Source organism: Vibrio sp. 10N.261.46.E11 (assembly GCF_041472735.1).
In the GTDB taxonomy this organism is placed as follows: domain Bacteria; phylum Pseudomonadota; class Gammaproteobacteria; order Enterobacterales; family Vibrionaceae; genus Vibrio.
Genome location: NZ_JBFRQW010000051.1, coordinates 1 through 87,193 on the forward strand (window position 1 = coordinate 1; position 87,193 = coordinate 87,193).

Below are 87,193 nucleotides of genomic sequence, written 5' to 3' on the forward strand. Positions count from 1 at the left end.
TAACTGATCGGCATTACAGCAATGCTGGCCTATTTTTTATTAAATCTTGCTGAATGAGCCCCGATAAACCAATAGCCTCGGTAAACCAATAGCCTCGGTAAAACAATAGCCTCGATAAAACAACAAAAAGCCCATGCTGTCGGGGGAAAGCATGGGCATTATTTTATGTGTTATATCAGCTAAGCGAATAGTGTTCTTTCTCTATACTATTTGAGAATCGCTCCATCATTTAGCTTTTTTGCAGGGTTTTTGGCCGCATTAACCAGTAGGATACCAACGGTTAGTACCATCGAACCACATAGTAGGAACAACAAGCGTCCTGTCGGTTCGTTTGGAATCAGAGCCATCGCAAGGATACCGAAACCTGCTGTGCTGATAAGCTTACCAAGCATTGAACGCTGTTTAGTATCTAGGTTTTGTTGCTCTTCACCTTCCGCTACTAGCGGCGTGTTCCAGTTAGTGAACAGTTGGTCAACTTCTTTCTCACGCTCTGGTGTTAGACCTTTGTAGAAGCGAGAGGTTAGGATGAAGTAACCACCAGTGAACACGACGTGAGCAGCTAGGCTAAGACCCACTTTCAAGTCGCTCCATTCACGGCCTGTAAGCGCTGTTTCCATACCGAATAGGTGCTCAATGTCTTCTGCTTGAAGAGAGATACCGAAGATGTAAGAAACGAAACCACCAACCACGAGAGTAGACCAACCAGCCCAGTCAGGGGTCTTACGAATCCACATACCTAGTAGTACAGGGATAAGCATTGGGAAGCCAATCAATGCGCCTACGTTCATTACTATATCGAACAAGCTCAAGTGACGTAGAGAGTTAATGAATAGACCAATCGCGATGATGATAACACCCATCATGATAGTCGTTAGCTTGCTTACAATAACCAGCTCTTTCTGAGTCGCGTTTTGACGAAGAATTGGGCTGTAGAAGTTCATTACAAAGATACCAGCATTACGGTTCAAACCTGAATCCATAGAAGACATCGTTGCAGCGAACATTGCTGACATAAGAAGACCAACCATACCAGCTGGCATTACGTTCTGTACGAATGCTAGGTAAGCAGCATCACCCGCTTTATCACCCATTGAAGCGTACTCTAATGCGAACTCAGGCATGAATGCACTTACGTACCATGGTGGTAGGAACCAAATTAGTGGACCAACAACCATAAGGATACATGCTAGGCCTGCCGCTTTACGTGCGTTTTCACTGTCTTTTGCACATAGGTAACGGTAAGCGTTGATGCTGTTGTTCATTACACCGAATTGCTTCACGAAGATGAACACAACCCAAAGGATGAAGATGCTCATGTAGTTTAGGTTGTTACCTAACATGAAGTCGCCGTCGAAGTTAGCAACGATGTTAGTTAAGCCACCACCGTGGAAGTAAGCTGCAACCGCACAAGTGATTGTCACGGCCATGATTACAAGCATTTGCATGAAGTCAGAAGCAACAACCGCCCAAGATCCGCCCGTTACCGCCATCAATACTAGAACCATACCCGTTACCACAATGGTTGCTTCCATTGGGATGTTAAATACAGCTGCTACGAAGATAGCGAGGCCGTTTAGCCAGATACCTGCAGAGATAAGGCTGTCAGGCATACCTGCCCATGTGAAGAACTGTTCAGACGTTTTACCAAAGCGTTGACGAATGGCTTCGATAGCCGTTACCACACGAAGTTGGCGGAACTTTGGAGCGAAGTACATATAGTTCATGAAGTAGCCAAAAGCATTGGCTAAGAATAGGATTACAATAACGAAACCGTCATTGAACGCGCGTCCTGCGGCACCTGTAAACGTCCATGCTGAAAACTGTGTCATGAAGGCAGTTGCACCAACCATCCACCACAACATTTTGCCGCCCCCTCTGAAGTAATCACTTGTAGAGGTGGTGAACTTACGGAACATCCAACCAATCGCGATTAAAAAGAAGAAGTAGGCGAGAACAACAAAAGTATCAATAGTCATCTTTTCAGCCTTTTAAGTTTCATAATTAACTGACACCTAGATTACTCCTTTCGTATGTTCATTTGTACTACAATATGTCTTTATCGTGATCTGAGACGCATGTTTATTTCATCAGAGATAGCACTTAAAGCCGTTTAATCGCTTAATTTTCTTGCAATGATCTAAAATTTCATCATTGTCGTCGGATAAATACTTGAAAATAAGCATTTAAAATAATAATACAAATATTCATGTGGATATAGGGGTAGTTGAGCGAGCGCGTTGATTGAGAAGCGACAAAACTCTAATAAGTATGGTTAAAAATAAAATAGGCGTGTCCACTTTATATCACGTAATAAAAAAGCGAGCACAGAGCTCGCTTTCGTCGTTGAACAAGTGTCAGCCGGTTAACGCGAACCTATCTATTGACTAGCTCGACAGCGTCACGCACCAGTTTGCCTAATTCGTCCCACTTACCTTCGTCGATAAGGTTAGTTGGAACCATCCAAGTACCGCCACACGCAAGTACAGAAGGGATAGATAGGTATTCGTCTACATTCTTTAAGCTCACACCACCAGTAGGCATGAATTTAACAGGGTAAACAGCTGTTAGTGCTTTAAGCATACCAGTACCGCCAGAAGGCTCAGCAGGGAAGAACTTCAGCGTGCGAAGGCCCATTTCCATAGCTTGCTCAACTAGGCTTGGGTTGTTTACACCCGGTACAATTGCAACACCTTTGTCGATACAGTATTGAACAGTGCGAGGGTTAAAACCTGGGCTTACGATGAAATCAACACCCGCTTCGATAGATGCGTCAACTTGCTCGTTAGTCAGTACAGTACCTGAACCGATTAGCATGTCTGGGAATTCTTTACGCATGATGCGAATCGCTTCGATTGCACATTCTGTACGCAGTGTGATTTCTGCACATGGCATGCCGTTTTCAACCAGTGCTTTACCTAGGGGGATGGCATCTTCAGCGCGGTTGATAGCGATTACAGGGATTACTTTTAGGTTTGCTAGTTGTTCATTTAATGTCGTCATGAATTCTTTCTCACGTTAAATGTGGGCTTGCTTTCAACTAAGCAAACCCTTGATTAATAGTTAAAGTACGTAATTATAGAGACAGATCAGGCGTCGCTTCTAGAGGAATGATAGCACCTGGATGCTGAATCACAGCCCCTGCCACAATGTGACCTGCTAATGCTGCATCACGCGCATTGCCACCGCTCAAGCGTTTAGCCAAGAAGCCTGCACTGAACGAATCGCCAGCGGCTGTTGTATCCACAATGTTGTCTACTGGGTTTGGTGCAACGTACTGAGCGGTTTGGCTTTCAACCACTAGGCAGTCTTTCGCGCCACGCTTAATGATGATCTCTTTCACACCAGACTCAGACGTACGTGCAATACACTGTTCAATGCTTTCGTCACCGTACAGCTCTTGCTCGTCATCGAACGTAAGTAGCGCTGTGTCGGTGTACTTGAGCATCTTCAAGTACCAAGAAATCGCTTCTTGTTGGCTTTCCCAAAGTTTTGGACGAAAGTTATTGTCGAAGAATACTTGGCCGCCTTGAGCTTTGAATTTGTCTAAGAAGTTAAATATCTGCGTGCGTCCGTTCTCTGTCAAGATAGCAAGCGTAATACCACTTAGGTAAACTGCGTCAAAAGAGAATAGCTTATCAAGTAGAGCAGGCGTGTCTTGTTGATCAAACATGAATTTTGCAGCAGCGTCATTACGCCAGTAGTGGAAGCTACGCTCACCAGTTTCATCGGTTTCGATGTAGTAAAGCCCTGGTTGTTTGTGATCAAGCTGAGCAATTAAGCTCGTGTCGATACCTTCTGCTTGCCACTTTTCCAACATGTCGACACTGAATGGGTCTGTACCTAACGCTGTTACATAGCTTGTTTGGATATCTTGCTCTTTTGTTAAGCGTGACAGGTAAAGTGCTGTATTCAGTGTATCGCCACCAAAACTCTGCTTAAGCCCGTCTTGTTTCTTTTGTAGCTCAACCATGCACTCGCCAATGACCGCGATGTTTAATGATTTCATATGCTTACCTTAGCAACTGAGGTTGCGCTATTCATTATTTTAGGAAATCTTCACGTGCAGGATTGAAGATATCAAGAAGGATGCTGTCTTGCTCTAGCGCAACGGCGCCGTGCATCATGTGTTTGCGAGCAAAGTAAGCATCGCCTTCTTTAAGCACTTTCTTCTCACCTTCGATTTCAGCTTCGAAGCTACCACGAACAACGTAACCGATTTGGTCGTGTATCTCATGAGTATGAGGGTGGCCAATCGCGCCTTTATCAAAACATAGGTGAACAGCCATAAGATCGTCAGTGTAAGCAACGATTTTACGCTTAATGCCGCCGCCCAATTCTTCCCATGGGTTTTCATCTAGAATAAAGAAAGAGTTCATTGTGTATCTCCTAATCTGTTTAAATCTTTTAAGTGTTACTTAACTGTGTTCATCATAAGTGAATACGGTTAATTGTAATACAATATATCCAGTGTTATGTGATATCGATCAAGCGATACTTTATATAGCTTAAATAAATCAACAACTTAACAAATGCCTGATATTTGGTGTTGTCTATTTATATCAATGGCTTATGCAGGTTTATGTGATTCTGCTCATCATTTTGCCATGAATGGGTACAATTAAAGCTCATATTGTATTACTTTATATGGAGTTTGAAAATTTAATCAAAGTTTAAACCGATAAACTCTTTATTGAGGGTGACAAAGAATATGACGACTAAACCAGTATTGTTGACTGAAGCTGAAATAGAGCAACTTCATCTTGAAGTAGGCCGTTCTAGCTTAATGGGCAAAACCATTGCAGCGAACGCGAAAGACCTAGAAGCGTTCATGCGTTTACCTATTGATGTTCCTGGTCACGGAGAAGCGGGTGGTTACGAACATAACCGCCATAAGCAAAACTACACGTACATGAACTTAGCTGGTCGCATGTTTTTGATCACTAAAGAGCAAAAGTACGCTGACTTTGTTACAGAACTACTAGAAGAATACGCAGACAAATACCTAACGTTTGATTTCCACGTACAGAAAAACACTAACCCTACAGGTCGTTTGTTCCACCAAATCTTGAACGAACACTGTTGGTTAATGTTCTCAAGCTTGGCTTACTCTTGTGTTGCTTCAACACTGACACAAGAGCAGCGTGACAACATTGAGTCTCGCATTTTCGAACCAATGCTAGAAATGTTCACCGTTAAATACGCACACGACTTCGACCGCATTCACAACCACGGTATTTGGGCAGTAGCCGCTGTGGGTATCTGTGGTCTTGCTCTTGGCAAGCGTGAGTACCTTGAAATGTCAGTGTACGGCATTGACCGTAACGACACTGGCGGCTTCTTAGCGCAAATATCTCAACTGTTTGCACCTTCTGGCTACTATATGGAAGGTCCTTATTACCACCGTTACGCGATTCGCCCAACGTGTGTATTCGCGGAAGTGATCCACCGTCATATGCCTGAAGTGGATATCTACAACTACAAAGGCGGTGTAATTGGTAACACGGTACAAGCCATGCTAGCGACGGCTTACCCGAACGGTGAGTTCCCAGCTCTTAATGATGCCTCTCGCACTATGGGTATCACAGACATGGGTGTTCAAGTCGCGGTAAGTGTTTACAGTAAGCATTACTCATCCGATAACGGCGTTGACCAAAACATCCTTGGTATGGCGAAGATTCAAGACGCAGTGTGGATGCACCCATGTGGCCTTGAGCTCTCTAAAGCTTATGAAGCAGCTTCTGCTGAAAAAGAAATCGGCATGCCTTTCTGGCCAAGTGTTGAATTGAACGAAGGCCCTGAAGGTCACAACGGCGCGCAAGGTTTTATCCGCATGCAGGATAAGAAAGGCGACGTTTCTCAGTTAGTGATGAACTACGGCCAACACGGCATGGGTCACGGCAACTTCGATACGCTGGGTATTTCTTTCTTCAACCGCGGTCAAGAAGTACTACGTGAATACGGCTTCTGCCGTTGGGTGAACGTTGAGCCAAAATTCGGCGGTCGTTACCTAGATGAAAACAAATCTTACGCTCGTCAAACGATTGCTCACAACACAGTAACGATTGACGAACAATGTCAGAACAACTTTGACGTTGAGCGTGCAGACTCAGTACACGGCTTGCCTCACTTCTTTAAAGTAGAAGACGAGAAAATCAACGGCATGAGTGCATTTGCTAACGATCACTACCAAGGTTTTGACATGCAACGCAGTGTGTTCATGCTAAACCTTGATGAGCTTGAATCTCCGCTACTATTAGACCTTTACCGCTTAGATTCTACAAAAGGCGGCGAAGGCGAGCACCAATACGACTACTCTCATCAATATGAAGGTCAGATTGTTCGTACTAACTTCGAATACCAAGCAAATAAAGAGCTGAATACGCTAGGCAATGATTTTGGTTATCAGCACCTTTGGAACGTAGCAAGCGGTGAAGTGAAGGGCACGGTACTTGTGAGCTGGCTACAAAACAACACGTACTACACATGGTTAGGCGCAACATCTAACGACAATGCTGAAGTGATCTTTACTCGCACTGGCGCTAACGATCCAAGCTTCAACCTGCGTTCAGAGCCGGCCTTCATTTTACGTAGCAAAGGCGAAACAACACTGTTCGCTTCTGTTCTAGAAACGCACGGTTACTTTAACGAAGAGTTCGAACAATCAATAAATGCTCGCGGCGTTGTGAAAGACATCAAGGTTGTAGCGCATACAAACGTCGGTTCAGTCGTCGAAATCAACACAGAGAAGTCAAATGTGACAGTGATGATCAGCAACCAACTTGGCGCGACTGAGAGCACTGAACACAAAGTAGAACTGAACGGTAAAGTATACAGCTGGGCAGGCTTCTACTCAGTAGAAACAATTTTAAACCCAGAATTAGCAAGCACAGCAGAGCAGGGGAAATAATAATGAGCTATCAACCACTTTTACTTAACTTTGAGGAAGCAGCAGAGCTTCGTAAAGAACTTGGCAAGGATAGCCTTTTAGGTAACGCACTGACTCGCGATATTAAACAAACTGACGCTTACATGGCGGAAGTTGGCATTGAAGTACCAGGTCACGGTGAAGGCGGCGGTTACGAGCACAACCGTCACAAGCAAAACTACATCCATATGGATCTAGCGGGCCGTTTATTCCTTATCACTGAGGAAACAAAGTACCGTGATTACATCGTTGATATGCTAACAGCGTACGCGACGGTGTACCCAACACTTGAAAGCAACGTAAGCCGTGACTCTAACCCTCCGGGTAAGCTGTTCCACCAAACGTTGAACGAGAACATGTGGATGCTTTACGCTTCTTGTGCGTACAGCTGTATTTACCACACCATTTCTGAAGAGCAAAAGCGTCTGATCGAAGACGATCTTCTTAAGCAAATGATCGAAATGTTCGTTGTGACTTACGCACACGACTTCGATATCGTACACAACCACGGCTTATGGGCTGTGGCAGCGGTAGGTATCTGTGGTTACGCAATCAACGATCAAGAGTCAGTAGACAAAGCGCTTTACGGCCTGAAACTCGACAAAGTAAGCGGTGGTTTCTTAGCGCAACTTGACCAACTGTTCTCGCCAGACGGCTACTACATGGAAGGTCCTTACTACCACCGTTTCTCACTACGTCCAATCTACTTGTTCGCAGAAGCGATTGAACGTCGTCAGCCTGAGCTTGGTATTTACGAATTCAACGACTCAGTGATCAAGACAACGTCTTACGCGGTATTCAAAACGGCATTCCCAGACGGTACATTGCCAGCTCTGAACGATTCATCGAAGACGATTTCTATTAACGATGAAGGCGTTATTATGGCAACGTCTGTGTGTTACCACCGCTATGAGCAGACTGAAACGTTACTTGGTATGGCTAATCACCAACAAGATGTTTGGGTCCATGCTTCAGGTAAAACATTGTCTGATGCGGTTGATGCAGCAGACGACATTAAAGCATTTAACTGGGGTAGCCTGTTTGTAACGGATGGCCCTGAAGGCGAAAAAGGCGGCGTAAGCATTCTTCGTCACCGTGACGAACAAGACGACGACACGATGGCGTTGATTTGGTTTGGTCAACACGGCAGCGATCACCAGTACCACTCTGCGCTAGACCACGGTCACTACGATGGGCTACACCTAAGCGTATTCAACCGTGGCCACGAAGTGCTGCACGATTACGGCTTCGGTCGCTGGGTAAACGTTGAGCCTAAGTTTGGCGGTCGTTACATCCCAGAGAACAAGTCTTACTGTAAGCAGACAGTTGCTCACAACACAGTAACGGTTGATCAGAAAACACAGAACAACTTCGATACGGCATTGGCTGAATCTAAGTTTGGTCAGAAGCACTTCTTCGTAGCAGACGACCAGTCTCTGCAAGGTATGAGTGGCACGATTTCTGAGTACTACACTGGCGTAGACATGCAACGTAGTGTGATTCTTGCTGAACTTCCTGAGTTTGAAAAGCCACTAGTGATTGATGTATATCGCATTGAAGCTGACGCTGAGCACCAGTACGATCTACCGGTTCACCACTCTGGTCAGATCATCCGTACTGATTTCGATTACAACATCGAAAAAACACTTAAGCCGGTAGGTGAAGACAACGGTTACCAGCACTTATGGAACGTTGCTTCAGGTAAAGTAAACGAAGAAGGTTCTCTAGTGAGCTGGCTACATGACAGCAGCTACTACAGCCTAGTAACTAGCGCGAATGCGGGCAGTGAAGTGATTTTTGCTCGCACTGGTGCTAACGATCCAGACTTCAACCTTAAGAGTGAGCCTGCGCTTATCTTACGTCAGTCTGGTCAAAACCACGTGTTTGCTTCTGTACTAGAAACACATGGTTACTTTAACGAGTCTATCGAAGCGTCTGTAGGCGCTCGTGGTCTGGTTAAATCAGTATCTGTTGTGGGCCATAACAGTGTCGGGACTGTTGTTCGCATTCAGACTACTTCTGGCAACACTTACCACTACGGTATCTCAAACCAAGCTGAAGACACGCAGCAAGCAACTCACACTGTTGAGTTTGTGGGTGAGAAATACTCGTGGGAAGGATCATTTGCTCAACTGTAAGTGATCAACACACATGCCATTTAACGATGGTGTGTGCTGATATGGTACTTTGCGGGAACGAAGTGTCATGTCATGTTCGGCTGTAAGGGTGTTCGCATCTAAGTAACTGAACGAAACTAATGTCGATGACAAAGAATATCGGAAATAAGTCAAACCGAGTAACTCACTGAGAGTTGCTCGGTTTTTTTATTCGTGTGGTTTGAGTGTGAGATCGTTTGAATTAATTGGATTCAATTTACATCTGATGTTTAGGGTTGATGACTAGGGGCTGTTGACCTTTCGTGGTTAAGTTTTGTTCGAGATAAAATCGTTTTAGGCGCGGCGAAGAGTATGTAGCCTAGTCATTCTAAGCAAATATTCTTCAACAAAGCATAAAACGATTTTAGCCGAACCCTTCGAGCAGCTCTTGTGGTTCATTTCTACAGCGTTATCGGCTTTTCATGTAGGCCAGCTACACGTCAAAGCCTCTTCCTTGTATAAATTTTCCACAAGATGCTGCAAAACCCAGCTCGAAAGATCAACAGCCCCTAAATTTAGAGAAACGTTTAATGCTGCAGCGGCGCATTGACAACGAAACGATTTAACAAAATGAACGTTGTTATCTGGTTCTGCGAGTATTGTTACGATAACTTCCAATAACTTTTAGTGCTTATAAGTAATACAATTGGTGGTTTTATATTGTTCGAAATTCATTACTTACTGGATAAGGTTGTTGAAAAATGATCGTGCTTTTTCCGCATTATTCATCACTCAGCGAGTTCTTGTTGTGAGCTAATCTAGTACCTTTTCGGCCGAAATAGATGTCAGACGCTTTCATTTCTTGGGTGGAACTTTAAGAACGTACCTGACTCATATCTCATTAGTAAGAATGATAGGAATGCACACTCATTAACCTATCAACCTTTATTTATAAGTGATTTAGCAATTCATTGCCAGTTAGATATTGTCGGGTATGAAAGACGAAAGAGTGAGTTGCTATCTGATTTTTAACTTATTAATCACAAGATCTATTCTTTAGGTTTATATGAGGCCAATTCGATAAGTGATGCCAGTATCCGCATTCGAAATTCATGCGCTGGATCACGCACGAAAGACCTAAAACGGTTGCCTTAGGGGATTCAGGTAGTTATTATAATGAGCATATAATCATACAATAAGATATTTGGAGTTGAACATGACTAAACCTGTAATCGGTTTCATTGGCCTAGGCCTTATGGGCGGCAACATGGTTGAAAACCTGCAAACACGCGGTTACCACGTAAACGTAATGGATCTAAGCGCTGAAGCTGTTGCTCGCGTTACAGATCGCGGCAATGCGACTGCATTCACTTCTGCTAAAGAACTAGCTGCTGCAAGTGACATCATTGAGTTTTGTCTAACAACTTCTGCTGTTGTTGAAAAAATTGTTTACGGCGAAGACGGCGTTCTAGCGGGCATCAAAGAAGGCGCAGTACTCGTAGACTTCGGTACGTCGATTCCTGCTTCTACTAAGAAGATCGGCGCAGCTCTTGCTGAGAAAGGCGCAGGCATGATCGACGCTCCTCTAGGCCGTACACCTGCACACGCAAAAGATGGTCTTCTGAACATCATGGCTGCTGGCGACATGGAAACTTTCAACAAAGTTAAACCTGTTCTTGAAGAACAAGGCGAAAACGTATTCCACCTAGGTGCTCTAGGTTCAGGTCACGTGACTAAGCTTGTGAACAACTTCATGGGTATGACAACGGTTGCGACTATGTCTCAAGCTTTCGCTGTTGCTCAACGCGCTGGCGTTGATGGCCAACAACTGTTTGATATCATGTCTGCAGGTCCATCTAACTCTCCGTTCATGCAATTCTGTAAGTTCTACGCTGTAGACGGTGAAGAGAAGTTAGGTTTCTCTGTTGCTAACGCTAACAAAGACCTTGGTTACTTCCTTGCACTTTGTGAAGAGCTAGGTACTGAGTCTCTAATCGCTCAAGGTACTGCAACAAGTCTACAAGCTGCTGTTGATGCTGGCATGGGTAACAACGATGTACCAGTAATCTTCGACTACTTTGCTAAACTAGAGAAGTAATCACGTCGTTTAGACACGGTTGGATAAAGAACCTGCTCATTTGAGTGGGTTTTTTTATGCTTGTTTTTAGACATTCTTGGAACGATATTTTTTAAGGAAGTGTACTTAATGAAGTGTGGGAAGAATGAAAACGGGTTGGTAGAGTTGGGTATCTGATTCGCTAATGTGTTGAACATAAACATAAGGATCAACTGGTGACATGAGGTTATGAAATTACAAGACTATGTCTGCCCAATAATTAGTATATAGACACACGTATTGCTCAAAGAGGGCAACAATCCAAACGATAACCCACTCAACGCCATTTAATAATGAGGAATATACGGTGACTAGCAAGGTTACCGTTATTGTTTACTAGGACTTAATGCAGCCTTATTCTTTTTGGCGTAGCGAAATGTCTAGGCTCTTCGTTTGAGCTATATCGATCTAAATGAGATAAGCCTGAGACTGCACAAGCAGTTCAGACATTTTCACGGGACAGTAACTTTGTTACTTTTTGGTGGCGATCAGTCATACATCAATTCGTTGGCTTTGTTTGAGTCGAACTCTCTCAATGACTTGCGAGCAAGATGTCTGAAGGGCAGCGCTTTTACTAGCTCTTCAAAAGGCTGAATTGCAAATGCCCAAAAGATAGAGCCGTCTAATCCATAGATGATCAATGCACACAATGGAATTGAAATTATCCATTGACCAGTAAAGTTGATTTTGAAGACTGCGGTTGTTTTGCCTAGTGCTCTTAATACGTGTCCGTGAACGGTGTTGTAGCCACGAACGATCGGCAAGAAGATGTAAAGTGGGGCGATAACAGCCAGTGCTTGATAGGTAGAAGGATCTAAGTCTGGATACACATCGCCAATCACCAAACTTAAGCCGGCAAACATCACCGCACAAACCACAGAAATACCAACCGCCACATCAATACTGGTATCAACGTTTTTGGTTAAGTCATCCATTTTCTTCGAACCGATCGCTTGGCTGATCGTAATCGCGGAAGAATGCGCCCAAGCGGTAATAAATTGAGTGCCGGCACGTATCCACGGCATCACCAAGGTGATCGCTACGTAGGCGTTAATGTTGAGCTGTGAGTACAACAACTGATAGATCGTCGCGCCAATCGACAGCATAGTCACGTTCGCTGCGACAGGGAATATTTCAATGAAGTGACGACGGATGTTAGCAATGAACTCTGACTTTTCAGTATCCAGTTTCAGTGACACGGACGAATCGTAATGCACACACAGAATCAAATACACAAGACGAATCGTAATGGCAATAACGCTACCTAGTGCTGCACCTTGTACGCCAATCCCTTCAAAGTTTGAGAAGCCGTGAATAAGCACATAGGAGAGCACGGCATTGACCGGTAGTTCGATTAAGTAACCTTTAAACGGAACTTTGGTTCTTCCTAACCCGTTAAATAACGCGATGATAACTTGCGTTAATGCAGTGAAGATCACCAGATATTTTGAGATGTCTAGATAATGACTGATCTCAAGGTGAAGTGTCTTATCGTCGGTTAATGCTTGGATTAGAGGTTGTTCAAAAAAGGTAAGCAGAAGCCAAAACATCGATGCGACACCAACATTGATGAACAGACCCGCCCAAAATGCTTTCGATAGTGAAGAGCTAACGCCAGATCCCACAGCTCGGCTGAGAACCAGCTGCGTACCATTAGCCAACGCCATTTGAATACCCAACACAAACGCGATGATGGTTGTTGCAATGCCCATTGCAGCAAGAGGTATTTCACCAAGCGGAGAAACCAATAACGTGTCGATCATTAACATCGACTGCATCAGTAATGCGTTTAAGGCGAGGGGCCAAGCGAGAGAGAAGTTTTTCCTTACGTACGATTGCGAAGACACAAACAACACCTTATGTGTATAACCGTAAGTGTTCTCTGAGACGACCCGACTTCAAGGTTTAAAGATGAAACACTACGGTATGGGTGGTAAAAAATTGGACGCTAAAATGTGACTGACTCGTGTATTGAGATACACGAGTCAGTTTGGTCAATCTTGGTTATGCGATGGCTTGTTCAACCCGAGACAGCTTTTGGTTTTCATCGTCTAGTAACACTTGTGAAGCTATTCGAGCTTGCTGAGCGTTACCCGACATAATCGCATCGTAAATCGCTTTATGCTCTTCTAAACAGAAGCGACCGCCTTCGGCTGAATGGTCGATAAACTGCTTGAAGATTGTCGAGAGAATGTTTGCGAACGGAATGTAGAACTGATTACCTGTTGATAAGAAAATCGTTTGGTGAAACAGGTGATCGTTGGTTGTCCACTCTTCATAATCAAAGCAGTTTGCCGCAATAGACATCTTTTGGAACAGAATCGAAAGCTCTTTGCGTTGTTCTACCGTAGCGTTGGTTGCTGCTAGCGCACACGCTTCTGGGTCAATCGCTTTTCTCAAGCCTAAGAACTGAGACAAGAAGGGTTTGGTGTCTTCTAAGTCTTGAATCCAGTACAGCAATTGCGGATCTAAGAAGTGCCATTGCGTTCTTGGTTTGATACGAGTGCCGACTTTCGGTTTTGACTCAATCAGCCCTTTTGCAGAAAGTAGCTTGGTTGATTCTCGAAGGGCTGTTCTGCTTACTCCAAAGATATCGCACAGCGCCATTTCGCTGGGTAATTTCTCGTTTTCTTTGAGCTCTCCCGACAATATTTTACGCGCAATCTGTCGAGCGACTTGAACATGAATTCGGCGGCTTGAATCTTCCACCAATGAAAATATAGCCATATAAACCACCTCAGGCCGACGTATTAAGTATAAAACCGTGGATAGATCTAAGTTAGCGCGACTTTAAGCTAGCGTGAGAATGCTTGTCGCGGCTACCGAGTTAAACATCTACAGTCACCTTTTATTTTCAATAAATCATACAATAACACTTTGTTCGATCAAGCGTATTCCAATAGAAATGCGTCGCAGTGGAGGGCAACTCACAAGTTAAGGTGATTTTTGTGATATTACGCATGCCAAAATTGCGTAAATAGGAACTATTTGTATGTATAAATAAGAAGGTACGACAGGTAGTGATAAGCTTCGAAAAGTTTGTGGGATTTTGATAGAACCATAGAGTATAAGGGAGCTCACGTTATTATTCCCCTTATTTGGTGCATTATACTTTCAGTGCTATAGTACGAGTTAAATAATACATATCTAATAAGTAAGTAGACTCATGGCAGACACTTTCAAATCTATTTCAGGCTCTAAGCGAAGTCTTCATGTGCAGGTAGCACGTGAAATCGCTCGTGGTATTTTGTCGGGTAATTTACCTCAGGGTTCGATTATCCCTGGTGAAATGGCTCTGTGTGAGCAGTTTGGTATTAGCCGCACGGCGTTGCGAGAGGCGGTGAAACTTCTAACGTCAAAGGGCCTGTTAGAGTCACGCCCTAAAATCGGCACTCGCGTTGTTGATCGTGCATACTGGAACTTCTTAGATCCTCAGCTTATCGAATGGATGGATGGCTTAGCGGATACAGACCAATTCTGTCATCAGTTTTTAGGTTTGCGTCGTGCCATTGAGCCTGAAGCGTGTGCATTGGCAGCTAAGTTTGCAACTGCAGAGCAACGTATTGAATTATCAGAAATTTTCCAAAAAATGGTAGAAATTTCTAGCGAAGAAACGCTTGATCAAGCACGCTGGTTAGATATTGATACGAAGTTCCATAGCCTTATCTTCAATGCAACGGGTAATGACTTCTACTTACCGTTTGGCAACATACTGACCACGATGTTTGTTAACTTTATTGTGCACTCTTCTGAAGAAGGCAGCACATGCATTAACGAACATCGCGCAATATACGAAGCAATTATGGCTGGTAATTGTGATAAAGCACGCCAAGCTTCGGCAAGCCACCTGCAAGAGTCAAACCACCGATTGCCAGTAGCAAGTTAACTTAAAGCACTTGATGTGCCCTTACAAATTTTAAAGCACGCATTTAGCGTGCTTTTTTGTATCTGTATTTTATGTTTCTGGTATTGCACTGCTTATTCTGATCTCTAAAACTTGATCAATTCTGTTATTCAACTTGAAAATCTACTCGCAACTCGAAATATTAGTTATATAATAATACTAATTAAGTATGTGCGAGTATGGTTATGCCTCAATCTCTTTTACCAAATATTCTTCAATTTATCGGTCAGATAGATCCTTTCGATAAGATCCCTAAACAAGCTCTTCGTGAACTTGCCTCTAATGTTCAGATCACTTACCTCGGCAAAGGGGATGTGGTTGATCTATGTGAGTCGGGTAAAGAAAAGTCGCTCTATATCATCCGAACGGGTTCTATGGAGCAAAGAAAGTCAGACGGTGTACTTCGTGCACGTTTAGGCAGTGAAGACTTGTTCGGCTTTACGTTCTTAGATTCTGAAGTTAACGACGAGAAAGGCTACAGAGCGATCGCAATCGAAAATAGCTTACTTTATGTGATTCCACATTCGGCGCTTCAAGCGTTGTTTAAGGCATTCCCAAGCTGCGCAGAACACTTTGCATCACAGGCGCAGGTTCGGTTGAAGTCGGCACTTGATGTTGTGTGGTCAAACAAAGAAAAAGGCTTGTTCATTCGTAAGGTTGAAGAAGTGGCAAGCGGGCAGGTGGCTATCGTTAAGTCTGAACAAACTATTCAATCGGTCGCGGTTGAAATGCTTCATCAACGCTCGCCATGTGCCGTGATTTATGAGAACGACACAATCGTTGGCTTGATCACGGATAGGGATATGACCAAGAGAGTCATCGCTCATGGTGTCAGTACCGATAGCCTTATTTCGGAGGTAATGACGCACTCTCCATTGACGGTTAAACCGGATGATCTTGTACTGCATGCTGCGTCTATCATGATGCAGTTCAATATCCGTAACTTGCCCGTTGTGAAAGAGAATAAAGTCGTAGGCCTTCTCACCACGTCCCACCTAGTTCAGAATCACCGTGTTCAAGCGATCTTTTTAATCGAGAAAATCAAATATGCGGGCAGTGTGAAAACCATGTCTTCGTTTACCCCTGAGCGACAAGCTATTTTTGAAGCGCTGGTGGAAGGCAAGGTTGCACCGGAAACTGTCGGTAAGGTAATGACCATGATCATGGATGCCTACACACGCCGATTGATTCAGATAGCGATTGATAAGTTAGGCCCACCGCCTTGCGATTTTTCTTGGATTGTTGCGGGATCACATGCTCGTAATGAAGTTCATATGCTGTCGGATCAAGATAGTGCGATTGTACTTGCTGACGATGCGACAGACAGTGACCGTATTTACTTCAAACACTTAGCGATGATGGTGACTAACGGATTAGCGAGTTGCGATTACCCATTGTGTCCGGGTAAATTCATGGCGGCGACACCAAAATGGTGCCAGCCACTTGGTGTTTGGAAGCACTACTATAAAAAGTGGGTCGCAAACCCTGAGTACGAACGCTTACTCAACATCAGTGTATTCCTAGAGATTCGAACCATTTATGGCAACAGTGAGTTCGAAGGTATTCTTCGTGATGAGTTGCATTCTAATATTCGCAGCAACCGTGAGTTTTTAAGCACACTAGTGAAAGATGCCGTGAACACCAATCCGCCACTGGGTATCTTCAACAGTTTGGTTCTAGAGAAATCGGGTGAGAATAAGAAAACACTCAATGTGAAGAAGTACGCCATCAACTTGATTATCGATCTTGCGCGTATTTACGGATTAGCGGTGGAATGTGATTTGTCGGCAACCGATGAACGCTTTGCTGCAGCCAATGAAAAAGGTATGTTGAGTGATGACGCGTTCAAGAACATCCTTGGTGCGTATCAGTTCATTCTCTCTTTCCGTTTTGGTCATCAACTTGAAGCCCTGAAACATGGGGAAGTGCCAGACAACAACATCAACCCAGACAGTTTTGGTAGCTTTGAACGTAAGCACTTGAAAGATGCCTTTAGGATCATTGCAGACCTACAGGAAGCAGCGAAAATCCGTTTCGGAGCACGCTAATGAAGCCACGCTCAATAAAGAAGTGTTTAAAGCACGTTCTGAACTACTTTCATCCGCTTGAGAAAATTAAGCGCACACGAAAGCAATATTTGAATACGGTTAAGCTGCCAGAGGCGTTGCATGCTCTTGTGGAGCAACCTTGTCCAGAGATGACGGACTTGGCTAAAGATAGCGAATATATCGTTTTAGATCTTGAAACTACGGGCTTAGACAGCGAACAAGATCTGATTTTGTCTATGGGTTGGGTCGATGTGGTCAAGGGGCGAATAGACTTAGCTTCCGCCAAGCATATTTATCTGGATAACGATTCGCAGATCAATGCTGAAACTGCAGTTATCAACCACATCACACCACAAATGCTGGAAGAGGGCGCTTCAATTCATGATGCTATGCTGACGTTTTTCGAAGCCACAAAAGGTAAAATCATCGTCGCGCACGCTTGTGTGGTCGAAGAGAAGTTCATTAGCCAGTATCTATTAAGATGCTATGGCTTAAGGCAGTTGCCTTTACTTTGGCTAGATACACTATGTATTGAGAAGAGCATGGAGAAAGCGATCAGTAACCATGAAGAGGTGGATTTAACTCTAGCGGGTACGCGAGAAAGGTATGGGCTTCCTGAGTACAACAGCCACAATGCATTAGCCGATGCCGTCTCAACAGCGGAATTGTTTTTGGCTCAGCAGAAGCGAGTTGTGCCTAACGATGACGTGACCGTTGCATTTCTCTATCGGATCAGTCATTAGGGTGAGGAGCGTTAAGTACTCGGCTCTTATTTGAATGAATTGATTTGAAAGAAGAAAAGCCAGCGATTAAGCTGGCTTTTGTTTAGGTCTTAGAAAATTAGGACAGTAATTATCTTAGATTATTCATATAGCTATCGATTAGAAGCTGTAAGTTAGACCAACACGGCTACGTAGTTCACGAGTCGCTTTCGTCGATGAAGTACTCACATCACCAAACTCTACATATGGTGCCCATTGACCCATAATGTGGCGAATACTTGCATTTAACTCGTAGTTTGTATCATCGTTGTCGTAGATGTTGTAATCATCTGCTTTGTAGTAGTTACCTTCAAAACCGAAACGCCAGTTCTCCATTGAGTAGTTGATGTTTGCTGTTAAGCGATGGCGACGTTGGTTTTCATCGTTTTGATAAGTTAAGTAGCCGTTATCTAAGATAGGCTTGCCGTCCGAGTCAGTTGCAATTGATTTTGTGTTCTGTCTCATATCGTAACGGTAACGTGCACTTAGGCTTAAACCGTCAATGCTGTCGACACTGTATGTCGCGCGAACTTGAGGTTTGTATGTGACACCAGACTCGCGACCTTCAATTGGCATACCGTAAGTCATCGTCCAGTTATCGTTAAGTACATGGCGATAATTAAGACCAAGTTCCCAACCATTATTCTTCAAATCTTCCATAAACTCACCGTCTTCTCCCTTGAATTTAGCTTCAATATCGACAAGGAAGTTTCCGATGCTATCTCCTAGTTTTACACGAGTAGCATGTTGATCCGTATGGCTTTTGTATTCGTGTCTCATATCGAAAGACGCGGCAGATACTGATCCTGCTGCTAGTACAGATGCCACAGCAATCACGATTTTAGTTTTATTCATGGTATTAGTTCCATATTTATAGGTTGAGTATTGGCCATAATTACAAGCCAAATAGAGTAGTTCTTGTCTTCAATGCATTTTGTGTTTGAAATTATTTCTTGGTTATTTCAAATTTGTTTTGCATTTAAATAATACAAATATACTAACGATTTGAAGGCGTATGATCTGTGAATTTGATCGTGTTGTTAGGACAAAACCACTATTTACAAAGGGTTACAAAGTTGGTTTATTTTAGTAGGTTTATGATTTTTAGTTAATTTATTGTTTATTGATAATGATTTTTCAGGATTTTGTTCATCAATAAATGTGCGCTACAGCAAAAAATTGAATCTTTAGATGTTATCCTTATTTGTAATACATTACTATTTACTTGCTTTGTGTAGCGACACATAACTTTGTTGTGTTGATTGCACAAACTGACGGTATGAAGCCGAATAAGTAACAATGGTCTTGAAGCTAAATGGAATAAAACCAACTGCTTTAAGATCATGAGTTATTTGCTTGAGGTGACTTAAAGCTCACTCGGAGATGGTTTGAAATGTAGTAGGCAAGGCAGCGTCATAGCCTGCTATATCAGTATGAACTTGATAGGAATGAACTGGGTTCGAATAGTTACCCGTTGTTCTCATCGGAGACAAAGAAGAAATCGTTGAAGTGCTTGCGAAAGCATTTTGATTATTGCTCCCAACTATTCTAATTATAACTTCTGTTTTCGTTTAGAAAGGTAGGAGATGGTAGTCGAAGATCTGCCCTTGCGCTCATGTTGATACAGGCAACATGAGCGTTTTTTTTATCTGAAATTTGAGTAGAGAGTCGTTTGAGGTTCAATAAGCGTGTAACCAGGGCTTAAGAGCTAGGCTTTTAGGTTGATGACAGCACGTTCAATTGAGTCTGTTTGCTCTACTACTGAAGTTGCACATTTTTAATGGGCGAGAGAAACTGTAACGGGTGTGTTAAAAGCATTTTACTTCCGTGTATCCCTGTCAGTATCTAATAGTGGTTTCCAAGTTTTCGTTATTAGCTACCTAATATAGGGAACTTTCAAAAAACAGATCTTTAATATTATTTGCAGTACAAATATGTTGATTTTATTCATTTTTATAAATTATATTTAACGAATTTTTTGTTGTTCGCATTTGAACTTTTATCGTGACGAATAATAGTTTTTAACGATGATTCTTCGTATTTTAGAGACTTTGTTCATGTTTTTCGGGGTTTTGAACGAAATTTAGTGCGGGTGGCTGCACTCACTTGAGAAATTATGCTCGTAGGAGGTGCAAATTTGAACTCGATCACTTGTATGATTATTTGAGTGTTGGACTGTAAGATCACTGTCACGTATTTAAGTTATTGTAGTACAAATGCAGTTACCATCTATCTATAGTGACCTCAACAAAAAACATAAATAAAAAGGTCTAAAGATGGAACTCAATACCCTGATAGTTGGCATCTATTTCCTATTCTTAATTGCGATAGGGTGGATGTTTAGAACGTTTACAAGTACGACAAGTGATTACTTCCGTGGGGGAGGTAACATGCTGTGGTGGATGGTAGGTGCAACAGCATTTATGACCCAGTTCAGTGCGTGGACATTTACTGGTGCCGCGGGTAAAGCTTTTACCGATGGTTTTGCGGTAGCGATTATCTTCATTGCTAACGCGTTCGGTTACCTAATGAACTACCTTTACTTCGCTCCGAAGTTCCGCCAACTGCGTGTTGTGACGGTAATTGAAGCGATTCGTATGCGTTTTGGTAAAGTGAATGAGCAAGTATTCACTTGGTCTGGTATGCCAAACAGCGTTATCTCTGCTGGTATCTGGTTGAATGGTCTAGCGATCATCGCATCGGGTATCTTCGGCTTTGATATGACAACAACGATTATCCTAACGGGTCTGGTTGTACTGATCATGTCAGTGACGGGCGGCTCTTGGGCGGTAATCGCATCTGACTTTATGCAGATGGTTATCATCATGGCGGTAACGGTGACATGTGCAGTCGTTGCTATTTACCACGGTGGCGGTGTTACGCAGATCGTTAGCGACTTCCCAACGGATTCGTTCATCACGGGTGACAACCTTAACTACATGAGCATCTTCAGCATCTGGGCTGTGTTCATCTTCTTAAAGCAGTTCAGCATTACCAACAACATGCTTAACTCTTATCGTTACCTTGCTGCGAAAGACTCAAACAACGCACGTAAAGCCGCTCTACTTGCATGTGTACTAATGACGCTTGGTCCAATCATCTGGTTCATGCCTTCTTGGTTCATGGCTGGTCAAGGTGTTGATTTAGCAGCAGCTTACCCTGAAGCAGGTAGCAAAGCCGCTGACTTCGCTTACCTTTACTTCGTTCAAGAATACATGCCTGCAGGTATGGTTGGTCTTCTGATTGCCGCTATGTTTGCAGCAACCATGTCTTCAATGGACTCAGGTCTAAACCGTAACTCAGGTATCTTCGTTAAGAACTTCTACGAGCCGATTCTTCGCCCTAAAGCGACAGAGAAAGAGCTAATGGTCGTTTCTAAACTAACGTCTACTTTCTTCGGCATCGCGATCATCTTGGTTGCTCTGTTCATCAACTCTCTTAAAGGTCTGAGCCTTTTCGACACCATGATGTACGTGGGCGCATTGATCGGCTTCCCAATGACGATTCCAGCATTCTGTGGCTTCTTCATCCGTAAAACACCTGACTGGGCAGGTTGGGGCACGCTAGTTGTAGGTGGTGTGGTTTCTTACTTCGTTGGTTTCGTTATCACAGCTGACATGATCCAAAACTGGTTCGGTCTAAACGAGCTAACAGGCCGTGAGTGGGCTGACCTGAAAGTGGCTATCGGCCTTATCGGTCACATCGTATTTACTGCTGGCTTCTTCGTACTATCAACACTGTTCTACAAGCCTCTTGCTGAGCACCGCGAGAAAGACGTAGACAAGTTCTTCAACAACCTAGCGACACCATTGGTTGCTGAAAGTAACGAGCAGAAGAAACTGGATAACAAGCAACGTCGTATGTTGGGTTCACTTATTGCAGTAGCAGGTGTGGGCGTAATGACCATGTTCGTACTGCCTAACCCAATGTGGGGACGCATGGTGTTCGTTCTTTGTGGCTTGATTGTATTCTCTGTTGGTTTGCTGCTTGTTAAAGCGGTGGATGACAAGGTCGAAAAGCAAGACGAAGTAACACCAGCTGAAAGCTAAGTCTTCTATTTACATAGAGATACGCTTTCGACAAGACGACAAATCTTAAGAAGTTATAAGTTCAAACAAAGAAAACTTTAATAAAACGGTCACCAGTTTGGGTGGCCGTTATTTTGGTAATCCAGTATTTAATGTGAGATGTAAGATGAAGAAAAAATTAATTTCGGTAAGCATTATTAGCGCGTTTACGTTAGCTTTCGCGACAGGCTGCACGACTCAAGAAAAAGCAGCACCCGTGATCAGCGCGGCTGAGCAAGCGGTACCTTCGATCAGCGAAATCGATCGTAGTTACTTACTAACTAGCGACCGCTTAACTGAGGTTGATGGCAATACACTAGACGTTGCTTCAGAAGAACAAGTGGCTGCGCTTAAAGCACAATTTGAAAACCTAAAAGATGGCGACGAAGTGGTTATCCCTAACGGTAAGTACGCGAACTTAGGTCAAGTGACGATTACCGCAAATGACATCACTATCAAAGCTGAGCAGGCTGGTTCTGCGTGGATCACTGGCTTGATCCAGTTTGAATTGAAAGGTGATGACATCACGCTTGATGGCCTAGTGTTTACCGAAGGCGGTCCAAACGAACGTTTTGGCGCAGTACGTATGATGGGTAATGGCAACACGCTGCAAAACTCAACATTCTACTACTTTAACCACGCTTATGAATATCAACCAGATGAGCGTCGTTCTGAATACCCGAGATACCTGTGGGTTTCTCTATGGGGTAAAGACGGTAAGGTGATCAACAATCGCTTTGAAGGCAAACAAAAGCGCGGTACGTTGATTGGTGTACAGAAAGATGATTCTGCAGACAATCACTTGATTGCTAATAACATCTTCATGGATCAGAAACCGAATCAGTTTAATGAATTCGACATCAAAGAGGCGATTCGTTACAACGGCAACAGCTGGGAAGCACTTCGTATTGGTGATTCAAAATCTTCTCAGTGGGATTCCAATTCAAAATTCGTTAATAACTTGATGATCGACATGGATGGCGAGCGCGAGCTTGTCTCTGTTAAGTCGGGTGGCAACACAATTTCTGGTAATACAATTTTTGAAAGTTCTGCTTTGATTTCTTTGCGTCATGGTAAAGGAAGTAGTGTTGAAAATAACATTATTCTAGGTAATAAAAAGAACTTAACTGGTGGCATTCGAATCTATGATGAAGACCATGTTATCCGTAATAACTACATTGCGAATACACGTGGACGTGACGGTGTGATTGAAGGCAATGCTGACCTACGTGGCGGTATCGTGATTAATACGGGTATCATTGATGTGGCAAACGGCGAAGAGCTAGATCAGTCGGTGAAAGGTAAAGAGCTTAACAAACAGTGGACGCCTAAAAACATCACCATCGAGAACAACTCACTGGTTGATACACAGTGGGGCATTATCTATGGCAATCAAACTCACCGTGTGAGCCTGTTCAATAATGCCGAAGTTGAAAAGATTTATGCCGGTGTTGATATCGCGTTTAATAATAACGTTGTCGATAATTCAGGGTCTCCAGAGTTTGTCAGTGTTCGTGCAACGGAAGATTACCCGTTAGTGGGTGCGACTTACACAGACGAAACTTACGTGGGTCAAGTGACGGATTCTGAGCTGATTGAAAGCTATTCGGTTGAACTACCAAAAGTAGCGGTAGAAAACGGGATGAACGCTTACCAAGATAAAGGTGCAGATGTGTCTAAACTGGCAGTGGTAACGGCTGAAACAGCGGGTCCAAATTACGTTCTTGAAAATACAACTAAGTAACTTATTTATTAACGCTAAACGCTAAACGCTAAATGGTTTGAGCTATCAAATAAATTTACGATAGCTGTCTAGGTCATTAAAACTTAAAAAGCCTCAACGGGTAATGCCTGTTGAGGCTTTATCGATCTTGCGTCGTGACTACCGTGATTTATACTTATGCAGCAGATCCCAAGGGATGTGACACAGGTGGTGGTCCTCAGGAAAGTGAGTCAGGTGATGTTGGTGGATAGGAGCACTGGCGACATAATTGGTCAATGCTAATACCTCTACTGCGATTCTGTCCGTATCATCACGAGAGGCGATGAAGCGATTGGCTTCAGTTAAGTGCAAGGGGTCAGTGCTGTAAATACCCGTGCGATACTTCTCGCCTACATCGACACCTTGTTTATTCACGCTGTATGGGTCAATAATTTCGAAAAGGTGCTCCATTAGAACCGTAACTGATGTGATACTCGGGTCAAACTCAATTTGGACACACTCTGCGTAACCATCGTAATCGTTTTGAGCATCATTGTTTGGTGCTGTCCCATTTGCGGTGTCGTTTGCAGTTAATTGGGCATTTCCATTGGCACGTCCAGCTTCTGTGCTGACTACTCCGGGTACATACTTGATGAACTCTTGGACACCCCATAAACACCCACCAGCTAAATAAATTTGTTCCATACTTTTCATATCTCAACGTTGATAGTTGTTGGTTGTTGGTTGTTGGTTGTTGGTGCCCTGATTTCTTATTCGATAGTCAAAGTTATGGAATAAGGAACGCAACTCAATGTTTGGCATTTTTTGAAAATCGATTTAATCAGAGTTTATTCCTATCTTCTAGTTCCAAATTTGACTTAATAAAAGTGCTGATGCGCTCAAAAGGCTTATGGCACCAAAGATTGTGAGTTTGAAACGATAGTCTTGATATTTGAGTTGTTGTTTCATCGCGTTTGAGCTGTGCATCGCAAGATAGCAAGTTTCTCAAGAGGAGCAGGTTAGCTTTGTTATTTTGATGTTACTTAGATGTAGGCTAGGGTGTGTTGACATTTTGAACTGATGTTTGCAAAGAATTACAGGGGCTTTTTACACAGGATTCTAATATAGAGCGCTTCCTAAAGATTTCAAAATATAACAAATAAATGGATTTTTAAATGAAAATAGTAAAAGCAGAACTAGAGCATTTAAATGCAGTTGTACCTCTTTTTGATGCTTATCGAGTGTTCTACGGCCAAGAAAAGGATCTTAAAACAGCGCGTGAATTTATTGAAGCTCGCTTAAAAAACAGTGAGTCAGTGATATTTTTGGCACTAGATGATGAAGGGAACGGTTTAGGTTTTACTCAACTTTACCCAAGTTTTTCTTCTGTGTCCGTGTCGCGAATTTGGGTTCTTAATGATCTATTTGTCGCACACACCGCAAGAAGGCAAGGTGTGGCGAAACAGTTGATGGATGCAGCGAAAAATATGGGCTTAAAGGATGATGCTAAAGGTTTAGCTTTAGAGACGGCTGAGAGCAATATCAATGCTCAGAGGCTTTATGAGTCTTTAGGTTACGTAAGGGAGTCTGGGGCATATCACTACTTCTTGAATCTCTAAAACAATCGCACAAGAGAGCCGTTGAATGTAGTCTACTAACTAACTAACTAACTAACTAACTAACTTGATTTCGTATCATCTAACCAACGGAAAGCTGCGCCATGGAGCGCAGCTTTTATTAGATTGTATCGGCTTAATTTTATCTGAAGACTGAATTATTCTGTCGGTAATATTGTTACAGGAGCAAAAGAAGCCACGGCATTCACGCCAGCACCCGGACGGTCTACATAAGGCGTGTTTTGCATTAAGTTGTAGTACACGTCTACGAAGTCATCGTCATTCACTAATACGCCATCAGGAATCACATCGATAATCTTACCTGTGATTTGTGGAATGATTGCATAGCCCTGAGCTTCTGGGTCTGGAATCATCTTGAGTATCTCTTCTGCTGCTTGCACCAAGAGTTTTGCTAGCGCTTTATAGTCAGTACCATCATCCTGCTCCATCAAAATCATGTCCGCAGCACCCCAACGGTAGCGAGGCCAAAAGACGACGGTTTGATTTGGGTAATATGTTTGCTTGTCGTAATCGAGATAAGGCATATCAACGAGATCAATTTGTGGCTCTAAACGACTTGAATCGACACCTGTCACAATAGCGTAGATTTCCGCTTTACCTGAGATCCAAGGTTCTTGGTCTACTTCCAAACGAATCTGAGTTAATTGGGTTGTGCTTAACGGTTTTGGTTCAGGCTGGTCGACAAAAGCGAAAGCTCTAGCGTGATTGTTTTTGTTATTAAATTGACGACTATCACTGTCAATATCGGCATTGATTTGTGTGGTTGTCCCTAGCCTTTGCATCTCAGCTTGCATCGCCATTAAGCCTGCTTTGAGTTCTTCAGCGCCATTGCTGTCAACAACAAACACAGGAACATCAGGCATTTGGTAAACATCTAGTTGATGAACTTGTCCGTAAACGTCATACGCTTCAATGTATTGCCAATTTGAATCATCGCCCGATGGTTCGAATGCAAATAATGGGTTCTCACCGTTTTTCCACGCTTTGATCATCGCTTCATCAGCCATGCGAATCTCTAATACAGAGTCGCTGAAATCTTCAATGCCTTTCATTTTACGATAGCTTAGATCAGCTTCTTCCATCTCGTAAGAAAATGCAGAATAAGCCTGAGGAGCCCCAAGCGTGTCGAGCGAAGTTGATGGGTGTTTCTCTGTGATCTGATCTTTTAATTGGATCTCAAGATCGGAATAACGCTCACTGATTTGCAAAGCCAAACTTTGTTTTTGCATCGCTGCGTTCTGTGCAATAGATACTGACTCTGAAATAGAGAGCGGGTTTGCGGTAGAGAGAGAGTTTGCAGTGTCGATATCATTTGCATAAGACTGGAAGCCAACCACTGTCGTTGCAAGCACCATACTGATTGAAATAGATGGTCTCATAAATAACCCCTTATTCGATTTTTATAGGTTTAGAGCCTTTGCTCTATAGTTCTAATCTATCAGCAACCTGAATACATTTGAAGAAAATCAGTGGTTTTTATTTTGTTTTTGCTTTTGCTTTTGCTTTTGCTTTAGGTTTCAGGTTTCATGGTTAAGTCCCCCCCGATTCGATAGATAACTCACTAACCACATTTAAGTCTTGGGAAATTAAGCAGTGCGGGAGGTTCTTTGTGAGGAGGGACTTGATGTGAGTGGTGGGGAATATTGTTGAAACGAATGGTTTAATAAAACGAATGGTTTAATAGTGAGCAATTATTTAATCGCGCCCCCTTATTTAACTGCAATCATTTGTTTAATCGCAATCAATTGTTCAAAAGCAACCAATGTCATCGTGTTATATGAAGGTTTTATTGTAAGATACGGTTTATTCAATAAAAATTACATTTAAATTACGACGAGTCGGTTGGTATTTAATGCAAAAATCAAACTTCGAATTCCTCAAGGGCGTTAACGATTTCTTGTACGCTATTGCTCGCGCAGCAGAAAAAAACTATCCAGATGACCCAAATACCACGCTCGTTAAATTGCGTATCTTTGGTGAAGCTACCGCTAAACATTTAGCCAAGCTGTTAGACATCAACGTGCCCGATAACCAGCACGAACTGCTACGTGAACTCGGTAAAATCCCTTTTGTCGACGACAGCATTCTCAGTGTCTTCCATAAGCTACGCAAAATTGGCAACCAAGCCGTCCATGAATATCATGACGACCTACAAGATGCGGAAATGTGTTTGCGTTTCGCTTTCCGCGTTGCGGTTTGGTATTACCGACTTGTCACTAAGAAATACGACTTTCCTGTCCCTCCGTTTGTTTTACCAAACTCAGATAGTGGTCAACAGTTTGAACAAGAAGTGTTGTCGCTAAAGCACGAGTTGGCATTAGCTCGTCAAAGCGAAAGCCAAGCGAAAGAACAGTCGAAAGCAGAGCTGGAAGCGCAACAGGCGAAACTGACAGCGCTGAATGGCTACATCTCCGTTTTAGAGAGTAACCAAGAAGAAACACAAGAGCAGTCTCAAGCTCGAATTAGCGCACTAGAAGCCAAGCTGAAAGAACAAGAAACTGAGCTATCTAAGAAGACAGAAGTAGAACGTAAAGCGTATAAGAAACAGATAATAGATGAAGCGAAGTCGCGCCCTCTAGATCTAAGCGAAGATGAAACTCGCTACTTAATTGATAACCAGCTGCGCAAAGCGGGTTGGGATGCAGACAGTAAAATACTCAACTTTGCCAACGGAACACGGCCAGAAGTGGGGCGCAATATTGCGATTGCTGAGTGGCCAACCGGCAAAGACGAAGTGGGCAACATGGGCTTTGCCGATTACGTGTTGTTTGTTGGTTTGAAACCGATCGGCGTGGTTGAGGCGAAAAAGAGAAACAAAGATGTGTCGGCGAAGCTGACAGAAGCTTACCGTTACAGCAAATACTTCGATAATGACTTTCTACGTTCCGAATTAATGCAAGCCGCGAACGGGCAAGATGCGCTAGACCAAGTAGCCGAAGCTCTGCCCACTTACTTGCCGACATGGAGCGATTCAAACGGCTCCTCGCCGCTTCAACAACAAACGTTTAAAATCCCATTCTGTTTTTCGGCTAACGGGCGCAGCTACAAAGCGGCAATAAAAACCAAAAGTGGTATTTGGTATCGCGATGTTCGTCATGCCACCAATATGCCCAAAGCATTACCAGAATGGCACCGACCTGAAGAGTTAGTGGCCAAACTCGAAAGCGATGACCAGCTAACCAATAATTGGTTTAGCCGAAATGCAGACATGAGCGACCTCGGTTTGCGTTACTACCAAGAAGAAGCGGTGCAAGCGACCGAGCAAGCCATCGTGAATGGTCAGCAAGACATTTTATTAGCCATGGCGACAGGTACGGGTAAAACACGTACTGCGATTGCCTTAATGTATCGCCTTATTCAGTCTCAACGTTTTAAGCGCGTTCTGTTTTTGGTCGATCGCACCTCTCTTGGCAAACAGGCGCTCGATTCGTTTGAAGACACTAATATCAAAGGGGATACGTTTAACTCTATCTTTAATGTAAAAGGGTTAACCGATCGCTTTCCTGAAGACAGCACCAAAATACATGTTGCCACCGTTCAATCTTTGGTTAAGCGCACGCTCCAAAGCGATGAGGTGATGCCTGTTGGGCGTTACGACTGCATTATTATTGATGAAGCGCACCGTGGTTACATTCTTGATAAAGAACAAACCGAAGGCGAAGAGAAGTTCAGAAGCGACCAAGATTTCATCTCTTCGTATCGCCGTATTATCGATCATTTTGACGCGGTAAAAATTGCGTTAACGGCTACACCAGCATCGCACACCATTGATATTTTTGGCGGCGAGAAGAAAACACCCGTTTATCGTTACGGTTACCGAAAAGCGGTCGTCGACGGTTACTTAACCGATCAAGAGCCGCCAATTCGCATTATCACCAAATTAAGTGAAGGCGGTTTGTACTTATCTCAAGGTAGCGAAGTTCAGCGTTTGTCTAATCAAGGTGAGTTAATCAACGATACGTTAGAGGATGAGCAAGGCTTTGAAGTCGCGGATTTCAACCGTGCGCTCATCGCCTCAAACTTCAATAAAGTGGTGTGCGAAGAGCTGGTTAATCATATCGACCCAACCAGCCCACAAAAGACACTCGTATTCTGCGTCAATAATACCCATGCAGACGCGGTAGTCGAAGAGTTGCGCACCGCATTTAAAGCCAAATATCCGCAGCTAGAGCACGATGCGATAATCAAAATTACTGGCGACTCAGACAAAGATTCCACCAAAGTTCAATCCATGATCACTCGCTTTAACAAAGAGCGTTTGCCTAACATCGTGGTAACGGTGGACCTTCTGACAACCGGTATCGATATACCAAGCATCTGTAATTTAGTGTTTATGCGTAAAGTGCGTAGCCGTATATTGTATGAGCAGATGAAAGGCCGTGCGACGCGTTTATGCCCAGCCGTTGGTAAAACGTCATTCAAAATTTTCGATGCGGTTGATCTCTATTCCACGCTGCAAAGCGTTGATACCATGCGCCCAGTCGTGGTGCGCCCTAAAGTAGAGCTGCAAACTTTAGTCAATGAAATTACCGACTCAGAAACCTATAAAGTGATGGAAGCGGATGGTCGAAGCTTTGCAGAGCACAGCCACGAACAGTTGATTGCCAAGCTACAGCGTATCTCAAGCCACGCGGAGTTTAGCCGCCTTAAATCACGCGAGATAGACAGCCAAATCAAACGTTTTGACGAGATTTGTCAAGACTCTGCGGGCTGTAACTTCGCAAGCCTTGCGAAAACACTCAAACAAAAAGGCCCCAAATGGTCGGCGGAAGTGTTCAACAAGGTGACCAATATGGTTGGCCGTTTAGAGCAGCTAAAGCAAGAGATTAATGACTTGCGTGATATGCCAATCTTTACCGATGTGGATGATTCACTGCTGCGAGTAGAAACCGTGTATGGCGAGCATGAAACCGCGCAAGATTTCTTAGAAGCCTTTGATGCGCTGGTGGACAAATCATCCAACCAGCAAGAAGCGTTAGATGTGGTCATCAACCGCCCAAGGGACTTAACCCGTAAAGGTTTGTTAGAACTGCAAGAGTGGTTCGATGCGCAAAACTTCAATGAGCCAACGCTTAAAAAAGCGTGGAAAGAGACCAAAAACCAAGATGTAGCAGCGCGCTTAATTGGTCATATTCGACAAGCGGCGATTGGTGATGCTCTGTTGCCATTCGAAGATCGAGTGGATCAAGCGTTAGATAAAATCAAAGCGCAAAAAGAGTGGAGTGAAGAGCAACTTAATTGGCTCGATCGCCTAGCGTCATCTATTAAAGACAAAGTAGTACTCGACGATGACACCTTTAAAACGGGCAACTACAAGCGTAAAGGTGGCAAACGTAAGCTGATGAACGTCTTTAATGATGAATTAGACAGCATACTCACCCAATTCAACGAGTTTATGTGGGACGAGCCAGCGTAACTCAGTACAATCGCACCAAACGTAAAAACGCACGCTCAATAAGAGTGTGCGAATTACCTATCTGACACGAGTCAGTACAAACAAGAGAACAAGCATGAACAATAATGATCTGGTCGCCAAACTGTGGAAACTGTGTGACAACCTACGTGATGGCGGTGTGTCTTACCAAAACTACGTAAACGAGTTGGCATCACTACTGTTTCTTAAAATGTGTGAAGAAACAGGGCAAGAAGATGACTTGTTACCACAAGGGTTTCGCTGGGCCGATCTAAAAGCCAAGCTAGGTCAAGAGCAGCACCAGTTCTACCGTAATATGTTGGTTCAGCTTGGTGCTGACGACCATGCCATTGTTCGTGCAATCTTCCAAAACGTAAACACCACCATTACTCAACCTGCTCAGCTGACTGAGCTGGTGGATAACATGGACAAGCTAGAGTGGTTTGACGACTCTGTTGATGGTGAAGGGCAAGGTAAATCACGTGATGACTTTGGTGACATGTACGAAGGCTTACTGCAAAAGAACGCGAACGAGACGAAATCGGGCGCGGGTCAGTACTTTACGCCACGTTCACTTATTAGCACCATCATCAAAGTGATGCAGCCTCAGCCACGTGAGGTGATTCAAGATCCAGCCGCAGGTACCGCAGGTTTCTTGATTGAGGCGGATAAATACATCAAATCACAAACCAACGATTTAGATGACCTAGACGGTGACGACCAAGATTTCCAAATGAAACAAGCTTTCGTTGGATTAGAACTGGTACCAGAAACGCGTCGTTTAGCTCTGATGAACTGCTTATTGCACGACATTGAAGGCGATGCAGAAGAGGGCGCTATTCGCCTTGGCAACACGCTAGGCAGTGCAGGTGAAACCCTTCCACAAGCGAATGTGATTTTGACTAACCCTCCGTTTGGCAGCGCATCAAGTACCAACATCACTCGTACCTTTGTTCACCCAACTGGCAACAAACAGCTTTGCTTTATGCAGCATATATACGATGCACTAGAAGCAGGCGGCCGTGCAGCAGTGGTAATTCCAGATAACGTGTTATTTGAGGGTGGTAAGGGTACTGATATTCGCCGTGACCTAATGGACAAATGTAATCTACACACCATCTTACGTTTGCCAACGGGTATCTTCTACGCTCAGGGTGTGAAGACCAACGTACTCTTCTTCCAAAAAGGCACGCCAGAGAACAAGAACCAAGACAAAGACTGCACCAAAGAAACATGGGTATTCGATATGCGTACCAACATGAACACCTTTGGTAAGCGTCGCCCACTGACTGAAAAGCACTTTGAAGCCTTTATCAATGCTTACGGTGCAGACAAAAATGGTCAATCACCTCGTGAAGAGGGTGTTTACGAGACGCTCGGTAACATTTTCGCTGAGGGACAAGATAGCGTAGAAAGCACCATCGACAATTCCCGTTTCCGCAAATTCAGTCGTGACTACATTCGTGACCAAAAAGGCGACAGCCTAGATATTTCTTGGCTAAAAGATCTAGAAGCGACCAGCGCAGAAAACCTACCAGAGCCAGAAGTACTAGCAGGTGAAGCAATGGCAGAGCTAACTGAAGCCATGTCTGAAATTTATCAATTGATGCAAGCGCTTGGCGCGAATGATGAAGCAGAAGGGCAAAAGCAACTACTTGAAGAAGCCTTTGGCTTGGCAGAAAAGCCGGAGGCAGAGTAATGAGTGAGTTGCCGAAAGGTTGGGTTGAAACTGAGCTTGGTAACGTAACGAACTACGGGGCAACGGCCAAACCTGATCTAAAGAACATTGATGATGAGTGTTGGGTCCTAGAGTTAGAGGATATAGAAAAAGATTCCTCTAAATTACTAAAACGCCTTAGTTTTGCTGACCGAGCGCCTAAAAGTTCAAAGAACTCGTTTGTGAAAGGCGACGTTCTTTATGGAAAGCTTCGTCCTTACTTGAACAAGATGTTAATCGCTACTGAAGATGGGATTTGTACGACAGAGATTGTACCTTTAAAGATACCAAATGATTTGTTCGACAATCGTTTCCTGTTCTATTGGCTAAAGGGTAAGCAGTTTAGTGACTATGTGAATGCAGTCAGCTATGGCGTAAATATGCCAAGGTTAGGCACAAAAGATGGCAAGAAAGCGCCAATGATAGTGGCCCCACAAGCCGAACAAAAACGCATCGTTGAAAAACTCGATGAGGTATTGGCGCAGGTCGACACCATTAAAGCCCGTCTAGATGGCATCCCAGATTTGTTAAAGCGCTTCCGCCAATCGGTCCTCGCTTCTGCGGTGTCGGGTAAGTTGACGGAAGAGTGGAGAGTAACCAACTCCCCCAAGAAAGTTGATAATAGTGAATTAGCTCAAATTAATGCAATACAAAGAAAAGAGAGCGTAGACGGTAGAACTCAAAAAGCAAAAACACTAGATGATATTCCAGGACTAAAACTACCAACAACTTGGAGTTGGAACTCTATTGATATTTGCTCCCTAAAAATTACTGATGGTACGCATCATTCCCCTCAGAGTTACCCAGAAGGGGACTTTATGTACGTAACATCAAAAAATGTGCGTGAGGGGTATCTAGATATGAATAACCTTACTTACGTAACTAAAGATACACACGAAGAGATTTACTCTAGATGTGATGTTAAATTTGGGGATGTGTTGTATGTAAAAGACGGTGCAAATACTGGACTAGCGTGTGTCAATAGCATCGACGAGCCAATATCACTGCTCTCTAGTGTTGGTGTGATTAAAGTAGCTGACTATTTGACTCCAAAGTATTTACAACACTACTTAAACTCGCCAATTGGACGCAAGCTTATGCTAGATAAGATGGGTGGAACCGCGATAAAAAGGCTTACATTGAAGAAAATTAAAGAGTCTCCATTATCACTTCCCCCATTAGAAGAACAAAAAGAAATCGTTCGCCTCGTCGACCAATACTTCGCTTTCGCTGACACCATTGAAGCGCAAGTGAAAAAAGCGCAGGCGAGGGTAGATAACCTCACCCAAAGCATCTTAGCAAAAGCCTTCCGTGGTGAGCTGGTGGCGCAAGACCCAACCGATGAACCAGCCGACAAGCTGCTAGAGCGCATTGCCGAGGCTCGCAAAGAAGCCGAAGCCCTAGCCAAGGCAGCCAAAAAAGCCCGTTCTACCAAGAACCCGGCAAAGAAGAAAGCAGAAAAGGCCGCCAAAACGGTATAAATTATTAACACGGTTAGGTGTTTTAACAAAAGGGGCGAGCGCCCCTTTTTTGTGCCTGTTGTTAAAGCATGAGAGCTATGCTTGATCTTGGTAAGTTGGTGATGTTATTGGCAGTGTGAATGGCTTATATTTCCATAATACCTATGTGCTAAAGGAAAATGTTGCGTTGGTACAATGCGTTACATAAATGGGCACTAGGTCGAAAGTATATGAATTAAGGATAATTATGCCGGATATCTCCCTCCAACTTGAACTTGCTAGCACTGACGATATCCAACAGTTGCAGAGCTCGGCACTCAGCGCATTTGCAGACGATGTGGAAAAATACGGTGCGTTCCCGCCAAACATAGAATCAACAGAGTGGTTCCAAGCTGAGGTTAGTAAAGGCAACTTTTATAAAGTGCTGTACAACGGCGACTATGCCGGGGCGATTTGCGTAGAGTGTGGTGAGCAGAGCAGTATTGAGATCCGATATTTCTACATTGATGTTCAGTATCAAGATAAACATGTTGGTTCTCAAGCGATGAGCCTTATTGAACACCAGTATTCGCATATCACAAACTGGACTTTGTTCACCCCTTATCAGTCCTACAGAAACCACCATTTCTACGAAAAGTTAGGCTATATCAAAGTTGGTGAAGTTCAGCCAGACCTCTCAGACGAGTTCAAACTGTTTGAATATTCAAAGAGCCAGCTAATGTGATCTTGCATGCGTATAGGAAGAGAGTATGAATTACGATGAGTTTAACCATTTTTGCGGGACATTTACTGGGACGAGTCATGTCGTTCAATGGGGCAATTCAGATGTCTGGAAGGTGGGTGGTAAAGTCTTTGCCATTGGCGGTTGGAGTGATGGCAAAAAAGCGGCATTCACTTTTAAGACATCCAACTTAAATTACGATTTTCTCAGTGATTGTGAAGGCTATAAACCGGCTCCGTACTTTGCTAATCGTGGGATGAAATGGATACAGCAAGTTGAGACATCCGGTCAATTAGACGATGACCTAAAGTATTACTTGTCTGAGTCTTATCGTATTGTTGCTAGTGGTTTAAGTAAACGTAAACAACGAGAGTTGGGCATAGAACACCTATCTGAACCACGCACGTAAATGCTTCAAGGCAGATTTCGCAGTTCACGTAATACTTTTTAATCTTTATCGACAGGCCAATAGCCCTTTGGAAGATCCTGACGATGAGATTGATCAAGTTGTATTGCAACAGTAAATGACACACAAACGTAGAGGTAGCGCACAGAATCGAAAAAGGGGATATCGCGATTACGTAATCATTGATCTAGCCGATAGTGAGATAGTGATAAGAGGTCGATAATTCGTTGTCGGATCTAAATTAGAACTTTAAATCTAATTTCTAAGTAGTTGTTATCTCAGGAAGAGTTTTTGTGCTATGCGCCCCTATATTAAATACATTATCCCTATTTTAATTCCTTTCATTATCCTCGTCATGCCGCTATCAGCGTTTCCATTTGAAGGCCTTACGATTATTCAACAACGCGTTATCGCGATCTTTTTATTAGCGGCATTGTGCTGGGTGTTCGAGCCTATCCCGATTTACGCGACGTCTGTTGTTATTATCGTTCTGCAATTATTGATGTTGTCGGATAAAGGGCTGATCTTTTTAAGGTTTGAGCATGGGGAGGAACATTTTGGTGAGCTGTTAAAATACAGCGATATTATGGCGACTTTCGCTAGCCCAATCATCATGCTGTTTTTAGGTGGTTTCTTCTTAGCGATGGCGGCCACTAAATATCGATTAGACGTAAACTTAGCTCGCGTGTTGTTGAAGCCATTTGGACAAGACCCAAAGTTTGTGATGCTCGGCTTAATGTTGATCACTGGTATCTTTTCGATGTTTATGTCTAACACGGCAACAACGGCAATGATGTTATCCATTTTAACACCGGTATTGGCTGTGTTTGGTCCGAAAGATCCCGGTCGTATAGCGTTTGCGCTTTGTATTCCTGTTGCCGCTAATATTGGTGGCATTGGTACCCCGATCGGTACCCCGCCGAACGCTATCGCACTTAAATATTTAGTTGGCGATAATCTCATTACGTTCGGCGAATGGATGGCATTTGGTGTGCCGTTTGTCGTTATTATGATGGCGTTAGCGTGGTTTTTAATCGGCTTTATGTACAAAGCTGACCAAAAGAAAATCGAGTTAAGTATTAAAGGTAAATTCCTTAAAACGCCCAAAGCCATTGCGGTATACGTCACTTTTGCGCTGACCATCATTCTTTGGTTAATGGGTTCAAGCCATGGCATGAACTCTTATACCGTCGCTCTGATTCCTGTTGCTGTGTTCTCTCTTACTGGGATCATCAATAAAGAAGACCTGAAAAAGATTTCTTGGGACGTACTGTGGCTTGTATCTGGTGGTATTGCGCTTGGTTTAGCTCTCGATAAAACTGGCTTAGCAAAGCTGGTGGTACACAGCATTCCGTTTGATGCTTACTCACCCTATGTGGTGTTGTTCGGAGCGGCGTTCTTGTGTTTGGTAATGGCAAACTTTATGTCTCATACCGCAACGGCTAACTTGTTAATGCCAATTATGGCTGCATTAGGTTCGTCTATGGCTTCACTCACGCCACTCGGCGGTGAGTTAACGTTAATTCTGGTTGTGACTTTTGCCGCTTCATTAGGTATGTCGCTGCCAATCAGTACGCCACCGAATGCGTTGGCTCATGCCACGGGTCATGTGCAAAGTAATCAAATGGCCAGAATCGGTATTATTTTAGGTGTGGTTGGTGTGCTATTGAGCTTTGTTATGGTGTGGCTGCTACATTCAATTGGTCACATAGGATAACGATACGTGTATCAACAAAAGCTAGAAGCACTTATCGATCGTTATTTTAATCAGACAGAACGTCGGGTGACGTGCCGTGCTGGTAACACCATTATTGAACAATCAGCGTTAAACACTCGTTTGTATTATGTGTTTAGTGGAGAACTGGAAGGCTTTTATTCCGAAGCGAATACACCGCAAGTGCGAGTATTTAGCGCGGGTAGTGGGGCTTTTATAGGCGTTCATAGCTTCTTTTCAGGTAATTGGACAGCATCTTCAACGGTTGTTGCTAAAACCGATGTTGAGTTAGCGTGGATCGATAAAGACACGCCTGCAGAAGATGAACGTCAGTTTGGTCCTCTTACCGCACAGTTCACACCTGTGATCGTCAATGAGTTGTCGCGTCGTCAACGGCGTGCAACACAAGAAGCGATAGCGAAACAAAAAGCGCTAGAGAAGTTACATACTGCTGAGCAAATGACGACCTTGGGTCAATTGGCTGCAGGGATTGCTCATGAACTTAACAACGCTATTGGTGTAGTAAATAGCAAATCTGGCCGACTTGAAACGGTCATCATGGATCTACTTGAAGAAGTGCATCCAGAAGCCAGTCAATTTTTCGATTTTGGGTTAATGCATGGTCAGAAAACGTCGTCGTCAGAAGCACGAACACGTGGGCGACAATTTGAAAGAAAATATGGTTTAGACAAAAACATTGCACGCTCTCTTGCAAAGGCGATTCCAATTGACGCTTTATCTACAACAGAGGCTTCATCTGCAACAGACGTTATTTCAAAACATTGGCTGAAAAACCCAGAAGAAGCGATTCGTTTTTGGCAGATGGGCTGTGATTTACATGATTTACGTTTGGCGTCTAGACACACTGTTGGCATCGTAAAATCGGTTAAACAACTTGGCAGAGTTGATATTGACACCGAAGAAGCGGTTGATATTAATGACTCCATTAACCATGCCTTATCGTTGTTACAAAGTGAGTTACGTAGAGTCTCTGTGCGATTGAGCCCAGCAGATTTGCCGACTTTTAAAGGCTCGAAAACAGAGCTCGTTCAGATTTGGGTCAACATTGTAAAGAATGCTTGTGATGCAATGTCGAATTCAGACGATGCCGCAATAGAAATTCAAACCAGATTAAGTAAGAAAAGAATATTAGTTACGATCACGAATAACGGCCCTGAGATAGACGAGGTGACTCGTAGAAAGGTATTTCAGCCCAACTTCACCACTAAAAAAGGTGGTTTATCGTTTGGATTGGGCTTGGGTTTATCAATCGTTAAGCGGATTGTGGCGGGTTATGGCGGAAGTATCATTGTGAAAAGTGATGCTTCTAAAACTGTATTTAGAATCAAGTTACCAGTAGAGGGTGAACATGGAGAAGCTTAATTTAATCTGTGTCGATGACCAGAGAGAAGTACTGAGCGCAGTGGTACAAGATTTAGAGCCGCTGGCGAGTTGGCTGAATATTGAAGATTGTGAATCAGCACAAGAAGTGCTTGATCTCATTGATGAACTTGACGCAGAAGGCGAACACATTACCGTCATCGTGTCTGATCACGTGATGCCAGGGAAGACGGGTGTGGAGTTACTCACTGAAGTGTTCCATGACAGCCGCTTTCCGAATACAAAGAAAATTCTTCTTACGGGGCAGGCTACTCATACTGATACCATCAATGCGATTAATGCAGCAGGCATCGACCGTTACTTTGAAAAACCTTGGCAAGCAAGCACATTAGTTGAATGCATTCGCACTCTTGTCACTGAGTACATATTTGATCAAGGGCTTGATTACACGGACTATCAGAATGAGCTCGACCAGCAGGTTGTGTTGAGACGCTTGCGTTAGTCACTTATGTTAGCGACTTACATGAGTCACTAATGTCAGTCGCTTGAAATTATATGCACCGAAGGACGCTTTCTGAAGGGTCTTTTCTTTGAAAGATGTAATCTTTCGGTGCATATATTACCTATCTCTTTTAGTCGTTCAGGTTTTAGTACTCAGTTATTAACACACTGGTTGCTGGCTTAAGTCTAAAACTCATGCGCTACGCCAACACCAACAGATGCATTGTATTTTCTTCACGAACTATTCCCTGAACATACAGCAGAACTTCGTACGATGCCGCTTTCTCTATATTCAACATTTGAATGCAATTTGTGGAATATATCAAAATTAATTAAATTGATAGTAAGTTATTACTTTTCATTATGTTAGGGTTCTTTTCTTAAGGTCAGTGGATTAGGAAGAGGCTCATGAAAAAGGGATTTGTGATAGCGATATCAATCGGCTTTGTTGTCTTCTTCTTTGTTGGTCGTGAACTCCAGTGGTTCGGGACCAATAATTCCGAGTCGTTTCCTAAACTTCCTGATGGTCCCCAATTTGTTCTTTCTACCGATTTCGACGGTGAGTGGCTAGGTCGCCGTATTAACACCACTGGCAATAATATGTGTGAACGCACAACCATCACCGGAACCATTCGTGAGGGTAAAGCCACGCTTAGGCTTACCTACAATGGAACGCCGCTACAAGGTTGGGTTTCTGAAAGTGGAGACTTACGTCTATATGCCAAGCATCGCCAGTGGGATTATCGATTTTCAGCACATGGCAGTGGCAATAGATTTGATGGTCGTTGGCATTTAACCAATGGCCCGTGTAAAGGCACTTGGTTTATAGAAAAAGCCAACGACATGTAGGGCCATAAACGCATTATATACTTGGAATAACTTAAACAATATCCACACGCATGTGTACGATTTAGTTTAAACGTATAGATAGGGAAACCCATGAGGATTGTGATTTTTATCGCTACAGTGATTTTAGTTAAATCTATTGGAGCAAAGTTTGGGCACACCTATAACATCTTTTCAGATCCATTTGATATCAAGTTAGCCGCTCTCGATTTAGTCTTGTGGTTTTCAGTCTACTTTGGTTTATCTCTTGTTTATGAGAAGGGCAAAGGCATCCTGACTAAAATGGGTAAAGTTAAGAATCCTTAATGGGAAAACTGAACCCTATTAAGCGTAACGGAATGTTGTTAGTGATTTGAACTAAGAGCAAGAGACGGCTTGGAAAGGAATAGTTATGAATGGAAAAATTGTTCGATGGGTTGATGAGAGGGGGTTTGGATTCATCAACTCAGATGAATTAGAGGGAGATGTTTTTGTTCATATATCGAAGTTTACGGACGGTTATCGTCGTCCTCAAGTTGGGGATGAAGTTGAATTTCAATTATCGAATAGTGGCTCTAAACTCAGCGCTTCGAGTGCTCAACTAGTTGGTATAGAAACATCCAAATCTAACCCTTTTTCAATTATTTTGTCTGCACTTTTCGTCGGGCTTATTGGCGCAGGTTTGTATCTTTTGGTATTGGAGCCTAAGTTAAATCCTGCATATGAGAATATGGGATTTAGTTGCCAAGGTAAAACGCATTGTAGTGAGATGCTATCTTGCGATGAAGCAAAGTTTTATTTGGCAAACTGTCCCAATGTGAAAATAGATGGTGATCGTGATGGTATTCCTTGCGAGAGTCAGTTCTGCAGTCGCTGGTAAGCCGCTGCTTATAAAGATCATGTACTAATATAGAAAAAGCCTAAGCATCAATAGGATACTTAGGCTTCAATAATTCGGTTTCAGTTTGAGTTTAAACCGTTACTCTGAAAGTTCTTTACGAACGATCTCAGCACCTGCGCTTAGCGCATTGAGCTTAGCTGAGGCAATTTCACGAGGAAGGGGAGCCATGCCGCAGTTGGTGCACGGGTAGAGCTTATCGGCATCAACATACTTCAGTGTTTCTCGTAGAGTGTCGGCAACTTCTTCCGGCGTTTCAATTGAATTGGTTGCAACATCGATAGCACCGACCATCACTTTCTTACCTCGAACGAGCTCAAGCAATTCAACCGGCACATGAGAGTTATGACACTCTAATGAGATGATATCGATATTCGACTGCTGAAGCTTAGGAAATACCTCTTCGTATTGGCGCCATTCGGTACCTAGTGTCTTTTTCCAATCCGTATTTGCTTTGATGCCATAGCCATAACAAATATGAACTGCAGTTTCACACTTAAGCCCTTCAATGGCTCTTTCTAAACAAGCAATACCCCAATCGTTCACGTCATCAAAAAATACGTTAAACGCCGGCTCATCGAACTGAATAATATCAACACCAGCTGCTTCTAACTCTTTTGCTTCTTCGTTAAGGATTTTTGCGAACTCCCATGCTAGCTTTTCTCGGCTTTGGTAATGCGCGTCGTAAAGCGTATCTATCATGGTCATTGGCCCCGGTAGAGCCCACTTAATTGGTTGATCCGTTTGCTGGCGTAAGAACTTAGCATCTTCGACAAAAACCGATTTTTGACGAGAAACAGGGCCAACAACTGTTGGTACACTCGCATCGTAACGGTCGCGAATTTTAACGGTTTCACGCTTTTCAAAATCCACGCCATTCAGGTGTTCAATGAAGGTGGTTACAAAGTGCTGACGAGTCTGTTCGCCGTCACTCACAATATCAATACCGGCTTGTTGCTGGTCTTGAAGAGAGACACGTAGCGCGTCTTGTTTGCCGTCGGTTAATTCGTCGCCTTCCAGTTTCCATGGAGACCAAAGTGTCTCTGGCTGTGCTAGCCAAGATGGCTTAGGTAAGCTGCCTGCTGTTGAAGTCGGTAATAATGTTTTCATAATTAATACTGCCTATCCTTGGTGATTTAAGAGCGTAATTGCTCGATTAAAGCGCGTAGTTGGCAGACCAGTTCTCTAGAACTGACTGGTATGGCTTAATGAAAGTCTCTTCTGCGAATTTACCTTGTTCGATAGCTAATTTGCTTCGTTCTTCTCGGTCATACACGATTTGAGTTAGCGAGTGATCCAAGTTTTTCAAGTTTGGTTGGTAGCAGTTACCCGCAACGGCATTCGCGTTGTAAATCTCAGGACGGTAGATTTTTTGGAATGTACCCATGGTGCTGATGGTGCTGATAAGCTCTAGGTTTGAGTAATCGTTCAGTAGATCACCAAAGAAATAGAAAGCTAGAGGTGCAACACTGTTTGGCGGCATGAAGTAACGAACTTGTAAGCCCATCTTCTTGAAATATTGTTCAGTTAAAGAAGACTCATTCGGTTGGTATTCAAAACCTAATACTGGGTGTTGGTTCTCAGTGCGGTAATAGGTTTTATTATCTGACACGCTTAAGCAAATAACAGGTGGTTTATTAAAGTTCTTTTTGTAAGCGTCAGAGTTAACGAAATATTTAAAAAGCTTGCCATGTAAATCCCCAAAATCTTCTGGAATAGTGAATTTATCTTGGCCTTTATTATGATCCAATAGACGTACGCTAAAGTCATAATCTCGAACATAAGAAGAGAAGTTATTTCCGATAATGCCTTCAATACGCTCGTTAGTTTTACGGTCTAGAATATTAGTTTTCAGCACTTCAATGGAAGGGAATGCTTCGCCGTTACTTTCAATGTCCATATCAACAGAAATGATTTCAAGCTCTACAGAGTAGCGGTCGCCCTTTGGGTTGTCCCAGTGTGCTAATGCGTTGAAACTGTTGTCAATCATCTGAAGTGCATTACGCAAGTTTGCTTGACGGCTCTCACCACGAGCTAAGTTAGCGAAGTTGGTTGTGATACGCGTGCTGTCCGCAGGTTGATAGTTCTCGTCGAGGCTAATGCTCTTAATTGTAAAATTAAATTCTGTATTCATGTTGATCTGATATCCCAATCTGTTGTCTGACTTTCTCGGTCTTTAGAATTAAAATTGCTTTTATTTTTGCTTGTGACCGGATTAATAGTTGAAGGCAATACTGTATGAAAAATTAATACGGTATTAAGTTAATCGCTTGGTATTTTTATACTTGGTTCGATAAATGATTAACAATGGTATTCTTTCACATTCAACATGAGGAATATTCATGATCTATTCTGTTTGAAAGTATTAGGTGGTGTCAGTAATATTAATTAGCTTGATGAAAATATAACCACATTAATAGTGCGTTATTTAAGACAATTAATTTAATTAAGAGATGGACGAAATGAGTGAGTTGCTGTTGTTGATTTTATACTGTGCATTATTAGGCAGTGGTGTTGGTTTTCTTGCCGGGCTTTTGGGGATTGGCGGGGGGCTTATCATTGTACCTGTGTTAAGCAATATTTTACTTCACTTAGAAGTTTTACCTGCTGACCAAGTGGTCGTTGCAGCGATTGCGACTTCTTTGGCATCAATCTTGTTTACCTCAACTTCTTCTGCGCTTGCTCACCACAAAAATGGCAACGTGCCTTGGGATTTGGCACCTTGGATCATGTTGGGTGTTGCTCTGGGTGCATTGATTAGTGGCTTTATGGCGGCTCTTTTACCGGAAAAAGTCGTTCGTATTGTGTTTGCCGTGAGTGTGGTTCTCATTGCGATCAAGATGTTCTTAAGTAGCAAAAATGACGCACCTAAGGAACGAAAACTGCCGAACAAGGGCGTATTAACGGTTCTTACAACCATTACGGGCGGCTTGTCAGCCATGATAGGCATTGGTGGTGGGGCATTGCTGGTTCCACTATTGACGTTCTTCTCTGTCGATATGAAAAAGGCCATTGGTTGTGCGTCTGCGTGTGGCATTGTTATCGCGCTATTCGGCTCTATCGGTTACATCACCTCGGGCAGTAGCCACTTTGCTCTAACTGATGGCTTTGCAGGCTTTGTTTATTTACCAGCACTTCTGGGTATCGTTTGCACATCTTGGTTCACCGCACCTTTAGGAGCAAAAGCAACTAACCATTTACCGGTTCCAACGATTAAGAAGATCTTCTCAGTACTGTTGGTGGTTATCGCAGCAAGCATGGTGGCTCGTTAATGATGGTTAGTGACCTTCATCCGTTCGTAAATAAGAACACTTGATGATGCGTACATAACCGAACAAGGAGCAGTCCTCAGGCTGCTCTTTTTTGTTTGCCAGTCTACACTTATACGATTATGTCTATGAGTATGTTGACAAAATCTTGTTGTTTAACTGGATTCACTGCTATAGCTAAATGTACTTGTTCAGTTCAACGGAATGCTATCAATGAGTGATTTATGGATCCTTTAACGCAGGGCGTGTTAGGCGCTTCTTTGGCACAGTCAGCAAGCAAAAAACAACATTTGGTTGTTGCTGGGGTATTAGGGCTACTCTCTGGATTGGCTCCAGATTTAGATGCACTGATTAAGTCTCAAAGTGACCCTTTGTTGGCTTTGGAGTTCCATCGGCAATTTACTCATTCACTCTTCTTTATCCCCATTGGCAGTTTGATCTGTGCCTTTGTTCTACATCATCTGATTGCAAAAAGGCGCGGGCTTACTTTCAAACAAAGCTGGCTGTTTTGCGCTCTGGGTTATGGCACTCATGCACTGTTAGACGCTTGTACCACTTATGGCACGCAGTTACTTTGGCCTTTGACTAATGCGCGTTTTGCTTGGAATACCATATCAATCATCGATCCTGTTTATACGCTGCCCATCTTAGTTTTGCTTGTGTTTGCAACGTTGAAACGAGCACCTTGGCTAGCACGTGTTGCGTTTGCTTGGGCTCTAATTTATCCAACATTAGGGATGATACAAAGAGATAGGGCAGAGGTGATTGGGTGGCAATTAGCGGAACAAAGACAACATACGCCGATTCGATTAGAGGCAAAACCGAGCTTTGCTAATATCTTGGTTTGGAAAGTGGTGTACGAAACAGAGGCTCATTACCATGTAGACGCAGTGCGGGTCGGCACATCGGTAAACGTATACCCAGGAGAGTCGCTCGCCAAGCTGAACGTGAGCAGTGATTTACCTTGGCTTGACCTTGATTCTCAACAAGCCAAAGATATTGAACGTTTCCGCTGGTTCTCGAATGGTTATATTGCTCAGGACCCAACGGACGAGTTGCGTATTATCGATGTCCGATACTCAATTGTACCGAATCAAATGAAAGCACTTTGGAGTATCAAGTTATCAAAATCTGTTGATGCCAATTCGCATATAAAATACGAAACTCATCGAGACAACACCCCAGAGTCGAGACAGATCTTCTTCGATATGCTCACTGGCGATAAATGATCTATGTCTAGAGGGTAAAAAGGCTGAGTTAGGTAATCTGCTCGGCTTTTTATTCGTTTGATTAACAGGTCGATGTTGCATTGCTTTACATCACATATATTAATAAATCTGACAGTGCTTACATTTATAAATGTGATTTATATCTCTATCCATCTTATGAATACTTTCTAAGCTTAGTTGGTTTTTTTATCTAATTAAACAGAAGGTTATATGATAAATAGAATAATAACACTAAGTGGCGTTGCATTACTTTGTTCAGTGAGTGCGCATGCGCAAATGCAAAATGGAAGTTTCGAAAGCTGGGAAGGAAACGTACCATCTGGATGGAGTGTGATTGACTCCGGCATTGCAGTTTCACCCTCTAATGTACCTGTTAATACCGGCAGTTTCTCTGCGCAAGTAACAGTGAATACAGGCACTCAAAGTAATACCGATTTTCTGCAAACGATACGTGTTGAACAAGGGAAAACTTATGATTTCTCTGTCGATGTTTACCACACGGAAGGCAACGTGAAAGCTCGCCTTTTTGTTGATGGCTATTTAGGCTACTCGAATAATGGTTTAACGAATCAGTGGCAAGCATTGACTCACTCGTACAGTGCTACGAGCACTAAAGATATCGTTGTGGGCGTACGATTTTATGATGATGCAGGTTTTGATGGTTCGGAAGTGGTGTATTTAGATAACTTTCAGCCTACGGAGACTCCACCAACACAAAGCTGCAATGACACAAGTGCCGCACTCACGCTAGTGACGGATAACTATGGTTCTGAAACCAGTTGGTCTCTCAAAAACTCAGTTTCTCAAACTCTTTATTCTGGTTCAGACTATCAAAATAACACCACCAATGAAGTGGAAATGTGTTTAGCGGATGGTAGCTACACCCTAGAAGTTTCAGACTCTTATGGAGATGGAATGTGCTGCAGTGTGGGGAATGGTTCATACAGTTTGTCGGTGAACGGAACCGTTGTGGCATCTGGTGGTGATTTCCAAGCAAGTCAGAGTACAGAATTTACAATTGGTGGTTCAACTACACCACCAACTGAACCACCGGTTTTAGGTGAGTATTATAAAGACGCTGAAGGTAAAGTGGGCTTTGCGTTAAAAACGGCCTTATATCAAATTATTGATAATCATAGCAGTCAGGGTTACACCGCTATTTGGACGTTGGTGTCTGAGGCTGACCTAGACGCATACTATGACACTGATGGGTCGATTCTCGATATGTATTCGGAGAAACCTTCAGGCTCTGATTCAATCCAATTTACTAAGGTGGCCGATCAATGTGGTCAATACAGCAAAGAAGGTGATTGCTACAACCGTGAGCACTCATTCCCGAAAAGCTGGTTTGGAGGGAAAGTCGAGCCAATGAACTCTGACGGTCACCATTTATTTGCCACTGACGGCTACGTTAACTCGAAACGTAGTAATTGGCCATTTGGTGAGGTGAGTAGCGCGACATACACATCAAGCAATGGTTCTAAGTTAGGCAGCGCAGCGAACTCTCTTGGTTATGTGGGTACGGTGTTTGAGCCAATTGATGAGTTTAAAGGTGATTTCGCAAGAGCATATTTCTACATGGCAACACGTTATGAAAATGAAATCGCTAATTGGGAAGGGAACTCTACAAGCTCTGATGCGGTTCTGGATGGAACCAATACAACCGTTTTTGAACCTTGGTTACTTACTATGCTAAAGCGTTGGCATTCTGAAGATCCAGTAAGCCAAAAAGAAATCGACCGAAATAAGGCGGTACATGATTTTCAAGGGAATCGTAATCCGTTTATTGACCATCCAGAGTTTGTAAGCCAAATCTGGGGAAAATAATCGGAATATAACCACCATGACAATGGCTTCATGATTATTGAATTGAGCCCAATCCTTTGTTTGGGCTTTTTTATTGAGGGGCATTAGAGAGCATGATTTTAAATATTTGAAAAAGCATATTGTCTGAAGAGCCGTATACTTGTCAGTGGCCGGCACCATCAATACTGGACGCTACGTTAAGCGACTTTCCGTACCTTAGTTATCTCTGAATTGTTAATTTAGGGGAAGCTGTAGATCATTTATGCCCAAAAACTTCTCAGGTTGAATTTTTACCCGTGGCACTTCCTAACTCGAAAGTGCCCCGAAATTCGCTAGACCAAATATTCTACAAGACCTGTGTCGTTCATTTTACCCTACAAAAAGTTATCCGATAGAATGCAACTCAACACGATTGAGCCTTCATTATGTTTGTTTAGCCTGTCAGATTGCCTATTTGGCTGGTTAAATTATCAGGTCATCTTATTGAGGATGATAAACCACTGAAAATATTGTTATTATCCTTTTTATTTATCAGTAAATCCGACTCCCATGAGATATGAATCCGCTCCTGTAGCTCCAGAAGAAAGACAAGAAACCACAAGAGAACGTGCAGCACGTCAACGTCTAGAGCGTAGGGCTGAGTTAACCTATACGACAAAAGATTATGCTCGATGGGCTGAAGATCGAGAGAAGGTTCTTCGAGACAGACAAAAAGCGGGGTTAGGGAAAATCACTCAAGGTTTGAAAGCGCCCCAAATTCTGAGTGATTCTATCGGGCTACAGTGTTCACTTGAAGATGAAATGGCGAAGAATCATCAGCATGTACTTATTACTGATTTAGAAGATGCTCACAAGGTTTTGCATAATGTTTGGTTAGGTTCTGGCAAGGATGTCGCCGATCTTGCTGCGAGTATAAATACTGCGAAATCATGGTTTAACCACACTGAACCAATGTTTGATGCTGCGTCCATTGCTAAGCAGTTCGGGGATATGAATATTAAGGCTGACCTCGTAGAAAGCAAAGGAAAAACCTTTGTCGCCTTTAATGGGACAGATCAAAACGGAAAGTTACTCAAACATGCGTTTGTGAATGGCACTCGAATTAATATGAATGGGAAGAAATATCCGATCAATTCATTTAAGTCGATGCAAGCCGGTTTTAGCCCGAAATCAAGAGCTGAGAATTTTAAAGGGGCAGGAGTCTTAACGTTTGTTGTCTCTGCCAGTATTGCGACCAGTGATTTAGTTTTTAAAGATGACTACCACTTAGTTGATTGGTTTGGAAATGTTGGCTCTGACATGTTCAAATTTATGCTCCAGACCGCTGTTGGTGAAGTTGTTTTGTTTGCGACCGCTGCTTTAGGTTCTCCTGTTTTAGCTGGTGCGTTTTTTGTTGCAGCGACATATGTATTCATTGAATGGGCTTGGGGCGAATACAAAATTTCTAATGAGATAGTAAGGAGGCTTGAAGATGTCACACAAGATTAAACTACGTTTGGCTGGCGCCTTTATTATTTTTTTTGGATTACTTTGTTGGGGGTATCCTTCTTATGGGGTTTATAGAGATTATCTTGACCTATTAAATCGAACAGAGACGGTACAAGTCTCCGTTATTACTCTATGGGTTCCGATTGGTTTTTTAGGGGCATTAGGTTGTTTTTTTATAATGACTCCTAAAGCACTATTATATGGGAAGAAGATTAATGATCTTTACTCTCAGAGAGCGATGCAATTAGCTAATAAAATTAGTCTTTATTTTGCATTGGCTGGAGTGGCGTTTGCTGCTGGGTGGACCTATCACTCTATCGACTTGTTAGAAAAATATGGATATGTGTACAGTCGAGATTTAACAAAAATCACCCCAACAGGAATACATCTGATATACGTGAAAGCTCGATGATTTAACGTAACGTCACTTAATGCGCAGCTAAACTAAACATAAACTAACCTTTTTGCTAGTGCGATTTTACTCATCGTACTAGCTCTTCTAAGCAACTTTGCAATACCTACGATTGTTTAGAGTTTTCTAAATTAGCAAAGACACTGGCAAGGTTTTGTCCAATTCCGTGCTAGTAGGTACCAGAATATTCCGTGATTGTTAAGTTCGATGAAGGCACAAAGCCTTCAAATCAACCTAAGTATGTTTTGAAAATGTGATTAAAAAGGCTGAATCAATAAATAGATCAGCCTCTATCGATTTATTCCATTAAAGGTAACGGCTTCTCAAATGATCTTTGAAGTATTGCGCATTCAAGGTTTCGCCCGTTGCGCCTTTCACCAAATTGTCGGTGGTCAGCAGGCTGCCCTTGCTCCAAATATTCGATTCTAACCAAGTGAAGATAGGTGATAGGTCACCACTTTCAATCACAGAATTCACATCCACCGTTTTCTTCATTGCTGCCATAAACTGTGCCGCGTACATCGCACCTAGTGTGTAAGACGGGAAGTAACCGAATGCGCCGTCTGTCCAGTGGATGTCTTGCATACAGCCATTAGTGAAGTTGCCTTGAGTGCTTAAACCAAGGTAAGACTGCATCTTAGTGTTCCAAAGTTCAGGAACATCAGTGTGCTTGATTTTGCCGTTAATCAGGTCACGCTCAATCTCGTAACGTAAAATCACGTGCGCTGGGTAGGTCAGCTCATCGGCATCAACACGGATGAAGTCTTTCTTCACGCGCGTGTAGATCTTCTGGAAGTTCTCTTTCTCAAATTCTGAGCCTGAGAACTGCTGACCAGCCAAGTTTGCTAAGTGTCCGATGAATGGGTCGCTGCGCCCGACTTGCATCTCAAAGAACAAAGACTGAGATTCATGGATGCCCATAGAGCGCGCTTCACCCGCTGGTTGGCCTGCTAGGTGTTTTGGTAAGCCTTGTTCGTAACGTGCGTGCCCTGTTTCATGCACAATGCCCATTAAGCTTTGAACGAATTCCGCTTCGTCGTAGCGGGTTGTGATGCGCACGTCTGAAGGCACGCCGCCACAGAATGGGTGAACACTTTCATCTAGTCGGCCGTGTTCAAAATCGAACTGAAGCAGCTTCATGACTTCTAAACCAAGTGCTTTCTGTTTCTCGGTCGAATAGATCCCAGATGGCGCATTAAATTGCTCGCTCGACTGTTTTTCGATCACTTCGTCAATCAGGTTTGGTAGCCATGTCTTAACGTCGGCAAACAAGATATCAAGAGAAGCTGAGCTGGTGCCCGGTTCATAGATATCTAGCATCGCATCGTAAGGAGTTAGATTTGCTGCGTCGGCGCGGATCTGTGCTTCTTCACGAGACAGCTCAACCACTTCACGCCAGTTCTTTTCGAATCCAACCCAGTCGTTGTTACCACGTTGGCTGCGCCATGCATGTTCACATTTCGAACCCGCTAGAGATTTCGCTTCAACCAGTTTTTCTGGCAATAAGTTTGCTTGTTGCCATTGACGTTTAATTTCACGCAGAGACGATTGTTGTTCGTTGTTCAGCGCTTCGTTTTCAGCGTCTGCAATCCAATCTCCAAGTTGTGGTTGCGTCATCAACCCGTGAATATGAACCGAAAGCTCGGCCATCGCTTCACTACGAGCTTGGTTACCACCGGCTGGCATCATTGAAGCTTGGTCCCAACCACAAATAGAGGCTAGGTGTTGAAAGCGTGAACATTTTTGAGAGTGTTCGACTAGTTTTTTGAATGCGCTCATTTGACTACTCTTAATTTGGTTTCTGTAAATGATCCTTAGGATAGCGTCAGCGTTAAGGTTCATCTCTCATGTACTTTGATTATGGCTCTACTTTTAAAAGACGCTGACCTTCGGAGTCGAAGATATAGCGAGAAAAGCATGAGGCGGTACGATGCCTTGAATTTACTATTTATTAACAAATTAAACTGTTCTATTGTGCACAAAATCAGTGAGTTGTATAGCTGGTGGCAATTGTTGCTTGCGAATTGTTCAGATACACGGTATTGATGATAGATCGCTGAACAAGAATGACAATAATATGGATATTTTGAACTTTGAGGCATTTCTAATTGCCATCACTATTTTAACGCTAACGCCGGGTTTAGATACGGCTTTGGTGATTCGCAATACGAGCCGTTCTGGCTTATCTGACGGCGTGATGACCAGCTTTGGTATTTGTAGCGGCTTGTATGTACATGCGTTTTTCTCTGCTGTGGGTATTTCTGCAATCCTCGCCCAGTCAGCTGAACTCTTTCAAGCCGTTAAGATGGTGGGTGCGGTTTACCTGATCTGGCTTGGCTTAAGCAGCTTACGAGCTTTGATGAAAAACGGTGGCGGTTTGAAGGTGGGTGAACAAGCTCAGCAAGCATACAGTGCTAAGCGTTCTTTGCGTGAAGGCTTTTTATCTAATGTGCTGAACCCAAAAACGGCAGTTTTCTATTTGGCCTTTTTACCTCAGTTCGTCAACCCTGAAGGTTCGCCTTTATTGCAATCTATGTTGATGGCTTCGGTACACTTTATGATTGCGATGGTGTGGCAATGCGGTTTGGCAGGGGCACTTAACTCGGCTAAAAATTTGCTAAAGAATGCGAGTTTCATGAAGTGGATGGAAGGTGTGACTGGCATGGTGCTGGTGGGGCTGGGTGTCAAGCTTTTAATGGAAGAGCCTAGCTAAGTCATAGTCTAGTGTATTGAAATCTCAGTCATTAGCACATAGCCATTAGTTTTATAATAAAACGCCCGCACATCATTGCGGGCGTTTTTGAACGCTCAATTCTTATTATGCTTTAACTGCTTCGCAATCCTTTGAGGAAGTTAACGGTTTGAAGAATAGCTTGGTTTCTTCTATAACAACGTGACGTAGCAAGATAAGGCCGATTAGATTCGGAATTGCCATTAGGCCGTTCACGATATCCGCCATTATCCAGATCATGTCGAGCTTTAAGAATGCACCAGAAGCAACCAAGGCGATGAAGACGATCTTGTAAGGCAATACTGCTTTGGTACCTAGCAAGAACACAACACAGCGCTCACCGTAGTAGTTCCAACCTAAAATTGTTGTAAACGCAAAGAAGATTAAGCCAACAGAAACCAACATAGGGCCAAGGGTGTCTGCATTCAAACCAACAGCGAACGCGTGAGTGGTCATCGCAGCGCCAGAAAGGTCAGTCTGCCAAGCGCCCGTTAAGATAAGCGCCAAGCCGGTCATCGTACAGATGATGATGGTATCGAAGAAGGTGCCTGTCATAGAGACAAGCCCTTGTTTCACACATGAGTCTGTTTTAGCCGCTGCTGCAGCCATTGGTGCGCTACCTAAGCCAGATTCGTTCGAGAACACGCCACGAGCGATACCTGATTGGATAGCAAGCATGATGCTCGCGCCAAAGAAACCACCAGTTGCTGCTGTGTTGGTAAACGCAGAAGTCACAACAAGGGTAATGGCATTCAGTAGTTGGTCTGCATTTGAAATCAGAACGCTTAAACACGCGACGACGTACATCACCGCCATCGTAGGAACGACTTTCCCTGCTACTTTAGCGATCGATTGAATACCACCAAGGGTTACAACCGCCACTAGTATCGTGAGGACAACCGCTGACATTTCACGTGAAGCGCCAAATGAGATTTGAGTTGCGTCTAAAATAGCGTTTACTTGTGGGAAGGTGCCGATACCGAAGCAAGCAACACCGAGCGCGAAGACAGCGAACATGACCGCTAAGGTTCGTGAGCCGACACCGTATTGCAGGTAGTACATTGGGCCGCCAACCATTTCGCCATTGCTATCGGTTCTACGGTATTTAACGGCAAGTAGACATTCTGCGTATTTGGTCGCCATACCAAATACAGCGGCAAGCCACATCCAGAATAGGGCACCAGGGCCACCAATCTTGATTGCGGTCGCTACACCAACGATGTTACCTGTACCAATAGTTGCGGAAAGTGCAGTACACAAAGCGGCGAAGCTTGATACGTCACCCTTGCCGGATTTGTCTTTGGTGAACACCATTTTTAGAGCAGTTGGAAGGTGTCTAAACTGGAGTAAGCCTAAGCGAAAAGTAAAGTAGATGCCTGTACCCACTAGCAGAATAAGCAGTGGTGGTCCCCAGACGAATTGGTTGATGGTTTGTAGTGTAGCTTGTAGGTGGTTCATAGATTCCCCTTAATAAATATAAAATTTAAGGAGAAGAGGGAAGGCAGTGCAGATCACAGGGATCGGGAGCACTACTTAATACATACGGATTTCTAGATAGAATTCATTTGTTAATTAAGGCTGTTGCTTTCCACTCCTCTGTCCTTTTGCCTGAGAGTTTCACTTAGCGAATCACTTATAGATAAGTAACGGGCACTAAGCTTGCTCCTTCGGCGACCGCTTGCTACAAAAAAAAGTAGTACGGTTCTCTCCAGAGGTTCCTCCAACGACAGTCCTCACTTTTCTGGATTTCTCCAGCATAAAGCACCTGAAAGATTTACTTCTTCGGCGGGTCAATCTAACTAAATGTTAATATTTAGTTAAAAACCACTCTCCTGCAGTCTTCATCGGAACAATTACCTAAATAATTAGATAATCTGTAGGCGTATCCTAGATCATATAAAATGTGATGTCAGCTACAAAATATCTGTTTGCTTAAATGTTGTTCAACTAAATGATCAAACAACGAGTCTCTGACGTAACTTGCTTATTTAAATGGTATAAAATAGAGAAACAAGGAGGAGTTATGACTCGATTAATAGCGATTGTTTTTTTATTGGCTTTGGCATTTGTACTGTTTCGTTACCGGACCAACGAAAAACTGCAAAAAGGGGTAGTGATTGTTATCGTTAGCAGCTTCCTTTTGTATACTGCCAGCTTGATGATTTCGGAGTTAACTCGTTAAATTTATCTGTGAGCTTTGAACTGTGAGCCGTTGGGATGAACGTGTTAGCAAAGCTCAAGTACTTCTGACTTGAGCGATAGGTTTAACTGAACCTACACTATCAGTATTGGCATTAACGCCAGTGACCGCGTAACGTTAAACATATTTTTGGGAGTACCCGTTAGTGAACCAGCAATCTGGACAAAGCGAACAAGATGAAGTGGTTGTTATTGAAGAACGTGATAAGCGCAGTCAGCTTTATATCGGCATTGCTGCGGTTATCGGTTTGGCGTTAGGCGGCTTAATCGGTTCTACAGTCACGGCTTCGAAGTGGGAATCCACTTATCAGGTACTAGAAACTCGTTATCAAGAACTGCGTGATAGCAAAACGCAGTTGGTGACATCAGTTGAAGAGAAAGTGGCAAAAGTTGACACCGAAATAGATGCGAAAGTAGAAGCCGCTTTAGTGAAACAGGAAGAAGAGCATCAAAAAGAACTCCAAGACTTAGCGAAACAATCTGCAGTTTTAGAGAAAGCAAACTACTCGCTAGAGCAGCAGTTAAACGAACAGAAGCAAACGTTAGAACAAACTCAACAAAACAATCAAAAGTTGAGCCGTCAAGCTGATATGCAATCGACTTTGTTTGAACGTTCGCGTGAACTTTTCCGCAAAGAATTACAGATATCTCAAGAGCTTGAAAAACTCGAGAAAGAAAGAGATGACATCGAACAAAACCTTGGCTCTTTGAAGAAAGCGTGTGATGTTTTCTTAGATGGCACTTCATGGGATGCGAAATCTGACGCGTGTGAGAAGCAAGACAATGCGAATTCTCGTCTAAGCGACATCAGACAAATGATTGAAGTTCACACCATGGATATCAAGCAGATCAAAACTCTCACTGAAGAGATGGGTCTATAAACTAAGCGCTTAATATATCTATATCACCACTGCTTGCAGTAAGAATTTAAACGCCCACATCGCACACGTGATGTGGGCGTTTTGCGTTGTACTCAATTTTTTTCTCTTCAGACATAAAAAATCCCTACAAGCAAAGCTGGTAGGGATTTGGGTAAGTTGCAGTACTGTTCTCGCTTTCTTAAGCAAAGGGTATTACAAAAATTTTAGAACAGTGTTAGTCGACAATAAATTATTGACTAGTCGCTATTTTTCGTAAGTTTTGATTTCGCCTGATTTAACACGAGCAACGAACGATTGCAGTTCTTTCTTCACAACAGGCATCAAGAAGTACAAACCAAGAATGTTAAAGATAGACATCGCAAAGATAGCTGCGTCAGAGAAGTCGATTACCGCGCCAAACTGAATCGTCGCACCGATAACAACAAACACACAAAACATCACTTTAAAAATCAGTTCCGTTGTTTTGCCTTCACCAAATAGGTAAGTCCACGCTTTAAGACCGTAGTACGACCAAGAGATCATGGTAGAAAACGCGAACATGATTACCGCGAGAGCGAGTGTGTATTTGAACACTTCTGCCGTTTCAGTAAACGATGCAGCAGTAAGCGTTACACCCGTTAAGCCAGAACCATCGAATGGACCTGTATTTAGACCAGCGATAGTGATAACCAAGGCTGTCATTGTACAAATGATGACTGTATCAACGAACGGTTCTAATAGTGATACTAGACCTTCAGTGATTGGCTCTTTTGTTTTAACCGCTGAGTGAGCGATAGCTGCTGAACCTACACCGGCTTCGTTTGAGAACGTTGCACGTTTTAGACCTTGGATTAAGGCACCAATAAAGCCACCCACAACACCTTCGCCAGTAAACGCACCTGTAAAGATTGCGCTGAACGCAGGACCTACTTGGTCAAGATTAGAACCGATAACAATCACAGCCATACCGATATACAGAGCAGCCATCCAAGGAACAACTTTTTCTGTTACCGATGCGATAGAAGGCATACCACCAACAATCACAGAAAAAACTAAAGCGGCGAGTACAAGGCCAGTGATCACACCGTATTCACTCGGTACATCAAATGCATAAGTGAGCATGGCATGTGCTTGGTTCGCTTGGAACATGTTACCGCCGCCCAATGCACCTAAAATACACATTAATGCAAAACCAATAGCAAGGGCTTTACCTAGTCCACCCAACCCTCTTTCACCAAGACCTTGGCTTAGGTAGTACATGGGACCACCGGAAACGACACCTGAAGGTAGGATAGTTCGGTATTTCACACCTAAGGTACACTCACAGAACTTAGAAGCCATACCCAGAAGACCACACAAGATCATCCAGAATGTTGCACCAGGACCACCAATTGCGAGTGCAGCACCCACACCGGCAATATTACCAAGCCCAACAGTTCCAGAAAGCGCGGTTGTTAACGCTTGAAAGTGAGAAACTTCCCCTTCGTGTTTGGAGTTAGGGTCTGTGTACTTACCTTTAATAATGTCTATGGCCATCCCGACACGTTTAAATTGAACAAAGCCAAAGTAAACAGTAAAGATGATCGCAGCGAGCAGTAACCAGCCAACAATAATTGGGAAGTTTGCTTCACCTACCGGTACGCTTTTAAATATCAGTCCAACGAACCAACCTGTATATTCGTTGAAAAAAACCATCAACACTTTGACTTAAGTTACTGATAGCTTGATTAAATGATCCTTCTTCTGCAAATGCACTGGAACTAAATAATAATATAAACCCAAAAAATAATTCACGTATGTTTTTCATGGTTTTCCCTGTCTTTTTATTAAATTATGTTTGCTACTGTTGTGTTTGTTTTCTATTTGATTTTTATATTTTAGTGATTTATCTACTTCATTTGACGGCAACACAAACGGCTGTATCTAAGTCTAAAAACGAAATAAAGATAAGTACTGATCTTGCTTTATATGGATATCCTTTTGGTATGTGCACCAATTAGACTATGGCATTCGGCCTGCCAAGCCCTACTGATAATCCTATACACAAAAATAATGCCCTTAAAGAATTTTTTACAATAAATTTACAATTGTTCGGGTTTTGTCATTGTTTGGAAATAAGCAGGTGTTTTTTAGGTTGGAAAAGTATATGCAGTGGCTGTTATAGCGATGGGGTATGGTGAATGATCTATGGGGGGGAGGGAAGTCGGCGAGTTTGAATGTACGATATATGCTTGAGAGGTGTTTAAGCAATTGATGGACGAATATGCAATCGGGCCTGAGGGCGTTAAAAAGCCCTATATTGAATTGACCTAGTAAAATTGGTCATTCTGTTAAACGGCTTTTAAGGCTCGGGATTGATGCGCTAGGGCTTGTTCTTCATACTAAAATGCCACCGAAAATCTGCAGTGGCATTTGAATGACAACAAACCATCATGTAAATCTTTAATTACAGCTCTAACACATACTATAATTCTAATACAAACTACAGCTCTAACAGTTTAGCTAATTCACGCTCTTCGAGCAGCTCTTCAATGCGTTGACGAGCCTTAGGCCCTTCTGCTTGTGCTTTGGTTGACTTGCCGGCTTTTTTACTGCGGCTCGTTTTTGTTTTTTCCTTAGTTGTCATCGGTAACCTTCCTTGTATTTTCTATCTTACAGGTTGCATGTCTCTTTTAGTGCTTTGCCTGCTTTAAATGCTGGTGTTTTTGACGCTGAGATTTGAATCTCTTCTCCAGTTCTTGGATTGCGACCAGTGCGAGCAGCGCGGCTATTCACTTTAAAGCTACCAAATCCAAGGATAGATACATCATCGCCATTTGCAAGCGTAGTCGAGATACCTTCAACGAGCGCATTGAGTGCTGTGCCTGCTTGCTCTTTTGATATGTCAGCAGAAGTTGCGATGTGTTCAACTAATTGAGATTTGTTCATATTTTAATTTCCTTATCGAGTTCGCATGGTGTCTAGCTTTTGCAAACTAGTGGTTAAATATGACCAATATGAACTGAAGTAATGTCATTGCTAGGGTTGAACTTTGTAAAGTAACAAACGGATTTGATTATAAAAACATATCACGCCTCATTCAATGCAAATCATTGACTATTACTTGTTTTCGACCAGTTATGGACAGTGAGTCATGAAAATGAACATCGTTTTGTTTAAATTAATTCATGATATCAATTAAAAGTTAATATTTTGCTATATGTAGAACAGACAAAAAAGCCCAGCGAGTGTGCTGGGCTAATGCTTTTTTAAGCAATTGGTTTTTGATGCTATCTGTTTTTTTGAAGCAATCGAGTATTTGAAGCGGTTTTGTACTCAGATCTAACGCAACGAAAATTATTTAGTAATAAAGATCTGTTCCGTTTCTAGTGAAGTCATCGAGCGAACTTGACGCCAAATGTAGTAGAAAATACCTAACATCATCAACATACTTGGGATAGCGATGGCCGGGTAGCTGTAAAGTGTCAACTTACCCAATTCTTCATTAAAAGCTGCAGTACCAGCCGGGCTAGTCACAATCCAAGTCGCTAGAAAGTAGTTCATCGCAGAAGAAAACGCGAAAGTACTTGCAAATAGATAGTTTGACTTCATTAGGCAACGATCAAACTCTACTTGGTTACCAAACTCTCTTAAACGTTCTTCGATTAGAGATATGTTTAACAACGCGGGAGTGAAAATAACTTTTTGGATAAATGGGTAGCGAGTGAAGGTCGAGCCAAGAACCGCTAAACCAATCAAACCAGGGATTAATGCTTCTTTTAGTGCAAGCCAACGAGTGTCGAGTTCGAAGAAACCGATACCGCCAGTTAATAGAACACTGACAAAGCCAAGTGCCGCGATGAAGTTGAATTTCTTGTTGCGGATTAACTCCATGCCACCGTAAGCAATAGGGAAGGCAAGGGCGACAAGTAGGGCTAAGCCCGTTCCGAGATGTTCCTCTCCACTGAACTTCATTAAGATGAACGAAGGAAGAAAGACGTTAAATACGACTTCGAAAAGAGGACTCGATTTTTTGTTTTCTGTGTTACTCATAATTTCTAAATACATTATGTTATGGATTTATTCTCAGGGATTGTTGTTTACAGCGGCGAAGATGTAAAGCGTTAAGACGTCATGCTGTGTAACGACATGTGACATCAACGACATCTCCGAACCTATCGAACGCTTAATTCAACACTTTTGTGTCCTAGTTCATCACTAAGTTGGGACCTATGCTGTGAAAGTCGTCGCTAAGTTGAGTCAACGATAAGAACGCTAAAGCTAAGCTTTTCGAGTTTTCTGCTTTGTTCCACTTCATACAAATCAAATGACTTAAGGCTAGAAAGGCATATCCAGATAATTTAAAGCACGATTGGTAAATTACCTGTGCAATTAAAGTTATGTTATAACATACCTATAATTAACTCTTGCTGCGAATAACGATCGTATTAGTAAGAGGAAGACGATAAGCATGTATCAAGGAGAAGACGTAATGAATGCCGTGTTAACGAAGCCTTTGGCAACCAATAGTAACCAGCCACTTAATATTAGTTCGGCTGTGAGTATCAAAGATCAGGTGAGTCACAAGCCATGCGTTAGTGCTTCGGAGCAGCCCACGGTATTAGCAGACATCTATCAAAGTGATATCAACATCGCGATTTGGCAGCGTAAGTTTGATGCTAATTTAATCGACGACATTAATGAGTTTATCGCGTCGAATCCTAATTTTAGTAAGTCTGTTAGCGTGTCACCCGACAATGCCTATGAGAAATTAAAATTGTCGACAGATGGAACGGCTTCTAAAGCGCTATTAGAAAACATGGCAGAGCTGGTGGATATGTTCTGTTGTTTGTTTGATCTTGAAGCAGTAGGGCTTCGTTTGGCGGTTCTGAATAAAGCGATGTGCCCACGTTTCCATTTTGACCAAGTACCTTGTCGCTTGGTGACCACTTATCATGGTGTCGCGACGCAATGGCTGCCAAACTACGCGCTCGACCGTTCGAAGTTAGGACGAGGAGCCAATGGACAGCCAGATTCGGCTTCAGGCCTATATGCTCATGAATCTGATATTCAACAAATGGTGAGTGGTGATGTGGCGTTGCTGAAAGGAGAGAGTGGCAATGAAAATGCGGGGCTTGTGCATCGCTCTCCCGTTACTTCATCTGACGAGACACGACTATTGTTGACGTTAGACTTTGGCTAGTAAGCTCTTGTTGAGATGAGATGAGATGAGATGAGATGAGATGAGTTGAGCAAGCGGCTAAGTGTAGCTTGCTCTTATTCGTTTAAGCGAAGACGCGGATACGGTGTCCGTCAGGATCAACTGCAAGGAAGTTGATGCCGTAAATCGACTCTTCCGGCTTCACCATCAATTTCAGTACCTTGTGCTTGCAGCGTCACGATGTCTCGATAAATGGTGCGTGTACTCACGTTTAGTTCTTTAGCGAGATGATCGGCAGACACGGGGTATTTATGAGAGCGCATTAATTGGAGCAGGTCGAAAAGGCGTTGACTACGGGACATAAGAAAACTCTGAGTACTTAACTGTTTGCAAGATTGTTGGATTGAGAATACTAACTCCATCTACATTAAGATAAATGAAGCAAAAGGCTTGGCATTTAATTTTCTTATTGACGTTATTCAATCTTAGCGTATACCGTTCATCGGCTAGAGTTGATTTGGATCTAATTTTTGGTCTGTATTTATTGATAATACAAGAGGTTAGCACGTTTAATTATTTATTTTAACATGTAAAATATATTAGCTTGCTACCGCATGGGAACGGTTCTGTTACCCACGGTTATTTATATAAAAATTATAGGTTTTCTATGTTAAAGAAACTTTCGCTTAAGAATAAGCTGGCGATCTCTGCCAGCATGGCCATTATCCTGGGGGGGATTTTGGTCGAGGTATTGTCTTTTCGTGCTTCACTGCAACGCTTAGATATTGAAGTTGAACAGCGCTTAGAGGGGGCATCAGCTTCTTACAATCAATATGTATCGGATTGGATCTTATCCAAAGAACGTGCGCTTACTTCACTTTCGAAGGAGTCAAAACAAGAAAGCTTGGTGACTCACCTGAAGCAGGTTCGTGATTCAGGGGCGTTTGATAATGTGTTCTTAGCATTCCCTGATGGTTCGCAAAAAAATGCGAATGGCGTAGTGTTGCCACCGGGTAATGATGATCCACGCGTATGGGGTTGGTACACCAATGCGGTTGCGAACCCAAGTAAAGTGTTCATGGATAACCCAACGGTTGCCGCGGCAACTGGGGCGAACGTTGTGTCGTTGGGCACTGCAATGCAACTGCATGGTCAGCAGGTCGTTTTGGGCGCTGATGTAGAAATTACCGATATTCTAAACAGCCTTGAAAAAGTGATCCTTCCAGGCGAAGGTTACATGTTCATCGCGACGAACAAGGGCACGGTTTACACGCACGCTGATACAAAGTTGCTGAACGAGAATATTAGCTCGCTAGGGCTAGATTTTTCTGATGTACAGAAGGCACTGACTAGCGGTAAAGACACGGCTATCGAGTTAAATGGCAGCGACTATGTTCTGTACGCACGTGCGATTGACGGAACAAGCCTGATTACTATCAGTGTTGTTAATCATGACTCTTTGGTTGCACCGTTGTTTGATGCTGTGTTTGGCCAAGTATTAGTGACATTATTGGTCGTTATTGTATGTACCATATTATTTAACCTGTTGTGTACTATTCTATTCCGACCGTTGAACCATGTGTCTCAAGCTCTGGCGCAGATCGCTAATGGTAGTGGTGATTTAACTCAGCGTATTCATGTTGAGAACCAAGATGAAGTAGGAGAGCTAGCACAGAACTTCAACACTTTTGTAGGAAGTTTACAGCAGTTGATTGGTCATATTCGTGGGCAATCAGAGCAGCTTAACAGCCAGTCAGAGAAAAGTACTCAGCGAGCGAATCGTTCGGTGGATGAGCTTAATCATCAACAGCAAGAGATCACCATGGTGGCGACGGCTGTAACGGAAATGGCGAGCGCAACGCAAGAGATTGCATCGCATGCCGAGCAAACAGCAAAAGCGGCGCAAGACTCTGCGACAAGCACTAACAGCGGTCACGCTCTGGTTGTCGATACTAAAGGTTCTATCAATAACCTTGCCAATGAAGTGAATGAAGCGGGTAGCGTGATCAGCGAGCTAAACAAGCATGCTCAAGAGATTTCGACGGTACTTGCTACGATTCAAGGTATTGCAGAGCAAACTAACTTGCTTGCTTTGAATGCTGCGATTGAAGCGGCGCGTGCTGGTGAGCAAGGTCGTGGTTTTGCTGTAGTTGCAGATGAAGTACGTGTACTTTCTCAGCGCACTCACTCTTCAACAGAAGAGATAAAGTCAACGATTGATGTTTTACAACGCACAACGGCTCAAGCGGTTGATTTTATGGAGAGCAGCTCGAAACTGGCAATACATTCCGTAGAAGATGCCGACCGAGCTTCACATGCGCTAGAAGAGATCAACACAGCAGTGGCTTTGATTAGTGATATGGCGACTCAAATTGCGACCGCAGCAGAAGAGCAAACGCACGTGACGGGTGAAATTACTCAGAACATTACGACCATTAAAGATGTTACCGACCACTTAGTTGTGGGCGCACAGGACAGCTTAACTGAGTCGAACGAACTTAAGAGCCAAGCCGCTGGTTTAAGTGACAAAGTGGCGACTTTTAAGCTTGCTTAACTGTGTCATTCACTGATGCCTGATCAGTGAGTGATTATTGAGCAATAAGTCAAAGCGACGTAGATTACGTCGCTTTTTTTGTATTTGTGAGTAATCAAATTCTTTATTACTCAGTTTCTGAAAACTCTTTCAGCGCGCTCATTGCTTCGTCTGCTTTGTCTTTCTGAACGAAGATATGGTCGTGGTAATAACCAGCAATTACGTTGGCGCTAATACCGTATGAACCTAGCTTGGTGGCAAAAGCCGCTGTTAATCCAACCGCTTCAAGACTGGAATGTACCGACAAAGTAATCAGGCTAAGTACACCATCGAAATCGAGTTGAGCTTGGCGTGCAGCACCCTCCGTGAGCACCAAGGTTAAGCCTTCTTTTTCACGAAAGGTCGCGATTGGGTCGAGTTGAACATAGTCTGTTAATGCACCGTCAACAGAGCAAAAAACATAATCACCTTCAATGAGCTCTGGTGACATGGACTTTAGCAGAATGTCTAAATCGGTAATGGCAGTCATTCTTTATTCCTTTCTTCGTGTTAGCGTTACGCCGATTAAACTGAGTTATTCTGATTACGATAAGAGCGCATAGAATATTAGTAAAATTAATAATTCTTATTACACATCAGTATCGTTAATGTCGAGATTGCTTCCTTTTTAATGGCATTGAACAAGTGTTGAGATGGAATGGCACTAAGTTGAATATCTCGGTTGTGTCTCAGAAAAGCCTGAAGATTGTGTGCTAGATTTATTGGTGATACACAACTGGAGATATCGATGGTCTGGCTTTCGGTGAAAGTACTACAGATTGGACTTGTCTATGGATACAGGAAGTATCAAAAAACGAAAAGAGCGCCAGTTTAGGGGCTCTTTTTTTTGTTTTCAAAGTAAAGTCATTTTATGTTGAGTAGGATTGAAAGAAATGGGGTATTTATCCGGTTTAATAGTCAGTATCTAGATTGACTATTAAATGTCACATCATTAAAAAGCGAAAGTATGTCGAAAATAGAACAAGTTACCCCTCATATCGGTGCGCGAATCCATGGAGTCGATCTCGCCACATGCAGTGTGACCGAACTCGATGAGGTTTATCAGGCGCTGATTACCCACCAAGTAATCTTCCTAGGTGATCAAATACTCTCACCAGAACAACACTTGATGATTGCAGAGCGATTTGGACAACTCGAACCAGCACATCCATTTTTCCCTCGCGTCGAGCATGTACATCAGGTGAGTGTGATAGAAACAACGCGTGGCAATGCCCCGATGGAAAGTTATTGGCATACCGACTTAACCTGGCGAAAATTGCCATCGAAAGCTTCTCTGTTGCATGCCCAACATATTCCAAGCGTAGGCGGGGATACGATTTGGTGTTCGATGACGGCTGTATTTGATTCATTAGATGAAGACATGAAAGCAAAGCTGAGAGGGTTGTCTGCGACTCATTCGCTGGTGGCTTTCGAGGGAGTTGAGTCAGATCAGATAGAGCTTGATTGGCACAAATCACTACTTAAAACCGCGCAGAAAAATCCACCTGTAATCCATCCTGTTGTTCAGAGCCATCCGGAAACAGGTAGAGAAACACTTTATATCAATGAGCAGTTTACCCGTTATATCAACGAACTTGACCGACAAGAGAGTGATGTTTTACTTAACCAACTGTTTGAAATTGCACGACGCCCTGAGTTTCAAGTCCGTTTCAAATGGGACAGGGGATCAATGGCTATTTGGGACAATAGGGTAACGCAACATTACGCGGTGATTGATTACGGCGATTCTCCAAGAAAGATGCATCGCGTTACAGTGACGTAATGCAAACGAAGAGGCGCAGCACTTGCTAAGGCGCGTTGTTGGTGTAGGCGTGAGCGTATAAATCTGAATTACGAAGGGATATTGTCTTAATTAAAGTATGAAACCGAGACTTTATTCATCTGAGCCAATTATAAAATCAAAAGCGTTGATACATATTTGATGGAAAGCTCACTGCTCTGAGTTGATGTGTAATATACTCAGCGGAAAACATAAGAACCAACATCAAATTTAAGACTTTGTAAACGTTAGGGCTTAGTAAATAAAGTATTTGTATGAACGCGATTCGTAAAGTTTATCAGTACGCAGAACCTAACCTAACCCTTGTGGGTTGGATGGGCTTTGTCGGTTTCCCTGCTTACTACATTGTATGGGAATTCTTGTTTCCGCAACCCTATGAGAATTTAGCCCTGCGTCTGTTTTGCTCGGTATTGTTCCTTGGGATTGTTGTTCGTAATCGAGTTCCATTTGATTGGCGAAAGTACCTTCCGGCTTATTATCAAGTCGCTATCACCCTCTGCTTACCGTGTTTTTTCTTTTACATGCTGCTGATGAATAACTGGTCCAACGTATGGGTTATGTCTTTCATGTCGGCTATTTTCCTCCATATTTTATTAGTTCACGTCACCCGAGTGATGTTTGCACAAACCTTCGCCGGGATAGGGATTGCTACCTTGTATGCATGGGTGGCACAAGGCTTCTACTTAGAGCTCACAATGGATTGGACGCATGTGCCAATCTTCTTATTTATCTATTTGTTCGGTAACTTATTTTACTTCCGTAATCAGGTGGAACATGAGAATAAGGTGTCATTGGCGAAATCTTTTGGAGCCGGTATCGCGCATGAGATGCGAAACCCACTAAGTGGTTTACTGACTTCTATTGATGTTATGCAGTCCATATTGCCGAATCCGAAAAGTGGTGGCCACCAAGGGCAATACGCTTTGAGCAATGAAGAAGTTATACAGTTACGTGAAGTGGGTGATGAAGCGATGGAGATTATTCACTCAGGTAACGAGACGATTGACCTGTTATTGACTTCAATTGATGAAAACCGAGTATCTCGTTCTACGTTCAAGAAACATTCAGCTCAAGCGGTGGTTGAAGGGGCGATAGATAGCTTTAACTATAAGCGCTCAGCTGATAAATCAGCGATCTCTTTAGATGTACAAAGCAACTTTGATTTCTTGGGCAGTGATACCTTGTTGAAGTACGTGATGTATAACTTGTTCAAGAACGCATTCCATCATCGCAGCCCTGAAGATTTTCATATTCATGTCACCATGTGCAGTGATGACGTGACCAATCAAATTGTGGTTACCGATAACGGAGCTGGTATTTCAAACGATGTCATTCGACGTATTTTCCAAGATTTTTACACCACCGGCCAATCAGGTAACTACGGCTTAGGTTTGCCATTTTGTCAGAAAGTAATGCGGTCGTTTGGTGGAGAGATTAAGTGTAAGTCTGAGGTGGAACAGTGGACGCAGTTCACGATGACTTTTCCATCTTTGACTTCTCACTCTGTGAATGAAATTAAGAGTGAGCTCACTAAACTAAAGACAGTGTTGATGGTGAGTGACCAGAAAGTACTCTCTGATAAAATTACTGAGACGTCACGTTTTATGGGGTTTGACCTCACCGTATTAGACGTTGTATCAGCACTTAAAAATAAGGAATATCAATTTGAGTTCGACTTGATTTTCGTTGATATGGAGAGCTTAGATTTAAGAGCTAATTACCTCGATAGAATTGAATCTTTGCTATCGTTCACTGAAGCGAGAATCATCTATTTGTATGAGCATCACCCCATTAAGCGTGTTCGTAACGTTGCTTTTGAACCGATTTGGGTGGAAACACAAGTTTGGCTACTGAATACCAAAGCCACCATTGAGCGCTTACTTTTCGATTCCAATTACGTGTTGCCGTCGGTTGCTGTGAAACCACTAGAGGCGACTAATAAACGCACGATCATGGTGGTGGATGACAACGAATCTTTGCGCCGTTTTACCGCAATGTTATTGGAAAAACAGGGCTTTGACGTTGTACAGAAAGAAGATGGCCAACAAGCGTTAGATGCTTTGGATAGCGAGGATGTTGATTTGATTCTGATGGATATCGAGATGCCAATTATGGATGGTATTGAAGCTTCTCGTCGAATCCGCAGTGCAGCCAAAGAATACTCTACAGTGCCGATTATTGCTCACACAGGCGACAGTTCCCCAGTGACATTGGAAAAAATGGAATCGTCGGGCATGTCAGATTTTATTGTGAAGCCAGCGGATAAAACCCGACTGTTCGATAAAATTGCACACTGGATTTGATTGGTTGTACCGTCCGGTTATCCAGCTGAACTAGATGAATAGATGAATAGATGAATAGATGAATAGATGAATAGATGAACACAAGAAAGAGCTCAGCAATTCGCTGGGCTCTTTTTGTATCGCGACATGATAGCGTCTATTCAGTCCTGCCGTTTGTGTTAGTTATAGAATTGGTGTGTACAGAGTTATACGAACTCTAACTCTGGGTGATGGTACGCTTCGTGACAAACTGTGAGCACATGGTCAATGTCTCGTGGTGTCATGTCGGCATTGATTGAAAAGCGGATGATGTTTTTGTTCCTACCCGTAGCAGGGCGACAAAAAACAGCACCGAACACATTACGTTCTTCGAGGAAATCGCGAACACGTTCGGTGTTTCTTTCACTACCACACTCTAATGCCACAATTTGAGACTCGCTGCGGATATTAAAGCCAATTCGTTTTAGACCCGTAGTCAGCGATTTAGCACGCAGGAACAGAGCTTGTCGTTTATCATCTGCACTTTTGATTACCTCTAATGTTTTCTGTAAACGAATCACTTCTTGCGGTAACACGGTCGAGCTGAAAATCGCGGGATAAGCAACAAACGGCAAGGTTGCCGATAGCTGTTTAGGACCGAGGATTGCGCCTGCGCGATAAGCAAAGGTTTTAGCCAAACTTACGGTGATGAAGTCGACTTGGTTAGTGAGACCCAATGCGTGAACTAAGCCTGCACCATTTTTCCCATGCGTACCCAGAGAATGCGATTCATCAACGACGACTGCACAATCAAACTCCTGCGCCATTTCGTAGATGTCGCGTAGTGGGGTGATGGTCCCAATGGTACTGTAAACCGAATCGACCACAATAACGCCTGAGCCGTGGCGCTCTAACTGTTTACGCAGGTGATTCATATTGTTATGCACAAATGGGTGAGCGATGCCGCAAGCGGCACGAATGCCTTCCCATAGCGACATATGGGCAAAAAAGTCGATATACACCGATGTGTCCGGCGGGCAGATGGTTTGCAATAGTCCAATATTGGCCGCCCAACCTGACTGAGAAAGCAAACAGCTCTCCATTCCGACATAGTTCGCGAGCTCGGTTTCAAACGCAGGTTTAGACTCTTCATCTTGTAAGAAAATTGCAGACATCACTACGTTGTCATCGTGTTCGATAATCGCCGCTTGATGGGCGTCTTGGATCGGTTTGTTGTGTGACAGTGCTAAGTAATCATTGCTCTGCATCACGACGGCGTTGCGCTGAGGTCGTTTACCCAATACCAAGTGCTTTTGGCTTTGGTTCTGGGTAATGAGGTCTTGAATATAGAAGTTCAAGCGTTCTTCGATAAAGGAAGGTAGTGGTTTGTTTTTTGTTGTATCACTCATAATTATTCTCTTCAAATACGGGAAAACGCCAGCGCCGGCGGTTGTATATTGAAGTTAAAAAGTGATGTGTCATTAGTCAGTTTGCATAATTTTGTATGTGCTAGCAAACTCAGTATTTAAAGGTATCGAAGCGAGTCATTTTCCTTACGGTGCGGGGCTTTAACCTAGTTCAGATAGGAATGATAGCCTTCTTTTTTATGATAAAAGGCTATTAAAATTCGGTGTTCGAATGGCTATGAAAAAGTCGATTCTGAAAAGCTTTGATGTCCTAGCTGCGTATTATGAACTGGCACGTATTAAGAACTGCAACGTACTAGCTATGAACGCGAATCAGTTCGATTAAGTCGTTCAATTCCTGCTTGGCTTTTCCCTCTAACAAGTAACCAATATTGATGCGTAAGCAATTGCTGTAAAGGTCATGAGTGCTAAACAGGTGCCCAAGCCTGATATCAATGTTGTGGTCGGCAACTGCCTGAGCAAAGCTTGATTGGTTCAAATTTGGTATTTGTAGCCAAAGTACCATGCCACCTTGTGGGTTACTTATCTTTACTCCTTGAGGAAGGAGCTGAGCCAAATAACTTAGGTATTGCTGGCGCAAAGAGAGGAGCTGAGTACACCTTCTTCTAACGTGTTTTGCGTATTGACCAGATTCGATAAAGTCAGCAACCGCAAGCTGAGTGGGCAGGGCGACGCCATAGCTTGCAGCAGAAAACTGAGCCTTGTATTCGTTAATGAACCTCCCTGGTAAGCACCATCCTAATCGGTAACTCGGTGACAAGCTTTTCGATATTGAACCACACCATAGTACATAGCCGCCTTTGTCGTAGTATTTCGCGGGGAGTGGAGTGTGTGAGGAATAAGAAAGTTCCAGATACACATCATCTTCAATGATCGGTACTTGATAGTGGTTCGCTAATTCGGCAAGTTTTTGTTTTTGACTAGCTGACATATTGATCCCCTGAGGGTTCATATGGGAGGTACAAAAAATCGCGGCATCGACTTGTCTATTCTTCAAATGCGCTTCCAGTTGTTGCAAGTCGATACCGTCATCCAGAGATGGGATCTCGATGATCTGGCGTGACATCTTTCCGAGTAACTCCAGAATGCCGTTGAAACAAGGTGAACTAATCGCGATGGTGTCGCCTTCTTTGGTGCACGATTCAAGTGCAGACTTAATCGCGGACATACAGCCTGCCGTAATCACCATCTCTTCAGGTGAAAAGTGCACATCGAGCTTGGCAAAGTGAGTGGATAATGTCTGTCGCAACATCGGTTCACCTTGTGTGTCTGGGTAATGGTTTAGCCTGCTGTTCATACGCCTAATAGCGCGACGAAAACTACGTTCCAGTTCAACGACCGACTGTTGATCATTGGTGGTGCTTGAGACCCCTAAAGGCCCGTTGATTGAGTTGTGAGTCGATGACGTTTGCTTAACGCTCGACACTTTACTCTCAAACTGTGCCCACTCTGGGGTTGAGTGAGTAGGTTTATGAGGAGAAACAAAATAACCTGCTTGCGGTCGAGAGTGTATCCAGCCTTGTGATTCCAGTTCTTGGTAGCAGCTCACTACGGTCGACATGCTGATGGCTTGTTGTTTAGCTAATTGACGCAGCGAAGGCATGCGCCCACCTTCGGGTCTTTTCCCCGTTTCAATCTCATCAATAAATTGATTGGCTAGCTTTCTGTAGATACTCATGGTCACGATCGCTGTTAACTGTACTTGTTTTTATTGTAAAAATTTTATCTGTACTGGTTCTATTGTTCAAGGGATACTCATTCAAAACAAAGGAGGGGTCAGTATGAAAAGAAATGATTTGTTGTTAGCGGTGTTCGTGATGGCAATTTGGGGATTCAATTTCTCGATGATCAAAATGGGTGTAACCAATGTTCATCCGTTGTTGGCAACCGCCGCGCGTTTCTCGCTAGCGGTGATTCCGGTGATATTTTTTGTAGCAAGACCGAATGTCGCGTGGCGTTATTTAGTGAGTTATGGCTTTGTGTTTGGTGTGGGCATCTGGGGTATGGCTTCATGGTCAATTACCGCTGGGCTCTCATCGGGGCTTTCGTCGGTGTTGCTTTCAACCAATGTGCTAATTGGTATGGCCGTTGGAGTATGGGTTTTCAAAGAAAGTGCGTCGGTTCGCGAGTTAATGGGGGCGATGTTAGCCATGTGTGCGTTGGCGGTATTGGTATCTGCAGCAACAGGCCACATCACCGTTAATGGCGTGATCTTGATTATGATTGCGGTGTGCAGTTGGACCTTGATGGGCGTGATTGTTAAAGCGTCTAAAACCACTCAGGCTTTTGCGTTTAACGTGTGGGGCATGCTATTTGCGCCAGTTCCATTAGTGTTGTTTGCCGTGATGCTGCACGGTGACCAAATTATTTGGCAGGGGATAGAACAATGGGATTGGAACACAACGATTGCTGTGTTGTTTCAGGCTTACCCAACTACGCTATTTGGTTACTGGGTGTGGAATAAACTGTTAATCCAATATCCATTAAGCACGACAGCGCCGTTAACCTTGCTAGTACCTATATTCGCATTGATCAGTGGTTACTTTATGTATGACGAGGTGCTGTCAGTCGCTCAAGTTGTGGCATCTGTACTGTTTCTAGTCGGTATAGGTTTGATAGTGAAGCCTGCTAAGAAAACCGTAAGACCTCTTAGCGAAATAAAGACGATTGATTGAGCGTTTTCTAAAAACACAGCAGAATAGCATTGTCGAAAGGATTGACTAATTCGAATTAAATTCTGAAATGATACAAATATCATATTTAATAATGCTTACTTAGTAACCTCTGTTGAGTTTGATATCAAATCAAGTGGCTGATTTTATTGGGTGTAGGATAGAGGTCTCAAAAATTATCTTTTAGAACACTAAAGTTTTAAATTCTTATTATGTTGAATTTTGCGGGATATAATATCACATCGTACCTGTTGGTTAGGTGTTTTTTAGCTATATATGTGACTTTACAAGGGAGTTATCTTCCTGATTTGAAAGAATAATTAAATCGATGAGATAAAAAAGTTGGCGAAAATCAGAAGCTTGGCATACACTTTCCTTGTAAATGACCTTATCTCATTGATTGAATAGGGTAAATGCTTTGGCGCTACTGAAGATGGTAGCAATGTATAACATAGCTTTGAGGAAAGTTTTATGGCACTCACTAAAGCCGATTTGGCTGAGAACCTGTTTGAGACACTCGGATACAGCAAGCGGGATGCCAAGGAAACGGTGGAAGTGTTTTTCGAAGAAGTTCGTAAAGCACTCGAAAATGGCGAACAGGTAAAACTGTCTGGTTTTGGTAACTTTGATCTTCGCGAGAAAAACGAGCGACCTGGTCGTAACCCGAAAACTGGTGAAGACATTCCAATTTCTGCTCGACGTGTTGTTACTTTTAGACCGGGACAAAAACTAAAGGCCCGAGTCGAAAATATTAAAATCGAGAAGTAGCCAAGCAATAGACCACGCCTAGCGTGGTCTTTTTGTATCTACGTCTTATGCATCATTTGCCGACTGTCTTGTCACTAGTTTCTCTTAGTGGTATCACCTTACTCTCTTTTCTTAGTTATTCCTCTCGTTAATCACCCTTCTCGTTAACCACTAATAGTGACATCCCTATATTTTGATCTGCTCCAGTCTGACTGGACACTTAGCTAAGCGACATTTTTCTTTTCAAAGTTCATTGGGCTTAGGTACCCAAGTGCACTGTGCCTTCTCGTTCGATTATAATCAACTTCTATGTACTCGAAGATCGTTTGGCGCATCTGCTCTCTCGTCATGATCGGATCGTATTGGATTGCTTCAACTTTCATTGAATGGAAGAAGCTCTCAACACATGCGTTGTCCCAACAGTTTCCTTTTCTACTCATACTTTGTTTTAAATTATAACTACTTATGAGGTCTCGATATTCTTTCGAACAGTACTGACTACCTCGATCGCTATGAGTTATAACCTGCTCAGGGAACCCTCGACGGAATAAAGCCATCTATAAGGCATCACAGGCCAGTGAGGCCGTCATTCTCGTATCCATAGACCAACCTATAACTTGCCTTGAATAAAGGTCAATAATAACAGCTAAGTACAGCCAGCCTTCGCTTGTGGCAACATAGGTGATGTCTCCTGCCCATTTTTGATTCGGAGCCGTTGCGCTAAAATCTTGAGCGAGCAAGTTTGGATTAACGGGCATTTTATGCTTACTGTCTGTTGTACACTTAAACTTACGTGCTGCTTTCGCGACTAAATCCTGACGTTTCATACTGGCGGCAATGGTCTTAACATTATGGTTATCACCGCTTTCTGCCAGCTCTTTCTGAATACGTCTTGAGCCATCTCGCTCTTTGCTAACGTCAAAGGCTTCTTTTAACTTGGTATCAAGCTTTTGGCTCTCTGTCTCACGTTGAATCGCCTTGTGGCGATTCTCAACCCAATAATAAAACCACTTCGAGAAACTCTGAACACCTTAGCCATACGGGAAATACTGAAACTCAGCAGGTGTTCGAGCATAAATTCATAGCAATTTACTTTAGATTTTTCGCGAAGTAGGTGGCGGCCTTTTTTACGATTTCTAGCTCTTCTGCTTGCTCTGCCAACTGCCTCTTTAGCTTAGCGACTTCAACGGCCAATTCTTGTTCTCGTTGGCTAATACTAGAATTCTTCTTTGTGGCTTTTCGCCAACCGTAGATCTGAGATTCATGTAACGAGAGCTGTCTTGCGGCTGCAGCGACTCCCACTTTCTCTGCTAGTTTCAGGGTTTCTGCTTTAAATTCAGGAGAATGGATAATACGTTTCTTCTTACTTGTCATGGTTCACCTCATTAGTGATTGTACTCACTTAACTCAGTGTCCAAAACTGCTGGTGCGGATCAGAGTTACCTAAGCCACAAGGTTCGGGACAGATGGAGGCATCCATATATCGAAGCCAGCGCAAGCTCAAATGAGGAAGCGAGTGCGGCAGATAACGAAGCGAAACCGAGGAAGAGAGTTAAAGGTGATAATCATCGAGCTGACTCAATACTTACGAGGTTGGCAAAACTACTTCAAACTCGCTATGAGAAAGAGTGCAATGCAGCGCTTGGACGAATGGATACGGCGAAGGTTAAGATGCTATCGACTGAAACAACGCAAACGCAGATACGGCATAGCGACATGGTTACAACAACAAGGTGTAACAGAGCGCAATGCGTGGAAGCTAGCGATGTCAGATAAAGGTTGGTGGCGCTTAGCACTAACGCCGCAGGTGAATCATGCTATGCCAATAAAATGGTTCGAGGAGTTAGAGTTGTACTCATTGCGAGATGGGGATGAGTCACTAAAAGTATATTCGGAACCGCCGTATGCGACCCACGCTTGTACGGTGGTGTGAGAGGACGGAGGCCGTGAGGCCTCCTCCTACTCGATTGGTTCTGTATACCAGCCTCCCATCTAAAACACTTTTGGTCAAAGTTTGCCAAGCCACAAGCAGAACCACTATCTGCTCTCCCCCCCACATCGCATCAACCTACAGATATATGTTATCTATAAAAACGCTTAACACTATCCTAAAACCAAATCACTATTCCTAGGGATAAAGCAAGAACACGACCGCACAGCCTGCTAGCTAAACCCGCATTCTAATCACCAAGTACGAATAATATTATCTGTTCTCCACAAAAAGGAGAGTTGAAATGGCAAAACGACGCACCAAACAAGAATGACAGCACTGTTGAACAATATGAAAGCAGCAATATTACCCAGCGCGTTTTTTTGCGAACAAAATGGACTGAGCTTACCCACGTTCTTTGCAAAGTAGCATCTACTTCAAACACAATTAAAATCACCGCAACTTAAATTGCTCAACAAGCACAGATAACTGCCTGTTACTTTGGGTTAGGTTTTGAGTATTTTCCATTGTTTGAGTACTATTATTTGTCAATTCATGCACCATACTTTGAATCGTGGTCATATTACGACTAACTTCATCTGTCACAACATTTTGTTGCTCAGCAGCAGTAGCTATCTCTAAACCTAAGTCATTAATGCGTGTAATAGAGTTCACCATTACATCTAAGCTAACATTCACATTTTTCGTTGCCTCTGCTGTTTTTTCACAGCGTAACTTAGTCTCATCCATAGCATTGACTACAGTTCTAGTTCCTTCATTAAGATCTGAAAGCATATTATTGATTTCGGACGTGCTCTGCTGTGTTCTTGCAGCCAAAGCTCTAACTTCATCAGCAACAACAGCAAACCCTCTTCCTTGCTCCCCAGCTCGAGCTGCTTCAATCGCTGCATTAAGCGCTAGTAAATTTGTTTGGTCAGCAATGTCCCCTATAACAGATAAAACAGAGCCAATCTTCTGTGAATCCTGCTGCATAGAATAAATACTACAAGCCATTGTCTCAACTTCCGTAATTAAATCAGCAACACTTCGTACTGAGTTAGCCACAATAAGCTTAGATTGCTCAGCTTCATCATTAGTTTTTTTTGTAAATTCAGCAGTCTGGGAAGCGCTTTGAGCAACACTTTCCGCAGTTGAGCTCATTTCATTAATAGCTGCCACTACCTGACTAGTTTCCATTACATGTGACGATAGAACTTGTTCATTATTCAAAGTCTGATTTGTCAGCTGAGTAATATCATTAGACATCTGTTTCGAAGATTTAGAAACATCCAACATCATCGTTTGTAAGTTACCGATGAATGTATTTACAGCTCGCGCTATTTCACCTAAATCATCATTACTACCAACATCCAACCTACGAGTTAGATCACCATTGCCTTTGGATAAATCAACAACAGTGCTTTTCAGCGCTAAAATAGGTCGGTAAGTTAAGTTGAAAATAATGGAAAAGATCGCAAATGAACCGATGAGTAAGACAATCGATGTATATAGAGATTCTTTCAAGGCGGCGTCCAACTCAGAATAAGCAACTGACTTATCAACACCAACAAGCAGATGCCAGCTGCGACTTTTATCTACATCTATAGTTTTAAAAAATGCGACTTTTTCTACATCGTTCAAACTATAATCCACAATTCCAGACTTCTGTGATAACAGAATATCGGTAAGAGTGCGTAAACTATCGAAATCGTATAATTTAGTCTCACCAGGTACATCAACCTCACCGTTTGACGCAACAGTCAAGCTTGTATCATCATATATCCCCATTATTGCCCCCGGGAAAGGAGCTTCTTTAACAAGTTCATCTAGCAAATTCAGCTCTATATCAGCAAGTAATACCCCTTTAAATTGGTTTTCAGAATAGAAGGGTTCAGCAATGCTCACTAGCAAATTGTCAGTTATCGCGTCACGGTAAATATCAGTCATGACCGTTCCTCCCTTCTGCTTAGCTAGCCGATACCAACTACGAACTCGAGGGTCATATGTTGACAATTCACGTTTACCACCGGCAGCACTATATGAGCGACCATCTTCAAATCCAACAAAAATATCTGAAGCTAAAGATGTATTAGCTATGTACCGCAACATCAATAAAATTCGGGGGTCACTATATTCATTCGAAAAGTCCGGGGCATTAACAACTAATCCAGATTTAATAGTATCGAGCCAGGCCGTTATTGCGTCACTCGTTGTGTTAATTTTAAGCATCGAATACTCATTGACACGTTTATTCATCGCTGAAGAAACCTGTTTATAAGACAATACATTAGAAACTATCAATGAAACTAAAAGTAAAAACGTTACCGCCAAAAAAAGCTTACCTTTAAACCCTACAACTGATTTCATATTACTTCTCTTAAATTTATAAATTCATACTATATTCTCATTAAACTCAGGCTCTATACATGCCATTCAACCAAAATTATGAATCAAGTCACCTTATGTAACAGCATGCATCTCATAAACACCACTTATCATCCAACCGTTATAACCCTTCCCACAAAAGTCACTGTCTGAGTAGATGACATCGCCATCCTGCGCATACTCTAGACCTTCGATTAAGGCCATTAGCTCTAATTCTGCATTGGTGGTACTGCGTCTGATAGTGATGCTATCTGCGATACCAATTCCACCCTGTGTGCATCCGTATTGATTGTTTGGTGCTGCGCCATCTACGTAAATTTTATTTCTCTATCTGCATGAGGCAGCTTCTTGTGCGGTGACATAAAAACCCGCTTCTGCGATATCTTCTGCTTTGATTTGCTCATTACGGATGAAGCGATAAGCCACTTCCATTTCAGCAGGGGAGATAATGAGTTTCGAGATGGGTACACCAGGTTACTTGGCCAGTGAGGCTGCGAGAGCAACGAGTCTTTGAGTGCGTCTAGGGTCATTAAGGTGGGCTTGACCGAACTGTTTTTGTGGCCAAAGGGTTTGGCTCTATATAGGTCATGATAATCATCCTTGTCATTGCTTAGATGATCAGATCATGAAACCTAAAAATAGTTCAAAAAAAATCCCTAAGCGTGGCTTAGGGATTTGTGTATAAGAGACAGGCGATTATGCAGCCCTTTGTCGTTCTTGTTTATGGTAATTGATTAAGCCGCTTTAATGTGCGTTGTAATGTACGGCTGCCATGCTTGTTGGTATAGCTCTAAAGATTGGCGTCTTAGGCTATTGATTTGTGCCGCTTCGATATCGTTGATTGGGCGATGTTCTGCAATTGCGTGACGCTCAATGCCTTGGATTATTTCATATAGCTCGTGCTCAGGGCCGCTTTTCACATCAGCAATCGCTTTTAAGTGAAGTTGAACCTCCGCAATGATGTTGGTTTTTGGCAAACGAACCAACAAATTAAGGTCACGGTATCCAGAATCAGCCGGTGATTTAAACTTGTTCTTCAGCTTAACAACGTCTGCTTCGCGGCTTAGCGCTTCGTAAACTTCAACCAAGCTCTCTACATCGTTCGCGATGATAGTTGCACGGGCTAAGTCGGTAATTTTTGTTACGTCACCATCAAGCTCAAGGGCGATTTTTTCTTCTGCACGAGCTTGAGATTTAACGCCAGCAAAGAGCGCTTCAGAATTAGTGAGTAGGGCTGTGCTTTTACAGATAGTTTCTAGTTCAGCTTGGCCTTGATGCGCTTTGCTGTACAGAATATCGAAGTCGGTATAAGGTTGAGTCGGACGTGAGTCGAATGCTTTAATGCCATACAAGCCGCTTAGGCTATGGCGGAATACATTTGATGAAACTTGGTTTTGCGATGACGCTGTGCGTGATTGATCAGTTGAACTTGTTGAAACAGGTGCTGCTGCGAATGCAGGCGCTCGGCTCAATACCAGAAGCATTAGGGCCGTCGTACGGAGAAATACACTCATTCAAACTCCAAAATACAAGGTTACAAAAAACGGGTAGTCAAAAGGGGTAACCAGTAACGCATAAGAGTAAAAACAGCTTAACTAAACTCACTAGATATTAAATGGGGCTAGCTAAGACAGAAACCAACTCTAACGTTTAATATTGCTTTAAAATGTGAAGATATAGACAAATAATCCAACCGTTAGTTCCGCAATTATCAGAACTTTGAACTTAGCCAGTTTCTGATTTTATCGAAACCAATGTGGTACTTTAAACTACGCTAAGGTTGCTCTTACCTCTCTATACTGTACCCTTGCATTATGACTGTTTAACATGAACGAAAGATGAATAATCCTGAATTTTGGCACAATAAATGGGCAGCCAACCAAATTGGTTTCCACCTCGAAGATGTAAACCCACTTCTGATTAAATTTTGGAAAAAGACTAACCCTAGTTACGACAAGAGTGTGTTTGTGCCTCTTTGTGGCAAGAGTGAAGATTTGATTTGGTTAGCGACCAAGCATGAAGAGGTTCAAGGTGTCGAGTTAAGCCAGATTGCGGTTCGCGCATTTTTTGCAGAGCACCTTTACACACCGACAGTGACTCAAATTAGCGGTCAGCACGAGCTTTACCAATTCGATGAACTGAGTGTTTACACGGGTGATTACTTCACAGCACCTATTCAACCTGTCGACATTATTTATGACCGCGCTTCTTTAGTGGCATTGCCTGAAGAGATGCGAGTGCAGTATGTCGAGCGTTTGAAACAACTACTGAAACCGGGTGGCAAGATTCTTCTGGTAACGCTGGATTACGACCAAAGCGAAATGGCAGGGCCTCCGTTTAGCGTGCCTAAGTTAGAGATCGATCAGTTGTTCGCAGGTTATAAGATCACATTGTTGAATCAGGACATCGCAGACGATGAACATCCTAAGATTGCGAAGAAAGGTTTGTCTCGCTTCTGTGAAGAAGTGTATTTGATTGAGTCAGACGCTTAAGTTCAGTCTGCTTAGTTAAGCCAAAGATAACACCAACAAAAAGACGGGCTCGATAGCCCGTCTTTTTTATTGTTCAGATTTGAACTCGTGATTGTTCATAATTGAATAGCGGTTTAGTAAATCACTTTCACTTTCGAAGCACTTTCAATGGCATCTTCTATTGCTGTTTCTGTGCTATTACGACGAGTCAACGCCACACCAAGACGACGGCGACCATTAATGTCAGGCTTACCAAACAGGCGAACTTGCGTTTGTGGTGCGTCTAGCGCTTCTGTAAGGCCTTCAAAGCGGATATTCGTTGATGTGCCTTGACCAAGGATTACCGCAGAGGCACAAGGGCCATACTGAGTAATTGATTTGATCGGCATACCTGTAAATGCGCGTACGTGTAGTGCAAATTCCGATGAGTCTTGAGACATCAGAGTAACCAAGCCTGTATCGTGTGGGCGAGGGGAGACTTCATTGAAGATCACGTTGTCGCCTTTAACGAACAGTTCAACACCGAAGATACCGTGGCCGCCTAGTGCGTTAACCACTTGCTCTGCTGTGTATTGCGCCGCTTTCAGTGCGTTGTCTGACATGATCTGTGGCTGCCATGATTCACGGTAATCACCGTCTTCTTGGCGGTGACCGATTGGCGCACAGAAATGAACACCGTCGACTGCACGAACGGTTAGAAGAGTGATTTCGTAATCAAAGTCGATGAAGCCTTCAACGATCACACGACCCGCGCCAGTACGACCGCCTTCTTGTGCGTAGTCCCAAGATTTCTGGATATCTTCTTCGGTTCTGATAACGCTTTGGCCTTTGCCTGAAGAACTCATTACTGGCTTAACAACGCAAGGCATACCCACGAACTCAACAGCAGCGGCGAAGTCTTCGAAGGTGTCTGCAAAGCGGTAAGGTGAAGTGCTTAGTTTCAACTCTTCAGCGGCTAAACGGCGAATACCTTCACGGTTCATCGTTAGCTTGGTTGCATTCGCCGTTGGAACGACATTCAAACCTTGTGCTTCAAGTTCAAATAACTTGCTGGTGGCAATAGCTTCAATTTCAGGAACCACATAATCTGGTTTTTCTAGCTCAATGATAGCTTGAAGAGCATCACCATCTAACATGTCTAATACATGGCTACGGTGTGCAACTTGCATCGCGGGCGCGTCTGCATAACGGTCACAAGCAATAACTTCTAAACCCAAACGTTGGCATTCGATAGCCACTTCTTTGCCAAGTTCACCTGAACCTAATAGAAGTACACGAGTAGCATTTTCACGAGTAGCAGTACCAAACATAGAAATTCCTTCCGATCTTTTGAACGATTGATTGAAAACGGGGTGATCATACTTATTTAAACGACAAAAGCAAACGTTTGCGCAGCTTGCAGTGTTAATTACAAGCATAAAAAAAGCAGCCCTGTTAAATAGGGCTGCTTATTTAAAATTTTGTTAAATAGATGTACTTAGATTGCTAAGTAAGTCACTGGAATGTCGGGATTAATCGCTTCTAATGTAGATTGCGTATCCGCTAGGTGACTGATACTACCTTCAGCAATTTCAACCAAAGCTGCACTTTCAATTTGTTCAAAATCGAAGCCCGCCAGTTTAAGTTGAATTAATGCCACTTGTAGAGGCGGTAGGCTAGGGTTGAACGCTGCGTTTTCAGCGTAAGCACCGGTGAAAACCTCACCCGACGTCAGCTGTAGTGAAACACCACTTAGATTTTTGGTGTAAGGCGCATGGCTACGGTTTAGTGCTGCTAGCGCTTCTACAACAATAGGGGTTGTTTCTTCGGTCGTGTACTTATGATCAAGCTTAGTCATTAGGCCAGTTGTTACACCTAAGTCTGCAGGGCCGAACGAGTCTGGCAGGTACTCCTGCAGAGACATTTCATCACGTTGTGGGAGCTGAACTTTAAGCTCTTTCGCAGTGGTCAGTTCGTTCATGAATTGACGACAGTGACCACAGGGGCTGAAATTGATCGTGATATCTGAGATACCTTGTTCGCCTTTCATCCAAGCATGGCTGATTGCAGATTGCTCAGCGTGAACGGTTTGACCAAGTTGAGCACCAGCGATTTCAAGGTTTGCACCAAAATACAGAGTGCCAGACAAACCACGTACGATTGCACCAACATAAAAGTCAGATAATGGCGCGTAAGAATACGCAGCGGCAAAAGGAAGTAGCGCAATACGTAGCTCGTCATCCGCTAAACCACTTGCTTGCAGTAGGCTGGCAAATTGTTCTGGAGACAATGTCGCGTCAAAGTTGTCTGCTAATACGATGTCACTTAAAAGCGCTTTTATTGATGTTGGAGCACTTTCCAGCGCCAGGGTAATACGACTGTTCATGTTGAATCCTTAATTGACCTTAGGCTTTAAGTTTATTCAATACACAGGAATTTTCTGTGACAAGTATCACTATTATATCGTTGTTGTTACATTGGCTTGCATAGTTAGGGTGAGGTCACACTTGAAATCGATTGCAATAGCTATTTTTGCAGTTGATATCGCACTTATTGCCCGTAATAGAGCGTCACGAGTCTGCTATTACTAACTAAATGTGAGAAGAAAGCCCAAGCAGGCACTGAAATCAACAGTATTCTGGTTGGGCTGAATCGCGTAGTGATCGTTTAGGTTAAGAATAGAACCAAATCACAACTGAAAACACGCTAGGTGCAATGATTGAGGTAATGACGCCACAAAGAACAAGAGCCAACGAACTGAATGCTGCATCTTCTTGGTTTTTTTCAGCACATGTCGCAGTACCTAATGCGTGAGATACCGTTCCCATGGTTAAACCACGTGCGATTGGGCTCTTAATACCAATCAGGTTATAGATTGGGTAAGCAAAAATTGCCCCAAACAGACCAACAATCAAAACCAGAATCGCAGCAATCGCTGCTTCACCACCTAAATGGCTTGAGACTTCCATTGCAATCGGCGTCGTCACCGATTTACCTAGCAGGCTGGCAATTAGGCTCAGATCTGCTTTAAAGGCGACCGCAATCAGTGCTGTTGTTGTCATCGACATCACACTGCCCAGCGTGCAAGAAAAGGTGATGATGCGCCAGTTCGCTCGAATTTGAGGTAACTGTTCATATAGCGGATAAGCAAGCGCCACAACCGCAGGCTGAAGCATGTAAGTAATCCAAGTGTTGTCTGCGTAGTAGGTCTCGAAAGGGACTTTGAAGAACAACAGAATTGGAATAATGATGCCAATGCTGATCAATAACGGGTTACACAGCGGTGAGTTCACTTTTTGGCTTACCCAGCGTGCAAATAGGAACACCACGATGGTCAGTAGAATCCACATGATCAGTTACCTCTCGATAGCAAGCGGTCTAAGAACCACGATAAGGACACCAACACCAGTAACGTGCCGCCAACGGCGCTCGCCATAATTGGCAATGCGTTCGCGATGAGCATGTCGAAGTGATCCATCAACCCTACACTGATCGGAACAAACAGTAAGATCATTAGGCGGATAATCAAGCTTGCACCGGGCTGTACCCAGTGCGATGGAACAATACCTATCACCATGGCGGCAAACAGAATCAACATGCCAAAAATACTGCCTGGGATTGAGGTATCCAAAAAGTGCTGTAACGCGTTACCTGCTGTAAGTGCACCTATGATTAAGGTGAAGGAGATTAAGCAGTAAACGAGTTTGATCAATCTTTCTTTCAAAGTGTCACATCTCTTGATAATGAATTAACTAGCTAGCTTTTCTACGTATTGATAAACCGCTTTCAAGATAGCCATTTTCTTCTCGTCACTTTCGTTTTCATGTGCGAGGTTTTCTAGATTCAGCATGTACTCTTCTAAGCGACTCTCGTAAAACTCACGACAATGGTTCGCCCATTTTAGTTGCTCAGTTTCATCAAGTGTCCATGGGAAATGACGAGCGCGGTAACGAAACAACAGCGGCTTAATGCGTTCGTCGCTGAAAGTGATGTCCAGAGCGGCCAAGTTGTTCGGGTCAGTTTCACGAATGATGTTCATCGCGGTCTTATCTGCTGGAGAGAAGAAGCCGTCGTAAAGGTGTGTGTCTACATCATCACTTTTTTCGTATTCACGTTCTTGTGAGTACAAGCCAATCAGCTTTTCACGAATCTCTGGGTGCTCACGTAATAGTGCAAGGTTCTTCAAGCATTGCTGACGGTCGATACCGATCGTTTCCGCGTTTTCAGCCGTTAGGGTTTTTGCTGGTGCGAGAATAGGGCACTTGTTGAGTTGTACCAGTTTAATTGGCACTGGCAGTTCATCTTCACCTAGCTCGCTTAGTTTGGTGTAGAGCCTGTCTCTGAGCTCATCGGTATCTAGCTCAAGCAGTGGGCTAGGATCTTTCGCTAAGTCCACCACGATAACGGCGTTTTGGTTGGTCGGGTGCCAAGCCATAGGAACAATCCAGCTAGTGTAATTGCAATCACGACCAAACATGCCTGACACGTGCATAAGAGGTGTCATGTTGACGATGTCGACAAGCTCATTCAACTTACGCTTGTGGCGCATGTTGTAGAGGTAATCAAACATCTTAGGTTGTGCGGCTTTCAGCTTTTTCGCTAATTCGATTGTGGCGATAACATCGGCCATCGCATCGTGCGCGTTCTCATGTTCAATGCCATTTGCCACAGATAGGTGTTCCAGTTTAAAACTTGGGTAACCTTCTTCATTCTCTGGCCAAACAATGCCTTCAGGGCGCAGTGCGTGAACAGCGCGCATTACATCCAGTAGATCCCAACGTGAGTTGCCGTTCTGCCAGCTCCACGCATATGGGTCGATGAAGTTACGGTAACAGGTGTAACGCGTTACTTCGTCATCGAATCGAATGCTGTTGTAGCCAAGGCTTGTGGTGTTTGGTTTTGCAAGCTCGGCATGAATCTTGGCGATAAACTCAGGCTCAGGTAAGCCTTGAGACATGGCTTTTTGTGGTGTGATGCGAGTGATCAGCGCAGCTTCAGGTGCAGGAAGATAATCAGCAGGAGGTTGGCAGTAGATAACCAAAGGTTCTCCGATAACATTGAAATCTTGGTCGGTACGAACACCTGCGAATTGACTCGGACGATCTTTCGCTGGGCTCACGCCCCATGTTTCGTAATCGAAAAAGAAGTAGGTTGGCTGATTATCTGAACTCATTGAATTTCCTGAACAGTAAGCGGACGACGTTTACTGTGGCTGAAGGTTAGTTTTGTTCAGTATCTGATAGTATGCGGTACGCGTGCAACCCAGATCACAAATAAATTGCCGGAAAACGGTGCTTTACTATTCAATCGAGTCGGTGGAGTGCCTTTGAATCCAGTTGAGGCGGTTTCTTAGTTAATACAACCTGTCTCTATTCGTTTTATCCGATGGAGGCGAGAGCATTAACTTTACTTTCTGCTTCACTGTCAGATTTTGGTTTCGCAAATCTTTGAAAATAACTTTCCATTCTTGAAAGGTTACCGTTATCGGGTTGAAACTGTCTACAGGTTTAGTGACGCCGTAATGCACAGTTTCAACTTCAGGCTCAAACGTACCAAACAACTTATCCCAAATGATCAAAACACCGGCGTAGTTCTTATCGATGTATTGCGTATTTTTGCCGTGATGTACACGGTGATGCGATGGGGTGTTAAAGATATATTCAAGTGGACCTAAGCTTCGTATCCACTGTGTGTGGACAAAGAACTGCAAACCTAGGTTCAGAAGTACCACAAAGATGACCCATTTCGGGTTAAAACCTATGATGACCAACGGTACCCAAAATAGCCACATTCCTGCGAATGGGTACATTAAGCTTTGACGGAAAGCCGTACTGAAGTTCATCTGTTCTGAGCTGTGGTGCGCGACGTGCGCGGCCCACATCCAGCGAACACGATGGCTTGCTCTGTGGAACCAGTAGTAAAAAAAGTCCTGTAGAACCATCAATACAACAAAACTCAGCATACCCATTTCAATATCGACCAAACGCCAGTCGAACATCCAAAGATACAACTGCACAACCAATAACCCGGTGAGCAAATCGGAGAGTTGATGCATTCCCGCAAGCGTGAAGTTACACATCACTTCTGAAAGTTTGTAGCTGGAGTTATCTGGCAGTCGACCTTGTCTCTGACCAATGAAATACTCCGCTAACATGCAAATCATGAACAAAGGCGCTAATACCAAAAGCAGCCATTCTGGGTGATTGATTAATGCGTCAATATTCATGCGTTATCCTTGTTAATAAACCATACGTGATATGTAGACTTGATTGCCAGCAATTCAGTCTCAATAGAGTGACGCTACCATCGAGCAAAGTGATCTTCTGTTAGTCCGAGAACACCATCGAGTTGATGTGTCACTCCATTGTTGTCTTCAATCGATCCAGAAAAGTGGCCGATAAACTGGCGGAAGTTACTCTTCAGAAACCATAGGTTTAACTTTTCACTGCGCTTGTTGAGGGGAGTGAAAATCAGGTTAATACGACCATCTTGCGAGGTTATCTGCCAAGGTAAATCAGTGTCTTGGCGACTAAACGTAAATTGTACCGGGTTAAGTAAATGCCTGATTCCATTGACCCATAATACGTTTTCGCAGCCACCAGTTTCATTCACGCCCGCTGCGAGGTTCAGGCCAATGTCGGTATTATTAGATTGTGTGTTGATGCTTGCCCAGCGCCAGCTGGTTTCACGTCTCATGTATCCTGCAGAGAAATCATAGCCAGCACGAGCTTGCTCTAGGAAGATAGGCTGTTGGTTAATCTCAATGCTGCCCATTACTTTTAACGCGTTATGTTTTTGTGTGTAGGTCCAACCTGAGTAACCGGTTGGGCTGCACATCGCCATGGGTAAGCTGTCGATCTCTGGCTCTAGGCAAACCTTGGCTTTAATGAGTTTTGTGTTGAGTGACACTTTCCATTGTTCGTCCTCAATATCAAACACAATGCTTTGCCCTGCGATGTGTGTGATGCCTTCTAACGGGGAGTTCGTTGCTTGTTTGTCATACCCCAGTGGTCGTAACCATGAGCACTCCTCTAACTCGTTATTCTGGATGTCGTAGACGTAGCAAAAGGCAGAACTCAGATAACGAATATCTGCAATGGCCACGCCGATTATGTGAGTCTCGGTGACAATGCTGACAAATTGAAATTGCTTGTAATGGAAGTGTTTTTGCCACGGGTTTGCTTTGGCGTCCATGGAGTTTCGGTAGTCGAACTTTTCTATGTTGAGATGTTTTGGAATGCCATCGAAATGCCCAATCGTCGGCTGGCCATTAGAATCAATCAAACTGTATGGGGCTAGTTTCGTTTTTATCATTGCGATAGTTCACATAAATTTAACAACTAAAGCCATTGTGCGATGAGTAGCGTAGAATTGGGAGGTCATATTCGGACAAGAGCGTGTGACCAATCACGATTTTGTTAGCAGTGTTGTTGAAGCTGAGTAGTCATGTTTATGGGAATGGGTTAGATATAAGGAGGTTTGATTGGAAATTATTGCGGATTATAAGCCAACCGGACATCGCCACCAATTAGGCACATTAGATATCGCGCTGTTGTTGAATAGTATAGATCAGCGAGGTATCGACATTGAAAGGCTACTAAATGATGTGGGTTTGCCGAACATGGATTGGCGAGATCCGAATGGAAAACTGACATATGCTGATAAACTTGCGTTGTTTAGCGCGGCGAATCAGAGCTTTCCTCACGATGGTCTAGGACTTTGGTTGGGAGAGCACGCTAGCTTGAGCCACTTTGGTGTTTTGGGCTATGCACTGTCGACCAGTCAGAATGTAGGCGAGGCGATTAAGTCGGGCTTTAAATACCTGCGTTTAAATGGGCCTATCTTCTCGGTTAAGCTGATTGTTGACGCTGAACACGCGGTCATTCAAATTGAAAATACCTTGGAAGTTGGAGATCTACTTCCATTCTGCAACGAATATTTCTTAAGCTCAATCCTCTCTTTGTTCCAAGAATTAACTGGCGACGCGTTGGCAATTAAAGCGTTGTCTTTCCCTTATGCTGAACCAAGTTATGCCAAGCTCTATGATGAACGCTTTCAGTGTCCGGTGACGTTCGGACATGACGCCTGTGAGCTGCGCTTCGACGCCTCGGTTTTATCACAAGCATTAGCCACACATGATGCCGCAACGCTAAAACGCTATCTCACGTCTTGTCAGTCGATAGTGAAGACGTTGGACTCTGAGCATCTGTTGACTAATCAGATCAAAACGATTTTTTACCAAACCGCAGGCAGTTTCCCGAATATTGAACAACTTGCGAATGAGTTTGGCTGTAGCTCTCGTACACTCAGACGAGAGCTAGTGACCCATGATTCCAGTTATCAAATATTGCTGACCGAAGTTCGAGTGGAGCTGGTAAAAGAGCTATTACTGGGCACAACTATGAGTATCGACGACATCGGCGAAAGGCTCGGTTATAGCGACACCGCAAATTTCAGAAGAGCCTTTAAAGGTTGGCTCAATAAAACGCCCGCGCAGTTTCGTGGCAGCTTGAGTGCTTCTGGGTAACTGGCTCGATGTACGTATAACGGTATTTCGTGGAATGTAGAGCGGAGGTTGTGAGCAACAAGAAGGGAATATGGAGGTCGCTGCTTAGAGCTATTAGCAAAAATTTTGCGATTGTTCTGTAATTTGCTCTTGTTCAGTAAACAGAAACCCTAAAAAACAGGTATGATAGTGCCGTTTTTAATCCTGAACTGGGAAAGTCATGGCAAAGTTAACACTCCAAGAGCAGATGCTTAAAGCTGGCTTGGTAAATGAGAAAAAATTAAAGAAGGCGAAGAAAGGCTCTAAAAAGTCTCGCGTTCAGTCTCGTGAAGCAAAAGCGGCAGCAGAAGAAACTAAACTGGCGCAGCAAGCGAAAGACAAAGAGCTAAACCAACAGTTGAAAGAACAGCAGTTGAGCAAAGAAATTAAAGCTCAAGTGAAGCAACTGATTGAGATGAACAAGCTAGAACAGAAGAATGGTGAGATCAAATATAACTTCACCGACGGTACGCTAGTTAAATACCTTTACGTAGAAGAGCTGACTCAAAAGCAACTAAGTAAAGGCATTCTAAGTATTGCACGTCAAGGCGAAAGCTATGTTGTTATTCCAACAGCAGTAGCAAACAAGATTGCAATGCGTGATGAAGAATCTATCGTTGATACGCAAGCTTCAAGCTCTGATGAAGTGGACGAAGATGACCCGTACAAAGACTTCGTGATCCCGGATGACCTAATGTGGTAATCGCCCGTAAGTACTGAGTAGAAGCACGAATTAAAAATGCAGCGAACAATCACTCGATTGTCGCTGCATTTTTTGTTTATTAGCTGTGAATCTTCTAGATACTAAATGACCACATGCGCTGATTATTTGAGCTGGTGGCCTGTCTTCTTAGCAAATTTTGCATAGCCTCGGCAAAGGTAGTTGTTTTACCTTTTGCTTTTACTTGTACCACCTTAAATCCCAAACCTTTCAACGCTTTGTGTTCTGTTAAAACCGCTTTATCGTCTGGCAGACTGGCCGGTACAGGCTGATGAATGTAATACCAATCGTAGTAA

General features: G+C 43.2%; 63 protein-coding genes, 8 pseudogenes and 1 riboswitch. Of the genes and pseudogenes, 37 read left to right on the forward strand and 34 right to left on the reverse strand.

What is annotated here, in order from left to right; genetic code table 11:
* Window positions 1-206: 206 nt before the first annotated feature.
* The 4 genes from AB4407_RS16235 to AB4407_RS16250 all read right to left on the reverse strand — a co-directional run bounded on the left by AB4407_RS16235 (window position 207) and on the right by AB4407_RS16250 (window position 4,376).
* Window positions 207-1,976: a sodium:solute symporter family protein gene (locus tag AB4407_RS16235; RefSeq protein ID WP_372121292.1), complete on the reverse strand. Its 1,770-nt coding sequence runs from the start codon at window positions 1,974-1,976 to the stop codon at window positions 207-209.
* A gap of 397 nt (window positions 1,977-2,373) precedes the next feature.
* On the reverse strand, window positions 2,374-3,000 hold the full coding sequence (locus AB4407_RS16240) for a bifunctional 4-hydroxy-2-oxoglutarate aldolase/2-dehydro-3-deoxy-phosphogluconate aldolase (protein WP_009846516.1): 627 nt from the start codon (window positions 2,998-3,000) through the stop codon (window positions 2,374-2,376).
* A gap of 73 nt (window positions 3,001-3,073) precedes the next feature.
* Complete coding sequence (locus AB4407_RS16245; RefSeq protein WP_372121293.1) at window positions 3,074-4,006, reverse strand: sugar kinase; 933 nt, start codon at window positions 4,004-4,006, stop codon at window positions 3,074-3,076.
* Between the two features lie 34 nt (window positions 4,007-4,040).
* Complete coding sequence (locus AB4407_RS16250; RefSeq protein ID WP_009846518.1) at window positions 4,041-4,376, reverse strand: cupin domain-containing protein; 336 nt, start codon at window positions 4,374-4,376, stop codon at window positions 4,041-4,043.
* A 332-nt stretch (window positions 4,377-4,708) separates the two neighbouring features.
* Here AB4407_RS16250 and AB4407_RS16255 point away from each other — a divergent pair, with 332 nt between their 5' ends.
* The 3 genes from AB4407_RS16255 (at window position 4,709) to AB4407_RS16265 (ending at window position 11,119) form a co-directional block, all read left to right on the forward strand.
* On the forward strand, window positions 4,709-6,907 hold the full coding sequence (locus AB4407_RS16255; protein ID WP_372121294.1) for a heparinase II/III family protein: 2,199 nt from the start codon (window positions 4,709-4,711) through the stop codon (window positions 6,905-6,907).
* 2 nt (window positions 6,908-6,909) lie between these two features.
* A complete protein-coding gene (locus tag AB4407_RS16260; protein WP_372121295.1) occupies window positions 6,910-9,063 on the forward strand; it encodes a heparinase II/III family protein in 2,154 nt (717 codons plus the stop codon).
* 1,174 nt (window positions 9,064-10,237) lie between these two features.
* Window positions 10,238-11,119: an NAD(P)-dependent oxidoreductase gene (locus tag AB4407_RS16265; protein WP_372121296.1), complete on the forward strand. Its 882-nt coding sequence runs from the start codon at window positions 10,238-10,240 to the stop codon at window positions 11,117-11,119.
* 506 nt (window positions 11,120-11,625) lie between these two features.
* Here AB4407_RS16265 and AB4407_RS16270 read toward each other — a convergent pair.
* On the reverse strand, window positions 11,626-12,993 hold the full coding sequence (locus AB4407_RS16270) for an MATE family efflux transporter (RefSeq protein WP_372121297.1): 1,368 nt from the start codon (window positions 12,991-12,993) through the stop codon (window positions 11,626-11,628).
* A gap of 148 nt (window positions 12,994-13,141) precedes the next feature.
* Window positions 13,142-13,864, reverse strand: a complete 723-nt coding sequence (locus AB4407_RS16275) for a FadR/GntR family transcriptional regulator (RefSeq protein WP_372121298.1) — start codon at window positions 13,862-13,864, stop codon at window positions 13,142-13,144.
* A 439-nt stretch (window positions 13,865-14,303) separates the two neighbouring features.
* On the opposite strand from AB4407_RS16275, the gene AB4407_RS16280 reads away from it, so the two are divergent.
* From AB4407_RS16280 to AB4407_RS16290, 3 genes are all read left to right on the forward strand, one after another.
* Window positions 14,304-15,023: a FadR/GntR family transcriptional regulator gene (locus AB4407_RS16280; RefSeq protein WP_372121299.1), complete on the forward strand. Its 720-nt coding sequence runs from the start codon at window positions 14,304-14,306 to the stop codon at window positions 15,021-15,023.
* 203 nt (window positions 15,024-15,226) lie between these two features.
* Window positions 15,227-17,089 carry a DUF294 nucleotidyltransferase-like domain-containing protein gene (locus AB4407_RS16285; protein ID WP_372121300.1) on the forward strand — a complete coding sequence of 621 codons (1,863 nt, stop codon included), beginning with the start codon at window positions 15,227-15,229 and terminating at the stop codon, window positions 17,087-17,089.
* The gene (locus tag AB4407_RS16290) at window positions 17,089-17,832 is read left to right on the forward strand and encodes a 3'-5' exonuclease (protein WP_372121301.1); all 744 of its coding nucleotides are present in this window, start codon (window positions 17,089-17,091) and stop codon (window positions 17,830-17,832) included. Before AB4407_RS16285 ends, AB4407_RS16290 begins: the two co-directional genes overlap by 1 nt.
* 138 nt (window positions 17,833-17,970) lie before the next feature.
* Here AB4407_RS16290 and AB4407_RS16295 read toward each other — a convergent pair whose 3' ends face one another.
* The gene (locus AB4407_RS16295) at window positions 17,971-18,705 is read right to left on the reverse strand and encodes an oligogalacturonate-specific porin KdgM family protein (protein ID WP_009846528.1); all 735 of its coding nucleotides are present in this window, start codon (window positions 18,703-18,705) and stop codon (window positions 17,971-17,973) included.
* 1,421 nt (window positions 18,706-20,126) lie between these two features.
* Between AB4407_RS16295 and AB4407_RS16300 the strand changes: the two genes are divergently transcribed.
* Entirely contained in the window at window positions 20,127-21,899 is a 1,773-nt protein-coding gene (locus AB4407_RS16300) for a sodium:solute symporter family transporter (RefSeq protein WP_026084408.1), read from the forward strand.
* A 145-nt stretch (window positions 21,900-22,044) separates the two neighbouring features.
* Window positions 22,045-23,661 (forward strand): polysaccharide lyase 6 family protein, encoded by a 1,617-nt coding sequence (locus AB4407_RS16305; protein WP_372121302.1) that lies wholly within the window; start codon window positions 22,045-22,047, stop codon window positions 23,659-23,661.
* A gap of 138 nt (window positions 23,662-23,799) precedes the next feature.
* Here the strand turns inward: AB4407_RS16305 and AB4407_RS16310 are convergent, their stop codons facing one another.
* On the reverse strand, window positions 23,800-24,324 hold the full coding sequence (locus AB4407_RS16310; RefSeq protein WP_372121303.1) for a peptide-methionine (S)-S-oxide reductase: 525 nt from the start codon (window positions 24,322-24,324) through the stop codon (window positions 23,800-23,802).
* Between the two features lie 470 nt (window positions 24,325-24,794).
* Between AB4407_RS16310 and AB4407_RS16315 the strand changes: the two genes are divergently transcribed.
* Window positions 24,795-25,238, forward strand: coding sequence for a GNAT family N-acetyltransferase (locus AB4407_RS16315; RefSeq protein ID WP_372121304.1), 444 nt, complete (start codon window positions 24,795-24,797; stop codon window positions 25,236-25,238).
* Between the two features lie 155 nt (window positions 25,239-25,393).
* On the opposite strand, the pseudogene AB4407_RS16320 reads toward AB4407_RS16315, so the two are convergent.
* Window positions 25,394-26,485: pseudogene (locus AB4407_RS16320) on the reverse strand (DUF3103 domain-containing protein); the annotation flags it as partial.
* A 623-nt stretch (window positions 26,486-27,108) separates the two neighbouring features.
* Here AB4407_RS16320 and hsdR point away from each other — a divergent pair.
* The 10 genes from hsdR to AB4407_RS16370 all read left to right on the forward strand — a co-directional run bounded on the left by hsdR (window position 27,109) and on the right by AB4407_RS16370 (window position 40,234).
* Window positions 27,109-30,672, forward strand: a complete 3,564-nt coding sequence (gene hsdR, locus AB4407_RS16325; RefSeq protein ID WP_372121305.1) for a type I restriction-modification system endonuclease — start codon at window positions 27,109-27,111, stop codon at window positions 30,670-30,672.
* Between the two features lie 94 nt (window positions 30,673-30,766).
* Window positions 30,767-32,368, forward strand: a complete 1,602-nt coding sequence (locus tag AB4407_RS16330) for an N-6 DNA methylase (RefSeq protein WP_372121306.1) — start codon at window positions 30,767-30,769, stop codon at window positions 32,366-32,368.
* Window positions 32,368-33,867, forward strand: coding sequence for a restriction endonuclease subunit S (locus AB4407_RS16335; protein ID WP_372121307.1), 1,500 nt, complete (start codon window positions 32,368-32,370; stop codon window positions 33,865-33,867). Before AB4407_RS16330 ends, AB4407_RS16335 begins: the two co-directional genes overlap by 1 nt.
* Window positions 33,868-34,093: 226 nt before the next feature.
* The gene (locus AB4407_RS16340; protein WP_372121308.1) at window positions 34,094-34,570 is read left to right on the forward strand and encodes a GNAT family N-acetyltransferase; all 477 of its coding nucleotides are present in this window, start codon (window positions 34,094-34,096) and stop codon (window positions 34,568-34,570) included.
* A 25-nt stretch (window positions 34,571-34,595) separates the two neighbouring features.
* Window positions 34,596-34,976: an MmcQ/YjbR family DNA-binding protein gene (locus AB4407_RS16345; protein WP_009846550.1), complete on the forward strand. Its 381-nt coding sequence runs from the start codon at window positions 34,596-34,598 to the stop codon at window positions 34,974-34,976.
* 295 nt (window positions 34,977-35,271) lie between these two features.
* On the forward strand, window positions 35,272-36,690 hold the full coding sequence (locus AB4407_RS16350) for a DASS family sodium-coupled anion symporter (RefSeq protein WP_210446069.1): 1,419 nt from the start codon (window positions 35,272-35,274) through the stop codon (window positions 36,688-36,690).
* A gap of 6 nt (window positions 36,691-36,696) precedes the next feature.
* Window positions 36,697-38,070 (forward strand): ATP-binding protein, encoded by a 1,374-nt coding sequence (locus AB4407_RS16355; RefSeq protein WP_372121309.1) that lies wholly within the window; start codon window positions 36,697-36,699, stop codon window positions 38,068-38,070.
* Window positions 38,057-38,530, forward strand: a complete 474-nt coding sequence (locus tag AB4407_RS16360; protein ID WP_017062404.1) for a response regulator — start codon at window positions 38,057-38,059, stop codon at window positions 38,528-38,530. Before AB4407_RS16355 ends, AB4407_RS16360 begins: the two co-directional genes overlap by 14 nt.
* Before the next feature lie 407 nt (window positions 38,531-38,937).
* A complete protein-coding gene (locus tag AB4407_RS16365; RefSeq protein ID WP_372121310.1) occupies window positions 38,938-39,378 on the forward strand; it encodes a hypothetical protein in 441 nt (146 codons plus the stop codon).
* 388 nt (window positions 39,379-39,766) lie between these two features.
* Window positions 39,767-40,234, forward strand: a complete 468-nt coding sequence (locus AB4407_RS16370; RefSeq protein WP_372121311.1) for a cold shock domain-containing protein — start codon at window positions 39,767-39,769, stop codon at window positions 40,232-40,234.
* 99 nt (window positions 40,235-40,333) lie between these two features.
* On the opposite strand, the gene AB4407_RS16375 is transcribed toward AB4407_RS16370, so the two are convergent.
* Both AB4407_RS16375 and AB4407_RS16380 read right to left on the reverse strand, forming a co-directional pair.
* Window positions 40,334-41,362 (reverse strand): methionine synthase, encoded by a 1,029-nt coding sequence (locus AB4407_RS16375; protein ID WP_009846559.1) that lies wholly within the window; start codon window positions 41,360-41,362, stop codon window positions 40,334-40,336.
* A 46-nt stretch (window positions 41,363-41,408) separates the two neighbouring features.
* Window positions 41,409-42,386, reverse strand: coding sequence for a DUF1852 domain-containing protein (locus AB4407_RS16380; protein ID WP_372121313.1), 978 nt, complete (start codon window positions 42,384-42,386; stop codon window positions 41,409-41,411).
* 328 nt (window positions 42,387-42,714) lie between these two features.
* On the opposite strand from AB4407_RS16380, the gene AB4407_RS16385 reads away from it, so the two are divergent.
* The 5 genes from AB4407_RS16385 (at window position 42,715) to AB4407_RS16405 (ending at window position 48,456) form a co-directional block, all read left to right on the forward strand.
* Window positions 42,715-43,524, forward strand: coding sequence for a sulfite exporter TauE/SafE family protein (locus AB4407_RS16385; protein WP_372121314.1), 810 nt, complete (start codon window positions 42,715-42,717; stop codon window positions 43,522-43,524).
* A 221-nt stretch (window positions 43,525-43,745) separates the two neighbouring features.
* Window positions 43,746-44,750, forward strand: coding sequence for a metal-dependent hydrolase (locus AB4407_RS16390; RefSeq protein WP_372121315.1), 1,005 nt, complete (start codon window positions 43,746-43,748; stop codon window positions 44,748-44,750).
* Between the two features lie 210 nt (window positions 44,751-44,960).
* Window positions 44,961-46,577 (forward strand): endonuclease, encoded by a 1,617-nt coding sequence (locus AB4407_RS16395; protein ID WP_372121316.1) that lies wholly within the window; start codon window positions 44,961-44,963, stop codon window positions 46,575-46,577.
* A gap of 528 nt (window positions 46,578-47,105) precedes the next feature.
* Window positions 47,106-48,044, forward strand: a complete 939-nt coding sequence (locus tag AB4407_RS16400; protein WP_372121317.1) for a hypothetical protein — start codon at window positions 47,106-47,108, stop codon at window positions 48,042-48,044.
* Window positions 48,028-48,456: a hypothetical protein gene (locus tag AB4407_RS16405; RefSeq protein WP_372121318.1), complete on the forward strand. Its 429-nt coding sequence runs from the start codon at window positions 48,028-48,030 to the stop codon at window positions 48,454-48,456. The genes AB4407_RS16400 and AB4407_RS16405 overlap by 17 nt, the downstream gene beginning before the upstream one ends.
* Window positions 48,457-48,762: 306 nt before the next feature.
* Here the strand turns inward: AB4407_RS16405 and AB4407_RS16410 are convergent, their stop codons facing one another.
* Window positions 48,763-50,235 (reverse strand): carboxypeptidase M32, encoded by a 1,473-nt coding sequence (locus AB4407_RS16410; protein WP_372121319.1) that lies wholly within the window; start codon window positions 50,233-50,235, stop codon window positions 48,763-48,765.
* A gap of 298 nt (window positions 50,236-50,533) precedes the next feature.
* Here AB4407_RS16410 and AB4407_RS16415 point away from each other — a divergent pair, with 298 nt between their 5' ends.
* A complete protein-coding gene (locus tag AB4407_RS16415) occupies window positions 50,534-51,169 on the forward strand; it encodes a LysE family translocator (protein WP_012603778.1) in 636 nt (211 codons plus the stop codon).
* A 105-nt stretch (window positions 51,170-51,274) separates the two neighbouring features.
* Here the strand turns inward: AB4407_RS16415 and AB4407_RS16420 are convergent, their stop codons facing one another.
* A complete protein-coding gene (locus tag AB4407_RS16420) occupies window positions 51,275-52,645 on the reverse strand; it encodes an alanine/glycine:cation symporter family protein (RefSeq protein WP_372121320.1) in 1,371 nt (456 codons plus the stop codon).
* A 128-nt stretch (window positions 52,646-52,773) separates the two neighbouring features.
* Window positions 52,774-52,909: riboswitch (glycine riboswitch) on the reverse strand.
* Between the two features lie 301 nt (window positions 52,910-53,210).
* On the opposite strand from AB4407_RS16420, the gene AB4407_RS16425 reads away from it, so the two are divergent.
* Entirely contained in the window at window positions 53,211-53,369 is a 159-nt protein-coding gene (locus AB4407_RS16425; protein ID WP_048659466.1) for a hypothetical protein, read from the forward strand.
* Window positions 53,370-53,532: 163 nt separating this feature from the next.
* Window positions 53,533-54,267: a chromosome partitioning protein ParA gene (locus tag AB4407_RS16430; protein ID WP_372121321.1), complete on the forward strand. Its 735-nt coding sequence runs from the start codon at window positions 53,533-53,535 to the stop codon at window positions 54,265-54,267.
* A gap of 243 nt (window positions 54,268-54,510) precedes the next feature.
* Here the strand turns inward: AB4407_RS16430 and AB4407_RS16435 are convergent.
* The 4 genes and pseudogenes from AB4407_RS16435 to AB4407_RS16450 all read right to left on the reverse strand — a co-directional run bounded on the left by AB4407_RS16435 (window position 54,511) and on the right by AB4407_RS16450 (window position 58,278).
* A pseudogene (locus tag AB4407_RS16435) lies at window positions 54,511-56,053 on the reverse strand (alanine/glycine:cation symporter family protein).
* Between the two features lie 675 nt (window positions 56,054-56,728).
* Complete coding sequence (locus AB4407_RS16440) at window positions 56,729-56,872, reverse strand: hypothetical protein (protein ID WP_009846967.1); 144 nt, start codon at window positions 56,870-56,872, stop codon at window positions 56,729-56,731.
* A gap of 26 nt (window positions 56,873-56,898) precedes the next feature.
* Entirely contained in the window at window positions 56,899-57,174 is a 276-nt protein-coding gene (locus AB4407_RS16445) for an HU family DNA-binding protein (protein WP_009846966.1), read from the reverse strand.
* Between the two features lie 408 nt (window positions 57,175-57,582).
* Window positions 57,583-58,278 carry a VC0807 family protein gene (locus tag AB4407_RS16450; protein WP_372121322.1) on the reverse strand — a complete coding sequence of 232 codons (696 nt, stop codon included), beginning with the start codon at window positions 58,276-58,278 and terminating at the stop codon, window positions 57,583-57,585.
* Window positions 58,279-58,717: 439 nt separating this feature from the next.
* Here AB4407_RS16450 and AB4407_RS16455 point away from each other — a divergent pair, with 439 nt between their 5' ends.
* A complete protein-coding gene (locus AB4407_RS16455) occupies window positions 58,718-59,428 on the forward strand; it encodes a DUF1826 domain-containing protein (RefSeq protein WP_372121346.1) in 711 nt (236 codons plus the stop codon).
* A gap of 152 nt (window positions 59,429-59,580) precedes the next feature.
* Here AB4407_RS16455 and AB4407_RS16460 read toward each other — a convergent pair.
* A pseudogene (locus tag AB4407_RS16460) lies at window positions 59,581-59,748 on the reverse strand (helix-turn-helix transcriptional regulator); the annotation flags it as partial.
* Window positions 59,749-60,053: 305 nt separating this feature from the next.
* Between AB4407_RS16460 and AB4407_RS16465 the strand changes: the two are divergent.
* Complete coding sequence (locus AB4407_RS16465) at window positions 60,054-61,940, forward strand: methyl-accepting chemotaxis protein (RefSeq protein ID WP_372121323.1); 1,887 nt, start codon at window positions 60,054-60,056, stop codon at window positions 61,938-61,940.
* A 106-nt stretch (window positions 61,941-62,046) separates the two neighbouring features.
* Here AB4407_RS16465 and AB4407_RS16470 read toward each other — a convergent pair whose 3' ends face one another.
* The gene (locus tag AB4407_RS16470; protein ID WP_372121324.1) at window positions 62,047-62,448 is read right to left on the reverse strand and encodes an ACT domain-containing protein; all 402 of its coding nucleotides are present in this window, start codon (window positions 62,446-62,448) and stop codon (window positions 62,047-62,049) included.
* Window positions 62,449-62,925: 477 nt separating this feature from the next.
* Between AB4407_RS16470 and AB4407_RS16475 the strand changes: the two genes are divergently transcribed.
* Entirely contained in the window at window positions 62,926-63,741 is an 816-nt protein-coding gene (locus AB4407_RS16475) for a TauD/TfdA dioxygenase family protein (RefSeq protein WP_372121325.1), read from the forward strand.
* Between the two features lie 272 nt (window positions 63,742-64,013).
* Window positions 64,014-66,062: a response regulator gene (locus AB4407_RS16480; protein ID WP_372121326.1), complete on the forward strand. Its 2,049-nt coding sequence runs from the start codon at window positions 64,014-64,016 to the stop codon at window positions 66,060-66,062.
* A gap of 185 nt (window positions 66,063-66,247) precedes the next feature.
* Here the strand turns inward: AB4407_RS16480 and cqsA are convergent, their stop codons facing one another.
* On the reverse strand, window positions 66,248-67,429 hold the full coding sequence (gene cqsA / locus AB4407_RS16485; protein ID WP_372121327.1) for an alpha-hydroxyketone-type quorum-sensing autoinducer synthase: 1,182 nt from the start codon (window positions 67,427-67,429) through the stop codon (window positions 66,248-66,250).
* A 313-nt stretch (window positions 67,430-67,742) separates the two neighbouring features.
* Window positions 67,743-69,125 (reverse strand): PLP-dependent aminotransferase family protein, encoded by a 1,383-nt coding sequence (locus AB4407_RS16490; protein ID WP_372121328.1) that lies wholly within the window; start codon window positions 69,123-69,125, stop codon window positions 67,743-67,745.
* A gap of 103 nt (window positions 69,126-69,228) precedes the next feature.
* On the opposite strand from AB4407_RS16490, the gene AB4407_RS16495 reads away from it, so the two are divergent.
* Both AB4407_RS16495 and ihfA read left to right on the forward strand, forming a co-directional pair.
* Window positions 69,229-70,122, forward strand: coding sequence for an EamA family transporter (locus tag AB4407_RS16495; RefSeq protein WP_372121329.1), 894 nt, complete (start codon window positions 69,229-69,231; stop codon window positions 70,120-70,122).
* 468 nt (window positions 70,123-70,590) lie between these two features.
* The gene (ihfA, locus tag AB4407_RS16500; protein WP_004734853.1) at window positions 70,591-70,887 is read left to right on the forward strand and encodes an integration host factor subunit alpha; all 297 of its coding nucleotides are present in this window, start codon (window positions 70,591-70,593) and stop codon (window positions 70,885-70,887) included.
* 203 nt (window positions 70,888-71,090) lie between these two features.
* Here the strand turns inward: ihfA and AB4407_RS16505 are convergent.
* Window positions 71,091-72,240, reverse strand: a pseudogene (locus AB4407_RS16505) (IS3 family transposase).
* Between the two features lie 63 nt (window positions 72,241-72,303).
* On the opposite strand from AB4407_RS16505, the pseudogene AB4407_RS16510 reads away from it, so the two are divergent.
* A pseudogene (locus AB4407_RS16510) lies at window positions 72,304-72,799 on the forward strand (group II intron maturase-specific domain-containing protein); the annotation flags it as partial.
* A gap of 450 nt (window positions 72,800-73,249) precedes the next feature.
* Here the strand turns inward: AB4407_RS16510 and AB4407_RS16515 are convergent.
* The 4 genes and pseudogenes from AB4407_RS16515 to AB4407_RS16530 form a co-directional block, all read right to left on the reverse strand.
* On the reverse strand, window positions 73,250-75,163 hold the full coding sequence (locus AB4407_RS16515; RefSeq protein WP_372121330.1) for a methyl-accepting chemotaxis protein: 1,914 nt from the start codon (window positions 75,161-75,163) through the stop codon (window positions 73,250-73,252).
* A 129-nt stretch (window positions 75,164-75,292) separates the two neighbouring features.
* Window positions 75,293-75,499, reverse strand: a pseudogene (locus AB4407_RS16520) (RNase H family protein); the annotation flags it as partial.
* Window positions 75,500-75,523: 24 nt separating this feature from the next.
* Window positions 75,524-75,770, reverse strand: a pseudogene (locus tag AB4407_RS16525) (transposase DNA-binding-containing protein); the annotation flags it as partial.
* 145 nt (window positions 75,771-75,915) lie between these two features.
* Window positions 75,916-76,695: a RelA/SpoT domain-containing protein gene (locus tag AB4407_RS16530; protein ID WP_012604146.1), complete on the reverse strand. Its 780-nt coding sequence runs from the start codon at window positions 76,693-76,695 to the stop codon at window positions 75,916-75,918.
* Between the two features lie 324 nt (window positions 76,696-77,019).
* Here AB4407_RS16530 and AB4407_RS16535 point away from each other — a divergent pair, with 324 nt between their 5' ends.
* Window positions 77,020-77,673, forward strand: a complete 654-nt coding sequence (locus AB4407_RS16535) for a thiopurine S-methyltransferase (RefSeq protein ID WP_372121331.1) — start codon at window positions 77,020-77,022, stop codon at window positions 77,671-77,673.
* A 113-nt stretch (window positions 77,674-77,786) separates the two neighbouring features.
* Here the strand turns inward: AB4407_RS16535 and purT are convergent, their stop codons facing one another.
* The 7 genes from purT to AB4407_RS16570 all read right to left on the reverse strand — a co-directional run bounded on the left by purT (window position 77,787) and on the right by AB4407_RS16570 (window position 84,945).
* Window positions 77,787-78,962 (reverse strand): formate-dependent phosphoribosylglycinamide formyltransferase, encoded by a 1,176-nt coding sequence (purT, locus tag AB4407_RS16540; protein WP_372121332.1) that lies wholly within the window; start codon window positions 78,960-78,962, stop codon window positions 77,787-77,789.
* 167 nt (window positions 78,963-79,129) lie between these two features.
* On the reverse strand, window positions 79,130-80,017 hold the full coding sequence (gene cdd, locus AB4407_RS16545) for a cytidine deaminase (protein ID WP_372121333.1): 888 nt from the start codon (window positions 80,015-80,017) through the stop codon (window positions 79,130-79,132).
* A 286-nt stretch (window positions 80,018-80,303) separates the two neighbouring features.
* Complete coding sequence (locus AB4407_RS16550) at window positions 80,304-80,981, reverse strand: LrgB family protein (RefSeq protein WP_372121334.1); 678 nt, start codon at window positions 80,979-80,981, stop codon at window positions 80,304-80,306.
* A gap of 2 nt (window positions 80,982-80,983) precedes the next feature.
* A complete protein-coding gene (locus AB4407_RS16555; RefSeq protein ID WP_372121335.1) occupies window positions 80,984-81,355 on the reverse strand; it encodes a CidA/LrgA family protein in 372 nt (123 codons plus the stop codon).
* A gap of 24 nt (window positions 81,356-81,379) precedes the next feature.
* The gene (sbcB, locus tag AB4407_RS16560) at window positions 81,380-82,804 is read right to left on the reverse strand and encodes an exodeoxyribonuclease I (protein WP_372121336.1); all 1,425 of its coding nucleotides are present in this window, start codon (window positions 82,802-82,804) and stop codon (window positions 81,380-81,382) included.
* Window positions 82,805-82,984: 180 nt separating this feature from the next.
* The gene (locus AB4407_RS16565; RefSeq protein WP_372121337.1) at window positions 82,985-83,857 is read right to left on the reverse strand and encodes a sterol desaturase family protein; all 873 of its coding nucleotides are present in this window, start codon (window positions 83,855-83,857) and stop codon (window positions 82,985-82,987) included.
* A gap of 74 nt (window positions 83,858-83,931) precedes the next feature.
* Window positions 83,932-84,945 carry a DUF2804 domain-containing protein gene (locus tag AB4407_RS16570; RefSeq protein WP_372121338.1) on the reverse strand — a complete coding sequence of 338 codons (1,014 nt, stop codon included), beginning with the start codon at window positions 84,943-84,945 and terminating at the stop codon, window positions 83,932-83,934.
* A 169-nt stretch (window positions 84,946-85,114) separates the two neighbouring features.
* Here AB4407_RS16570 and AB4407_RS16575 point away from each other — a divergent pair, with 169 nt between their 5' ends.
* Entirely contained in the window at window positions 85,115-86,158 is a 1,044-nt protein-coding gene (locus AB4407_RS16575) for an AraC family transcriptional regulator (protein ID WP_372121339.1), read from the forward strand.
* Window positions 86,159-86,357: 199 nt separating this feature from the next.
* Window positions 86,358-86,879 (forward strand): DUF2058 domain-containing protein, encoded by a 522-nt coding sequence (locus AB4407_RS16580; RefSeq protein ID WP_055318645.1) that lies wholly within the window; start codon window positions 86,358-86,360, stop codon window positions 86,877-86,879.
* Window positions 86,880-87,001: 122 nt separating this feature from the next.
* On the opposite strand, the pseudogene AB4407_RS16585 reads toward AB4407_RS16580, so the two are convergent.
* Window positions 87,002-87,193: pseudogene (locus tag AB4407_RS16585) on the reverse strand (hypothetical protein); the annotation flags it as partial.

What these genes read in the sequence shown, in the direction of transcription:
- AB4407_RS16455 (WP_372121346.1), top strand. Translation starts at nt 58,718, where the DNA reads ATGAATGCCGTGTTAACGAAGCCTTTGGCAACCAATAGTAACCAGCCA.
- AB4407_RS16255 (WP_372121294.1), top strand. Translation starts at nt 4,709, where the DNA reads ATGACGACTAAACCAGTATTGTTGACTGAAGCTGAAATAGAGCAACTT.
- AB4407_RS16480 (WP_372121326.1), top strand. Translation starts at nt 64,014, where the DNA reads ATGAACGCGATTCGTAAAGTTTATCAGTACGCAGAACCTAACCTAACC.
- AB4407_RS16405 (WP_372121318.1), top strand. Translation starts at nt 48,028, where the DNA reads ATGTCACACAAGATTAAACTACGTTTGGCTGGCGCCTTTATTATTTTT.
- AB4407_RS16570 (WP_372121338.1), bottom strand. Translation starts at nt 84,945, where the DNA reads ATGATAAAAACGAAACTAGCCCCATACAGTTTGATTGATTCTAATGGC.
- AB4407_RS16315 (WP_372121304.1), top strand. Translation starts at nt 24,795, where the DNA reads ATGAAAATAGTAAAAGCAGAACTAGAGCATTTAAATGCAGTTGTACCT.
- ihfA (WP_004734853.1), top strand. Translation starts at nt 70,591, where the DNA reads ATGGCACTCACTAAAGCCGATTTGGCTGAGAACCTGTTTGAGACACTC.
- AB4407_RS16265 (WP_372121296.1), top strand. Translation starts at nt 10,238, where the DNA reads ATGACTAAACCTGTAATCGGTTTCATTGGCCTAGGCCTTATGGGCGGC.
- AB4407_RS16420 (WP_372121320.1), bottom strand. Translation starts at nt 52,645, where the DNA reads ATGAACCACCTACAAGCTACACTACAAACCATCAACCAATTCGTCTGG.
- AB4407_RS16350 (WP_210446069.1), top strand. Translation starts at nt 35,272, where the DNA reads ATGCGCCCCTATATTAAATACATTATCCCTATTTTAATTCCTTTCATT.
- AB4407_RS16535 (WP_372121331.1), top strand. Translation starts at nt 77,020, where the DNA reads ATGAATAATCCTGAATTTTGGCACAATAAATGGGCAGCCAACCAAATT.
- AB4407_RS16290 (WP_372121301.1), top strand. Translation starts at nt 17,089, where the DNA reads ATGAAGCCACGCTCAATAAAGAAGTGTTTAAAGCACGTTCTGAACTAC.
- AB4407_RS16415 (WP_012603778.1), top strand. Translation starts at nt 50,534, where the DNA reads ATGGATATTTTGAACTTTGAGGCATTTCTAATTGCCATCACTATTTTA.
- AB4407_RS16440 (WP_009846967.1), bottom strand. Translation starts at nt 56,872, where the DNA reads ATGACAACTAAGGAAAAAACAAAAACGAGCCGCAGTAAAAAAGCCGGC.
- AB4407_RS16240 (WP_009846516.1), bottom strand. Translation starts at nt 3,000, where the DNA reads ATGACGACATTAAATGAACAACTAGCAAACCTAAAAGTAATCCCTGTA.
- AB4407_RS16275 (WP_372121298.1), bottom strand. Translation starts at nt 13,864, where the DNA reads ATGGCTATATTTTCATTGGTGGAAGATTCAAGCCGCCGAATTCATGTT.
- AB4407_RS16530 (WP_012604146.1), bottom strand. Translation starts at nt 76,695, where the DNA reads ATGAGTGTATTTCTCCGTACGACGGCCCTAATGCTTCTGGTATTGAGC.
- AB4407_RS16335 (WP_372121307.1), top strand. Translation starts at nt 32,368, where the DNA reads ATGAGTGAGTTGCCGAAAGGTTGGGTTGAAACTGAGCTTGGTAACGTA.
- AB4407_RS16450 (WP_372121322.1), bottom strand. Translation starts at nt 58,278, where the DNA reads ATGAGTAACACAGAAAACAAAAAATCGAGTCCTCTTTTCGAAGTCGTA.
- hsdR (WP_372121305.1), top strand. Translation starts at nt 27,109, where the DNA reads ATGCAAAAATCAAACTTCGAATTCCTCAAGGGCGTTAACGATTTCTTG.
- AB4407_RS16245 (WP_372121293.1), bottom strand. Translation starts at nt 4,006, where the DNA reads ATGAAATCATTAAACATCGCGGTCATTGGCGAGTGCATGGTTGAGCTA.
- AB4407_RS16340 (WP_372121308.1), top strand. Translation starts at nt 34,094, where the DNA reads ATGCCGGATATCTCCCTCCAACTTGAACTTGCTAGCACTGACGATATC.
- sbcB (WP_372121336.1), bottom strand. Translation starts at nt 82,804, where the DNA reads ATGAGTTCAGATAATCAGCCAACCTACTTCTTTTTCGATTACGAAACA.
- AB4407_RS16410 (WP_372121319.1), bottom strand. Translation starts at nt 50,235, where the DNA reads ATGAGCGCATTCAAAAAACTAGTCGAACACTCTCAAAAATGTTCACGC.
- AB4407_RS16385 (WP_372121314.1), top strand. Translation starts at nt 42,715, where the DNA reads ATGAGTGAGTTGCTGTTGTTGATTTTATACTGTGCATTATTAGGCAGT.
- AB4407_RS16425 (WP_048659466.1), top strand. Translation starts at nt 53,211, where the DNA reads ATGACTCGATTAATAGCGATTGTTTTTTTATTGGCTTTGGCATTTGTA.
- purT (WP_372121332.1), bottom strand. Translation starts at nt 78,962, where the DNA reads ATGTTTGGTACTGCTACTCGTGAAAATGCTACTCGTGTACTTCTATTA.
- AB4407_RS16300 (WP_026084408.1), top strand. Translation starts at nt 20,127, where the DNA reads ATGGAACTCAATACCCTGATAGTTGGCATCTATTTCCTATTCTTAATT.
- AB4407_RS16370 (WP_372121311.1), top strand. Translation starts at nt 39,767, where the DNA reads ATGAATGGAAAAATTGTTCGATGGGTTGATGAGAGGGGGTTTGGATTC.
- AB4407_RS16360 (WP_017062404.1), top strand. Translation starts at nt 38,057, where the DNA reads ATGGAGAAGCTTAATTTAATCTGTGTCGATGACCAGAGAGAAGTACTG.
- AB4407_RS16390 (WP_372121315.1), top strand. Translation starts at nt 43,746, where the DNA reads ATGGATCCTTTAACGCAGGGCGTGTTAGGCGCTTCTTTGGCACAGTCA.
- cqsA (WP_372121327.1), bottom strand. Translation starts at nt 67,429, where the DNA reads ATGAGTGATACAACAAAAAACAAACCACTACCTTCCTTTATCGAAGAA.
- AB4407_RS16330 (WP_372121306.1), top strand. Translation starts at nt 30,767, where the DNA reads ATGAACAATAATGATCTGGTCGCCAAACTGTGGAAACTGTGTGACAAC.
- AB4407_RS16285 (WP_372121300.1), top strand. Translation starts at nt 15,227, where the DNA reads ATGCCTCAATCTCTTTTACCAAATATTCTTCAATTTATCGGTCAGATA.
- cdd (WP_372121333.1), bottom strand. Translation starts at nt 80,017, where the DNA reads ATGAACAGTCGTATTACCCTGGCGCTGGAAAGTGCTCCAACATCAATA.
- AB4407_RS16445 (WP_009846966.1), bottom strand. Translation starts at nt 57,174, where the DNA reads ATGAACAAATCTCAATTAGTTGAACACATCGCAACTTCTGCTGACATA.
- AB4407_RS16490 (WP_372121328.1), bottom strand. Translation starts at nt 69,125, where the DNA reads ATGAGTATCTACAGAAAGCTAGCCAATCAATTTATTGATGAGATTGAA.
- AB4407_RS16465 (WP_372121323.1), top strand. Translation starts at nt 60,054, where the DNA reads ATGTTAAAGAAACTTTCGCTTAAGAATAAGCTGGCGATCTCTGCCAGC.
- AB4407_RS16495 (WP_372121329.1), top strand. Translation starts at nt 69,229, where the DNA reads ATGAAAAGAAATGATTTGTTGTTAGCGGTGTTCGTGATGGCAATTTGG.
- AB4407_RS16580 (WP_055318645.1), top strand. Translation starts at nt 86,358, where the DNA reads ATGGCAAAGTTAACACTCCAAGAGCAGATGCTTAAAGCTGGCTTGGTA.
- AB4407_RS16365 (WP_372121310.1), top strand. Translation starts at nt 38,938, where the DNA reads ATGAAAAAGGGATTTGTGATAGCGATATCAATCGGCTTTGTTGTCTTC.
- AB4407_RS16295 (WP_009846528.1), bottom strand. Translation starts at nt 18,705, where the DNA reads ATGAATAAAACTAAAATCGTGATTGCTGTGGCATCTGTACTAGCAGCA.
- AB4407_RS16395 (WP_372121316.1), top strand. Translation starts at nt 44,961, where the DNA reads ATGATAAATAGAATAATAACACTAAGTGGCGTTGCATTACTTTGTTCA.
- AB4407_RS16260 (WP_372121295.1), top strand. Translation starts at nt 6,910, where the DNA reads ATGAGCTATCAACCACTTTTACTTAACTTTGAGGAAGCAGCAGAGCTT.
- AB4407_RS16515 (WP_372121330.1), bottom strand. Translation starts at nt 75,163, where the DNA reads ATGAAATCAGTTGTAGGGTTTAAAGGTAAGCTTTTTTTGGCGGTAACG.
- AB4407_RS16305 (WP_372121302.1), top strand. Translation starts at nt 22,045, where the DNA reads ATGAAGAAAAAATTAATTTCGGTAAGCATTATTAGCGCGTTTACGTTA.
- AB4407_RS16550 (WP_372121334.1), bottom strand. Translation starts at nt 80,981, where the DNA reads ATGTGGATTCTACTGACCATCGTGGTGTTCCTATTTGCACGCTGGGTA.
- AB4407_RS16345 (WP_009846550.1), top strand. Translation starts at nt 34,596, where the DNA reads ATGAATTACGATGAGTTTAACCATTTTTGCGGGACATTTACTGGGACG.
- AB4407_RS16280 (WP_372121299.1), top strand. Translation starts at nt 14,304, where the DNA reads ATGGCAGACACTTTCAAATCTATTTCAGGCTCTAAGCGAAGTCTTCAT.
- AB4407_RS16565 (WP_372121337.1), bottom strand. Translation starts at nt 83,857, where the DNA reads ATGAATATTGACGCATTAATCAATCACCCAGAATGGCTGCTTTTGGTA.
- AB4407_RS16380 (WP_372121313.1), bottom strand. Translation starts at nt 42,386, where the DNA reads ATGAATACAGAATTTAATTTTACAATTAAGAGCATTAGCCTCGACGAG.
- AB4407_RS16310 (WP_372121303.1), bottom strand. Translation starts at nt 24,324, where the DNA reads ATGGAACAAATTTATTTAGCTGGTGGGTGTTTATGGGGTGTCCAAGAG.
- AB4407_RS16470 (WP_372121324.1), bottom strand. Translation starts at nt 62,448, where the DNA reads ATGACTGCCATTACCGATTTAGACATTCTGCTAAAGTCCATGTCACCA.
- AB4407_RS16250 (WP_009846518.1), bottom strand. Translation starts at nt 4,376, where the DNA reads ATGAACTCTTTCTTTATTCTAGATGAAAACCCATGGGAAGAATTGGGC.
- AB4407_RS16400 (WP_372121317.1), top strand. Translation starts at nt 47,106, where the DNA reads ATGAGATATGAATCCGCTCCTGTAGCTCCAGAAGAAAGACAAGAAACC.
- AB4407_RS16235 (WP_372121292.1), bottom strand. Translation starts at nt 1,976, where the DNA reads ATGACTATTGATACTTTTGTTGTTCTCGCCTACTTCTTCTTTTTAATC.
- AB4407_RS16475 (WP_372121325.1), top strand. Translation starts at nt 62,926, where the DNA reads ATGTCGAAAATAGAACAAGTTACCCCTCATATCGGTGCGCGAATCCAT.
- AB4407_RS16375 (WP_009846559.1), bottom strand. Translation starts at nt 41,362, where the DNA reads ATGAAAACATTATTACCGACTTCAACAGCAGGCAGCTTACCTAAGCCA.